97 protein-coding genes, 2 tRNA genes and 2 pseudogenes (1 of these 101 only partly in view) are annotated in these 115,343 nt (G+C 41.5%); 48 read left to right on the top strand and 53 right to left on the bottom strand.

Annotated features, from left to right (window positions below; all coding sequences use genetic code 11):
- The 3 genes in view from V7L01_RS16680 to V7L01_RS16670 are tightly spaced (each overlapping or abutting the next) and all read right to left on the bottom strand, a layout consistent with a single transcriptional unit that may run on beyond the window.
- Nucleotides 1–528, bottom strand: partial view of a glycine betaine ABC transporter substrate-binding protein gene (locus V7L01_RS16680; protein WP_335036552.1) — the 5' portion only. 408 nt of this gene lie to the left of the window's left edge; only the first 528 of its 936 coding nucleotides appear in the window; it begins with the start codon at nucleotides 526–528; its stop codon lies beyond the left edge, outside the window.
- Nucleotides 528–1,160: an ABC transporter permease gene (locus V7L01_RS16675; protein ID WP_335036550.1), complete on the bottom strand. Its 633-nt coding sequence runs from the start codon at nucleotides 1,158–1,160 to the stop codon at nucleotides 528–530. Before V7L01_RS16675 ends, V7L01_RS16680 begins: the two co-directional genes overlap by 1 nt.
- Nucleotides 1,157–1,915, bottom strand: coding sequence for an ATP-binding cassette domain-containing protein (locus V7L01_RS16670; protein WP_335036548.1), 759 nt, complete (start codon nucleotides 1,913–1,915; stop codon nucleotides 1,157–1,159). The genes V7L01_RS16675 and V7L01_RS16670 overlap by 4 nt, the downstream gene beginning before the upstream one ends.
- Nucleotides 1,916–2,003: 88 nt before the next feature.
- On the opposite strand from V7L01_RS16670, the gene V7L01_RS16665 reads away from it, so the two are divergent.
- Nucleotides 2,004–2,684 carry an AbiU2 domain-containing protein gene (locus V7L01_RS16665; RefSeq protein WP_335036546.1) on the top strand — a complete coding sequence of 227 codons (681 nt, stop codon included), beginning with the start codon at nucleotides 2,004–2,006 and terminating at the stop codon, nucleotides 2,682–2,684.
- A 120-nt stretch (nucleotides 2,685–2,804) separates the two neighbouring features.
- On the opposite strand, the gene V7L01_RS16660 is transcribed toward V7L01_RS16665, so the two are convergent.
- The 3 genes from V7L01_RS16660 to V7L01_RS16650 all read right to left on the bottom strand — a co-directional run bounded on the left by V7L01_RS16660 (nucleotide 2,805) and on the right by V7L01_RS16650 (nucleotide 4,237).
- Nucleotides 2,805–3,200 carry a hypothetical protein gene (locus tag V7L01_RS16660; protein ID WP_335036545.1) on the bottom strand — a complete coding sequence of 132 codons (396 nt, stop codon included), beginning with the start codon at nucleotides 3,198–3,200 and terminating at the stop codon, nucleotides 2,805–2,807.
- A 121-nt stretch (nucleotides 3,201–3,321) separates the two neighbouring features.
- Complete coding sequence (locus V7L01_RS16655; protein ID WP_335036543.1) at nucleotides 3,322–3,519, bottom strand: hypothetical protein; 198 nt, start codon at nucleotides 3,517–3,519, stop codon at nucleotides 3,322–3,324.
- A 232-nt stretch (nucleotides 3,520–3,751) separates the two neighbouring features.
- On the bottom strand, nucleotides 3,752–4,237 hold the full coding sequence (locus V7L01_RS16650; RefSeq protein WP_335036541.1) for a molybdenum cofactor biosynthesis protein MoaE: 486 nt from the start codon (nucleotides 4,235–4,237) through the stop codon (nucleotides 3,752–3,754).
- A 495-nt stretch (nucleotides 4,238–4,732) separates the two neighbouring features.
- Here V7L01_RS16650 and V7L01_RS16645 point away from each other — a divergent pair, with 495 nt between their 5' ends.
- On the top strand, nucleotides 4,733–7,177 hold the full coding sequence (locus V7L01_RS16645; protein WP_335036539.1) for a hybrid sensor histidine kinase/response regulator: 2,445 nt from the start codon (nucleotides 4,733–4,735) through the stop codon (nucleotides 7,175–7,177).
- On the opposite strand, the gene V7L01_RS16640 is transcribed toward V7L01_RS16645, so the two are convergent.
- The 3 genes from V7L01_RS16640 to V7L01_RS16630 all read right to left on the bottom strand — a co-directional run bounded on the left by V7L01_RS16640 (nucleotide 7,167) and on the right by V7L01_RS16630 (nucleotide 10,724).
- Nucleotides 7,167–7,595 (bottom strand): KTSC domain-containing protein, encoded by a 429-nt coding sequence (locus V7L01_RS16640; RefSeq protein ID WP_335036537.1) that lies wholly within the window; start codon nucleotides 7,593–7,595, stop codon nucleotides 7,167–7,169. The genes V7L01_RS16645 and V7L01_RS16640 overlap by 11 nt on opposite strands.
- A 288-nt stretch (nucleotides 7,596–7,883) precedes the next feature.
- Nucleotides 7,884–8,729 (bottom strand): class I SAM-dependent methyltransferase, encoded by an 846-nt coding sequence (locus tag V7L01_RS16635; RefSeq protein ID WP_335036535.1) that lies wholly within the window; start codon nucleotides 8,727–8,729, stop codon nucleotides 7,884–7,886.
- A gap of 372 nt (nucleotides 8,730–9,101) precedes the next feature.
- Nucleotides 9,102–10,724 (bottom strand): 2-isopropylmalate synthase, encoded by a 1,623-nt coding sequence (locus V7L01_RS16630; protein ID WP_335036533.1) that lies wholly within the window; start codon nucleotides 10,722–10,724, stop codon nucleotides 9,102–9,104.
- Between the two features lie 89 nt (nucleotides 10,725–10,813).
- Between V7L01_RS16630 and V7L01_RS16625 the strand changes: the two genes are divergently transcribed.
- Together V7L01_RS16625 and V7L01_RS16620 are read left to right on the top strand one after the other, a co-directional pair.
- On the top strand, nucleotides 10,814–11,494 hold the full coding sequence (locus V7L01_RS16625; protein ID WP_335036531.1) for a GntR family transcriptional regulator: 681 nt from the start codon (nucleotides 10,814–10,816) through the stop codon (nucleotides 11,492–11,494).
- 179 nt (nucleotides 11,495–11,673) lie between these two features.
- Nucleotides 11,674–12,114: a (2Fe-2S) ferredoxin domain-containing protein gene (locus V7L01_RS16620; protein WP_335036529.1), complete on the top strand. Its 441-nt coding sequence runs from the start codon at nucleotides 11,674–11,676 to the stop codon at nucleotides 12,112–12,114.
- Between the two features lie 197 nt (nucleotides 12,115–12,311).
- Here V7L01_RS16620 and V7L01_RS16615 read toward each other — a convergent pair whose 3' ends face one another.
- The 3 genes from V7L01_RS16615 to V7L01_RS16605 form a co-directional block, all read right to left on the bottom strand.
- Nucleotides 12,312–12,971 carry a nuclear transport factor 2 family protein gene (locus V7L01_RS16615; protein ID WP_335036526.1) on the bottom strand — a complete coding sequence of 220 codons (660 nt, stop codon included), beginning with the start codon at nucleotides 12,969–12,971 and terminating at the stop codon, nucleotides 12,312–12,314.
- 444 nt (nucleotides 12,972–13,415) lie between these two features.
- Nucleotides 13,416–18,866 (bottom strand): ATP-binding sensor histidine kinase, encoded by a 5,451-nt coding sequence (locus V7L01_RS16610; RefSeq protein ID WP_335036524.1) that lies wholly within the window; start codon nucleotides 18,864–18,866, stop codon nucleotides 13,416–13,418.
- A 183-nt stretch (nucleotides 18,867–19,049) separates the two neighbouring features.
- Nucleotides 19,050–19,586: a nucleotidyltransferase family protein gene (locus V7L01_RS16605; protein ID WP_335036522.1), complete on the bottom strand. Its 537-nt coding sequence runs from the start codon at nucleotides 19,584–19,586 to the stop codon at nucleotides 19,050–19,052.
- Between the two features lie 195 nt (nucleotides 19,587–19,781).
- Between V7L01_RS16605 and V7L01_RS16600 the strand changes: the two genes are divergently transcribed.
- The gene (locus V7L01_RS16600; protein WP_335036519.1) at nucleotides 19,782–21,062 is read left to right on the top strand and encodes a plasmid pRiA4b ORF-3 family protein; all 1,281 of its coding nucleotides are present in this window, start codon (nucleotides 19,782–19,784) and stop codon (nucleotides 21,060–21,062) included.
- A gap of 382 nt (nucleotides 21,063–21,444) precedes the next feature.
- Entirely contained in the window at nucleotides 21,445–22,122 is a 678-nt protein-coding gene (cobO, locus tag V7L01_RS16595; RefSeq protein WP_335036516.1) for a cob(I)yrinic acid a,c-diamide adenosyltransferase, read from the top strand.
- Nucleotides 22,123–22,130: 8 nt separating this feature from the next.
- Here cobO and V7L01_RS16590 read toward each other — a convergent pair whose 3' ends face one another.
- The 4 genes from V7L01_RS16590 to V7L01_RS16575 form a co-directional block, all read right to left on the bottom strand.
- Nucleotides 22,131–22,832 carry a hypothetical protein gene (locus tag V7L01_RS16590; RefSeq protein ID WP_335036514.1) on the bottom strand — a complete coding sequence of 234 codons (702 nt, stop codon included), beginning with the start codon at nucleotides 22,830–22,832 and terminating at the stop codon, nucleotides 22,131–22,133.
- Between the two features lie 623 nt (nucleotides 22,833–23,455).
- Nucleotides 23,456–24,439 carry an RNA polymerase sigma factor, RpoD/SigA family gene (locus V7L01_RS16585; RefSeq protein ID WP_335036512.1) on the bottom strand — a complete coding sequence of 328 codons (984 nt, stop codon included), beginning with the start codon at nucleotides 24,437–24,439 and terminating at the stop codon, nucleotides 23,456–23,458.
- 565 nt (nucleotides 24,440–25,004) lie between these two features.
- Entirely contained in the window at nucleotides 25,005–26,735 is a 1,731-nt protein-coding gene (locus V7L01_RS16580) for an ATP-binding protein (RefSeq protein ID WP_335036606.1), read from the bottom strand.
- A gap of 74 nt (nucleotides 26,736–26,809) precedes the next feature.
- The gene (locus tag V7L01_RS16575) at nucleotides 26,810–27,604 is read right to left on the bottom strand and encodes a glutathione S-transferase family protein (RefSeq protein ID WP_335036510.1); all 795 of its coding nucleotides are present in this window, start codon (nucleotides 27,602–27,604) and stop codon (nucleotides 26,810–26,812) included.
- A gap of 744 nt (nucleotides 27,605–28,348) precedes the next feature.
- On the opposite strand from V7L01_RS16575, the gene V7L01_RS16570 reads away from it, so the two are divergent.
- On the top strand, nucleotides 28,349–29,185 hold the full coding sequence (locus tag V7L01_RS16570; RefSeq protein ID WP_335036508.1) for a fasciclin domain-containing protein: 837 nt from the start codon (nucleotides 28,349–28,351) through the stop codon (nucleotides 29,183–29,185).
- A 370-nt stretch (nucleotides 29,186–29,555) separates the two neighbouring features.
- Here the strand turns inward: V7L01_RS16570 and hemL are convergent, their stop codons facing one another.
- Nucleotides 29,556–30,854, bottom strand: coding sequence for a glutamate-1-semialdehyde 2,1-aminomutase (gene hemL / locus V7L01_RS16565; protein ID WP_335036507.1), 1,299 nt, complete (start codon nucleotides 30,852–30,854; stop codon nucleotides 29,556–29,558).
- 105 nt (nucleotides 30,855–30,959) lie between these two features.
- On the opposite strand from hemL, the gene V7L01_RS16560 reads away from it, so the two are divergent.
- Complete coding sequence (locus V7L01_RS16560; protein ID WP_100899632.1) at nucleotides 30,960–31,148, top strand: ChaB family protein; 189 nt, start codon at nucleotides 30,960–30,962, stop codon at nucleotides 31,146–31,148.
- A 101-nt stretch (nucleotides 31,149–31,249) separates the two neighbouring features.
- Nucleotides 31,250–31,900: a bifunctional phosphoribosyl-AMP cyclohydrolase/phosphoribosyl-ATP diphosphatase HisIE gene (hisIE, locus tag V7L01_RS16555; RefSeq protein ID WP_335036505.1), complete on the top strand. Its 651-nt coding sequence runs from the start codon at nucleotides 31,250–31,252 to the stop codon at nucleotides 31,898–31,900.
- Nucleotides 31,901–31,973: 73 nt separating this feature from the next.
- Here the strand turns inward: hisIE and V7L01_RS16550 are convergent, their stop codons facing one another.
- On the bottom strand, nucleotides 31,974–32,867 hold the full coding sequence (locus V7L01_RS16550; protein ID WP_335036504.1) for a phosphotransferase family protein: 894 nt from the start codon (nucleotides 32,865–32,867) through the stop codon (nucleotides 31,974–31,976).
- A 163-nt stretch (nucleotides 32,868–33,030) separates the two neighbouring features.
- A complete protein-coding gene (locus V7L01_RS16545) occupies nucleotides 33,031–34,302 on the bottom strand; it encodes an MDR family MFS transporter (protein ID WP_335036502.1) in 1,272 nt (423 codons plus the stop codon).
- Nucleotides 34,303–34,775: 473 nt separating this feature from the next.
- Here V7L01_RS16545 and V7L01_RS16540 point away from each other — a divergent pair.
- Nucleotides 34,776–34,967 (top strand): annotated as a pseudogene (locus tag V7L01_RS16540) (DUF2811 domain-containing protein); the annotation flags it as partial.
- Nucleotides 34,968–35,591: 624 nt separating this feature from the next.
- On the opposite strand, the gene V7L01_RS16535 reads toward V7L01_RS16540, so the two are convergent.
- Nucleotides 35,592–36,311, bottom strand: coding sequence for a response regulator transcription factor (locus V7L01_RS16535; protein ID WP_335036500.1), 720 nt, complete (start codon nucleotides 36,309–36,311; stop codon nucleotides 35,592–35,594).
- A 649-nt stretch (nucleotides 36,312–36,960) separates the two neighbouring features.
- Here V7L01_RS16535 and V7L01_RS16530 point away from each other — a divergent pair.
- Nucleotides 36,961–37,587 (top strand): CPP1-like family protein, encoded by a 627-nt coding sequence (locus V7L01_RS16530; RefSeq protein ID WP_335036497.1) that lies wholly within the window; start codon nucleotides 36,961–36,963, stop codon nucleotides 37,585–37,587.
- 372 nt (nucleotides 37,588–37,959) lie between these two features.
- On the opposite strand, the gene V7L01_RS16525 is transcribed toward V7L01_RS16530, so the two are convergent.
- The 7 genes from V7L01_RS16525 to V7L01_RS16495 form a co-directional block, all read right to left on the bottom strand.
- On the bottom strand, nucleotides 37,960–38,652 hold the full coding sequence (locus tag V7L01_RS16525; RefSeq protein ID WP_335036495.1) for an HAD family hydrolase: 693 nt from the start codon (nucleotides 38,650–38,652) through the stop codon (nucleotides 37,960–37,962).
- Between the two features lie 71 nt (nucleotides 38,653–38,723).
- Nucleotides 38,724–39,014, bottom strand: a complete 291-nt coding sequence (locus V7L01_RS16520; RefSeq protein ID WP_335036493.1) for a GNAT family N-acetyltransferase — start codon at nucleotides 39,012–39,014, stop codon at nucleotides 38,724–38,726.
- 125 nt (nucleotides 39,015–39,139) lie between these two features.
- Complete coding sequence (gene hppD / locus V7L01_RS16515) at nucleotides 39,140–40,198, bottom strand: 4-hydroxyphenylpyruvate dioxygenase (protein ID WP_335036491.1); 1,059 nt, start codon at nucleotides 40,196–40,198, stop codon at nucleotides 39,140–39,142.
- Between the two features lie 106 nt (nucleotides 40,199–40,304).
- The gene (locus V7L01_RS16510; protein ID WP_335036489.1) at nucleotides 40,305–41,009 is read right to left on the bottom strand and encodes an SDR family oxidoreductase; all 705 of its coding nucleotides are present in this window, start codon (nucleotides 41,007–41,009) and stop codon (nucleotides 40,305–40,307) included.
- An 81-nt stretch (nucleotides 41,010–41,090) separates the two neighbouring features.
- Nucleotides 41,091–42,380 (bottom strand): IS1/IS1595 family N-terminal zinc-binding domain-containing protein, encoded by a 1,290-nt coding sequence (locus V7L01_RS16505; RefSeq protein ID WP_335036487.1) that lies wholly within the window; start codon nucleotides 42,378–42,380, stop codon nucleotides 41,091–41,093.
- 186 nt (nucleotides 42,381–42,566) lie between these two features.
- Nucleotides 42,567–43,346 (bottom strand): phosphate ABC transporter ATP-binding protein, encoded by a 780-nt coding sequence (locus V7L01_RS16500; RefSeq protein WP_335036485.1) that lies wholly within the window; start codon nucleotides 43,344–43,346, stop codon nucleotides 42,567–42,569.
- Nucleotides 43,347–43,928: 582 nt separating this feature from the next.
- On the bottom strand, nucleotides 43,929–44,753 hold the full coding sequence (locus V7L01_RS16495) for a DUF6745 domain-containing protein (protein WP_335036483.1): 825 nt from the start codon (nucleotides 44,751–44,753) through the stop codon (nucleotides 43,929–43,931).
- Nucleotides 44,754–44,911: 158 nt separating this feature from the next.
- Between V7L01_RS16495 and V7L01_RS16490 the strand changes: the two genes are divergently transcribed.
- A complete protein-coding gene (locus V7L01_RS16490) occupies nucleotides 44,912–45,085 on the top strand; it encodes a hypothetical protein (RefSeq protein ID WP_335036481.1) in 174 nt (57 codons plus the stop codon).
- Between the two features lie 19 nt (nucleotides 45,086–45,104).
- Entirely contained in the window at nucleotides 45,105–45,254 is a 150-nt protein-coding gene (locus V7L01_RS16485) for a hypothetical protein (RefSeq protein ID WP_335036479.1), read from the top strand.
- Nucleotides 45,255–45,264: 10 nt separating this feature from the next.
- Here the strand turns inward: V7L01_RS16485 and V7L01_RS16480 are convergent, their stop codons facing one another.
- Entirely contained in the window at nucleotides 45,265–46,956 is a 1,692-nt protein-coding gene (locus V7L01_RS16480; protein WP_335036477.1) for an S-layer homology domain-containing protein, read from the bottom strand.
- A 239-nt stretch (nucleotides 46,957–47,195) separates the two neighbouring features.
- Between V7L01_RS16480 and V7L01_RS16475 the strand changes: the two genes are divergently transcribed.
- Nucleotides 47,196–48,089 (top strand): alpha/beta fold hydrolase, encoded by an 894-nt coding sequence (locus V7L01_RS16475; RefSeq protein ID WP_335036475.1) that lies wholly within the window; start codon nucleotides 47,196–47,198, stop codon nucleotides 48,087–48,089.
- A 148-nt stretch (nucleotides 48,090–48,237) separates the two neighbouring features.
- A complete protein-coding gene (locus V7L01_RS16470) occupies nucleotides 48,238–49,296 on the top strand; it encodes a serine/threonine protein kinase (protein ID WP_335036604.1) in 1,059 nt (352 codons plus the stop codon).
- 39 nt (nucleotides 49,297–49,335) lie between these two features.
- On the opposite strand, the gene V7L01_RS16465 is transcribed toward V7L01_RS16470, so the two are convergent.
- Nucleotides 49,336–51,723, bottom strand: coding sequence for an amylo-alpha-1,6-glucosidase (locus V7L01_RS16465; protein WP_335036473.1), 2,388 nt, complete (start codon nucleotides 51,721–51,723; stop codon nucleotides 49,336–49,338).
- A 132-nt stretch (nucleotides 51,724–51,855) separates the two neighbouring features.
- On the opposite strand from V7L01_RS16465, the gene V7L01_RS16460 reads away from it, so the two are divergent.
- The 3 genes from V7L01_RS16460 to V7L01_RS16450 all read left to right on the top strand — a co-directional run bounded on the left by V7L01_RS16460 (nucleotide 51,856) and on the right by V7L01_RS16450 (nucleotide 53,998).
- Complete coding sequence (locus V7L01_RS16460; RefSeq protein WP_335036472.1) at nucleotides 51,856–52,467, top strand: peroxiredoxin; 612 nt, start codon at nucleotides 51,856–51,858, stop codon at nucleotides 52,465–52,467.
- A 154-nt stretch (nucleotides 52,468–52,621) separates the two neighbouring features.
- Nucleotides 52,622–53,158: a peroxiredoxin family protein gene (locus V7L01_RS16455; protein ID WP_335036470.1), complete on the top strand. Its 537-nt coding sequence runs from the start codon at nucleotides 52,622–52,624 to the stop codon at nucleotides 53,156–53,158.
- Between the two features lie 186 nt (nucleotides 53,159–53,344).
- Entirely contained in the window at nucleotides 53,345–53,998 is a 654-nt protein-coding gene (locus V7L01_RS16450) for a glutathione S-transferase family protein (protein ID WP_335036468.1), read from the top strand.
- Nucleotides 53,999–54,119: 121 nt separating this feature from the next.
- Here V7L01_RS16450 and V7L01_RS16445 read toward each other — a convergent pair whose 3' ends face one another.
- The 5 genes from V7L01_RS16445 to V7L01_RS16425 all read right to left on the bottom strand — a co-directional run bounded on the left by V7L01_RS16445 (nucleotide 54,120) and on the right by V7L01_RS16425 (nucleotide 59,534).
- Complete coding sequence (locus V7L01_RS16445) at nucleotides 54,120–55,115, bottom strand: DnaJ C-terminal domain-containing protein (RefSeq protein ID WP_335036466.1); 996 nt, start codon at nucleotides 55,113–55,115, stop codon at nucleotides 54,120–54,122.
- Nucleotides 55,116–55,233: 118 nt separating this feature from the next.
- On the bottom strand, nucleotides 55,234–55,743 hold the full coding sequence (locus V7L01_RS16440; RefSeq protein WP_335036465.1) for an AAA family ATPase: 510 nt from the start codon (nucleotides 55,741–55,743) through the stop codon (nucleotides 55,234–55,236).
- A gap of 97 nt (nucleotides 55,744–55,840) precedes the next feature.
- Nucleotides 55,841–57,130 (bottom strand): glucose-1-phosphate adenylyltransferase, encoded by a 1,290-nt coding sequence (locus tag V7L01_RS16435; RefSeq protein WP_335036463.1) that lies wholly within the window; start codon nucleotides 57,128–57,130, stop codon nucleotides 55,841–55,843.
- A gap of 265 nt (nucleotides 57,131–57,395) precedes the next feature.
- Nucleotides 57,396–57,695, bottom strand: a complete 300-nt coding sequence (locus tag V7L01_RS16430; protein WP_335036461.1) for a hypothetical protein — start codon at nucleotides 57,693–57,695, stop codon at nucleotides 57,396–57,398.
- 111 nt (nucleotides 57,696–57,806) lie between these two features.
- Nucleotides 57,807–59,534, bottom strand: coding sequence for a S8 family peptidase (locus V7L01_RS16425; protein WP_335036459.1), 1,728 nt, complete (start codon nucleotides 59,532–59,534; stop codon nucleotides 57,807–57,809).
- A gap of 599 nt (nucleotides 59,535–60,133) precedes the next feature.
- Between V7L01_RS16425 and V7L01_RS16420 the strand changes: the two genes are divergently transcribed.
- Complete coding sequence (locus V7L01_RS16420; RefSeq protein ID WP_335036456.1) at nucleotides 60,134–61,606, top strand: glycoside hydrolase family 13 protein; 1,473 nt, start codon at nucleotides 60,134–60,136, stop codon at nucleotides 61,604–61,606.
- 90 nt (nucleotides 61,607–61,696) lie between these two features.
- Here V7L01_RS16420 and V7L01_RS16415 read toward each other — a convergent pair whose 3' ends face one another.
- Complete coding sequence (locus V7L01_RS16415) at nucleotides 61,697–62,116, bottom strand: fasciclin domain-containing protein (protein ID WP_335036454.1); 420 nt, start codon at nucleotides 62,114–62,116, stop codon at nucleotides 61,697–61,699.
- A gap of 164 nt (nucleotides 62,117–62,280) precedes the next feature.
- Here V7L01_RS16415 and V7L01_RS16410 point away from each other — a divergent pair, with 164 nt between their 5' ends.
- The 6 genes from V7L01_RS16410 (at nucleotide 62,281) to V7L01_RS16385 (ending at nucleotide 68,136) form a co-directional block, all read left to right on the top strand.
- Complete coding sequence (locus V7L01_RS16410) at nucleotides 62,281–62,517, top strand: DNA-directed RNA polymerase subunit omega (protein WP_229550577.1); 237 nt, start codon at nucleotides 62,281–62,283, stop codon at nucleotides 62,515–62,517.
- A gap of 23 nt (nucleotides 62,518–62,540) precedes the next feature.
- Nucleotides 62,541–63,146 (top strand): hypothetical protein, encoded by a 606-nt coding sequence (locus tag V7L01_RS16405; RefSeq protein ID WP_335036452.1) that lies wholly within the window; start codon nucleotides 62,541–62,543, stop codon nucleotides 63,144–63,146.
- A gap of 41 nt (nucleotides 63,147–63,187) precedes the next feature.
- Nucleotides 63,188–63,553: a DUF1818 family protein gene (locus V7L01_RS16400; protein ID WP_335036450.1), complete on the top strand. Its 366-nt coding sequence runs from the start codon at nucleotides 63,188–63,190 to the stop codon at nucleotides 63,551–63,553.
- Between the two features lie 50 nt (nucleotides 63,554–63,603).
- Nucleotides 63,604–63,677: transfer RNA gene (locus V7L01_RS16395), tRNA-Pro, on the top strand.
- A gap of 670 nt (nucleotides 63,678–64,347) precedes the next feature.
- Nucleotides 64,348–65,874 carry a tetratricopeptide repeat protein gene (locus tag V7L01_RS16390; protein WP_335036448.1) on the top strand — a complete coding sequence of 509 codons (1,527 nt, stop codon included), beginning with the start codon at nucleotides 64,348–64,350 and terminating at the stop codon, nucleotides 65,872–65,874.
- A 621-nt stretch (nucleotides 65,875–66,495) separates the two neighbouring features.
- Entirely contained in the window at nucleotides 66,496–68,136 is a 1,641-nt protein-coding gene (locus V7L01_RS16385; protein ID WP_335036602.1) for a metallophosphoesterase family protein, read from the top strand.
- A 386-nt stretch (nucleotides 68,137–68,522) separates the two neighbouring features.
- Here V7L01_RS16385 and V7L01_RS16380 read toward each other — a convergent pair whose 3' ends face one another.
- Entirely contained in the window at nucleotides 68,523–69,458 is a 936-nt protein-coding gene (locus V7L01_RS16380) for a serine hydrolase (RefSeq protein ID WP_335036446.1), read from the bottom strand.
- 9 nt (nucleotides 69,459–69,467) lie between these two features.
- Between V7L01_RS16380 and V7L01_RS16375 the strand changes: the two genes are divergently transcribed.
- From V7L01_RS16375 to V7L01_RS16365, 3 genes are all read left to right on the top strand, one after another.
- Nucleotides 69,468–70,190, top strand: coding sequence for a C40 family peptidase (locus V7L01_RS16375; RefSeq protein WP_335036444.1), 723 nt, complete (start codon nucleotides 69,468–69,470; stop codon nucleotides 70,188–70,190).
- Complete coding sequence (locus V7L01_RS16370) at nucleotides 70,187–71,200, top strand: glycosyltransferase family 2 protein (protein ID WP_335036442.1); 1,014 nt, start codon at nucleotides 70,187–70,189, stop codon at nucleotides 71,198–71,200. Before V7L01_RS16375 ends, V7L01_RS16370 begins: the two co-directional genes overlap by 4 nt.
- 171 nt (nucleotides 71,201–71,371) lie before the next feature.
- A complete protein-coding gene (locus V7L01_RS16365) occupies nucleotides 71,372–72,646 on the top strand; it encodes an MFS transporter (RefSeq protein WP_335036440.1) in 1,275 nt (424 codons plus the stop codon).
- A 37-nt stretch (nucleotides 72,647–72,683) separates the two neighbouring features.
- Here V7L01_RS16365 and V7L01_RS16360 read toward each other — a convergent pair.
- Nucleotides 72,684–72,757, bottom strand: a tRNA-Arg gene (locus V7L01_RS16360).
- A gap of 34 nt (nucleotides 72,758–72,791) precedes the next feature.
- On the opposite strand from V7L01_RS16360, the gene moaC reads away from it, so the two are divergent.
- The 5 genes from moaC to V7L01_RS16335 all read left to right on the top strand — a co-directional run bounded on the left by moaC (nucleotide 72,792) and on the right by V7L01_RS16335 (nucleotide 76,186).
- A complete protein-coding gene (moaC, locus tag V7L01_RS16355; protein ID WP_335036438.1) occupies nucleotides 72,792–73,301 on the top strand; it encodes a cyclic pyranopterin monophosphate synthase MoaC in 510 nt (169 codons plus the stop codon).
- A 539-nt stretch (nucleotides 73,302–73,840) separates the two neighbouring features.
- On the top strand, nucleotides 73,841–74,929 hold the full coding sequence (locus tag V7L01_RS16350) for a HoxN/HupN/NixA family nickel/cobalt transporter (RefSeq protein ID WP_335036437.1): 1,089 nt from the start codon (nucleotides 73,841–73,843) through the stop codon (nucleotides 74,927–74,929).
- Between the two features lie 75 nt (nucleotides 74,930–75,004).
- Entirely contained in the window at nucleotides 75,005–75,262 is a 258-nt protein-coding gene (locus tag V7L01_RS16345) for a hypothetical protein (RefSeq protein ID WP_335036435.1), read from the top strand.
- Nucleotides 75,263–75,381: 119 nt separating this feature from the next.
- Nucleotides 75,382–75,690, top strand: a complete 309-nt coding sequence (locus V7L01_RS16340) for a DUF3181 family protein (protein ID WP_335036433.1) — start codon at nucleotides 75,382–75,384, stop codon at nucleotides 75,688–75,690.
- A gap of 280 nt (nucleotides 75,691–75,970) precedes the next feature.
- Entirely contained in the window at nucleotides 75,971–76,186 is a 216-nt protein-coding gene (locus V7L01_RS16335; protein ID WP_335036431.1) for an acetyltransferase, read from the top strand.
- Nucleotides 76,187–76,288: 102 nt separating this feature from the next.
- Here V7L01_RS16335 and V7L01_RS16330 read toward each other — a convergent pair whose 3' ends face one another.
- Complete coding sequence (locus V7L01_RS16330) at nucleotides 76,289–76,771, bottom strand: ABA4-like family protein (protein WP_335036429.1); 483 nt, start codon at nucleotides 76,769–76,771, stop codon at nucleotides 76,289–76,291.
- Nucleotides 76,772–76,953: 182 nt separating this feature from the next.
- Nucleotides 76,954–77,994 (bottom strand): cobalamin biosynthesis protein CobW, encoded by a 1,041-nt coding sequence (gene cobW, locus V7L01_RS16325; protein ID WP_335036427.1) that lies wholly within the window; start codon nucleotides 77,992–77,994, stop codon nucleotides 76,954–76,956.
- A 480-nt stretch (nucleotides 77,995–78,474) separates the two neighbouring features.
- Here cobW and V7L01_RS16320 point away from each other — a divergent pair, with 480 nt between their 5' ends.
- The gene (locus V7L01_RS16320) at nucleotides 78,475–80,745 is read left to right on the top strand and encodes a phosphatidylinositol-specific phospholipase C domain-containing protein (RefSeq protein ID WP_335036424.1); all 2,271 of its coding nucleotides are present in this window, start codon (nucleotides 78,475–78,477) and stop codon (nucleotides 80,743–80,745) included.
- A gap of 985 nt (nucleotides 80,746–81,730) precedes the next feature.
- Here V7L01_RS16320 and V7L01_RS16315 read toward each other — a convergent pair.
- Nucleotides 81,731–82,447, bottom strand: a complete 717-nt coding sequence (locus tag V7L01_RS16315) for a biliverdin-producing heme oxygenase (RefSeq protein WP_335036422.1) — start codon at nucleotides 82,445–82,447, stop codon at nucleotides 81,731–81,733.
- Nucleotides 82,448–83,017: 570 nt separating this feature from the next.
- Here V7L01_RS16315 and glmM point away from each other — a divergent pair.
- On the top strand, nucleotides 83,018–84,490 hold the full coding sequence (gene glmM, locus V7L01_RS16310; protein WP_335036421.1) for a phosphoglucosamine mutase: 1,473 nt from the start codon (nucleotides 83,018–83,020) through the stop codon (nucleotides 84,488–84,490).
- 486 nt (nucleotides 84,491–84,976) lie between these two features.
- On the opposite strand, the gene V7L01_RS16305 is transcribed toward glmM, so the two are convergent.
- From V7L01_RS16305 to V7L01_RS16295, 3 genes are all read right to left on the bottom strand, one after another.
- A complete protein-coding gene (locus tag V7L01_RS16305; RefSeq protein ID WP_335036419.1) occupies nucleotides 84,977–85,438 on the bottom strand; it encodes a hypothetical protein in 462 nt (153 codons plus the stop codon).
- Between the two features lie 27 nt (nucleotides 85,439–85,465).
- Nucleotides 85,466–87,304: a bifunctional serine/threonine-protein kinase/formylglycine-generating enzyme family protein gene (locus V7L01_RS16300; RefSeq protein WP_335036417.1), complete on the bottom strand. Its 1,839-nt coding sequence runs from the start codon at nucleotides 87,302–87,304 to the stop codon at nucleotides 85,466–85,468.
- A gap of 323 nt (nucleotides 87,305–87,627) precedes the next feature.
- Nucleotides 87,628–88,437, bottom strand: coding sequence for an ABC transporter permease (locus tag V7L01_RS16295; protein WP_335036415.1), 810 nt, complete (start codon nucleotides 88,435–88,437; stop codon nucleotides 87,628–87,630).
- 960 nt (nucleotides 88,438–89,397) lie between these two features.
- Between V7L01_RS16295 and V7L01_RS16290 the strand changes: the two genes are divergently transcribed.
- Entirely contained in the window at nucleotides 89,398–90,483 is a 1,086-nt protein-coding gene (locus V7L01_RS16290) for a glycosyltransferase family 4 protein (protein WP_335036412.1), read from the top strand.
- Nucleotides 90,484–90,577: 94 nt separating this feature from the next.
- Here V7L01_RS16290 and V7L01_RS16285 read toward each other — a convergent pair whose 3' ends face one another.
- Nucleotides 90,578–92,209 carry a DUF655 domain-containing protein gene (locus V7L01_RS16285; protein WP_335036410.1) on the bottom strand — a complete coding sequence of 544 codons (1,632 nt, stop codon included), beginning with the start codon at nucleotides 92,207–92,209 and terminating at the stop codon, nucleotides 90,578–90,580.
- A gap of 217 nt (nucleotides 92,210–92,426) precedes the next feature.
- On the opposite strand from V7L01_RS16285, the gene V7L01_RS16280 reads away from it, so the two are divergent.
- The 4 genes from V7L01_RS16280 to vapC are packed head-to-tail and all read left to right on the top strand — an operon-like array spanning nucleotide 92,427 to nucleotide 94,641.
- Entirely contained in the window at nucleotides 92,427–93,596 is a 1,170-nt protein-coding gene (locus tag V7L01_RS16280; RefSeq protein WP_335036408.1) for a cysteine desulfurase family protein, read from the top strand.
- 42 nt (nucleotides 93,597–93,638) lie between these two features.
- Nucleotides 93,639–93,974 carry a hypothetical protein gene (locus V7L01_RS16275; protein ID WP_335036406.1) on the top strand — a complete coding sequence of 112 codons (336 nt, stop codon included), beginning with the start codon at nucleotides 93,639–93,641 and terminating at the stop codon, nucleotides 93,972–93,974.
- Nucleotides 93,975–94,011: 37 nt separating this feature from the next.
- Nucleotides 94,012–94,239 (top strand): antitoxin, encoded by a 228-nt coding sequence (locus V7L01_RS16270; protein ID WP_335036404.1) that lies wholly within the window; start codon nucleotides 94,012–94,014, stop codon nucleotides 94,237–94,239.
- Nucleotides 94,240–94,641, top strand: coding sequence for a type II toxin-antitoxin system tRNA(fMet)-specific endonuclease VapC (gene vapC, locus V7L01_RS16265; protein WP_335036402.1), 402 nt, complete (start codon nucleotides 94,240–94,242; stop codon nucleotides 94,639–94,641).
- A gap of 657 nt (nucleotides 94,642–95,298) precedes the next feature.
- On the opposite strand, the gene V7L01_RS16260 is transcribed toward vapC, so the two are convergent.
- Nucleotides 95,299–95,973: a cold shock and DUF1294 domain-containing protein gene (locus tag V7L01_RS16260; protein WP_335036400.1), complete on the bottom strand. Its 675-nt coding sequence runs from the start codon at nucleotides 95,971–95,973 to the stop codon at nucleotides 95,299–95,301.
- A 134-nt stretch (nucleotides 95,974–96,107) separates the two neighbouring features.
- On the opposite strand from V7L01_RS16260, the gene V7L01_RS16255 reads away from it, so the two are divergent.
- Both V7L01_RS16255 and V7L01_RS16250 read left to right on the top strand, forming a co-directional pair.
- Nucleotides 96,108–96,845 (top strand): DUF1995 family protein, encoded by a 738-nt coding sequence (locus V7L01_RS16255; RefSeq protein ID WP_335036398.1) that lies wholly within the window; start codon nucleotides 96,108–96,110, stop codon nucleotides 96,843–96,845.
- Between the two features lie 72 nt (nucleotides 96,846–96,917).
- Nucleotides 96,918–97,463 carry a histidine phosphatase family protein gene (locus V7L01_RS16250; protein WP_335036396.1) on the top strand — a complete coding sequence of 182 codons (546 nt, stop codon included), beginning with the start codon at nucleotides 96,918–96,920 and terminating at the stop codon, nucleotides 97,461–97,463.
- A 19-nt stretch (nucleotides 97,464–97,482) separates the two neighbouring features.
- On the opposite strand, the gene V7L01_RS16245 is transcribed toward V7L01_RS16250, so the two are convergent.
- Both V7L01_RS16245 and V7L01_RS16240 read right to left on the bottom strand, forming a co-directional pair.
- Nucleotides 97,483–97,572 carry an element excision factor XisI family protein gene (locus V7L01_RS16245; protein ID WP_335036394.1) on the bottom strand — a complete coding sequence of 30 codons (90 nt, stop codon included), beginning with the start codon at nucleotides 97,570–97,572 and terminating at the stop codon, nucleotides 97,483–97,485.
- Between the two features lie 44 nt (nucleotides 97,573–97,616).
- Nucleotides 97,617–100,631, bottom strand: a complete 3,015-nt coding sequence (locus V7L01_RS16240; protein WP_335036393.1) for a zinc-dependent metalloprotease — start codon at nucleotides 100,629–100,631, stop codon at nucleotides 97,617–97,619.
- Nucleotides 100,632–101,163: 532 nt separating this feature from the next.
- Between V7L01_RS16240 and V7L01_RS16235 the strand changes: the two genes are divergently transcribed.
- The 4 genes from V7L01_RS16235 (at nucleotide 101,164) to V7L01_RS16220 (ending at nucleotide 107,838) form a co-directional block, all read left to right on the top strand.
- Nucleotides 101,164–102,933, top strand: a complete 1,770-nt coding sequence (locus V7L01_RS16235; RefSeq protein ID WP_335036392.1) for a pentapeptide repeat-containing protein — start codon at nucleotides 101,164–101,166, stop codon at nucleotides 102,931–102,933.
- A 234-nt stretch (nucleotides 102,934–103,167) separates the two neighbouring features.
- Nucleotides 103,168–104,238 carry an LOG family protein gene (locus V7L01_RS16230; protein WP_335036390.1) on the top strand — a complete coding sequence of 357 codons (1,071 nt, stop codon included), beginning with the start codon at nucleotides 103,168–103,170 and terminating at the stop codon, nucleotides 104,236–104,238.
- Between the two features lie 702 nt (nucleotides 104,239–104,940).
- On the top strand, nucleotides 104,941–106,263 hold the full coding sequence (locus tag V7L01_RS16225) for a D-alanyl-D-alanine carboxypeptidase (protein ID WP_335036389.1): 1,323 nt from the start codon (nucleotides 104,941–104,943) through the stop codon (nucleotides 106,261–106,263).
- A gap of 357 nt (nucleotides 106,264–106,620) precedes the next feature.
- Nucleotides 106,621–107,838 (top strand): HhoA/HhoB/HtrA family serine endopeptidase, encoded by a 1,218-nt coding sequence (locus tag V7L01_RS16220; protein ID WP_335036388.1) that lies wholly within the window; start codon nucleotides 106,621–106,623, stop codon nucleotides 107,836–107,838.
- Between the two features lie 245 nt (nucleotides 107,839–108,083).
- Here the strand turns inward: V7L01_RS16220 and V7L01_RS16215 are convergent, their stop codons facing one another.
- From V7L01_RS16215 to V7L01_RS16205, 3 genes are all read right to left on the bottom strand, one after another.
- Nucleotides 108,084–108,986, bottom strand: a complete 903-nt coding sequence (locus tag V7L01_RS16215; RefSeq protein ID WP_335036386.1) for an MBL fold metallo-hydrolase — start codon at nucleotides 108,984–108,986, stop codon at nucleotides 108,084–108,086.
- 11 nt (nucleotides 108,987–108,997) lie between these two features.
- Complete coding sequence (gene panD / locus V7L01_RS16210; RefSeq protein ID WP_292767098.1) at nucleotides 108,998–109,381, bottom strand: aspartate 1-decarboxylase; 384 nt, start codon at nucleotides 109,379–109,381, stop codon at nucleotides 108,998–109,000.
- A gap of 142 nt (nucleotides 109,382–109,523) precedes the next feature.
- On the bottom strand, nucleotides 109,524–110,036 hold the full coding sequence (locus V7L01_RS16205) for an inorganic diphosphatase (protein ID WP_335036384.1): 513 nt from the start codon (nucleotides 110,034–110,036) through the stop codon (nucleotides 109,524–109,526).
- 353 nt (nucleotides 110,037–110,389) lie between these two features.
- Here V7L01_RS16205 and V7L01_RS16200 point away from each other — a divergent pair, with 353 nt between their 5' ends.
- Nucleotides 110,390–110,620 carry a hypothetical protein gene (locus V7L01_RS16200; RefSeq protein WP_335036383.1) on the top strand — a complete coding sequence of 77 codons (231 nt, stop codon included), beginning with the start codon at nucleotides 110,390–110,392 and terminating at the stop codon, nucleotides 110,618–110,620.
- Between the two features lie 166 nt (nucleotides 110,621–110,786).
- Here V7L01_RS16200 and V7L01_RS16195 read toward each other — a convergent pair whose 3' ends face one another.
- The 3 genes from V7L01_RS16195 to V7L01_RS16185 all read right to left on the bottom strand — a co-directional run bounded on the left by V7L01_RS16195 (nucleotide 110,787) and on the right by V7L01_RS16185 (nucleotide 114,531).
- Entirely contained in the window at nucleotides 110,787–110,975 is a 189-nt protein-coding gene (locus tag V7L01_RS16195; RefSeq protein WP_335036381.1) for a hypothetical protein, read from the bottom strand.
- Nucleotides 110,976–111,981: 1,006 nt separating this feature from the next.
- Nucleotides 111,982–112,953, bottom strand: a complete 972-nt coding sequence (locus tag V7L01_RS16190; RefSeq protein ID WP_335036379.1) for a DUF362 domain-containing protein — start codon at nucleotides 112,951–112,953, stop codon at nucleotides 111,982–111,984.
- 156 nt (nucleotides 112,954–113,109) lie between these two features.
- Nucleotides 113,110–114,531 (bottom strand): aspartate ammonia-lyase, encoded by a 1,422-nt coding sequence (locus V7L01_RS16185; protein WP_335036377.1) that lies wholly within the window; start codon nucleotides 114,529–114,531, stop codon nucleotides 113,110–113,112.
- 144 nt (nucleotides 114,532–114,675) lie between these two features.
- Here V7L01_RS16185 and pgsA point away from each other — a divergent pair.
- A pseudogene (gene pgsA / locus V7L01_RS16180) lies at nucleotides 114,676–115,182 on the top strand (CDP-diacylglycerol--glycerol-3-phosphate 3-phosphatidyltransferase); the annotation flags it as partial.
- Nucleotides 115,183–115,343 lie beyond the last annotated feature (161 nt).

The raw sequence follows: 115,343 nt of genomic DNA, 5'->3' as shown, positions 1-115,343 counted from the left end.
ATCTTCCCTTTCTAAAAATTCATAGCCGAAACCGCCACGCCACTTCGGTGTATATTGAGAAGCTTGGGAGAGAGTTTGAATATTGTTGCGCTTGGCATCTTCACCCCGGATAATCATCGCAAAAGTGTTTTCAAAACCCAAGCTTGGCATTACTTCCAAATTGAATTGCTGGGCATAAATTTGTTTTATTCTCTGATAAACTTCTTTGGGATCGTTAACTGCTTTCTGCTTCAAAATCCCAGTAAAAGCTGTGCCTGTATACTCAATATATGCATCAATTTTTCCAGAAGTAATAGCACTATGACAGATGAAAGAACCACCCAAACGGAAACGGCGATCTACTTTTAAATTAGTCGTCGCCTCAATTTGCTGTGCTAAAAGTTCACCTAAAATATCTTGTTCAGTAAAATCTTTGGAAGCAACAATTATATTACCACCGCTACTACTACTATTTAAATTCGGCGTGCAGCCAGCGATTACCAATAATAAGGCAAAACTTAAAAAGCAAAGTGTGAAAAATCTTTTCATTAACTTTTAATTTTTAATTTATTCTCCAACCAGCCAATTGCAAAGTCAGCCAGTAATGCAATTACTGCCGCTGGAACTGCACCAGCTAAAATTAACTGATCGTTCACAACTGATATCCCGCGAAAAATAAACACTCCCAAACCACCAGCACCAATTGCGGCTGCAATGGTTGCAATACCTATGGCAATTACCGTTGCTACTCGCACTCCTGCTAAAATTACTCCCATTGCCAAGGGAATCTCAACTTGTAATAACAATTGTTTATCTGTCATCCCCATTCCTCTCCCAGCTTCTCGAATAGCTGGATCGACGCTAGTAATACCTATGTAGGTGTTACGAATTATCGGCAGCAGAGAATATACAATCAGGGCAACAATTGCTGGTACTGCACCAATTCCGCCAATTATGGGAACCGGAATAAGTAAGCCAAACAGTGCCAAACTAGGAATAGTTTGCAGAATATTTGCTATGCCGAGAATTGGTTGGCGGAGATAGGTTTTACGTGTAATCAAAATACCTAATGGAATGCCGATAAGTATGGCAATTACGATAGCAATACCTACCAAAAATAGGTGTTCTAGAGTATGCTGGAGAATTTCTGGGGCATACTTCACGAGGAAGAAATTTTTCATAAAGTGTCTTGGAGAGAACGCAGACATTCAAGAAAGGCTAGGCTTTCTGGGTGTTGCGATCGCATAAATTCATCTGTCGTCCCCAATACTACCAATTCTCCGCCAGACATTAAACCAATTCTCGATGCCAAAATAAACGCTTCTTGAATATCGTGGGTGACAAAAACAACTGTTTTGCCTAATTCTTGTTGCAAATGCCGAAACTCTTGTTGAAGTTCTAGGCGCGTAATTGGATCGAGTGCGCCAAAGGGTTCATCCATCAATAACACTGGCGGATCTGCTGCTAAAGCCCTGGCTACACCGACTCTTTGCCTTTGCCCTCCCGAAAGTTCGTGCGGGTAACGCCCAGCGAATTGTGCCGGTTCTAAGCCCACCAATTGCAACAATTCATAAACCCGCGTTTTTATTTGTTTTGGTTGCCAACCTTCCAAAGCAGGGACTAAACCCACATTGCGTTCCACAGTGAAGTGGGGAAATAAACCAATTTCTTGAATTACGTAACCAATTTTTCGCCGCAGTTTAATTTCATCCCATTGAGTTGTGGGAATACCATCAAATAAAACTTCGCCTTGTGTAGGTGTAAATAGGCGATTAATTAACTTCATTGTTGTAGTTTTGCCGCTACCACTGCGCCCAAGTAATACTAGTGCTTCTCCTTGGCGGATGGTGAAATTGAGATTTGACACTAATGGGCGATGATTGCGGCTAAAGGTGACATCACGGAATTCGACGGCGGTTTGGTTGTTTTGCGGCATGAATGGCTGGCAGTAAAAGCTAGTTATATGTATTATGTGCTAATTTTATGAGTATGCTTTATTTAAATAAATTATTTTTTAAAAAATTATGCTTCATGCACCAAAAGATCAGCTTAAAGATATAGTTAAGCAAGGTGTAACAATAGACATTTTGGATGCAGAAGAAGCAATTAAATTATACCAAGTTATTGGTAATCATAAAGACGCATTAATTAAGGATAATTTTGACAGTTTATTTGGAGTGCTTCAAATTGTCTTAGTAAAGAATACTATTCTTGCTATAAATAAAGTTTATGAAATACCTAAGAATAAATATCCATTGAGAAGCCTTCCTGCTGCTATAAAAATACTAAAAAGTAACCGTAATGAATTTAAAATAGAATATAGAGAGCAGTTAGAATATCAACTAAATAATTGGGGGTTTGATAGAAAATGTTTGATATCTCTATCTGACTCAGAACTTACAAATATTGTTGCTGAAGCACTTAGCACAAAACTACCGTCAGAAGATGAAATAAAAGATATCAGAGATGTAAGAGATAAACGAGTTGCTCATCATGAGTTGATCGATGAAACAAAAATATCATCAATAATGTGGCCACACCTAGACGACTTATTGGCACGTGCGAAGAAGATAGTTGGAGTTATCAGTAATCATTACCTCGGTGAGCTTTATGAAAACAATGGGGAGTATGTTTTATCTTACAATGCATCAGAAACAAGTCGTTCGCTAGTGAGGCTTTTAAAGAAGGCTGGTATTATCAATTAGTAGTGTTTTATAAAATTAGGATATATGCCAGCCTATATATAGGGCGCGTTCGGCTCATGCCATAACACACCGCAATAGATCATAAAAACGGTGCGTTAACCTTTGGCATAACACACCCTACTATGCAGTTTTAGCATTTTCATCTGGTGCTTGCTCTGCAACATTTTTTAAGCGGCTCGACCTGATCTTGCGGGCGCGATCGCTAGTACGAACACCACCTGCCATCTCATATTCACGACTGTCTTTGCCGTACTTGATAGCAACTACCATCAGCATCTTCTCAGAAAGCTGACTCAAGTTTTTTTCCATCTCTTCTATTTCAGTTTTAGAAGAGTCAACCACAGACAGAGCGGTATTATAAACATCAAGTTTATTACGTAACTGCTCAATTGACTCAATCAGTTTTTCCAGACTATAATTCTCATCATATTTGATGTTTGGAACGATCGATTTCAGTCCAGCGGATCTTAACTGAGCTTTTTCTAAAACGCGGGATGTACGTTTTTGACGAGACATAAATTTATTTGTTTAAAATGCTTGTATAACTAGCTTGCCTTAATAAAACCGCATTCCGGTTCAGCATAACTCGCATTTTTTCTAATAAAATTTTCAGGTGATACTAGTAATTTTTCGGTATTTAATCACTAATGTAAAAAGGCAGGAGGCAGAAGGCAGGCGTTAGATCGCTCCCGTCACGAGGGAGACTGCTCCCATCACGAGGGAGACTGCTCCTATCACGAGGAAGATTGCTCCCGTCACGAGAAAGATTGCTCCCGTCACGAGGAAGATTGCTCCCATCACGACGAAGACCGCTCCCGTTTGTAGCGGAGTGCATAGACGCAAAACGATTTGTTGCTAGATCGCTGCGTTCGTAATGACAAGTATTTAGCCGGAGATGATATTACTGGGGAATTGTGCGATCGCTCAAATTACTTCAGATGCTACTCTACCCATAAACGTAGATCGAAGAAGTGTCATCCAGCAACTAACGTCACACACTTCATAGTTCGCTAATTGCTGGATGTTCAAGAAATTGCACTTGTTTGAAGACAATAGCTTCGGGAATTTTAACAATTTTCTCCAGATGTTTCACAAGCAGCAATACTTACCCAGCGGCTAGAACCATCTTCCCAATGTTCTTTTTTCCAAATGGGTGCTTGGTGTTTGAGGGTATCAATAGCATACTGACAAGCTTCAAACGCCTCACTACGATGAGGACAACCCACTGCTACTAAAACGCTAATTTCTCCAACTTGTAAACGTCCGGTGCGATGATGAATCACTACCCGATTCACATCAGACATAGATAAGCGAATATCAGCAGCAATTTGATAAAATATCCGCAATGCCATAGGTTCGTAAGCTTGATACTCTAGAGCAATTACAGGTTTACCATCAGTTTGATTGCGAACCACGCCACTCATCACAACCACAGCCCCGTTGGCTGGATCGTCAGACTTGGCATAGATTTCTTCAAGAGACAATGGTGCAAAGCTAATGGCAAAACTATCTTCGGCTCTTGGTTTAACAGCAGAGGCAAGTGTAGTCGTCATAACTGCGTTGATATTATATAAGCTTTTTCTATTGTCTCTGAACAAAACGCTGCTGGTATATATCTGGTATATATTTAGTTGCTCTTCCTAATCTTTAGGGTATAAATATTCTAAAATTTACTTAAAACTACCAAAATTCTAGATTATTTTTGTTAAGGCATATTAGTATAATTAAGATCGTCAAGCTATATGCTTGCTCGGTTATTCAAATAATCTGAATTGTGACTTCATTGAGCTATCAAGTACAGTGACGCTTAAATTGACCACTTACTCATGGGGTTTCCCCAAACGCTTATGGACTGGTTGGCGCAGCCTTTCGTAGAGAAAGGCTGCGTTATGCGCTAAAGCGTCTCGCTGCGGCGTGAGACACTTTAGCACATGAGAAAACACCGCACAGCCTCACTGCACTGGCTCCCCTAGAGAAAGCGCTATAAATCCACGTTTTTTAGTAACACGAGGGCAAGTTGTCATTCAGCAATAGTTAGGAACAATTTAATGAAATCTTTAGTGTGTAACAATGAAGCCGCGAGGCTTGAGGCTCTGCATCAGTACCAGATTCTCGACACTCCACCAGAAGAAGCATTCGACGATCTAGCGTTCTTAGCCGCACAGATTTGTGACACACCGATCGCCTTGATTAATTTAATTGACGCTAACCGTCAGTGGTTCAAAGCCAAAGTGGGGTTAGATGTACAGGAAATGCCACGAGATACTGGGTTCGGATTGATTTGTATAAAAAGTGGCGAAGCTTTAATTATTCCCGACACCTTAACTGATAAACAATTTGCTACAAACCCCATAGTCACTTCTGCGGGACTTGGCGTGAGATTTTATGCAGGCGTACCTTTGTTAGCACCAGGAGGAGAAGCGATCGGGACTCTGTGTATAGGCGATCGCGTACCACGCCAAATCAGTCCCAAACATGTAGAAGCACTGCAAGCTCTTAGCCGCTTGATAGTTGGACAACTAGAAATCCGGCGGAACTTAGCTGAACTGGCAAGTATTAAACAAGAGTATAAAGAGGCACAAGAAGCATTGCACCAAAGTGAATCCACTTTAGGCACCTTCTTTAACACTTCACCGATGATGATGGGAATTACCGAGTTGGTAGATAATGACATCTTGCATATTTCGGATAACCCTGCCACAGCGAAATTCTTTGGACTCACGCCAGAAGCAATGCAAAATCGCCTAGCGCGAGAAATTGGTGCAACAGACAAGTATGTGTCGCAGTGGATTCATCACTACCGTCAAGCGGAACGCACTCAATCACCCGTCAAGTTTGAATATTCCGAGGATACTCCCCAAGGTAAAATATGGGTATCAGCGACAGTCTCAGCAATTGCGGTAAATTCTGGTAGCCGTCCCCAATTTGCCTATGTGGCTGACGACATTACCGAACGCAAGCAAGTAGAACAAAAAAACCGCGAACAAGCAGCATTGCTGGATATTGTCACTGATTCAATTGTCGTGCAAGATTTGTCCAACAAAATTTTATTATGGAACAAAAATGCTGAGAAACTTTACGGCTGGAAGTCAGAAGAAGTTATAGGCAAGCAGTTAGATGAACTTTTGTCCACTGGATCTTTGTCACAAAACCTAGAAATTTATCAGACTGTCTTAAAGGATGGATCTTGGCAAGGTGAGTTACATAAAACCAGCAAATCTGGCAAAAAACTCATCGTTGAAAGTCGCTGGACGCTGATAAATGATGAACATTCTCAAGCCAAATCAATCCTGGTCGTTGATACTGATATTACCCAGAAAAAACAACTAGAAAAACAATTTTTACGCGCTCAACGCATGGAAAGTATAGGCACTCTGGCTAGTGGTATTGCTCACGATTTAAATAATGTGTTGTCACCAATTTTGATGTCAGTGCATCTGCTCAAAGCAAAAAGCTGGGATCAACAGATTAACCAGATATTGTCAATAATAGAAAGCAATGCTAAACGTGGTGCTGATTTGGTAAAGCAAGTGCTATCCTTTGCAAGGGGAATTGAAGGTAATGTCGAAGGACAAGGCACTACGCGTCAATACACGGTGCTTCAATTTAAAGACTTGATTTTAGAAATGCAGCAAATTATCTCACAAACATTTCCCAAATCAATCGCACTAGACACAGAAATTCAGGAGAAATTGTTACCTATTTGTGCTGATAGTACCCAACTGCATCAGGTACTGATTAATTTATGTCTCAATGCGCGGGATGCTATGCCTACAGGCGGAACTTTAACAATATCTGCCGAGAATATTTGGATTGATGAAACTTTTGCCAGTATGCATATAGAAGCTGAAGTTGGGGCTTATATTGTCCTAACCGTTGTTGATACGGGGCTTGGAATCAACAGTGAAATATTAGATAAAATATTTGAACCATTTTTTACAACAAAAGAGTTGGGTAAAGGTACAGGACTTGGGCTATCAACAGTAATGGGAATTATTAAAGAACACGGTGGTTTTATCACCGTGTCAAGTCGTATAGGCAAGGGGACAAAATTTAAGGTGTACTTACCAGCAGTTAATCAAGTTCCAATCCAGTTGTTAGAAGATATAGAAATACCGACTGGATCGGGAGAATGTATTTTGGTTGTAGATGATGAAGCTGCCATTCAGGAAATTACTAAAACATCCCTAGAAAACTATAATTACACAGCAATTACTGCTAGTGATGGCATGGAAGCATTAGCAATTTATGCCCAGCATAAAGAGAAAATTAGTGCCGCAATTATCGATATGATCATGTCCAATATGGATGGAGCAACTACCATTCGCACATTGCAAAATATTAATCCGTTATTGCCGATTATTGTTGTCAGTGGACTTGTGACAAGCGAACAAGTACCAATTGACAAAATAGATGAACATACAGCTTTTTTACCCAAACCCTACACAACGCAAGAATTATTGAAAACTCTACATACAGTTATTAGTCAATAATATAATCTGCATTATCTAGACGATCGCAGTCATATCTACCTTTAATCTCTTGATTGAAAAAGCTGCCAACTGAGTCAGAGGCATGTAAATCTTCCCAAGTATCCTCGTCTACGCCTAAGTACTGATAAACGGCTCCACTTTGAAACTCAACTTGCAAAATGTGTTCGTTGCGATCGTAGCCTACAGCCATAGCCATTGATGAGACAACTGGTAGCATGACAATTGGTTCTTCTTCAAAAGGTAGTGCAGTCGTTTCGGCAATCGCCTCGTTTAGTTCTTGCAATCCTTCATAAGCTTGTATCGGCGCGGGAATTTCCAAAAACTCTAGTTCGTCGCCTCGATCGAGTAACAACTGCAAATATCCATCAGAGTGAGCGATCGCTACTAAACTGCTCAAGTCTACCTTAGATAGCTTCATTTATTTTGTACTCTCTTGTTGGTGTAGTCGCAATACGGTTCAGTTAAGATACATAGGTCTTAAAGATCCCCCTTAGTCCCCCTTAAAAAGGAGGAAATAGAGCCATTTTGAGCAAGCCTTTTTAAGGCGGGTTGGGGGGATCGAGTCTTATCCGAACCGTATTGGGCGTAGTCGGGTGTTTAAAGTTTTATGCAACACGCAAGTATTTTTATAGTACAAATATACTGCCAAAGGTATTTTGCTGTCAAGTTTTTTCTACCAAAAGAGAATTTACCGATCTCAACTGTATTAGGCTATTGGCTTGCGACCAAAGGTATAAAAAATTGTGACATCGTTCCAAATGCCTTGTTCCGTAACTAATGTTGCCAATTCTGCTTCAAATTCCGCCTTAACTTCTTCCAGTTGCCCAGATGAGAGTTGCTTCATGGGATTTGGAAATTGCCCAGGTACTGGATGAGAACCTCCAAACCACATCCCCTTTGCCTGTTCTAGGCTATCTAGCCTAATATAGCTACCATCTTGCTCAGACTTAATTTCAATCGGCTCAAAGCCTGCTGTTTTTAGTAGGTCATAGCACTTTTCAATAGTACCTGTTGGTTTACTTAATGCAAGTGAAACACCATATTTTTGGGCGACTTTTTGCACAGTTACCCCACCCACAAAAGCGGTGTCTGCGAATGCATGAAAGCCGATTAGCCCACCAGGTTTAAGCAATTGATGCCAAAGGCGTAATGTCTTGGGAATGTCAGCCATCCAAATCAGGGCTGAGGAACATAAGACAACATCGAAACTGTTGTCTGGAAAGTTCAGTTTCTCGGCATCCGCGAGTACAAACTCAATATTATTCAGCCCTAACGCCTCAATCTTGCGTTTTGCCTGCTCAAGCATCCCAGTTGAAATATCCACTCCAACAACTCGACCTGCAAAACCTACAAGCTGTGCTGCTTCAATCGCTACCATACCTGTCCCAGTTGCAATGTCTAAAACATGCTGTCCTTGGCTAATGTGTGCATGTTCAACCAGACGATGAGCAATTCGAGGATGCCAATCGCCCTCATCATAAGTTTCGCCTCTGCGACTGTATAAATCGGCAATCTGTTGCTTGTATTCATTCAACTCTAATTGTTCATTCATAATTCTTTTGGAAAGAGTGTTTTTTGTCTTACATTTACATAATGCTAAAACACTGATCAGTATTCCAAGAGGTAAAGAACATATCAATGCATCCCTTTGCAATGTTAATGCATCCCTTTGCAATGCCAATGCATCCCTTTGCAATGTTAATGCGTCGCTCTGCAATGCCAATGCATCCCAGGGCAAAGCTAATGCATCGCTCTGCAATGTTAATGTATTCCTCTGCAATGCCAATGCATTCCTCTACAATGCCAATGCGCTAAGATTTTATGTAAAACTGTACTTACTTGTGCAACCAAAACCCTTGTAGAGACGTAAAATTTTACGTCTCTACATCAATGATTCATGTTTGTATTTAGCAACGCATCCGATCTACCCAGACACAACAGTAGAGTTTATCTCATCAAACTCGGATTTCTCAGTTTGCAAATAACGATAAAGACGATTCAGGGCGTTGATATGAGCGTAAGCTGCGGCTACCACGATATCAGTATCAGATGCTTGTCCAGAAAATATCCGCTCTTGATGCTTCAAGCGAACTGTCACGGTTCCCAGTGCATCAATTCCTCCAGTTACAGATTGGACGGAAAATTCAATTAGTTGATTGGGTATTTCCACTAATTGATTGATTGCTTGATATACCGCATCCACTGGCCCAGTGCCTACACTCGCATCCGTGAGGATTTTGCCTTCAGGGGTAACAATTGTAATGGTTGCAGTTGGGCAAGTGCAGTCACCACAGATTACCTGGACGTGTTCGATTTGGAAGCCACTTTCTACTTGAATCTGCGTTTCATCTCGAACGATCGCTTCTAAATCCCAATCTGAGATTTCTTTTTTCTTATCGGCAACATCTTTGAATCGATTGAAGGCTTTGTTCAAGTCCGCCTCGTTCAATTCAAACCCCAATTCCTTGAGCCTGGTACGGAAAGCATTTCGTCCAGAGTGCTTGCCCAAAACAATGCGATTTTCTGGCAAACCGATCGCAGCAGCTTCCATAATTTCATAAGTTTCGCGGTGCTTGATGATTCCATCTTGATGAATACCAGACTCATGGGCGAAAGCGTTTGCTCCCACGATCGCTTTATTGGGCTGAATCAGCATTCCGGTTAATTGGGAAACCAAGGATGAGGTTTTATAAATTTCCTGAGTCTTAATATTAGTCAAGGGTGTATCGGCATCAACCGGACGACCAAAGTAAGGGTTGAAAAATGGTTTGCGAACCTGCAAAGCCATGACAATTTCTTCTAAAGCTGCATTACCCGCTCGTTCGCCAATGCCATTAATGGTACACTCCACCTGACGCACACCATATTCAATTGCTGCCAAAGCGTTAGCTGTCGCCAAACCCAAATCATTTTGGGTGTGAATAGAAAGAATCACCCCATCAATATTGGAAACATGTTCTCGAATTCCCTGAATCAGAGTTCCGATTTCTTTGGGTGTGCAGTAACCAACGGTATCGGGAATGTTGATTGTAGTTGCACCTGCTGCGATCGCTCTTTCTAAAACTTGATAAAGAAACTCTGGCTCAGTGCGGCTAGCATCCATTGGTGAAAATTCTACATCGTCTACAAACGACTTGGCATAAGCAACCATTTCTGCTGCGATCGCTAATACTTCGCTGCGAGACTTTTTCAACTGATATTTCAGGTGAATATCAGAAGTAGAAATCATCGTGTGGATTCTCGGACGAGCCGCGCTCTTCAAAGCTTCGGCGGCGGCGTGAATATCTTGGCGAATGGCTCTAGCTAAACTGCAAATGATTGGCCCGCCAGCTATTCCGACTTGTTCAGCAATGGTTTTAACAGCTTGAAAATCTCCCGGACTCGCAACAGCAAAACCTGCTTCAATCACATCGACACCAAGGAGAGCTAGTTGATGAGCGATCGCCAGTTTTTCTTCTACATTGAGGGTTGCGCCCGGTGACTGTTCGCCATCCCGTAGCGTGGTGTCGAAGATGATAACTCGGTCTGGTTGAGATGCGATGCTCATAATTGTCTCCCGTGGTATTGAAGGGATGTTTCAAAATCTTACTTTGGATATTGTATACAATCTTTTATATTTTGTATACAATATCCAATATGAACTTAAATGACCTAGCAGCAAATGTGCTGCAACAACAACGCAGTACCCCAGATTTAATTGCCGATGCTTTGCGGGAAGCGATTCTGGGCGGCATTTTTCAGGAAGGACAATCCCTGAGACAGGATGAAATCGCCACTCAGTTTGGAGTTAGTCGTATTCCCGTGCGGGAAGCGCTCAAGCAGCTAGAAGCAGAAGGATTGGTGACACTACATTTAAATCGTGGTGCGATCGTATCGGTGTTAACAGCACAAGAGGCGCAAGAAATTTGTGAAATTCGCAGCGCCTTGGAAGTGAAAGCGATACAGTTGGCAATACCCAAGTTCAGGGAAACAGATATAGAAAAAGCTGCTGTGATTTTGGAAGCGACAGATAGTGCAACTGATGCAGGTGTGTTGGCAAAACTCAACTGGGAATTTCATGCGACACTGTACGCCACTGCTGAACGTCCTCGGTTGCTGACAATGATTAAAACTTTACACGTTAATTGCGATCGCTATGTTCGCGTACAATTAGCGCAGATGGATTACCAGGAGCGATCGCAAAAAGAACACTATCAACTCTTAGATGCTTGTCAAAAGCAGGATGCAAAAGCTGCTGTCAGGTTGCTGAAACGACACATTGACACCGCAGGAGAACAGCTAATTGCATACTTGCAGCAAATTGCTCAAAAACGCTGATTCTTGCTAGAACTAAACGATCTAGCAGAACAGACTAAACGGAAAATTTCCACTATCCTGTTCAACAAACCTCTCTAAATTCAACTCTATCCCTCTCCGCCTCGGAGAGGGACGGTTTTACGTAGTAAAACCAGGGAGAGGTCTTTTTAAGTTGTTCAGAGAAATAAATAGGATCGTCCATGAAAAAACTGATCCGGCGTATTAAGAGATTGTTGCAACGTATCTTTAAGAGGTTTGCATCCACTTCTGAGCAACCATCGCCCTTAATAAATTCTCGTCCTTTAGAAACTTCTATTCCTAGTGTTCCTCCCCGATGGGAGTCTGGTTTGGTGCTTGTGTGTTCGCAATGTACAAACGAGCAATCAGGCCCAACAGCTTCCGAAGACTTAGAGAGTTGGTTAAAATCTCGTTTAAAATTTGAGGGATTATGGGGAGAATTTCGGGTTGTTAGCACCAGTTGTTTAGGAGTTTGTCCAAAATCCGGCATTACTGTTGTTATTGTAAGTAATGGAAGTGGCGGTAATAGTCCATGCTTAATTGTAAATCCTCGGAGCGATGTCTACGACGGGCTACGCCTACGCGAACTTCTCTACTCACGCATCAAACAGAATAAAGGCTGATTTTGTAGCTTGCACCAAAGCTTAGACTATGATTTTCCTCACTAAATTATTGAATACCCAACTGCATTTTGTATTGCATTATAGTTCGGTTAAGCTGCAAAGGAAAAAGGAGTGAATATTTTCATTCACCCCTTACTTTTTCCCAAACTATAAGGTAAAAGAAGAATACTTATCCAGACCTCATCTCTGAACTATTACTACTTTAACCGAGGTATCTTTGGTATTACCAAGGTACTTGAAGAATTAGCGCTTCGGGCATTAGTGCTTGAAGAAGCAGTAGTCGGGGAACTGAGGTTCAAGAAATCGATAAGTTTAAGGGTACGAGTACGAATTTTCCAGCGCCCATTTTTGTTGACAACTTGATCTTCATAAGTGCCATTAGCGACATCAATGCTAGTTTCCGAACGCTTGTGAGTCGCATGGAGATAAGAGGTCATCGTTGCTTTATTATTCTCAATTGAAATGTTGATCGTTCCCATCAAGTGTTGGGTAGCTGTATAACCATTTCCTTGGAATACTGAATAGACAAAATCCGCCCAAGAATCTGTCCCATAATTTGTTTGAGTTGCGCCATCAGGAAAAATGGCAGTGAGGACTGCATCTTGAGTAAAACAATCGCGATAAATATTCTTACCCTCTAGGAGATTTCCTCTCCCAATAGCGTCAGTTCCGAGCGAGTAACAGGATGTTAATTTTTGAATTTCTAATTCTGCGTTAGGTTGAGTTGCACTTGCTAGTTCAAACTTACCTCCAATAAACAGCACAAGAGTGACTGCAAGCGCAACCAAAGCTATACGATTTACCAAAAATGAGATAGCTTTTGAAACTATTCGCCCATTATCTTTTCTTTTTTCCACAAGATAACCACCTTAATTTTGACGTTTTTAGTATCTTGTTACTTGCTGCAAACTCAAGTTTTTACTGAAAGTTTTAGCTCATAAAAATTTAGCTAAAATCCTTGCAGATTTAGCTAGAGCTTATTTTTATATCAGCTAGTAAATTAATTTACTAGTAAAGGATACAGATAGTACAAGATTTGATGTATATAATCAGTTATAGCAGGTACATTATAAACTTTTGAGTATTAATTTTAACCAAGTTTGTATTGATTTGATTAAGTAATAAAATTATCACTTACATAGCTTTTTCCACAGCAAAAAACCTTTATTTTGCCAGGATAAAAAACAAATATAACTACTATAGCAATCCTCAATCATTCGCGAACAATAAGCTCCCCAACTTCTCAAATAAGTCAGGGAGCTGCGGCCATAGTTTTGCTAATGCGTCTTTAATATGATAAATTATTCTCCAGATATGGGAATAGAAATTATAAATTCTGTTCCTTGTCCCAACACTGATTCACAAATCAAACTTCCACCGTGATTTTCTACTATAATTTGCCGACTAATAGATAATCCTAATCCCGTTCCTTTCCCTACGCATTTAGTAGTAAATAGATTTTCAAAAATGCAATTTTTAACTTCTTCTGGCATTCCTTTAGCATTATCTTGAATCTTAATTATCAGACTATTCTCTTCCTTTGTCTTAGTTAAGATAGTAATAATATTAGGGTAATTTTCTTGAACTTCCATGAAACTACGACCAATATTTGCTTCTTCTAAAGCATCAATTGCATTTGCAATAATATTCATAAACACCTGATTCAATTGTCCTAAGTAGCATTTCGCTAATGGAATATTTCCATACTGCTTAACGATTTGAATGGCTGGACGATTATGATCGGCTTTCAGACGATGCTGTAAAATTAACAAAGTACTATCAATACCTTCATGGATATTAGCTAATACTTTAGAGGTAGTATCAGCGCGTGAAAAAGTACGGAGTGAAGTACTAATGTTACGAATACGCTGTGTCCCTACTGTCATACCATCAATCATTTTGGGTAAATCCTCTACCAGGAAATCTATATCTATTTCTTCGGCTTTTTCTTCAATTTCAGCGCCAGGATTAGGGAATTTTTCTCGGTACAGTTGCAGATAGCTTATTAGCTCAGTTACGCTATCTTTGGCTTGGACTATACTACCTGTAATAAAACCTACTGGATTGTTTATTTCGTGTGCTACGCCTGCAACTAAATTTCCCAGAGAAGACATTTTTTCGCTTTGAATAAGTTGTAGTTGTGCCTCTTGTAAATCTTTGATTGATTGTTCTAATTCTCTAGACTTGTCTTGCTCTCTTGTGTACAAGCGGGCATTTTCTATAGCAATAGCCATTTGAGAAACTAACACTTTTAATACCTCTACTCTTTCTGGTACAAAAGCTCCTGAAGATAACTTATTTTCTAAATAAATAATGCCCGTAAGCTGTGATTGGTAAATAATGGGCAAGCAAAAAATTGATTTTGTTTGAGATTCTTGAATATAAATATCAAAGTTAAAAGGTTCTGTAATTATCGCATCATTTAATACAAGATATTGCTGAGTGCGAAAAACGTAATTAATCACAGAGAGCGGTAAATCCTGATAGGTTTCAACAGGGATAGAGCGTAAAACTGTCACTACATCGTCAGCAACATTTCCAGAAGCTTCGATATATAGCTGATTATCTTTAAGTAGGAGTAGTATTGCTTTTTGTGCAGCAGCATTTTCTAGTAAAATTTTGATTAACTTGCTCAACAAACTTTCTAAAACAATTTCATTGGTAATCGCTTGGGAAAACTTGATGAATGCATTAAAGTCTAAAAAATCGCTCAAACTGCTATTAGTAGTCGTGGTAGTGGTAAAGTGAATTGTATCTATTTTTGAAGTAGTAGTTTCTATAGTAGTAGTTTGTCCTATTAAAAAAACATACTGTGATTCTAAATGTTTAACTTTAGCGATCGCACCCCAACGAATATAGGCATAATAGGCTTTAGTTATATAAGTTTGATGAATTAACTCTTTACCTAGAGATTGATAAAATTTTCCAGCTAACTCATAGGCTAAAGCTTCTTCTTGGAGAAAACCGTTTTCTTGAGATTTTGCTATAGAATTCTCATAGTAATCCATTGCCTCAAGCTTTTGACCCAAAACCTGATACCGTTCTGCCTCCACTAGATAAAATTTATGTAAGTGATTAGTTGGAGCATGAGTAGCCCAGAGTTCCATTTTTTCCTGATTAGCTTGGACTTTTTCCAAAATAGCTTGCTTATCAGACTCTTTAGCAGTATTATAGATTGCCAAGTGGGCTAAAGAATCATAAAAATAGAACATTGGAACCACAAACAACCCTGTAACACCACCTAAAGATTTTTCTGCGATCGCAGCATTTTCTAGAGCTTTAAAATACTCCCCAAATAAGTAAGAGAGCATTAGCTTATTAACAAATAGATGGTTAATTGTGTAAAGATCGTTTACTTCCTGATGAATTGGCAGCATACTTTCCTCGTCGTAGGCTTCTCCAATTAAACAGTCTACCTTTTCAAAACTACCTTTCAAGTTCAAAACTGTTTGTAAATAAACTGAGTTCCAAGTTAAAGCTACTTGTTGCTTGATTTTTTTCAGGGATTCACAGTAAGCTACCAGTTCTTTTTCTAGAACCCAAAGTTCCTTACCCAGCCAAAATGAATGATAGGGATAAATGTAACCGCAATAGCCAGCATATTCTAAATCTCCAGTTTCCAAACCACTAGAATACCCTGCCATTGCTGATGTTAATGTCTCTCTAACATGCTCTTTCCAATGCATAACATGAGCGCTAACAACTGTCAGAATCTTAGCTTTAAGTTCTTGAGAATCAAATTGTGACACCAGACTTAAAGCCAATTTACCAAATTCATAGCCAGAATCAATTTCTCCTTGGCCCGCGCAAAGAAGTAATCCATAAAGACTATAACCATAAGCAGATGTAGCTGTATTCCCATACATTAAGGACAAATTGACCATTTTACAGACAATGATTGGCATCATTGCAGGAGCAGTTTGAAAAGCCGCAGGAAGAACTCCCATTAAGATTCTCATGGCTGCAATCTTGTTAGGATCGGTCATTAATGGTAAGTTAATTAAATCTGCGTAGATCCGCAGGGGCTTGTCGTTAGACATCGCTTTCCCTTTCAAATAAACAGCGATTTCATCCATCCCCTGCTGAATATCAGTTGATGTCGGTTCGTCTGGAAAACTTATTCCTAACAATTGCAGAGTTGATACTGCTATTTTGATAGCTTGTAGTTGCTTGCTTTGAATTATAGAAGCGATAATCTGTACTTCATAGACTTTCACTTTATCTAGAAGGACTTTGGCTTCTTGCTGCACCACCTCAGCCCATTGTTGCATCTGCTCAAAATTACCGCCCAAATAGGCTACCTCTGCGGCTCCTTCATATAAACCTATCGTTAAACTATATTCAGTTTGCCAAGCATCTATATTTAAAAGTTCTATCCCATTTGTGAAGTACTTAAGAGCAGCTTCATAAGCTGTAGAAGCTTTAGCTTTTCGTCCTGCAATTAAATTTAATCGTGCCAATTCAGTTTTTTCAGATTGCTCTATGAGGTTAACAATACCTACATTCAACTGATTGACAACATCAAAAATATTGGCTTCTATTTCCTCCTTGGGTATATTTTGCAGAAGCAATTGCCCAATCTTCAAATGAGTAGATTTCTTTAGTTCTTCAGGAATCAACGAATATGCAGCTTGCTGTACTCTGTCATGCAAGAACTTGTAACCCACTCGTGAAGTGTCGAAGTTTAAATTAACCGCTTCTTCTTGATTAAAAACTAAAGGAATCCGATAAGCTTCACTTAAAGGTAGAATTAATCCCGCTTGCAAAGCCGAGTGTAAATCATTTGCTGTCAAAGAAGGTGATTTTTCATTAACTATTGATAAAACATCCAGGCTAAATCTGTCACCTACACAAGCTGCTAATTTTAAAACATCTTGGGTAAACTTTGGTAGTTTTTCAACTCGGCTGGCAACTAACTCAACTACATTCTTCTCTGTAATTCCAATTGCTTGAATTTCTTCAATGCTCCATTGCCATTTACCGTTAATAAAATCAAATTTTAATAATTTTTCTTGGTGAAGTGCCTGAATTAGTTGTGTTATAAAAAATGGATTTCCACCTGTTTTGTTACAAACTAGTTCAGCTAATTGAATAATTTTTTTATTAAATAATCTGGCTTCTTCATCTTGCTTAAACTCTGTTTGTTGTAGAGTCTCTGCAACTAGTTTCGTCACATTCTCTAAATTTAAAGGTTGCAAGATAAGATTATTCACAACCGTGCCATTCTTCTTAATTTCTTCTATTTTTTGGATTAAAGGATGTGCCGGGCTGACTTCATTATCTCTATATGCCCCAATAAATAACAAATATTTGCTGTCAGTGTCACTAATGAGCAGTTGGATTAAATTTAATGTGGCTGAATCGGCCCATTGCAAATCATCTAAAAAGATGACTAAAGGGTGTTCTTTTTTAGTAAAAACTTGGATAAATTCTTTAAAAACATGATTGAAGCGGTTTTGTGATTCTGTTGGCCCAATTTGGGCAACTTCTGGCTGTGTACCAATGATTAATTCTACTTCTGGAATTACATCAGTAATAACTTTTCCATTTGTTCCTAAAGCTGATAAAATTTTATTGCGCCACAGGTGTATTTTTTCATTATTCTCTGTTAGCAAATACTGCATTAAATAAGCAAAAGCTTGAATTAAGGAAGCATAAGGTATGTTTCGCTTTAACTGGTCAAATTTACCAGAAATAAAGTAACCTTGTCTGCGAGTAATGGGTTTATTAACTTCGTTGACTAGAACTGATTTGCCAATCCCAGAATAACCAGAAACTAGCATCATTTCACTAGTTCCAGATGTAACACGCTCAAATGCAGCTAATAGTTCATTAACTTGTTCTTCACGACCATATAATGTTTGGGGGATTAATAACTGGCTTAAAACATCTAAACGACCTGGAACAAAATTAATAATTGTACCTTTAGTTTCTAATTGGTTGAGACACAATTCTAAATCAGCTAATAATCCTGTAGCACTTTGATATCTATCTTCCGCATTTTTTGCCATCAGCTTCATGACAATTTCAGAGACTGCGGTAGGAATTTGTGAATTTAATAACTGCGGGTTTATCGGTTGAACGGCAATGTGCCTATAAACTATTTCTAGGGGATCTTGGCTAAAAAATGGTGTTTGCTCGGTGAGCATTTCATATAAAGTCACACCAAGAGAATAAAAGTCAGTGCGATAATCGAGAATGCGATTCATTCTCCCAGTTTGTTCGGGAGACATATAAGCAAGTGTGCCTTCAACGCAATTAGGATTATTAAATTGGGGATTTTCCTTATTTAGGCGGGAGGCTATACCAAAGTCAGTGAGTTTAACAATACCTACCTGGGAGTTAATGATGATGTTACTGGGTTTGATATCTTTATGAATAATGTGGTTTTTATGCAAATAATCTAAAGCTTTAGTCAGTTGAATCGCAATTTTTAAATGATTAATTAAGTCAAGTTTTTCTATTTGTAGCAGTTGAGCTAAAGATTGACCGCCAAAGTCTTCTAAGAACAGTCCCATCCGATTGTCAAAGGTTTCTAGACTGATGGCTTTAACTATATTGGGATGGTCTAAATCTTGCTGAATTTGATACTCATTTTTAAGACGAGTAAAGGCTTCAAGAGTCGGATATTCATTTTTAAGTATCTTGAGGATAACTCGCTGTTGCGTCTTTGGCGTTTGTGTTTGATAAATAATTGTTTGGATTCCTTCGTAGAGAGTCGAGTTGATTTGGTATCCAGTAAGATTTGGCATTGATTTTGACTATAAAGTTACAAAATTAGTATCACCCCTTGTCTTGTCGTGAAAGGGGTTCTAGTTTAATTATTCCCAGTGGTAGAAAATTATTAACATTGGGTTCCGTACCCAAGGGTTGTAAAATAAAAAGCGATTATTTCCTTGTAACGGAAACCAGTGGCTAAAATCCGACTGTAGCTTTTACGCTAACCGCAGATAAGGACACTTTGACAAAAAATCAGATGCTTTATTATGGGCATCTAGGTTATGAATATGTGCTGGCGTAGGTCGAATAATGCCAGCAAACAGGTCATCCAAGCCATAGGGAGTAAAAAATTGCCATTGGCCTTGTGCATCTAGTCGAACTCCAACAGCAGTAGCGGTGTGCAACCAATGTGTGATGCCATCCTCTGTACTAGTGTAGAGTCTGCTACCAAGACGCCAACGAGCAAAACTAGCTTGATTTTTGACATCAAACTGCTCATGAGGAAATTGTTCTGTGAGAGTCGCTTTGGCTGCGAGTTCCTGGGAACGGTTCCCCTCTATATCAAAGAATGCAATATCAAAATCTTTAATACCTAACCCACAATTATCGCCAAAAATCGAATGCCAAACGGTGTTTCGGACTGCACCACCGGCTAACCACCAGTTAGGTAGATTTAGTTGAGCGATCGCTCTTAATACTGTATCAATAGGTGTATCAGCTAAAATCATCTGTAGACGAGTGTTACTATTCATATCAAATTCCTGGGATTATCAAGTAGAAGGTGAAAATATTATCATTCACATTTCATTAAGCTTACGGTGTTGATAGCCCTGCGGTGACACTTGGCGGGTCGATGTTTTTTAGGGTAATTGCTGAAGTCATAGTATAAAGAGAACGGGGTTTTACAGAAGGTTAAATTGTGAATTTAGAATTTAGAATTTTTATTTATGGAAGATTTATTTGCGCGGCTAGAACGCACACTCAATCCTGAACTGCCAACCCTTGCAGAGTCACAACAACAACTTCTACAAGAACTCAGCATTAATCAAAATCAACCCGGTACGATTTTGCATGACTTTCAAACCCTAATAGATTTCTTGCAACCAAATGGAGTAGAAGTTAGTAGTGTTAATAACCTTTTACCACTGAAAGTACTATCAGAAGTTAATTCTCGATTAAGTCACCCAATTGAAACTAAACTCAAACGCCCCGTACAGAAATCATACCCATACATTAATGGGCTATATCTGTTATTACGCAGTTCTGGGATAGCCCAAATTAGATCCCAAGGTAAGAAGCAAATTTTAGTGTTAGACGCAGCCACCTTAGAATCATGGTCAAATCTCAACCCAACAGAACGCTATTTCAACTTATTAGAAGCTTGGTTGATTTGGGGAAATAATGAAATTTTGGGCGAACACCAAGATTCATTCGGGAATTTATTTAGATGCATTCAACTTTGGCCCCGCGTCCCAGATCAAGGTTTAAATTTTCCTAAATATGAAGACCAACACAATATCAGTTATTACCCTGGTCTGCATAACGTTGCCCTGTTAGAGTTATTTGGATTGTTATCTATCAAGCAAGGTAAACCACAAGAAGGGAAGGGATGGCGCATTACCAGTTTACAACGCTTGCCCTTTGGTGATGCTTTGTTGCAATTAGTATTCCCGCTAGGGATACGAGGAGAATTACAAGATGATGTCAATGTAAATTTTGGAAAATTGCAGTCGCATTTACAACCATTATTTCCCGAATGGAAACATAATTTATTTGTCCCAAAGCAAGGCTTCACTGATGGTATTTATATTTTTAAAGTATCTATTTCTCAGGCTTGGAGACGCATTGCCATACCGGCAGAAAAACCATTAGGCTGGCTAGCAGAGACAATTCTTGATGCTTTTGATTTTGACTATGACCACTTATATGAGTTTAGTTATAAAGACCGTTTTGGTCGCATAATTAAGATCGGTCATCCCTACATGGAAACACCCCCATTTGCCGACCAAGTGCAGATTGGCGATTTGTCTCTAGAACCGGGTGCTAAAATGACTTATCTTTATGATTTTGGTGACAACTGGAAATTTGATGTGCAGTTAGAAGCAATTAATCCGCCTGATAATAAAATCAAAAAAGCAAAAATTCTAGAAGTTCAGGGAAATGCACCTCAACAGTATTGGAGTGAAGATGATGAATTGGATGAAGATCAGGAGGACGAGGGAGAGTAATTGTACTATTTTAGTAACTCGATTTCTAAAAAAGTACCCCAGATAAAACTAATGTCACTTTCTAAATAAGTGCTGAAATGATAATCTTTATCCTACCCAACTGACCTGTCGAAGGAAAAGAAAAAATTTTATCAGTAAAGCGATCTAAATAAACCTATTAAATTATTTAAAATTGCAATATCGAACTCAAATTATAACCTGAGTTTGGATATCATAGAGTTTTACTTAGTTGTCTGCCAATGATGTTAAAACAGCTAACACGGTATCAATATTTTTCTGTAAAATCTTACTGGACACATCCAATTATGTAATTTAAGTAAAATCGGATAATAAACTTAACTTCAGTCTCGAAAGTTTTAACAGTTATTTGCACAGAAGGTTGATGAAAAACGATACACCACAAGAATTGAACTCAGACCAAGAGATTGGGCGCTTGATTGACGAAGTTATGTCTTCATCTTTGACTGATGAACAGTATCGCAAAAAGATGCAGCGGCGTAAGGAAGTACAGGATAAACGCATAGCACAAGCTGTACCAGAAAAAGGATTAATTATTGTAAATACTGGTAACGGTAAGGGTAAAACTACTGCGGCTTTGGGGATGGTGTTACGATCGCTCGGTCACGGGTATAAAGTTGCGATCGTCCAATTTATCAAAGGTAGCTGGGAACCTTCCGAAAAAAGGGTTTTTAGTTATTGGGAAGACCAGTTAGAATTTCACGCAATGGGCGAAGGCTTTACTTGGGAAACTCAAGACCGCGATCGCGATCTTGATAAAGCTAGCGCCGCCTGGGAGAAATCATTAGAATACATCCGCAACCCAGACTTTCATCTGGTGTTGTTAGATGAAATTAATATTGCTCTGAAAATGTCTTACTTAGAAGTAGAGGATGTTTTAGCAGGTTTGGCGCAAAAACCAGCTAACAAGCACGTTATTCTCACAGGTAGAGGCGCACCAGCTGCTTTAATTGAGCGTGCTGACCTTGTAACCGAAATGACCCTAGTTAAGCACCCTTTCCGCGATCAAGGTGTTAAAGCACAACCAGGAATTGAGTATTAAATTGAAGATTACTTGCACATTTGCAATGTGCGGCGATCGCTAGCTGTGATGGAATTTAACCGATGAAAGTCTTGCAGAGCCACCGAGTAAGCATAACTGCTTGGCTCATCTTCACCAACCTTAGGCAGTCTACTGCTTGTAGCTACCTGATTCGACTGATTAGAGCTGGCTTCATTTGACGAACCATTAACCGTCATCGCCAACTCTCCCGATGGGTTGAGCGTACCCTGAAAACAATTAAACTCTGAGTGGGGCATATACAATGCACCCGTTATCTTGTCCTGCTGCTTTTGAAATATGATGTAACCTTGACCAAGCTCGTTTGGTTTTGGGGATTGACCATAGAGATAAACCCCATCTTTTTCAGGAAAATTCGCTTTTGGTAAAACTTCTGCGCCTTTTGTAATTCCCTGAGAACCTGGAACCAGCGCGGTTATTATCGGTACTGTTTTTCCGCTCTTATGGGCAAAAAGCTCTCTATCTCCAGAAGCTGCATTAAGTTGACTTCTCTGCTCTCGAACTCTTCTTAGCTGCGACAAAAGAGAGTTGTCGGGGGTTTTTTGGATCTGAGCAGATGATAGGGGAGAATTTGTAACTGATACTATTTGAGTCTGCCTGCCTATAAAGCCCAAACCGAGAAGTAAGCCTAAGCCTGCGAGGGAAACTCCCCACTGTCGGGGAGATAAGAACTGATGAAGGTTGTTAAGCACCCTACTTCTCCTGTTAAAAAACTAACTAAGTTCTTTATAACTTACTTGAATCATAACCAAGTCTTAATTGTCAAAGACTTTGTTAACGACTTATATTACTATTGTCCAAAAAAGAAAACTGTCAAAAACTAAAGTTTATATTTAATGTAGTTCAACAATCTTAGATTACCATCAGTTAGAGTATTTATTCTTCATCCAATAGATTCATCCCATTGGGTGATGTTAATCACAAATTAAATGTTCTCAATTAACATTCAGTTTTTTGACATCTTGCCTTTAAGATTTTTCAGGTAATATAAAATACCGTGATTTCTTTCTCAGTAGGGGCGCACATCTGTCATTGGTGCCAACTTAAGCAAAAAGCAACCATAGGATGTAATTCTTACTAGGCTTGGATTTTGCAGTGCGTCGTTACTTCTCATCAAAAAGTACATCTAAATTGCGATAACCGCTAACTATCCGTAAAATTTCAATCCCGCCTGCGATCGCATCCGACCTACAACCATTAAATCAGTAGGGGTAACCCAAGCGTATTAGGTTATCGGCATAAAAAAATCGCCCCCTGAATTCAGGAGGCGCATCACCAAAGTAGTGTAGAGACGCGAAATCCCGCGTCTCTAGTTTTAGCTAGCAACGTATTCTTTAACATTGGCACGACGGCGACGCAGATGAGCCAAAGCTTGATGCTCTAACTGGCGGACGCGTTCTCGGCTGAGATTCAATCTCTCACCCACTTTCGCCAATGACATCTCATTACCGTCTTCCAAACCAAAGCGTAGGGCTACAACTTCTCGCTGTTGCGGGGTTAGTTCTGCTAGCAGGTTGTTCAAGTCTTGGCGTAAGAATTCCTGGTTGGTGTAATACTCTGGTGATGGGCCATCATCTTCGAGCATTTCTTGTAACTCAGTATCCTGGTTATCGCCAACTTTAACATCCAAAGATACTGGTTGACGCGCCATGTTCAGGTACTCGCGGATCTGAGCAGGTTCTAGTTCCAATTCTTTGGCAATTTCGGCTGGAGTTGGCGATCGCCCCAAGGTTTGCGCCAACTCGCGCTGCACTTTTTTGATTTTATTCAGTTTTTCGGTAATGTGGATTGGTAACCGGATGGTGCGGCCTTGTTGAGCGATCGCACGGGTAATCGCTTGGCGAATCCACCAGTAAGCATAAGTTGAGAACTTATAACCCCTCATTGGGTCAAATTTCTCCACACCCCGCTCTAATCCTAGTGTTCCTTCCTGGATTAAATCCAGAAATTCCATATTCCGCTTTTGGTATTTTTTAGCAATAGCAACGACCAAGCGCAAATTCGCTTCGATCATTTTTTGCTTTGCCCGCTTACCTTGCGCTACCGTTTGTTGGATCTCGGTTTCCGATTGTTGAACGTGGTCAGCCCACTCTGACATATTCGGTTCGCGGTGCAGTTTCTTCGCCAAAGCTTCCTTGGCGTCGATGAACTTCATCATTTGTTGCACCTGCTTTCCATAGACAATCTCTTGTTCGCGGGTTAGCAGTGGTACACGACCAATTTCTCGCAGATAGGTTCGCACCATATCAGCCGTGAATCTGGTGTTGAGGTTTTCCGTTTGGGTGTTGACAGTAGGCATTGATGTGTTATCCTCTACTCCGTAAACACAATGTATGTTTTCTTACTAAAATTCATGGCATAAAGGTAGTACATCTATCACGAAATATCGGGAGTTATCAAAAGTAATTATCAATTGCTCTAGCCGTTGTTCAGACGGTAAACTCCCAATGATACGTTCCCCTACCTTCCTTAAATTTTCAATCTCTATATAAGCACGCTGGTTGTTTTTGAGAATTCTTCTTTTAGGCAGTAAGTGATAGCAGATGGAAATCCGAAGTCGGTATGAGTTCCATTTACTTTATAGTACGATAAATCAGGCAAATAGTAAAGTATTTTAAGACAAAATCTTTAATTATAATTCAAAATTGCCGATTTGCAAAAAAAAATTAAACTTCCTTGAAATTACTGACTATATCTATAGTGACGCCAAAAACCCCTCATCTGTTGCCCAAAACTAGCCGGATAACCGAACTTAATTTCCTGTCAGAATGGAGGGATGTTACGAATCGGGGATTAGTCATTAGTCATTAGTCATTAGTCATTGGTCATTTGCAAAGGACAAAGGACAACTGACTAATGACTACTTAGAATCCCAAATCAGCTTTGGCTAGTTCAGCAGCAGCGAATACTTCTGCGTCAGGTTTTTCTTCCCAGGCTGGCTCACCAATTTCTTCGTAAAAAGTTGCGTCGTAAGGACGGGTACGTACTACTACTGGCATAGGAACAGCGTGACCCAAAATTAAAGCTTGTTGCTTAGAGTCTAACTTTGCCAATACCGATCGCAATCCACCCCCACCAGATACACCCGTAAAAATCGCGTCAATGTCTTTTTCATCATTAAGCAAAGCGGTAATCCGAGTCCCAATCTGAGACATGACTTCATTATCAATACCCGATGGACGTTGATCGACTACCAAAAGTGTGACAAAATACTTTCGCAGTTCCCTGGCGATAGTCCCAAAGATAGTACTTTGTACGATAGCCGGGTCAAGGAAACGGTGCGCCTCTTCAATGGTAATCATCAATGGCGTGGGGCGATCGTTCGGATTTTTGCTTTGCAGAAATTTATCTGCTTTCTTGACGTAATGCTCGTGAATACGTCGGGTGATCATATTCGTCACCAACATATAAGAGAGCATATTAGACTGGGAACCAAATTCTATCACAACATTCTTCCCAGATTCCAGGCACTGGACAATTTTACTAATATAATTCTGGGGGCAAACCGCTCGCATATACTTCAAGCTATCCATCCGCAAGAGTTTGCGCTGCAATGCCATTATCGAGCCTTTGTGTCCGCGCTTCTCGTCGCAGAACATCTCGATTTCTTCGTTAGTCATGTTCAGCAACTGGACTATCCAAGACTTGCCAAACTCGCTATATAGAATATTGGCGTTATCTAAGGCTGCATCAGAGAGTCCTAAATCTCGGCTACATAACTTAATATCTTCAACTTCAATTTGCTCGTAGCTTAAATAAAGTTCTTGAGCATCACGCACACCCCGGCGCTTTGTCGATTCCGGGTCGAGGGTGTAAACTTCGACTTTACTAGGAAAAAGTTGCTTTAAACCCTTAACAGTATTTACGTTCTTCCCTTCTGCAACAGCTTCCCAGCCATACTCAGAGTGCATATCAAAAATCAAGGTTACCGCCGCATTTTTACGGATAACGCCAGCTAAAAGTAACCGTGTTAGAAAAGATTTACCAGTACCAGATTTCCCAAAAACCCCATTACTCCGTTCCACGAAGCGGTTTAAATCGATACAAACGGGCACATCCATATCCAAAGGTTTGCCGATGGAAAAGTTGCGCCTTTGGGGGTCATCTTCCCAACCAAATACCCGACGGAAATCGTCAACACTTGCTTCGTAAACTTGACTAAAGTGGCTAGGAATAGTTTTAACAGGCAACAATTCCATTGTAGTACTGGTTTGTGGCACAAATGAAGCCAAACCCGTCATCGATGGGAGGAAGGGATTTGCCGATTTGCCATTTGTGGGAGAGAAAGATTCTTCAGATTCGGGAGTGAACATCAACATCGGCGCGAGGTTGATAGTACCGTATGTACCACTTCCGGCTAAAACATCTCGTAAAAAAGTGTCCTCCCAACTGGGAGGATTAGCAATAATTCGCGCATTAGCAGCTCCGAGTGCCACATCTGTCAGCATACAAAAAAAACGCGATCGCATCCCTTGCACAACAAGAAATTTACCCACCCGCATATCTTCTACAGAAATGTCAGGATGCAATCGTACTTCTAAACCTTCAGTTAGAGAACCTTGAATTACCGAACCTAATGGCTGTCCTGAATTCATTTTGTTAGTCATTAGTCATTAGTCATTAGTTATTTTCCCCCATACCCAATGCCCAATGCCCAATGCCCGATTACCTAGTCAATCTGAATCGAAGTTGGCGCACTTCCCGTTGGTGGAGTGGTACTGATTAATGGTTTGCGGAATTGGGCGTAAAGGCGATCGCGCCAGGTAAAGAATGGTTCATAATCTATATTCTCTGAAAAGATTGGTAATCCTTTACCTCTAATTGAAGCTGGTAAATCCAGATAGGGGCCAGAGGGGAACTTGAGCAATATCGATAAGCCAGCTACTGCTAAGTCAGCTAAAGTCGGCTCGTCTCCTGTTAAATAAGGACTATCTGCCAATAATAACGTTACCGCTTCTAAGTCTTGTTTTAAGGATGCGATCGCTGACTTTATCATATCTGGGTTATAACCTACCCCAAAACCCAACAGTGTCAGGAAGTCAGTTGGTACTCCTTCAACCAGACTTTTAAATATATCTGGTGTTGAGGTGGGTAATAAAGACTTGCGGAAATTTTGATCTTGACTTATTGCTGCAAATAGTGCTTTGCGACTTTTGATGCCTATAGACTCATCAGCCCATTCTTCTATTAATAAAGTTAAACCCCGTTTTTTAGGATCTTGCGGTATTATTGGGCGATCGGGATACTCTAAGTCTAAATACTTAGCTATTTCCGTAGAATCCGCAATATATCTATTCCGATCCTTTAATACTGGGACTTGTTTCTGACCAGTCAGCCGGAACAGTTCTACTTGTCCAATCCCAGGTGTAACCTCTATTTTGCGGTAATCTAATCCTTTAAAATCGAGAATTAGGCGCACTTTCTCTGAGTATTGAGATAGTTCCCATTGGTATAATTCCAACATCTTGTATACCTTGTAACTGGTCAACTTCTTAACTTTACAATTGTATCTTTAGTTCAAGTAAATTTTCTTGCCATTAGTTGCTTAGTTGCCTATTTATTTCCATTAGGGTTTAGCTTATGCCTAATTTTTGGCAAAATTATCGATTTAAAAAAATATTATTTTCTGATAGATTAAAGGTTTGAATAACTAAATAATTTAATTCGGCAGATATAAATAAATCTAACCGCTTAGTCGTGAGTCTTATGTCGTTACTTTAATTTCTGTCACCATTAGCCTAAGTTAAATTATTTAGGTAATTAACTTCTGTGCTTTTGCTGAATAATCAATAGTTAATTCAGAAATATAGCCTTCTTCCATATAGGATTCAGGATTTTTGAATCTAACTATTAATTTAGGTACAAGTCTATATATAAATTGGCTTTTAATTAGAATATTTATCACAATTTATTGTAACTCATAACTTGTAAATATGAGATTTTCGCACTTTCTTAGAGTTGACGCTACACCAAGTGAGGTTTTTTAACTCTTTTTGGTTGGTGCGATCCAGAAAATTTACTCAATTTACATACAATATATGCTAAATATATTTCATACTTGTCAGCATCAGCCGAGGTTAGATATTTTACCTCGCCAGCATAAACTCTTCTGGGAAAAAACTTACTTCCCCCTTTAGTTAGATTTTGTGCATAGCAAAATGTTATAAATCTTTATGTAATGTGTGGACAAAAAAGACAAACAAAATTTATGAAGACAAATTACAGCAAATTGCTGACCACGTTGGCAGGCATAGCAGGATTTACTAGTTTCAGCCTTCTCATTACTTTACCATCTGATGCAAAATCCGCACTAAATCCTAGCCCCAGTATTTTCAACGAGGCTCCATATAACCGGGGTCAAGACCTTCAATCAAACGCTCAATACACATCTGCTGAGGCAGGCGCAATAGAAAAGAGCAATACCAAGGGCCAAAAAGTATCACAGAACAGTGGTAGAACAAATCCCAGACCAAGTATTTTCAACGAGCCTCCTTATAATCGTGGTGGTGGCGCTACACCTAGTGAACCTGCACCTGTCACCCTACCTACTTCACCTACTACCCCAGGAACTCAACCCAGTCAGCCACCTACTACAACTCCACCAGCTCCAGGGGCAAGTAGCAATCAAGGCAAAAACTTGTTAGCGTTGGCAGAGTCAAACGCTTCCTTTACAACCCTAACCAAGGCTTTGAAAGCAGCAGGATTGACCGGAGCTTTGCAAGGCAAAGATAACTTAACTATTTTTGCACCTACTGATGCAGCTTTTGCGAAGTTGCCACAAGATGCTTTGCAAGAATTGTTAAAACCAGACAACAAAGAAGTATTGATAAAAATCTTAACTTATCATGTAGTACCTGGTAAGGTATTGTCTGCTGATTTGAAGTCTGGTGAAGTTAAAAGCCTTGAAGGCGGCACAATCAACGTTAAAGTCGATCCTGCTACTGGTGTAACTGTCAATGATGCTAAAGTGACGCAGGCAGATATCACAGGCACTAACGGTGTAATCCACGCAATCGATCAGGTGATTTTGCCTCCTGACTTGTAGTTTTAAGATAGGAGTACAACCTGTAGCAAACTAGGTTGACTTAATATTAATAGGAAAAAATCCTGTTCCGTTCAGATGTTAATTTTGGACGGTTTTTTGTAATAAGCATTATTTGAAATTGGCAAGTAAGTTAAGTCGGCGTAAATATTTCAACCTATGTTTATAAATTTAAATGTAGGGTGCGTTAGCTGAAAGCGTAACGCACCATCAACAATCCAAGGTACCGTTCTTTGAGCTAACACAACCCCCTTTTCCCAAAGCTAAAGGCTAGCGCCTGCCGTAGGATGCCCGAATGCGAACAGCGTCTTCTTTAGGAAAAGGGCTGTAGGGAAAAGACCGCGCTGGCTCCCCTACTTTAACTAAGTTCGCATTACAGACTAGATATTACATCCCGTGCAACTGCTAAAGTCTGCTCAATATCCTCTTCAGTGTGAGCAAAAGACGTAAACCCAGCTTCAAATTGAGAGGGTGCTAAGTAAACACCACGCTCTAACATCCCCCGATGGAAGCGTCCGAATTTTGCTGTATCAGACTTTTTCGCATCTTCGTAGTTATGAACTGGGACAGAGGTAAAGAATAAGCCAAACATCGCGCTGATTTGACCACCACAAGCCGCATGACCAGCTTCTTTGGCAATTTGCAGCAAACCATCTCCTAGCTTTTTAGTAATTCGGTCAAGATACTCGTAAGTACCTGGCTTTTGCAGCAATTCTAAAGTCTTAATACCAGCAGTCATCGCCAAAGGATTACCAGAAAGAGTCCCAGCTTGATATACCGGACCGGCGGGGGCAACCATTGACATAATATCTCGACGACCGCCATAAGCTCCTACTGGCAAACCACCACCAATTACCTTGCCCAAGGTTGTTAAGTCGGGAGTCACGCCAAATTTTTCCTGAGCGCCCCCGTAAGCAATGCGGAAGCCTGTCATCACTTCGTCAAATACCAATAATGCACCATACTCGTGAGTCAGTTCCCGTAATCCTTCTAAGAAGCCAGCGTCAGGTGCAATAAATCCAGCATTGCCGACAACTGGCTCAAGAATCACACCAGCAATCTCGTCGCGGTTTTCTTCAAATAAAGCTTTGACTGCTTCTAAGTCATTGAAAGGTGCAGTTAGAGTGGTGCTAGTTGCTAATTTAGGTACTCCCGGTGAGTCTGGCAAACCAAGTGTAGCAACACCTGAACCCGCCTTTACTAGAAACGCATCGGCGTGTCCGTGGTAGCAACCTTCAAACTTGATGATTTTCTCCCGGTTGGTGAAAGCCCGCATCAGCCGCAAAACTCCCATACAGGCTTCAGTTCCAGAGTTGACAAATCTGACCATTTCGATGCTAGGAACGGCATCGATTACCATTTCTGCCAAAACATTTTCTAGGACTGAGGGAGCACCGAAACTAGTACCTTTTTCTAAAGCTTCATGCAAGGCTGCAATTACTTCTGGATGAGCATGACCGCAAATAGCCGGGCCCCAAGTGCCTACATAGTCTATGTATTGATTGCCATCTACATCCCAAATATATGCGCCTTTAACACGGTCAAAAACGATGGGTTGTCCGCCCACAGATTTAAAGGCACGAACCGGAGAACTGACTCCTCCAGGCATGAGGTTTTGAGCAGCAGCGAAGATTTCTTGTGATTTTGTCGTTTTAATTGTGGTATTTACCAAGGTTCTCTCCTAAATAGTGGGTAATAAAAGCTCTATCTTAGGATAGTGTCAAAAACTACTTAGAATTTCTATCCTATATAAATAGCTGAACCAAAAAATAATAATATGTTATACAACTCGAATAAAGACTTACCTCTAGATATTCAAACTCGATTATCTGAAGCATACCAGGATCTTTACCGAGCAGCTTTTAATTCGGCAATTCATTGGTATGGTGAAGCCTCAAAAGCTCACAAAGTCGCTTTGAGTGCTGTAAAGATGCAGTCTGCTATGGAACGGAATGTTCTTGTTTAGAGCTAGATAAAATAGTTCAATTCAAAAAAACATGCCAGTTACCCTATTGAGAATGGTATCGTGAATCCATGAATTATTCTCATTAGAGCAAACTAGCTGGTATGTCTTCTAACGATTCGCACTCACTGCATTACGCTATCCCTGTTGAGGAAATTCGCTACGATGAACGGGGTTTAGTGCCTGCAATCGTCCAAGATTATTTGGATGGTACTGTCCTGATGATGGCGTGGATGAATCAGGAGTCGTTACAAAAAACTTTAGAAACTGAAGAAACTTGGTTTTGGAGCCGTTCCCGGCAAGAATTGTGGCATAAGGGGGCGACTTCTGGACATATCCAAAAAGTGCAAAGTATCCGTTATGACTGCGATAGTGATGCGCTGCTCATCGGGGTAGAGCAATTAGGAGATATTGCCTGTCACACTGGAGAACGTAGTTGTTTTCACCAAATAGAAGGGAAAATTGCTGCACCACCAGGGGATACTTTGTCGCAATTGTTTGAAATAATATGCGATCGCCGCGATAATCCGACAGAAAGTTCTTATACCTGTAAACTATTTGCAGGTGGCGATAACAAGATTTTGAAAAAGATTGGTGAAGAAACCGCCGAGGTGGTAATGGCTTTTAAGGATGATGAAGCAGATGCGATCGCAGGTGAAGTGGCTGATTTGCTATATCATACTTTGGTTGCCTTAGCTCACCATCAAGTTGATTTAAAATCTGTATATCGTAAGTTGCAAGAACGTCGGCAATAAAAAAGTTGATTCACTAGCTTTGCCAGTTGCCAGACTTAAAACAAGCGTCCCCTTTGTTATTGGCTATGACAGGTTAACTTAACCGTGTACCTAAAGGTTGAACCTCTCTGGCTAAACCAATATGTGCCAACGACAATGAGATATTGTTAAACTTTACTCCAGCTAAAGCCCACTGAAGTTCAAGTGTCCCCACCCAGAAACGTGCCCGGTCTATGACCTGGGGTAACATGGGATAGCCGCTTTCCATACGCTGCACAATACTTTCTCCGTAATTACCAAGTTGCACGGCAATATCACAAGCTGCATCCCCCAAACCAGCCGTGCCAAAATCAATCAGACCACTGATGCTCTTTGAAATCGGGTCAAACAGAATGTGATACACTGGCTTATCCCCATCTATCAGTACGGGTGTGTAGTTGAGATCAAGTTCACCTGTAATTACGGGTGCAAAAAGTTCGTGTATCCAAGTTTGCTGATGACGCCACAGGTGAGGAAAGAGAGTTTCCTGAACTTGATCGTACAACTGCAACCAATCTTCACGAGAACGCTTTGCACCAGAACAAGACACCCCAGCATTAACTAAAATTTCATTTGGGATGCCGTGCAATTGTTGATGAAATCTGGCTAGTTGGGAGATTATACGCGCTTGTGATGCTTCACTCAGCTTCAGCAAGGTGTTACGAGATAGCGGTTCACCTTTAATAAATCTGTAGCTTGCAAAGCCTTCTTCCAAGTGTTCAAAGTGCGGAACTCGCAATTCAACATACTTTTGCACCACTTCCAACACCTTAGCTTCATGGGAAAGTACCTGTTTTCCCCAGTCATCTTTGGCAAAGCGACATACAAGCTCATGATTAACAATTACCACATCGTTAACCATTCCATCTTGATTAAAGTCAAGATGATCAACAGAGATATTGGGATAGACAGCACAAATTTTTTCGAGATACAAAGAAGGAATATTCATAGTAGATTATGACGCCATCACAACAAACAAAAAATCAAAATTTATCGGACTTTTAGACCGATCGCAGCAATTTAAATGATTTGTCCGTTTGTTGTATCAACGTACCACTATGATTTAACTCCCTATAAAATCGCTAAACATGAGCATGATACCATTTTGGTGATTAATCAGCCAAAATTCGATTCAGGTATTGTAAAATTGCCACTGCGATCGCTACACTCAAGATGAAGCCTAGCCATAAACTATTAGTAATAATTTGCGGACGATCTAATGCCCATCCACCCAAGGGATGACCAATAAAAGAGCCAACAGCCCAGCACAAAGCGTTGATGGAAAAATAAACGCCGCGTTGGTTTTCCGGGGCTAACTCCGTCACTAAAGAGGCAGCAGATGGGGTATAGGAGACAATCGCCACAGCAAATACTCCCAATGCCAATATTACCCAAACCAGATTATGAGATGGGGCAATACCACTTACCCAAATAAAGCCAAAACCAATTGCCCAGAGAATAGCAGAAACAGTGAGCGCGAGTGTGTGTGAGCAGCGTTTTAAAATGCTAGTTACAGGCAACTGACAGATGATGGCAAACACCAGATGCCAAGCAAATAGAACGCTAATTGTAGTTTGAGCAAATCCTTCGCTAGTACTTTTTATAACAAAGTTTTTGAAGTAAAGCGGCAGGGTGCTGTGGATTTGAGAAATATAGATTGTAAAGAATATATTAACTGCTATGTAGACCAGGAAACGGCGATCGCTTAATACTGCCATCCAAGAAGCAAAAAGTTCTATCTTTTCAGATTCCCCTGTCTGCTGTTGTTCAGTTTCACTAATTCCTACATAGACAACCCCAAAAAATAGCATAAAAGAGATGGCATCAATCACAAATAGCCATCGATAACTCCCAACGAGCGCAATAAAAAACCCAGCAAGCACAATTCCGATCGCTAACCCAAGATTATCAGCTAGGCGGGCGATCGCAAAAGTTTCGCGGCGATTGTCAATTTGGCTAGCGTCAGCAACAACAGATTCAGCCGCCGGCCAATAGAAACCTATCCCTAAACCGCTAATCAAACTACCGATTACCAAAATCGTAAAATTATTGGTTGTAGCTAAAACTAGAGAAGCAATTGCTGAAATCGCCGTCGCTAGCAACAAAGTGCGGCGGCGTCCCCAGTGTTCAGAATCAGCCAAAGAACCACCTACAATCCGCCCTACAATGCCGGAAATCGAGGCGCTACCTAAGGCTACCCCAACACTTGTTGCAGATAAACCAACTTGATTGACAAAAAAGATGGGGGCGTAAAACAGGGTACAGCCGGTGCCAACTTCCGAGAGGAATCTACCAATTGCGAAAATCCATATCTGGGGATGTATCGAGGGCAGCCACGATGATAACTGGGATTGAGAAGCTAATTTCATGAGCTTAAATGTCATGGTTTAATGACATTTTTGTAATTCTTATCATTGCCTGCTATTTTCCTCACTCCTTCCACAGGGTTTCCACAGGGATTTTAGCAGTTTTCCACAGGTACTCTACGAGTCAATAGGCTGTTGCCGTCTTACTGGGGATTGTTAATTAATAGTGGCAAAGAACTTGAAGGACTGAGTTTATGTAAAGTTACGTAACAAAAAATAGACTCTAATGCTGATTATTTCGTTCGCATTTATTTTTTATACAATCGTTTTTAACATTTCGCAGCATTGACAAACCCACCCCCTCTTGGCGCACAATGATTCGGCTTGCTTTTGTAATCCCTTCAACCGTTGGCATCAAATGTGTAAAATATATTACCACCAGATGTAGGCGTAGATTGGCGGGCTAGCGAAAGAGCGTGTGAGGTAGCCTGATTGCCGTTTCACCGCAAGCAACTTGTCCCTCTTGATTATCCTCATAGGAGGAAAATCTCATGAAAGCAACGGTTAGCATCTTTACAGAAATTCCCGAAACACTCCACGAATCCTTAAAAAACTACTTAGAAAAGCATCCCGATTGGGATGAAAACAGAGTGTTGACGGCGGCGTTATCATTATTTTTACTCCAAAATGGAGATAGCGATCGCCGTGCTGCCCGAGTCTATCTGGAAACTTTGTTCCACCACTCCTCAGTAGAAATGCCCAGTATCGATTCACCCGCAACAGCTAATCTACTAGACACCCCATAGGTACTGGTATGAAGGGCGTTATTCTGGCTCATGCCCCTAATATGGGTACGGGAAACCGTGCCCCATCACTGGGATTTTGACCCAATAGCGGTCTGGTATGTGAGCGCAATATTACAACAAAAAAGATCGGTAGATTCCGATGTTAAAAAGGTTCCAATAGTTCTTCTTGTCGCCAAAACTATTTAGTAATAGCGCAATATTTAGGATTGAGGCAAGACTTGAGCATATTATGACCGTTAGTACTTGTTATATAGCGGTTTTTCTTTGGATACAAACACGTTTGTAGGGGCGCATAGCTATGCGCCCCTACGAACTCCAAACTCAGCACCGTTATATCTACCAAAACGGTCAGATGCAAAGAAATATTTTCCAGTGGACTCTTTCCCCTTCCCACTGTCTCAAACCGATAAGTCAATATATCAAATATTTGCCTGGTATGTATTTGAGCAATATCGACCTATTTTAATTTTATAAATTTGTCTTTTAATAAAGCCAAAGAAATTCACCAATTACTTTCCCAAGAGTTAACAGTCAAGAGTTAAAAAACTCTAGACTATTAACTCAGGACTTGGCTTCCAAATGCTGGGGATGAGCAGGAGATTCAAACTTATACCCAACGCCACGTACAGTTTGAATTAATGCTGGCTGACTAGCATCAATTTCAATCTTCTTGCGTATTTGACCAATATGTACATCTACAACCCGCTGGTCGCCGACATATTCATAGTCCCACACCTCTTGGATTAGTTCTGCACGCCGCCAAACTCGACCTGGATGACTGGCTAAAAAATGCAACAAGTCAAATTCCAGAGCAGTTAAGAGTACTGGTTGGTTATTAAGTGCCACCTCCCGCCGCACTGGGTCAATCATAAGTTTTTCAAATACCAAGCGTTTCTGCTCGGCCGTAGTTATCACTCGCTGACGCCTCAAAATCGCTCCGACTCTGACTTCTAGCTCTCCTAGCCCAAACGGCTTGGTGAGATAGTCGTCAGCACCTTTAGAAAAGCCGCGAATTTTGTCAGCTTCGTCAGCACGGCTAGTTAACATCAGAACAAAAACACCATTACGACTTTGCATCTCTTGGCAGAGGTTAAACCCTGTTACATCTGGTAGATTCACATCTAGAATCACCAAATCAGGGTTAAATTGCTCAAATAGAGTTAAGGCTGTCTTTCCATCTTCGGCAGCCTCCACCTGATAGTTCTGCTTAATCAAAAAGCGTTGGATTAAATTCCGAACCGCAGGGTCGTCGTCAACTACAAGAATCTTGGCAGGAGCCATGACCATTACTTTGCACAAAAATTCGTAAGATTAACAAGAGGGTTGCGTAAAAACGCAGTTGCCACTTTGGGACTAACTAAGAATCTACATGGCTAAGGTATAAGATTCCTGAATTATTCAAAAATAAATACTCTAATCAGGATTGTGGGCAATGAGAACGCTAAACTTATGTTAGCCACAGTACATAGACGCTCTTACTTTAGCCGCAACAGTTCTTGACACCAAGACACCTTCTCGATCCCAGTTAGGTGGTAACTTAAAACGTTTCAATTTTAAATCGATATGCGGATATATACCACAAGCGATTATTCAGTATAATTAAAAAAAATCTGTTAAGGCACAGTAAATTGCCAAATCTGAAACAGTAAAGTTGATATTTTCATAAAAACTATGTGTTTTAGGTACTCTTGGTTCAAATTCTAGATTAGAGCCAGAAGTGGGCAACGACATGAGGGTATACACGGAGTTATGGCGATATGTTAAAGTGGCTATAGTTAAAATTACAAAGTTGATTAAACTAACCCGTGCTACTATCCTGGTAGGGCATAAAAATAGTTCGAGACTTTAGTTTCGATCTAAAAAAAAACCTAAAGCTGTTTTTTATTCGACAAAAGACTGCCGCTGACTGAGGCTGAAGTAACAAACTCCCATGAGCGATCAAAATCCCTACGAAAAACTTGGGGTATCAGAAGAGGCTAGCTTCGATGAAATTCAGGATGCTCGTAATCGCCTATTCGAGCAACATAGTGGCGATGCCAAGCATTTAGAAGTAATTGAAGCGGCTTACGATGCGATTTTAATGGATCGCTTACGGATGCGCCAGGAAGGTAAAATTAAAGTCCCTGAGCGTATTCGTTTTCCAGAGTTGCGAGTGCAATCACCTCCTAAAGAAAGTCCAACTCCTCGTGAGCAGTCACCTGCATGGCTGCAACGGATGCTGGATCAGCCAACACCTGCGGATATACTCTTGCCAGGAGCTTGGTTTCTTGGTTTGAGTTCTATTAGCGTGTTTTACCCAGAAGGAGGCGATCAGGTTTTGCAGCTAGCATTGGTGGTTGGGGTAGGTGCCAGTATTTACTTTCTCAATCGCAAAGAAGGCAAATTTGGCCGAGCAGTTTTATTCACCCTGATCGGTTTAATAATTGGCTTAATCGCTGGGGGACTAGTTGCTAGCTGGCTCTTACCATACATATCATTTACCAATCTGGGAACCAATCAGTTCTCTACTGTAGTGACGTTTATATTGCTGTGGTTGGTTAGTAGCTTTCTACGCTAAATAGCTACCCGTAAGCAAGTTTCTATAAAGAAGACGTGGTTTATATATCTTCTTCTTAAAATTTGAGAGTCAGGAGTCAGAATACATATTCTGGCTCCTATTTTAATTCCTGGAGGGCAGGGTAGTTTTATACGAAAAAAGAAAAATACATATGTGTTGATTTCTTGTTTTGTGGCATAGCTTTTTACCCCTTTCCAAACCTCTGCCCAAAGCGGAAAGAGGTTTTGAAACTCAGTTTTATTTTTTCTCTGCTTGTATGAAATCACCCTGCTATTTTAATTCGTGGGGGATGATTGACATAATTGAGATTGATGTAAAAGCTCAGTTACTTATACTAAATTAATTCAATTTGTTGTATCTTACAGAACCTTTTTAGACAAGGTATTCAGATTTTAGGACTAAATCTACAGCAGCGCTAAAATCCTTAACGATTAAGTCGGGCTGGTAAAGTTCCAATTGGGTGCGATCGCGAATCCCAGATTCCACCGCCATCACCTTAACCCCATAATTTTTAGCTGCGGTGATGTCAGCTTCTGTATCTCCCACCATCCAGGTATCAGTAGCCGGGGGCAGTTCTTTTAATGCCCTAGCCATCAACAAGGGCTTATCTTCAATATCACGAGTTTTAACGTAGTCGTTACTCAAGCAATAACAACGATTTTCTGGGAAAAATCTTCCTAAATCGTGCTTTTTGAAGGCATAATCTAGTTCCCGAACTCGGCGCATAGTCATAACTGCTAAATCAATTCCAGCTTGTTGAATTTTTAACAGTGCATCCACAGCACCAGGCGCGAGGGCGTCATAGTCAAAGTAGGGTTCTGTATGCACCGTTTGCCGCCGTAATTGGGCGAATTCTTGGGCTTGGGCTTCGTCTAACCCTGAATTTAAGGCGATTTGTTTTTCGGGAACGCGCGATCGCTTGAACTGCCAAAATTCCGCTTTCGGAAGTTCTTGCACTACTTGATCTGGGCGACGGGTTTTCTCTAAGCAAAATTGATAAACACGGTAGTACCGTTCGGAAACATCAATAATTGGGCCGTCGAAGTCAGTAATAAGTCTTAGCATCGGCGGTAAAAGTTAATTTTTATTAAGTTTATCTCAGATGTATGGCTATTTTTTGAGGGTATCAAGTCTAGCTAAAGGTTTTTTTGTAAACTCTTTTTAAGAAAGTATCGACAATGACCTGGAGGAAAATCCTCTAACTCTCCAAAAACTTCATACCCCAAGTGCTGATAAAATTTGGGAGCCTGGAAACTGTAAGTAAAAAGATATGCGTTTAAGCAATCACGATTAATCGCTTCTTGCTCTGCTGCCAAAACAAGTGCTTTTCCATATCCATAACCTCTTAACTCCTCTGCAATCCAGAGAGAACCGATATGGAACCATCCCAAGCCGCCAACTACATTTTCTTCTGAATCACGAAGCAATAGAAACAATGGCGAATATTGGTAATTTCCAATCTTGCCTACATTGAAATCTTGAAGTTATTTGCCTACAAAATCAACTTGTTTAGAGTCTGGCTGAATTTCAATTGATATTTTGTAATTAGGCATCATTGCAGCGTACCGCGTTTGATTTGTTCGCTTTCAATGGCTTCAAATAAGGCGCGAAAGTTACCTTCGCCAAAACCTTGAGCTTGGTAACGACGTTCAATAAATTCAAAGAAAAATGTCGGCTGTTCAAATATTGGCTGGGTAAAAATCTGTAGTAATAAGGGCGCGGTATTTCCTCCCTCTAAAGGAGTATATTCTTGCCAATCCACCAGAATTTCCTGTTGAGCGATCGCTTCCAGTTCTTGGGGTGATAGAGGCAATCCTGGACGTTGTTTTAACTGCGAATAGTAACTTTCAGGAACTGAGAGTAAAGATAGACCACTGGCACGAAATTTAGCGATCGCACTCACAAGATTAGTCGTCCGCAAGGCAATATGTTGAATTCCTGGCCCCCGGTTGACATCAAGAAACTCCTGAATTTGAGAATTGCTGGAAGCTGGTTCATTAATTGGCAATTGGACGCTTGCATTACGTGAAATCATCACTTGGCTGTGTAAAGCAGAACGATTAGTTTTAATTTTAAAAGCTTGCTGGGGTTGAAAATCTAAAATATTTTCGTACCAAGCGACAGCACGATTCAATTCACCAACTTCCACGTTTAACACTATGTGATCTATGGCAGTAATTGAAGAGGAGGAGAAGTTAAGGCTTTCCTTCATTTCTCCATAGCGCCTTTCTATCAACGTATGAGTCAGTCCACCCCAGGCGGCAATTTTGCCACACTTGAGGAATGCCGTACCCACCTGGCGTTCCTGGATGGGTTGTAGGATTGTAGCACCGTGTTTTTGAGCGAGTGCGATCGCGCTTTCTACATCTTCGACAGCAAAAGCGACATCTGCCACACCAGGTGGATATTGACGTAGAAACTCAGCTACTGGACTTGTGGGTAACAGTGGTGAAGATAGAAAAAAGCAGACATCACCACTTTTTACTACTTCTGTACAAGTATGAAATGAAGTGATGCGATCGGCTACTGTTTGAAAACCAAGATGGTGTACAAACCAATCCCGCCATACTTTGGCGTCTTCTACATAGAAATGAACGCGATCAATTTTCATAGATATTGAAAATCCAGCATAACAGTTTATATATCTGTAAATTTTGCCTTTTTTGCTAGATTTTCACTTCTTTCCTAAGCAATAATTATATAAGCTTACTCCCACTCTAAAAGAACAAATGACTATCAGGTTGAATGTTAATTTCCATTGGCACAGCTTGCGGTTCGGCAGAAAGGGCAAAGAAAATCGCATTGGCAGCAGTTTCACGACTAAGCATTTTTTTCCGGTCTACTTTTAGATTGACGTTATCCCAAAAAGGAGAATCTACCCCACCAAAGTAGAATAGCGTGAACTTGATACCAAAACGCTTGAGTTCTTCTGCCATGCACTTGCTGAAACCGACAACACCAAATTTAGAAGCCGAATAAGCTGCCGCCATCCCCATCGAATGCTTGCCCAGAATTCCAACCACATTACAGATATGACCAGATTTGCGCTTTTGCATCTCTTCAGCCGCCGCCTGAGTGGTGTAAAAGCTGCCTTTTAAGTTTACATCTAGCATCTTGTCTAAATCAGCAGGTTCTAGGTTGTTGTAGGGCTTGAGTATACCAGCACCGGCTGCATTCACTAAAATATCGATTTGACCAAACTCAGCGATCGTCTTTTCTATCAAGGTATCTACCTGTTGCGGGTCAGTAATATCCGTGGGAAGGGTCAAAACTTGCCCTGGTAAATCAGCTGCCAGTGTTGTTAAACGAACCGCATCTCTGGCAGCCAGTACCAACCGGACTCCGGTAGGCGCAAGTTTTTGTGTTAAAGCTGAACCAATACCACCAGTAGCACCGACAATAACGACAACTTTATCCTGCATTGCAATATTTATATTTCTTTACATCTGTTTACATAATACTGAATTACAGGCTCAGGTTGTACGTAAACATCCAGAAAGTATTTACTCAGAGAGTAGCGGTATTACCTCATATTCCTTGCCATTCGCCTTTAATGTAAATGTGGGAGATGATTCTAAATATTTAGTAAAATTGGAACCTAATTTTAATTTTTTAATAATTGAATTAGAAGATTCTCCGGTTATTTTCTGTAACTCTGAACCTAGCTTAGATACAGATAATTTAGTTTGGGGAGAATTTATTTGTATATCTTGAATAATTTTTAATAGTAATTCATCTAGTGTTTTCCCATTAGCAAGTTCCGGATAACCTTCTTTTTGTTCTTGAATAGATTGTGCAGATGAGTTATTTGTAATAGGGATTATTTCCTCAATTTCTGGCTGCTTAGGATTTTGTTTTATATTGATATTGCATCTTTCTTTAAATAAACTTGCAATAACCGCTAAACTCTGTAATCGAGCATTGATTGATTCTTGTTCATTTTTAATTAAATCTTGAATTGTATCAACCACTTTTTCAAAGGATGGAACTTCTGTTGCCATTGCTAAAGAATAATGAGTTAGTTTGCCAGTATTTCGGTTTTCTATATGCAAAGTTTGCCCTTGTCTACGTACCCAATAGACAATCAATCCCTGGTTTTGGAGTTCATTACAGAGGTGAATTAAAATTCCATCACTAGAACAGACCAAGATTTCTTTAACTGTTAGATAAGAGCGTAAAATACAAGCACCAAATGCGATCATCTTTGCATCAGCACTATTTTTACCTTCAGGCACATGGACAAGTTGATAGCCACGGTTATATAATTCAATATCTTGCCTCCCAATACTTGGATTTCTCCAGTTAGCAAATGCAATTTTAACTTGGAGAGGATACTTACAGACACTGGCTAAAAATAATTCTGCATTAACATCTAATTTTAAGTTTTCTGCATCCAAAAGCAGAAGTGAAATTCCTGTTTCTACTTGATGTTTAATTTCAATTTCAGCTTTTTGTTGAAATTTTTGGATAAATTGACTGAACGCAGCAGATTCTAGCCAATCAGACGATAATATTGTTTGCAGCAGTTCTTCAGCTAATGTAAAACTAAAAGGGTCAAGACTTTTCTCTGTAATTTTTTCTTGTTGCAGATTTTTTCCTAAAGAAACTTCCGTAGCTTCATCTGTAAATACTTGAGTATGTCCGTTGCTGTTAGCAAGCAAGTCAGTTTCTAGGAAACGAGGGAATGCAGGTTCAAGAAATTGTTTACCACAATTTTTGCAGAGGTAATTCTGTTTGTCATTCCGACGACCATTTTTCCGATATAAAGTAGATTCGCACCGAGGACATTTCATTTTGTGATTCAGGTAGTCTAGAGTAGATGCTTGCCTCTAAATATACAGTATAAAAAATTACTGTCAACATCATTTTGCATTGCTCAACACAACAAAAAATCAAAACAAGCGGAAATTAAATTTAACTCTTAATTTCCGCTTGTACTATGTGGTAGTTCTCTGAATAGCTAGAATTTTAAAATAACTTCAACTAACGCGGGCAAAAACATAGTCACGTGTGCGAGAATCCACTGGGTTAGTAAAGATTTTATTTGTAGTACCAAATTCAACCATTTGAGTAATGCGATTTTCATTACTATAAAAGAAAGCCGTAAAATCAGATAGGCGAGTAACTTGCTGCATATTGTGAGTAACCATCACAATTGTCACCTCAGAGCGCAAGTTATGGATGAGATGCTCAATTTTCATACTACCCACAGGATCGAGACCTGAACAAGGTTCATCCATCAAAAGAACGTTCGGTTTGACTGCTAAAGCACGGGCAATACATAGTCTTTGTTGTTGACCACCAGAGAGTTCTAAAGCAGATTTGTGCAGCTTATTTTTCACTTCATCCCAAAGTTCGGCAGTTTTGATGGCAGATTCAACAATTCCATCTAATTCTACTTTCGGATGCCATCCAATTAATTTCACCCCATATGCAACATTATCATAAACACTCATGGGAAAAAGATTTGGCTTGGGAAAAACCATACTAACTTGGCGACGTAAGCGATTGATGTTAACACGACGTTCGTAAATACTCTGTCCAAAAAATTCTACTTTTCCTTCAACCCTCACATCTCCTTCTAATTCACTCATGCGATTTAACGATTTCAGAAAAGTAGACTTGCCACAACCACTAGAACCAATAATTGCCGTGACTTGGTTTTGGTAAATATCCATTGACACGCCTTCAACTATCTTTTGAGTGTCGTAAGAGAAGCTGAAGTTTTTGACTCTGATAGCTGGAATTAGTTTACTCATATTCCTAAAACGTGTGAAAAAAACTTGACTAAGTAAAATAGTACAAATCAGCAACGCTGTTTGACTATGTTACTCCCAAAGGAGATATACATAGAAATTACATAGCTATAATGTAGCCATACAGCAGATAAATGGTTAATAGGTATTTGTTGTATAATGCTGTACTCCAAAATTTATCTTTTACAGACTTCTTATACCCACTCACAACTTGACTTATAGACCATCCTTTGCTAGAAAAAAGCATTTGGGCTGGTTGACTTAAAATAGCTATGTAGAAATAAAAATATTAATATCATATACCACTGATGGGTAGTAAGGAGCTAGTTTATCAGGACTTACGCAAAATAATGGAAAAACGAACCGCTAAGGCGCAAAGGACACGTTCGCCCTTGGCGTTCCCGAAGGGTAGGAATGAGAGTTTCAGAGAGTTATTGCGTAAGTCCTATTTATCTATAAAGATGAATTAGTAATTTTTTAACCGGCACTTTATCAGTATCTTCTGGCAGATAAAAAATCTTTATTTATCGGTGAGTCTCTGGAATTGAGTAGCAATCCTAAATCATTCGTTGTTAGGCTGTGTATCTACAGAGAATCAGGCTCTTGCTCTTCATAATATCGCTCTCGCTCTTCTTGAGAAGGATGTCTTCCGTGGCAAGCATAAACACTATAGCCATCAGCAAATTGAAGAGCAGGTTCTCCTTCAGCATGAAGTATATTTTCTTCGTCAAAAGATAACTTACAGGGGCGATCGCAGACTATACAAACCTTTTCAAATTGGAATATAAAACCACAATGTTGCATCAACTCTTGAACTACATTCCATTTTTTCTTGTCGTGTTGAAGGTTAAGAACTAAGATACAAAAATCTAACATACAACCCCAAATTGCCCATTCTGCTGGTCTAGTCAGGTTATTTGTAAAGTATGAAATATCAGTAAATTCAAGTTCAAGCTTGTCGAGGTCGGTAATTAATTGATCTTTAAGACATCTTCCTGTGTACGGGAAGTATGAAACTAGTGGATGACTCTCAGTTGAGTAGTACGGAAATTCAGGGTGTTGAACTTGGTTCCGCAACCTGATAAAGAGATGCTCGTCAAGTTGTTGCTTTATTCCATGTAGAAGGTGATGTACTACTCTTTTAAGGAATTTGATGTGGATATCGCGCCCTAGATATGCCTTAAAGTTCTCAATAGTAAGAATCTTCTCAATTGCCGCCATCGGACTGCTATAGAATAATATCTCAGGTTCAGGATAATCACTCACCGCATAAGCAGCTTTGATTATTGCTGCGACTTTTTCTTGCTCAATTGATTCAGTTGATATTTGTATCGATCGCCATTTGTCTCTATAAATAGGAAGCATTGCCTGTTGTTCATCAGATAGTTCGGTGATGATGCGTTTTGGCATATATGTTTTCAGTATAAAAATAGTAAGTTGGCTTGAACAAAATATTTGTTATAGGAAATCAAGGTGCGGTCTTCACTAAGGGTAAAAATATTCATCTTTATAAAGACGAAACTCACGGTTATCGTTCACAGATTTAGGGAAATACCAAGTCAGATATTGTGGATATTATACAGAGATGTCTAGAGATTCAAAACGTAACTTATGACGAAAATAAATTAACAATTAGCATTCCTGAAAAAAATAGCGACACAACCACTGCTTTACAACTTTCATACGGTAAAGAACGGGGTAGCTTATCAGAATCGCGGGGAAATCGATCGCCTGTGCAATGAGGCACGCACTGAGGGAATATTGCTGGCTGGGCCAAATGACTGGGGCCATCCGGTCGGTTACTGGGTTTTTATTCGAGACCCAGATGGTCATACACTCGAAATTTCTTATGGTCAGCAAATTAGTTTTACAGTCGAGCAAGCTAGAGACGCAATTAATCGCGCCTATTAAAAAAATGGTATTACTTTTTACCAGGAGTGCGTCCACCTTCATCGTTACTACCGCCGTGAGGATGGGAATTGCCTGGGTCGCATCCCTCAGCACCATTACCAATTCCTTGGTTGCAATGGCGACGCGGTTTGACGCTCTGCCTTGAAGTTTCAGTTTGCTCCTCCACTGCAACTTGTTGTTGTCCAACGACATACTGCGAGGAAATGTTTGCTACTTGTCCAGTACTAGACAGGGCTTGGTATAGCAAAGCAGACACTTCAGACCTGGTTGCTACCCGTTCAACATCTAGCATTTTCACATTGGGATAGTTGACGACAATACCGCGTTGTGTAAGGGCAGCAATTAGACTGCGATATTCACTACGAATAGTAGTTGCATCGCTGTAAACAGATAAGATTGTCTCCGTGGAACCACTGGTTTGATAATTTAATCCCCGCGCTAATGCTACCAAAATGTCAAGGCGAGAAAGGCTTTGGTTGGGGTTGAAATCCTTGCCAATAACAGCGTTTAAAAAACCCATTTGATAAACTTCGCTGATGGCATCGTAAGCCCAATATCGAGTTGAGACATCCTTAAAAGCGGCTGCTTGGCGAATTTTTCCTTTGGCAAAAGCTTTCCGCAGCATTGCCGCAAATTGGGCACGAGTTACTGATGCATCAGGGCGGAAAGTCCCATCAGGAAAACCTTCAAGAATTTCCATTGAGGCCAATTTGGCAATAAAATCTTTAGCCCAGTAGTTTGGGGAAATATCAGAAAACCCAACCTGGAGAGAGCGAGATATGCCGACTTGGCGATAATTCATCAGCATTTGGCTGATGTCGTAGCTAGAGTTATCGCTGACTTCAATTACCTGTACTAACCTGCCGGGAGTAGCTTGCAAAACTTCTGCCAAGTCGGGACTAAAGGCGCTAACGAACGACTGGCGTACTAAAGCAGACTCACCCTGAGTGAAAGAGAGAGGATAAACACTAGTTGCTGCAATTGTTGACAAACCTTCTACTTGGAACTGACTACCTTGGAAGGTTTGGGAACTACTCAGGAAAATCACACCTTGCTTCCTGATTTGGGTGAAGTAGTCGTAGGTGGTGGTACCTCTGTCAATAGTCCCATTTTGGTCAGCATCAACACCATAAACAGTACGAACAACTTGGTATTCTGTAGGTTTGGCTGACAAAATCAGGTTAACTGTAGTGTTTGCCGACAAACATTCAAATTCGCTGTAGCCAATAAAGCGGTTTTGAATATCATACAATCGCACGACAATGCGATCGCCAGCTTTTAACCCCTTAGCAAATTTTGCTTTTTGCTTAATCTTGTACTTGTAATCACCCAAAAATCGCTCTTTTAAATAGCCATTGTCACCTTTACTCTTGACAGAAATGCGAGCAATCACCTCTGAAAAGTTACCAGATGGTTGCCAAATGGCAAGGCTAAAACCTGTTTTTTTCCCTTTTGCAGAAACACTACTATTGCGGCTTTGTGTGGTGCTAGTTTGCCGCTCAATAGTAGTACGACTCCTTGTTTCTACTTTCTTATCGGCTAAAAGTTGTTGACCTGTGGAATTATCAGATATTTGGGCGACGGTGGTAGGGAACCCTAAAGCTGCATAAACAGAAGCTATTGGCGAAAATATTGCCACAGAGGTTGCAGCCAGAACAAACTTGCTCAATTGAGCAAAGTTACTTTGATTGATGTATTTCATCTCACACTACCATTCGTCTAAAAAGTCACAGAGGTATTTGGTATCCCTTGACTTATTAATCCCTTGGTGCAGATGGAACTAACATTTAATCTGTACTGAGTGAAAAGTTAGAAGTATAGTATTTTATCGTTACCCCAAAGAATTGGAAGCAACTGGCGCAGCAATTCTATTCGACAAGTTCGGGATATGAGGTCAGAGAACATTAGTATATTTGAAGAAACACTTTATGAATCTTATTAATGACTGTAACTACACAACAGCTTGCAACTCAAGACGCCTTTGAAAAATTCTTTTGGAATTGGCAGGGCTACAAAATTCAGTACACCGTGATGGGTACAGGACGCCCTTTGGTACTGGTTCACGGTTTTGGTGCTTCCATTGGACACTGGCGCAAAAATATCCCAGTTTTAGCTAATGCTGGCTACCAGGTGTTTGCCATAGACCTTTTAGGTTTTGGCGGTTCCGATAAAGCGCCGATTGATTACACTGTAGAAGTTTGGGTGGAATTACTCAAAGATTTCTGCACAGCACACATACACGAACCTGCTGTATTTATTGGCAACTCCATTGGCGCACTTTTGAGCTTAATAGTACTGGTAGAACATCCAGAAATTGCTGCTGGCGGTATTTTAATTAACTCTGCGGGTGGGTTGAGTCATCGTCCCCACGAATTGAACCCGCCGCTACGGATGGTGATGGCAACTTTTAATCGGTTTGTGCGATCGCCAATTACAGGTAAATTTGTCTATAATCGCATCCGTCAAAAAGCTCAAATTCGCCGTACCCTCTACCAAGTTTACCGAAACCGGGAAGCGGTCACCGATGAATTAGTAGACTTACTTTATACTCCCTCTTGCGATCCCGGAGCGCAACAAGTTTTCGCCTCCATTCTCACAGCGCCTCCTGGCCCAAGCCCAGAGGAACTTTTGCCCAAAGTAGAACGTCCTTTATTAGTAATTTGGGGTGCTGACGATCCCTGGACACCAATTACCGGGGCCAAGATTTACGAAGAGGCGCGTGAGAATGGCAAAGAAATCAAAATTGTTCCCATTCCCAATGCTGGTCATTGTCCCCATGATGAGGTTCCAGATGTTGTCAATGCCCAGATTGTCGATTGGCTAGCGCAAAGGTAATAAGCTGTCGCGCCAAGATGCAAACCAAAGATACTTTTTGCCGATGTGCCTTGTCCCAGGCAAGGTAGAAATGGGGCTAACAATCTGGGTGAGTGGATCTCAATTTTTATAATTGCACCTTGATAGAATCAAACTCATGTGGTGTGTAATGGAGCTTGATGTGCGTAATGGACATGAAGGGCTAATTCCCTTAAATCACCATCCAGATTTTTCCAAACAAGGCTATCAAGTTATCAGCGAACTAGGACGCAACCGAGAAGGGGGACGCATTACTTACTTAGCTAATGTCCTCAACTCTAAGCAACAGGTGGTGATTAAGGAGTTTTGTTTTGCTCGTGCGGATGCTGATTTATCAGGTGTAAAAGCATATCAACGCGAAATCGAAATTTTGCAGCAACTAAATCATTCTCGCATCCCTCGCTATGTAGATTCTTTTGAAATACCAGGGGCTTTTTATCTGGTGCAGGAATATAAAAATGCCCCATCTTTAGGCTTAAACAGCAGCTTTCATCCAGAAGAAATAAAGCAAATTGCTTTGTCAATTTTAGAGATTTTGGTTTATCTACAAAAGCAAATTCCGCCAATTATTCATCGGGATATTAAACCAGAGAATATTTTGGTTGATGAGCAACTAAATGCTTATCTGGTTGATTTTGGTTTGGCTAGGATACAAGGTGCGAAAATAGCTCTTAGCAGCTTTGTAGCAGGAACTCCAGGTTTTATGCCACCAGAGGAACAGTTTGGTCATTCCCTAACTGAGGCATCAGATTTATATAGTTTAGGAGCAACACTGATTTGCTTACTTACTAATACCCGTTCTGTTGAAATTGGGAAATTAATTGATGATAACTATCGCTTTAATTTCCAGAAATTAGTTCCTCACATCAGTCCGCGTTTTCGGTCGTGGTTGATGAAAATGGTGGAACGCAACCGGAAACGTCGCTATGCCAATGCATCTATTGCTTTAAAAGCACTTCGGTCAATTGAAGTTGTTGGTAGCGCCACTGGGATAGATAATTTAATCAAGATAATCAAACCTAGAAAACGAGCTATTGTGTTAGGACTAGCTACTGTTATTACACTGGCTGCGATGGGGGCAACTTCGATCAGTTGTCAGCCTGGCGGTGCAGTCAAGCAATTTCTGGAAGCTACAGAATGCCAAAGCTTTGATTTAAATGCAAGTTGCCAAGAAAAAACCGGACATTAAGTGGAGGTTTTGTGCGATCGCAAGTTCGGTGACTCAGCACTATTTAATCTGGCGGATTACTTCGGCAACTGAGCAAGCTTGAGCGATCGCTCCTCTGGGCTTGTGAGGTGCATCGCCATCAAAAATCTCAGAAATAGAACCAAGACAAGCGTCAAAGAGGAAGTGATCTAGCAGAGATTGCCAATCAAAAGGCAGCGATTGTTGTGGATAAAAACGTTGCCAAGCCCGAATATATGGCCCAATTAGCCAAGCCCAAACAGTGCCTTGGTGATAAGCGCGATCGCGTTGCTCTTGGTTGCCCTCATATTTCCCTTTGTATTCGGGATCTCCTGGATCGAGACTGCGAAGACCATAAGGGGTAAGCAAGCTGGCTGTTGCCAAATCTAATATCTGACACCCTTGCTGTTCAGAAAATCCACAATGGTGCAGCGACAGCGCCAAAACGGCATTGGGACGAATTTGAAAATTCCGGCGATCGTCCGGCTCAATAGTATCGTACAGATAACCCAGCTGAGGATTCCAGAACTTTTGCAGGGAACTTTTCACATGTTCTGCTTGTTTAGCATAACGTTGTGCTTGCTTAGTGAGACGGACTGGCTCACCAAACTCAAGCTGGCTCAATCGTTGTGCCCACTGACTCAGCCAACATAAAGCAGAATACCACAGTGCATTGATTTCCACTGGCTTACCATAACGAGGAGTGACGGGATGTGCCCCAATTACCACATCCATCCAAGTGAGGGCTAAACCACGAGCATCCCAACTAACTAGCCCATCAATAGCATCGACTTGGATATTGTAATGTGTACCCCCGACAAATGCTTTGTAGATTTGCTGGACTACGGGGAATTGCTCTGCCAAAAATTCCCAGTCTTGGGTAGCTTCTAAATAAAGTCCTAAAGTTTCAATCCACCACAACGCCGCATCAATATTGTTATAAATTGGTTCTCTATTGACATCAGGAAATGCATTAGGAATCAAACCGTGGCGACAATAATGCCCAAAAGTCCGCAATACTTCTTTTGCCAAGTCAAAGCGCTGTGGAATTAGTGCCAACCCCGGTAAAGCTATTAATGTGTTGCGTCCCCAGTCATTAAACCAATGATAACCAGCCATAATTGTGGGGCCTGGAATTGAGGCTCGATAGACGATAAAGCGATCGCTTGCTTTGAGTAGTTTTTGCCAGATTGGGGAATGGGGAGGCACTGCATTACCGGGGTTCCCTTCGTTGTTCGCCTTTGGTGTTCCCGCAGGGTAGAAACTGGCGTCGTTGGAGAGCCAGGGCGGTGAGGCAGCCTCCGTATTGGCGGTTTCCGTTAGCGGTAGCGGTAGCGAGGAACGAGCGTCTGGGGGACTGCCGAAGCCGAAGGGTCTTGGAAGTTTCTCCCATGAGCGATTGGTGTCGGCTCTTGCCGACTTGTTCGCTCTTAGCGTTCCCGCAGGGTAGCAACTGGCGTCATCAGGCATTGGGCATTCGCGATCGTTCTCTTGCCCCTCTGCTCCTGTGTCTTTCTCTCTCCATCCAAAAATCTGTGAGAGCCTTTCTTCCTCTGCCTCCACTGCTTCTGCAAAGGATTTGGGGCTGAGAACAGCTAGCAGCGGGTCAGGAAAGCCTACTTGTGCTTCTAAAGTTACTTCATCTCCTGGTTGGAGTGTGACTATCAAGTAACCAGGACTGTGGAGGTCTTCCTTGTCGCCTAATCCCCGTTTCGTCTCCTCAGGTAATCCATAATACCAGTACCAAACTGCATCTGGCTGATAATTTCCTTGTGTCCAGCGCAAGTGCCAAGGTATGCCGAAACGGCCAGAATTGATAGCTTGCAGACAGACTTGCTGGTGTCCTAACAATTGTGAGAACTGTAATCCTGGGCTAGCAGTCTGCTGATGGTGAAAGTCACGTTCTGCTATCAACAGTCGCAGCCGTAAAATGGCTGTATCAGTTCCCTGATAACGATACTGGATTAAAATTCGATGACAAAATGGGGCAGTGGCATTGGGTATTGGAGATGGGGAATGCAGAAAAGAAGAATTTTCCCCCTGCTCCCCGCTCCCTGCTCCCCTGCTTCTCCCGCAATTCCCAGTCTCTCCCCAACCATAGGGCATCATTAATTGTCTGGTTAACTGCCAGTTATCTTGACCCCAAATCCATTTTGGAACTGGGTTAATATCAAAAGAGCGTAGCAGTTCATAGCCTGTTGGTTCAATCTGACCGTTACCCCAAAAATTTGTCCCCAGTGCCACAACGTTCCCTAATACTTCCAGGCTAGCTTCTAGGTGGGAAAACAGCAGAGTCCGCTCAGAAGGCGGATTTGTCGCGGCAAACAGCCAACCATGATAAGTGCGCGTGCGGACATCAGAAACTGTACCACTGGCAAAACTTCCCAAGCCATTAGTAAGCAACCATTCTCTTGTATCTAAATCAAGCATTTGCTACTCAAAATCGTTATGAGTATGATATAGTCGTAACAGATCGTAATTAAACTGTCAGAGCGTGGATGGGTGAGTTTTACTTAGCCCGAATTCCAACGCTACTAAACGAATAAAGGAGAATTAGGTTTAATGTCCCTCACTTACGGAACCGAAGGAACTCTCCGCGTTGGTCAACAAGCTCCCGATTTCACAGCAACGGCTGTGGTAGATCAGGAATTTAAGACAATCAAACTTTCCGATTATCGCGGTAAGTATGTTGTTCTGTTTTTCTACCCACTAGACTTTACCTTTGTTTGTCCCACTGAAATCACAGCATTTAGCGATCGCCACGAAGAATTCAGTAAAATTAATACGGAAATCCTTGGGGCTTCCGTTGACAGTGAATTCTCCCACCTGGCTTGGATTCAAACAGATCGTAAGTCTGGTGGCGTCGGCGACCTAAATTATCCTCTAGTCTCCGACATCAAGAAAGAGATTAGCGCCGCTTACAACGTGCTTGACCCAGCAGCAGGCATTGCCTTGCGCGGTCTGTTCATCATCGATAAAGATGGTATCATACAGCACGCCACCATCAACAACCTAGCTTTTGGTCGCAGCGTTGATGAAACCCTGCGGACATTACAAGCAATTCAGTATGTTCAGTCTCACCCCGATGAAGTTTGCCCAGCTGGTTGGCAACCTGGTGACAAGACAATGAATCCCGATCCAGTGAAGTCTAAAGTCTACTTCTCTGCTGTCTAAATTTCGCTAGCTGGCGAACTCTAATCTATTCTGTTGGAGTTGATAGCAAACTCAATGAAAACCACAGATAAACAGAGATACACATTAAACAGTGTCAACCTCGATATCTGTGGTTTTTTCATAAAATTGTATTTAAATAATCAGGGTTGATAATATGCTTACTTCAACTGATTTTCGTGGGTTATTAAATGAGCGATTCTTCCGCAATTTTTTACCAGTTCCAGCTACACATCAACTGAGATTGGGAGTAGGAACGCCAGATTTTCAACTGCCAGATATTACCAACGGAACTTTAGTAAAATTGTCTGATTATAAAGGCAAGCAACCAGTGTTACTCGCCTTGACTCGCATCTTTACCGAAAAGCAATATTGCCCTTTTTGTTTTCCTCACATCAAAGCTTTAAATGAAAACTACGAGCAATTCAAAAATCGCGGTATAGAAGTTTTAATGGTTACTAGTACCGACGAACGGCAGAGCCAAATAGTTGTGAGGGATTTAGGCTTAAAAATGCCCTTGTTGAGCGATCCCAGTTGTCGAGTCTTTCGTACCTATCAAGTAGGGCAAGCACTGGGAGCGCCTTTGCCAGGGCAGTTTGTATTAGATAAAGAAGGGAAACTCCGCTACTGGCATTTATTTTCTTTTTTGGATAGCAATGCTAGCGTTGAGACATTATTAGAACAATTCAATTGAGTGTAAGCGAATTCCAAAAAATAAATTATCTATCCCAATTTCTGGACTCAACACGACTGTTTGTCCCTCAGCTAAGTGCTTCCTGCCCCTTGCCCTAAATGCTATGGAATATTTTTATTAGTTGGAAGTCCCTAAGGTGTAATATTGGCAATGTCCGCCCTACTTATAAACCTGTGAGGTTTTCTCGTGCTGACACTTTACCACGCACCTTTTTCTCCCAACTCGCACCGGGTCTGGATTACTCTACTAGAAAAAGGACTTGAGTTTGAATTAGTAGAGGTAAAACTGGATGGAGAGCAGTTTAAACCAGAATTTTTGACAATTAACCCCTTCCATCACATTCCAGTGTTAGTAGATGATGGCTTTAATGTAGTGGAATCCTTAGCAATTCTGGACTATTTAGAGGCAAAGTATCCTACACCTGCGATGTTGCCTAAAGATGCCAAGGATTTAGCGATCGCACGCATGGTACAACTGGTAACTGTAAATGAGCTTTTACCAGCAGCCACCACATTTTTACCTCAGATATTAGGCTTACCTGAGGAAGATCCAAAAAAAATCGAGCAGGCGAAGCAGAAAATTTCAACAGTGCTGAAGCTTTTTGAAAATTTACTTGACGATCGCCCTTACTTTGGTAGTCAAAACCTAACTCTAGCTGAGGTTGTAGCTGGAACTGTAGTTATATGGTTGCCGGAAATAGGCATTTCCTTTAGTGATTATCCGAAACTGAGCGCTTGGCACGATCGCTTAGTAGCACGTCCAACGTGGCAAGCTACCGAGACTACTCCAGAGGCAATAGAAGCGTTGAAATCCGTTGTGCTGGCGAGAATGGCACAGTAAATTCATGCCTAATCAATTTAGAGACGCGAAGCTGCACTTTAGCGTAGCGGGGCGTTCGCGATAGCGTCTCGTAGAGAAGCCCAGTGCGGCTCAGTTAACGCGTCTCTACAATCCAAAATATTTACAGCTTGACTTGCTGCAAATGACTGCGGGGATTATAAGTACGTATAGCCCGGATTTTTTCATAGTATTCCCGCTCTTGTTGGCTGAGGTCTTTTGGTGGTGCGATCGCCACCTTCACCAACTGATCGCCACGTCCACCTTTGGCGAGAGGCCAACCTTTGCCACGCAAACGCAGCGATTGACCAGAACGCACTCCTGCTGGTAGCTTGACATTAACTGAACCATCGGGAGTGGGTACATCAATAGACGCTCCTAAAGTAGCTTCATCTGGTGTGATTGCGACTTCGCACACCAAGTTATCGCCTTCCATTTGGAAGAACGAGTGGGGCTGAAGTTCGACTTTTAAGTATAAATCCCCTCGTTGTTGAGTCATCGGGTTGATTTGACCTTTACCTCGCACGCGCAGGCGAGTACCAGGTTTAGCTCCAGATGGGATACGAACATCAATTGTTTCGTTACCTAAACTGAAGCGCTTTTGCACGCCGTTAAATGCTTCAGCAAAAGTTAGGGTAATTGCAGCTTCACTATCCTGGGAAGTACCAGCACCTGCATCTTGAAACCCAAAATCGTTAAAGCCACCAAAACCACTTGGCGCACCTGTAGAAGTGCGGTAAGAGTAATTTTGTCGCCCACCACGAGGGGGAGCACCACCAAAGCGTCCTAGCAACTCATTAATGAACTCATCGAAATTGCCGTATTGACTGAAGTCAAAGCCACCCATATCAGCACCAACGCCGCCAGATGGGAAACCTTCACCAGCTTGTTTCCAATATTGACCGAATTGGTCGTATTTTTTGCGTTTATCTGGGTCTGACACAACTTCGTAGGCTTCGCTAACTTCTTTGAAGCGTGCTTCTGCCTGTTTATTATTTGGGTTGACATCAGGGTGATATTTCCGGGCTAGTTTGCGAAAAGCTTGTTTAATCTCCTCCGGAGTGGCAGTCTTACTAACTCCCAAAATTGCGTAATAGTCTTTGAAGTCGGTTGCAGCCATCTACCAGCCTCCTATAGAAATTCCTGTTATGTTTTTTTTTAAGATAAAAGATGTTAGTTTGCCGGGTATAGTGCCAAGCAAAGATATCTGACTTTAAATTAACAAAGAATATAGAAAATCAAGTGTGGTTCTTGCTCACCGAGCGATCGCAATTTCCGTACTCCGATTTTTCTGATAAGCGGATCAGGCTGTCTAGTCCCTCTTCCAGGCTTGGAGGAGCATCTCGGAGTTGCCGATGCATCCGCAAAATAATTTCTTCTGGAACCTGACGCGATCGCCTTTTATTGCGTGCTAAACACAGCCAAACTGGTGTATCCACCCAAATTCCCGTAATGTGGGTAAAGCCCAAGTCACGGGCTAAAGCAATAACTTCACGACGATGGTGGCGCTGGGCATTGGTGGCGTCAAAAATAGCTGTATTATTTGTAGAAATAGCTTGCTGAAATTGCCGCCTTACTTCCTGCCAAATCACCAGCCACGGCCCCTGAATGGCTTGAGAACCGAACAGTTGTCCCCGGATGCCATCCGTAGAAATCAGCGACATCTGGGGGCATTCTGTCAGTAATTGTTTTGCCAAAGTTGACTTCCCGCTACCTGGAAGACCAATTAGTAAAATTAGTTTAGTCATTAGTTCTTTGTCCTTTGTCCTTTGTCCTTTGTTGCTTATAACTAATGACTAATGACCAATGACCAATGACTAATGACCAATGACCAATGACTAATGACTAAATAATTGTTCCATCAGGAATTACAGCATTTTTCAGCACAACGACGATGCCACTACGGATGTAGAAACCTTGACTTTCGCGGTCGGCTTCTTGCACGTTATCTTTATTGATAATTTTGACATCGTGACCGATACTAGCGTTTTTATCAATGATGGCACGGCGAATAATTGAGTCAGTACCAATACCTACAGGAATATTGCCTTTTTCTACGTTGCATTGGCGTTCCACAGAAGGTTGGTAAAAATCTGCACCCATGAGCAAAGATTCTTCGATCAGGCAGCCAGATTCAATGCGCGATCGCACTCCCAAAACTGAATGCTGAATGCGGCAATTTTTCAAAATGCAACCTTCGCCGATAATTGATTCTGTGACGTGGCAATCTAAAAGTTTACTTGGAGGTAAGTAGCGAGCGCGGGTATAAATTGGTGCTTCTTCATCGTAGAAACTAAAAGGCGGCTGGGGTTGCTGAGTTAGCGCTAGATTTGCATGATAAAATGCTTCGATTGTTCCAATATCTTCCCAGTAGTCATCAAATAGATAAGCTTGAACGTTGTAATCTTTAGAGGCATCAGGAATAATTTCTTTGCCGAAATCCGTCCGTTCTAAAGATTCTCTCAACAACTTGAACAAAACCTCTTTTTTAAAGACATAAATCCCCATTGAGGCAATGTAAGGCTGTTGCAGGGCTTGTTCTTTTGATAATCCTAGTACGCTTGTATCAACACGCATTTGGATTAACGCTTCACCTTTGGGTTTTTCGCTAAAATCAATGACTCTACCAGAATCGTCAATTTTCATCAAGCCAAAATCTGAAGCACGGCGCTCATCGATGGGGATGACTGACAGAGTAATATCAGCCCCCGTGTCTCTATGGCGCTGGATAAACTGGCGATAATCCATGCGGTAGAGGTGATCTCCTGAGAGGATGAGATATTCCTCTGCATTCCATTCTTCCAACAGCCAGAGATACTGACGCACAGCATCGGCTGTACCTTGGAACCAGTTAGGGTTTTCTGGTGTTTGTTGTGCAGCTAACACTTCCACAAACCCTTCGTTGAAGCCAGTAAAGTTGTAGGTACGGGCGATGTGACGATTCAAGGAAGCTGAGTTGAATTGTGTCAGGACGTAGATTTTGAATATTTCGGAATTTATGCAGTTACTAACAGGGATATCGATTAGGCGATACTTACCCGCTACTGGTACTGCTGGTTTAGCGCGGAGTTTGGTTAGTGGGTAAAGTCGAGTACCCGCGCCACCACCAAGAATGATTGATAATACTTTCTTCACAAAATTTCTCCTGACTGCCTTTCAACTCTCACTCTCAGTTTAGGACTGTCTGCCACCACAGGTAAGGGGGGATCAAATATTCTCAGGGATGAATTTTAAAAAATACTGCTGGTGATAGATAATGCTGCTTGGAAGTAGACAACTAGAACATTTGTATTAATTTGGATGATAATGCGGTGCGATCGCTAGACTATATTCATGCTGAGGGACATAACTAAGGGTCTGCTGAAAGTAATCTGCAAATTGAGGTGAAGTGCAATGCCCATTAAACACCCAACTTCGGTGTATTTATTCTCTTATTAACTAAACGTAATTGCTGCGATCGCTTCAGACTCATCACCCAAGGTTGCTCTGACAACTGAGAAATGGCATTTGCTGACAGTGTTGCCGTAAAAATATCTTTCCCACTGGTAACACCACTAACGCCTAAACTTTCTAAAACAGCAGTTGCAGCCGAGTTTAAAATTGGTTCAGTATGGATGAAAACCCCCAAATTAATTTCTTCTGAATTTTGAGCATCATTCAGCGCTGTTGCAAGAGCGGCATCTAGTTTCTGATAATTCATCAGCAACTCCTTGGTGAGGGTAGACAATTTTTGCCTACCCTAACTTATCAAATTTATAAGTTATTATTGCCTACCCTTGTATAGAAATAATATCCGCCTTTCTCAATCTAATTACAGATTTAAGGCATTAATCACTCCATAACCCCATTTGTCATCAAATGTGCCTGCGGGTTTTCCGGGAATAGCGCTATTTTTACGTAGCAAGTCTTTCACAGCAGCCGGATCGAGTTTGGGATCTCGCTGCAAGAGTAGCGCTACTAATCCACTAACAAACGGTGTTGCCATACTGGTACCAGCCTGTACCACAAACTTGGAAGTAATCATCGACGAACGGTCAAAACTGGCATCGGCGGAAAGCGTGGAAATAATCATTGCTCCTGGTGCTGCTACATCCGGCTTGTGTCCATTATTTCGTAGTGGCCCTTCACTACTGAATTCCGAAATAGTATGCAATTCTAAGCCCATTTCTCGCACTTGATTATCAATATCTGTGTATTTGGTTTTAGTCGTATAGGCAGCAACTGTAATTGCACTGCTGGCGGTTCCTGGCGAACCAATTTTTAACGCATCCTTGACACTTTTACCTGTGAAAAATACTGATGAAGTGTCATCTAATGTCCACACATCTAAACGGGTGTCAGTTGAAGAAGCATTGCGGATTCGCAGTTGCCAAACTCCTCCCATTACTGGGGAGGGGCCTATACCACGTATTTGCAGAAAGAAATTATGGTCGCTGTTGGCTTGGTCTGGCCCTGGTGTCGCTAATTGCACCCGTGCATCTGGTAACTGATAATCTTGTGCGGCATTACCCTCAGTAATAATTTTTTGGAAGGGGGTGACAAAACCGTTAGGACTCCGCACAGACACTTCTAATTCGCTGTCTTTGGAATACCAACCGTTTAACCAAACTATGCCTATTTGATTCAAAGGAACATTGAAGCGCATACCGCGAGTGCGTCCACTGGGTATTGTCGCTTGACCATGAATATTGGCGTTCCCTTCGTTACCCGCAGCACAGCAAACTATTCTTCCAGGGCCAGTTTCGGCGTCAATAACTTTTGATAAGGAATCACTACCATCATGGGCATCAGCGTGTCCACCCAAGCTGAGATTTACCACTGCTGGGCGTCCCAACTCTCTAGCAACTCGGAAAATGTAACGAACGCCATCAGCAATGTGGGCATCCTGTAAATCTGACCTGACGACAACTAATTCTGCTTCTGGTGCGACACCGCCATAGCTAGCATCGGCACCGGCAGCAATTCCAGCAACGTGAGTACCATGACCGCCAGTATCCTGAGAAATTGTCAGTTGCGCCCCCGTAAATTCACCCCCATAGCCGCCCTCTTTCACTCCTGGCCCTGGCAGTGTTTGATCCCAAATGTGTAAAATTCGTCCCGCAAAGGCAGGGTGTTTCGGATCGATGCCACTGTCTATAATGCCGATGATTACTCCTTTACCAGTCAGTCCGGTTTGGTTTTTAAACTCCGGCAGTTTGACTTTTCCTAGTGCAGTGTCCATCCTCAAATGAAGTTTGCGTGATGGCTTGATGCGTTGGATAACATCTTCTTCAGATAAGACATCTAAACTATCTAACGGCAAGAAAGCCGTCCGCACACTCCCAGAGTTTTGATTGACTTCAATATTATATTGTGATAAATAACTCAAGTCTGCATCAGGGTCGCAGTAGATAAAAACGACGCTCTTAGTGGGCTTGACTGGGCTTTTGTGGGCAATGATGCCAAGCGATCGCTTGTGTGTGACTAAAGCTTGCTCTCCTTCATTTTGATAGTCTTGAAATGCCAAAAGTAGTCCGGGAGAAAGTTTTTCGTGCCTCATTTTTACCTCTAATTAAATTTATTGACACTCAGCACATTAGTGATTTTGGTCGGATAACTCGCTTTAGATTCATGCAGCTAATGTAGTTTTTTAGCCTTGATTATTTGATGCAATTATAGATATCTACTTTTTTTATAGATAACATCAAATAAGCTTAGGAGGCGGGAAGTTCTTCCTAAGACAATTGCTAATTTATAACTCATATTCTTTAATTTTGTCTCCCTCATAGTTATTTTCTGTGCTTGTGAGGCATGTTTGAGCAGCCGCATCTCTGAATTACCCAAGACTAGGGTCACTGGAAATTTTTATGAAGCTATTAAACTAATTCAGTGTCTGCTTCAATGATTACGGACAAAGTGAATAAAATAAAATTAAGAATAATTAAGTAATGCATAAAAAATATAATTTTAATCAATATGAAATACCCAAATAAACTGTAATCTAAATAGTTAAGACTGATAACATTTGCGTATAAAGTCGGAGAAGACAAACTAAATCGCTAATGACTACTGGCAAATGACAGATTCTCTATCATAAGTAAGAGCCATAAAGAAGCGAATATTTGCAACGATCGCTTCTAAAGGTACAAAAAGTTATTCATGCAAATTCAAACACCAGACTGGGTGAAACACGCGGTTTTCTACCAAATCTTTCCAGACCGCTTTGCCAGAAGCAAACAGCCGCGCAAACGGCTGTTGCGTGAGGCCCGTTGGGAAGATTGGGACGCTATGCCAACACTCCAGGGTTATAAAGGCGGCGATTTATGGGGCATTATCGAGGGTTTAGACTACATAGAAAGTTTGGGGATTAACGCGATTTACTTTACACCCATTTTTCAATCCGCCAGCAATCATCGCTATCATACCCACGATTATTATCAAGTTGACCCGATGCTGGGGGGCAACGAAGCTTTTAAAGAATTGCTAGATGCAGCCCATCAACGGAATATCAAAGTTGTTCTGGATGGCGTGTTTAACCATTCCAGCCGGGGCTTTTTCTTCTTCCATGACGTTTTAGAGAATGGCCCCCATTCGCCTTGGGTAAATTGGTTCAAAATTGAAGGCTGGCCTCTGGCACCATACAATGGGGAATTCCCTTCAAACTACGTGGGTTGGGCAGGAAATCGTGCCTTGCCAGAATTTAACCACGACAATCCAGAAGTACGCGAATATATTATGGAAATTGCCGAATATTGGATTAAATTCGGCATCGACGGTTGGCGATTAGATGTACCATTTGAAATAAAAACTCCTGGTTTTTGGCAGGAATTCCGCGATCGCGTCAAGGCAGTCAATCCCGAAGCCTATATTGTGGGCGAAGTGTGGGGAGATTCCCGCGAGTGGTTGGATGGAACGCAATTTGACGGCGTGATGAATTATCTATTTACCGGGCCAACAATTGCCTTTACAGCAGGCGATCGCGTAGTCTTAGAACAAGTCCAAAGCCGCGACTATCAACCCTATCCACCCTTATTTGCCGCCGAGTACGCCACCAAAATCCAAGAAGTACTGCAACTTTACCCTTGGGAAATTCAGCTAACTCAACTCAATTTGCTCGCAAGTCACGATACAGCCCGATTGATGACCATTGCAGGCGGTGATATAGGTAGTATAGAATTGTCAACCTTACTGCTACTCACCTTTCCCGGTGCGCCCAGCATTTACTATGGTGATGAAGTTGGTTTACCTGGTGCTATAGATCCAGACTCACGTCGTAGTTTTCCTTTAGAGGCTAACTGGAATCAAGAAATTTACAATACTCACCGTCAATTAATTGCCCTGCGCCACACTTACCCAGCATTGCGTACAGGTGATTACCAAGTCCTCCATGCTCAAGGACAAATTTATATCTTTGCGCGAACTTTAGGGACAGAGGAATTGATAATTGCCGTCAACGCTGGCACAAGTTCGGCAACAGCGAATACAGATATCGCCAGTTTGCGTACTCAACCCAACAAGTTGTTATATGGTACTGCTGAAGTTGAGTGGAATGGTGAAGGAGAGACTCAGCAATTGACCTTGACTGTTCCCGCACGCAGTGGTTGCATTCTGGGAGTGGGGAGTAGGGAGTAGGGATGAAGCAGGGGGCAAGGGGGAGAATAATAAAATTACCTTTTTCTTTTTCCCCTCTGCCCCCTGCCCCTCTGCCTCTTCTCAATGCCCTTAACTTCCCGCCACTACCCCAGGCATCAACACCGCATCAATAATATGGATTACGCCATTGTCTGCCAGAATATCTGTTTTGACGACATTGGCGTTATTCACCTTAAATTTCCCGTCAGCAGATTCAATCGCTACAATTGATCCCTCAAGCGTCTCTGCCTCATTAATCTGTACCAAATCATCAGAGCGAACATCCCCACTAGCGACATGATACGCCACAATTTTCTTGAGCTTGGGGATATCTTGTAGTAGCGAATCTAAAGTTCCCTCTGGCAGATTGGCAAAGGCTTCGTCAGTTGGTGCAAATAGTGTGAAAGAACCAGGACTCTTTAAAATTTCTATGAGATTTGCAGCTTCAGCAGCTTTCACCAGGGTATTGAAATTTCCCGCGTTGATAGCAGTTTCTACAAGGTCAGCCATAAGGGTGTGTGACTTTAGTCAGGTAATATTATAAGTAACTTAACTTATAAAGTGATTAAAACACTCTCAACCTCTATCAACAGAGAGGTTGCTAGCGATTAAATGCACAGCAGCCGATTTATCAGTACTGCTACACTGGGGAATGACCCCAAGAACCCCTGATTATGCTAAAGCGTTCTAAGTTCGAGACAACTCAGTCTCAGATTATGCACCGTGCTGAGGATCTGATTAGTGCAGCCTCAAATCGTTACCGCATTACGGTTCAGGTGGCAAATCGTGCTAAACGTCGGCGTTATGAAGACTTTGAAAGTAACGAAGATGTGATGATGAAGCCAGTGCTAAGGGCAATTATCGAAATGTCCGATGAATTGACTCAGCCAGAAATTATTGGCGAACTATAAAAAAAGGCTTTAGAGAAGGTAGGATGAGCAAAAATTTCTCGTTCATTCAACCCCTACTCAAACCCTGGCAGACACTCACTGCTTTCATGGTGGTGGGTGTAATTGTTTTGGGTTTAGGGGCGGGCAAATCAATACATACAAGTTTATTTAGTATCCAACCCGCATACGCTCAGAGAATCACTCCTGGCGATGTTTGGCAAGAAGTTTATCAGCAATTGCCAGATTTACCACGAGAAAATAAATATATCAGCAAAGAAAATGGGAAAGTTGCCGAAAGCAACACCTTAGTAAATCGCCTGATTCGATATCACATTTATACCAAAGGGCGGGCCCCCATTTATCGCTTGGATTGGAAGCTGACTTTAGCTGATTACCTGGGTGCAAATGAAATTATGTATGATGCTAGCTATCCGGGAAATGATTCATTACGGGAAAATCCGATAGAAGGCGATCGCAAAGCCATTACCCGTCTCACCCGCAGCCAGCGAAATGCCCTAGTGCAAGTCTTAGTCAATATATTTAACCCTACCCAAGATACCCAATCTCCCAGCCCTAACACCGCACCCAGTCCCAATACATCAACTACCCCACAGCCACCCCAACGAGGAGGTGCCGAACTACTGAAATGACAAACTTCCTTTGGGTTCCTCTGCGTTTAAAAAACTAAGCTATGGAACGCGTTGTCAAAAGCGGATTGGGTTGGCGTATTGGCTGGAACCCCGATGCACCTGAGTTTAAAGGTTTAGTTGGTACAGATGATTGGGCAATTGAGTTAACTGAAACTGAGTTGAATGATTTTTGCCGTTTACTAGCACAGCTAGCAGACACCATGAAGCAACTTGCAACTGAATTAATGGAAGAGGAAAAAATTGCTTGTGAAGCCGAAAGCAATCTATTATGGATGGAGGTAGAAGGTTACCCTCACGATTACAGTCTGCGCTTCATCTTGAATACAGGCCGATGTGTAGAGGGTAAATGGGATGCTTCTGCTGTTCCAGATTTGCTGCAAGCGACTGGGATGCTTAAGGTTTTTTAAATTTGCCTCTTGCTTATCCTAAAATTTTGCTGTATGATAGTAATTCTGACCGGGGCGTAGCGCAGCTTGGTAGCGCGCCACTTTGGGGTAGTGGAGGTCGTGGGTTCGAATCCCGCCGCTCCGATTGATGATAAGCCATGCCTGCTAGTCTTTTTAAAAGATTGGCAGGTTTTTCAGTAAGCACTGACTATTAGAGTGCTTATATATCAACAGTCTTTTGCTATTTGCATAACTGAGGTGTACTCTACCAGTATCGTGTCAAAGCAGCATAGTTGCATAGAAGTTGCATATTAAATTTATTTATCCAATTCCAGTAAAAGTAAACAAAATCTTATCTAAAAACCACTATAAGCATTTAAAACTTAAAAAATTACTATTTTAATTAATTATCAAAATTCAATTTTGCATACATTTACTTTATGTACAAATAAATAGCAAGCGTATACGGAAAATTACATAGATAGTTTGACGTTAGAAAACTAACATCACCTAGATAAGGATAATGCACACTTAGTATGCGAAAAGCTACATACTTTGCATACTTCAGTATATTTTCATGCAACTTTACTTTTTATGCTTGCTAGGGAATCCAAAAGGAAACGGGACTCTTAACTGTGTTACTACCTAAATAATCTAAAAAACGAATTTATGATTATTTCTGAGGAATAACGCAAAAGTACTTAAACAATTATTAATATTTAAAATTGAAGTAAATTTTTAATGAAATACGTTATTCTATAACTTTTTTTGGGAAATATATAACTACACTGGTTTTATATTTTGTATTTATTCATATGTCAAACATTAATATAGAACAACTTCAAGAAAAACTCAACAATAGTCGAGCTAAATATGAGTCTCGAAAGGCACAACTTAAGCAGCAAGGAATAAACATAACTTTTGCAGAGTTAGATGCACATAGAGAATTAGCACAATTAAGAAATGAATATATCACTTTAGAAAATGACTTATGTAAATACAAGCTAGAAAATCAGAATGAAGCAAATAATAAAGCCAAAAAAGTTGTTGAGAAAATAGTAAAAGAAGTGGAGAAGCTACATCATACTGAAGCAGAATATTCAGAGTTCAACGAATCTGAACAAATATATGTAGTAGAGCAACAAATTATTAACGAAGATGTTAAAATTGAGTCTGAACAAATATATATAGTAGAGCAACAAAATATTAATGAAGACTTCAAAATTGAATTTGAAAACATAAGTAATAAATTATGGGAGTCTTTGTTAAGAAAGTTTCTCATCAATATTGGTATTCCGGTTATTAATGGAGTTATTAATTCCTCAAAAGAAGGAAAAATAGGAGCAGTCGCTCTTGGAAGTGCTGCAACTGTAGCTAGTTTAGCGAATGATGGGAATATTGATAGCTTAGAAGCTGTTGGAATTGTGGGGGCAATATGGGTAGGTCAACAAATTGGAGAATTATTCACATCAGCCGAAAGCTTTTACAAGCAAGGAATAGACTTTGCTGAAAAAAAACAATATCCTGAAGCAATTATTAATTTTAATAAAGCTATTAAAAAGAATAAGCAGTATACTGAAGCTTACTTCCAAAGGGGTAAGACGTACTTAAATATAGGAAATTATACAAAAGCGGATGATGATTTTGGACAGACAATTTTGCTATCTCCATCATATATTGAAGCTTATAAAGAAAGAGCAGTAGTTCGTTATACTTTAAAAAATTATGAAGGAGCAATATCAGATAATACGTTTGTCTTAAAACGCAATCCAAAGGATTCAGAAACCTACTTTAGAAGAGGAATGGCTTATCTTGGTACAAATTTTTCTACCAAAGCAATTGATGACTTTAGTGTAGCAGTTCACTTAAATCCTAGACATTCATTAAGTTATCTCTATCGTGGTAATGTATATCTCTCAATAATGAAAAAGCCAGGTGAAGCAATTCGTGATTTTAATCATGCTATTCATATAGACTCTTCTCTTGATGAGGCTTATTTAGGTCTTGCAACAGCTTATTGTCAATTAAAGCACTACAATGCTGCTATCAAAGAGTATTCTAAAGCTATTTTGAGCAGTATTCAAGATATTAGGATAAGTGCTTATGCAGGACGTTGCTTATCACATATAGCATTGAATAATAGGTGGAAAGCTAGACATGATGCTTTTATGGCAGGTTTGAAATTAAAACAACTTGCTTTTAATAGAACAGAAACCCTTGCCTTAACAGCTATTCCAGTAACGTTGTTAGCAATAACAATGCTTTTTAGAACCATTTATCAAAATTCCTACAAAACATCTGTATTAATACAACCTGTTTCCGTAAGAGTTGTTGCTAACTGATAATTATTTTTTATTACTCCTCATTGTAAACACTAGCATTCAGATGCAATTTATCATGTGTTTTCAATTTCTGCATCATCCAACAAATTACTCATATGACCTCACATCAAAATAAGAATGCGTATATTTGACAAAGAATGTAGTATTTTGCACGTAAATATAAATTTATTTACTTTATCCAAAACTACAAGTTGGTCAATCTTAACATTCTTTATTGAGAAGAGTGTATTCTAGAGAACTTATCAGTTACTGAAAGCCAAGTAAAAGGAGGGACGATACTTGTTGTAAAACTCTCTAGGTGATGTGATTCAAGCTAACGATTTTACACTAAGGGACTTCCAAATAAAAAAATATCCCATCGCTTTTAAGCTAGGGGGCAGAGGGAGGAAAAGTCATTTTGATTCCAAAAATTGGATAATTTATTTTTTGGAGTTCCTAAGCAGTCATGTCATAAAATTGTACGCTTAGTAGTCTAATTCATCCTGCAACTATGCAACGCCAAAATTTGGTATGTTACTCATGCTCAGACGCTTACGCAACCGTCAAATTTTCTCGGTGGCTATGCTTGTGCTTGTTATATGCTTTACTGTGTTAAGTGTGCGTTCCTTTGGGCAAACAATTATGACATCAGCACCCCAATTGCTCACCGACCCATTTTTACAACTGCCAACTGAAACCTCAGTGCAAGTAGTTTGGTTTACTGAGTTCGCTGGTGTTAATCACACAGTAACCTACGGTGAAAATCTTAAACAAACTGCTAAGGCAAATACTACCAAACTCACTCGCACTCGTGAAGACCAGGAGTCAAGAGTTGCAAACCAAATCAAAGACGGACAAGTTTATCAAAAACCCGTCCAACGCGACATTTGGCGGCATGAGGCTGAGGTGATTGGGTTAACTCCTGATTTGCGGGTAAATTATCGCATTACGAGTGTGCGAGAAGACGGTGAGAGGGTTAGCAGTGATGTTTTTAGCCTCGCAGCTACTCCAAAACCGGATATACCACTAAAAATTCTACTCACCTCTGACCATCAGTTAAAGCCGATGACATCTGCAAATCTGCAAAAGGTGGTAGAAACAGTTGGACGGGTTGATGGAGTGTGGTTTGCTGGTGATTTGGTCAATGTTAGCGATCGCGCCTCAGAATGGTTTGATGATAATAGTGGTGGTGCGTTGTTTCCCGGTTTACAAGGTCGTGCTAAATATGACATGACACACGACGGTGTTAAGACAACTTACACTGGTGGACAAATAATTCAACATGCACCCATGTTTACTTGCATTGGCAATCATGAGGTGATGGGGCGATTTGCCAGGATGGGAAGTTTAAATGATGAATTTGATGATACAATTCCCCGCGTAGTTGCTCAAAAAATCTATCGGGACAAATCTTTAATAGATAATTCTTTTAATACTAATACTTACGAAGAAATTTTCTCTTTACCAAAAAGTAAAGAGGGTGGAAAAAGGTATTATGCAGTCAGTTTTGGTGATGTGCGTTTGGTGGTACTCTACACTACGAATATGTGGCGCACTCCTAACTTAAATGGAAAGCGTAAGGGTAGATATCAGGAAGCCGAAAAGGATTTAAATAATCCGGAAAATTGGGGTTATGGACAGGTGATTTATGAGCCAATTGCTAAAGGCAGCAAGCAGTACAATTGGCTAGAGGCAGAACTAAACAGCCCTGAGTTTAAACAAGCAAAATACAAAGTTGTAATGTTCCATCATCCACCCCACACTCTGGGTGATAATATAGTTCCTGCTTATACAGAACCGGTTCAAATAATTGAAGGGGATAGCGATAATATTAAAGCAGTGCGTTATGAATATCCCAAAGACGCAGATTATATTATCCGCGATGTTGTGCCTTTATTAGAAGTAGCTAATGTGCAATTGGTATTCTATGGGCATTCTCATTTGTGGAACCGTTTTGTTAGTCCCAGTGGAATGCACTTTTTGGAAACATCTAATGTGGGCAATACTTACGGTGCTGCTTGGGGTGATAGAAAGCGAGAAGTGCCTATTGGATATCAAGAGGATTATGTTAAGCTTGGCGATCCCAATGGTTTAGAACCGATAGTGCCAACAATTTCCCCTTTGCTGGGCGAAGATGGGAAGCCGATGCCTTATATTGCGAGTAATGATATTACGGTTTTCAGTATCTTTGATACGGGAACAGGTACGATAAGTAGTTATCGTTTTGATACTCGCAAGCCTGATTCGGAAGTATTGAAGTTTGACGAATTTAAATTGAAATAGTCATCCTTACCATTACCGCCTGGGAATAAATTCCCAGGCTAATAGCTAAAGTCCTCTCAAGAGGACTAAATACAAAATTTTTGGCGTTGCTGATTTCATGTATGAAAACGATTCTGCATGATATCAAAATCCTTGTAAAGACGTTGCAATGCAACGTCTCTACATCTTGATTCATACCGCAATTCAGCAACGCCAAATTTTCAGCCATTGTAGATGGCTATCATATCTAAAATGGAGAATTTCAGTCCACTTGAGTGGACTTTAGCTATCAGCCCAGAACTTCAGTTCAGGGCGGGATATCGGGTGAGCGCGATACTTTGACTGTTACAAAAATATGGATAACGACAAGTAAAAAAGGGGGGATCTCTTCTGCGTAAGTCCTAAAATTATAGACTAGCGATCGCTTCGACAACTAAATTAGAAACAAAGGGCAAAATCTCCCGACTCTTAGCTTGCGCTTTCCCTTCAGTAAATACCACTAAGAGGTAAGGACGCCGATCTGGTAACTCAATATACGCGGCATCATGGCGAACTTGACTTGTCCAACCTGCCTTTGACCAAATTTGAGCATTTTCAGTCAGTCCACCGCCTAAAAAACCTGTTACCTGATTTTCCTCGGCGTCAGGGGGCAAATCGTTGAGAGTCCGTTTGAGCAAAGCCATCATTGTTTGCGATCGCCCACTTGAAACCGCCACCCCACCTACAATACTATGCAGTAACCTGGCGATCGCATTTGTTGTCAACATATTACGATTTTCCAGCAACTCTCCCACAAACGCCCGTTCCCGTCCATAAGGGCCATCACCCCAAGTTTTTTGACAGACGTTTATCGTCTCCATTTCTTCCCAACCCAAAGATTGGTAATAACGATTAACAATATTACGCTGATATTTCCAAGTTTCAAAGGGCCCTGTTGGTAATTCTGGCCCTGATGTGGTACCACTCAGAATATCCACAATCAAGCTGGTAGCATCATTGCTAGAATCTACAATCATATCCCGCAAGGCTCGCTCCAACTCTTTGGAAGTCTGCTGGATCATGCCTTTTTCTAACCATTCGTTTACCGCCACCAGATAAAATAGCTTGACTACACTCGCAGGATAAATCCGCTCAACACCACGATAAGTAAAACCACGAACTGGATGATCCCAAAAAGCATTGGGAGTCAGCGCACCTCCAGTATTTACCAGCACTGGTGGATCGTAAACAACCCAAGTTAGGGCAATTTGGTTACGGGCTAAAGTCCCAAATGCTGCCCAAGTTGCATCTAAAATGCCTAACCCAAGATTTTCGAGTTGTTCGTCTTTATTAAAAAAAATCATTCTCGAATAATGTCCCTTAATCTACAATCCAAAATCCAAAATCCAAAATCAGGGGAGTATCAGTGTTTAGCTGACCTAAATTTATATGATTCTCCTGAATGTACACGCTTGGCAACTCAAGCCGCATCTGGGCGACATTTATGGGTAACATCAAATCATCAAAATTCAGCGGTTGAGGTGTATTTGTGTGAAGATGACTATCTGGGATGGGTATCCCTTTTAGATTTTGATTCATTACAACCTGCTACTGTACATTATCAGGCTGCAACATTTTCTGAATCTGAGATTAAAAAACTCATAGCAGAGGTCATCGCCTTTACCCAAAAAGCGATGCAACAATCCAATTATTACCTTTGGGGTGGTACGCTTGGGCCAAATTATGACTGTTCTGGGTTGATGCAGGCGGCGTTTGCTTCGGTGGGTATTTGGTTACCTAGAGATGCTTATCAACAGGAAGGATTCACTCAGCCAATTACTATTGCAGAATTAGCAGCCGGGGATCTGGTATTTTTTGGAACTAGCCAAAAAGCAACCCATGTCGGACTTTATTTGGCGGATGGTTATTACATTCATAGTTCTGGCAAAGATCGGGGACGGGATGGGATTGGGATTGATATTCTCTCGGAACAGGGAGACGCGGTTAGTCAGTCGTACTATCAGCAGCTGCGAGGTGCTGGTAGAGTTATCAAGAGTTACGAACCACAGAGACGCACAGGACGCACAGGTATATGAGGAGTGGGTTAGTTTCCGAAAGGACTAGTGAGGAAAATGGGGCGATTTCAGCAATTGTCCCAGATGTTTCGGTGGTGCTGCCGATACATGACGAGGTGGAAAGTTTGCCGCTTTTACTAGAAGCGATCGCATCTACTTTATCTTCTAGTCAGATAAATTATGAAATTATTTGTGTAGATGATGGTTCTACAGATGGTTCTGGGGATTTTCTCAAGAAAGAAGCGCAAACTCGCACTGATTTAAAGGCGGTAATTTTACGTCGCAACTACGGACAAACTGCGGCAATGGCTGCTGGATTTTATTATGCAGTCGGTAAAGCGATCGTCACTTTAGATGCCGATCTCCAAAATGATCCAGCTGATATCCCCATGTTATTAGCAAAGCTGGATGAAGGTTACGATTTGGTGAGCGGTTGGCGGCAAAAACGCCAAGATGGTGCTGTCAATCGGTTACTCCCTTCCAAAATTGCCAATTGGCTAATTCGCCGCACCACTAGCGTGAATATTCATGACTATGGCTGTTCGCTGAAAGCATATCGGGCAGAACTGGTGGCAGATATGAACCTCTACGGGGAATTACACCGATTTTTACCCGCTTTGGCGTACATCGAAGGAGCTAGAATTACTGAAGTGCCAGTGCGTCATCACGCCCGTCGCTTTGGTCGTAGTAAATATGGGATTTGGCGGACATTCCGCGTGTTGATGGATTTGTTAACCATCCTGTTTATGAAAAAATTCCTCACCCGCCCAATGCATGTTTTTGGGCTGTTGGGTTTAACTTCAATGGTTTCGGGGACGCTAATCGGAATTTACTTGACTTTCGTTAAATTCGCTTTAGGTGAGATGATTGGCAATCGCCCTTTGCTGATTTTGGCAGTTCTGCTGCTAGTAACTGGAGTACAGTTGTTTTGCTTCGGCCTTTTGGCAGAATTGCTCATGCGTACATATCATGAATCCCAAGGACGGCCTATCTATCGCGTGCGAGAGGTGGTAGCAAAAAAGGTTAAGTAAGGTAACAATAGTCATTAGTCATTAGTCATTGGTCATTGGTCATTGGTCATTGGTCATTGGTCATTAGTCATTGGTCATTGGTCATTAGTAAATAGTTAAGAGTAAATATTGGTTGACTCAAGACAAAGGACAAATGACAAATGACAAAAAAACCATTAAGTTGCATCTACCTTGAAAGCATTTAATACCTTTGATGCCGAACTGCGGCGCAACCTGCTAATTTTATTTACGGCAGGTTTATTATTCTGGTCGAGCATGTCTTCGCTCTTACCAACCCTACCGCTTTACATCGATGATGCGGGCGCTAACAAGCAAGAAATTGGGATTGTGATGGGCAGTTTCGCTATTGGTTTATTGCTATCTCGCCCGACGCTGGGACGGTTAGCCGATGAACGCGATCGCAAAATTGTCTTGTTGATTGGGACGATAGTAGCTGCGATCGCACCTTTTGGTTACTTGGCAACCCAATCAATTGGGCTATTAATTCTAGTGCGGATTTTTCACGGCATTAGTGTTGCTGCTTTTACCACTGGCTACAGTGCCTTAATCGCAGATTTAGCTCCCACGGAAACTCGTGGCGAAATCATTGGTTACATGACCCTAGCAACTCCCCTTGGTTTAGCAATTGGCCCTGCCTTGGGAGCATATTTAGAAGCTACAAGTGGTTACGGGATCTTATTTCTGTTATCCGCCGAATTGGGTTTTGTCGCTTTCTTGGGGATTGTACAAGTGGTGAATCCGCCAGTGCAGACACAGGAGCAAACTCAGGGAAACGATGTCTACGACGGGCTACGCCTACGCAACTTCTGGCAAATTTTAAATAGTCCACGGGTGAGAGTTCCAACAATAGTTATGTTGCTGGTTGGTTTGTCTGTGGGTGCTGTACATACCTTTGTGTCGTTGTTCCTCGAATCCACTGCCGTAGACTTCAATGGCGGACTGTTTTTTACAGCTGCGGCAATTTCTAGTTTTAGTATCAGGGTGTTTGCTGGTAAGGCAAGCGATCGCTTTGGTCGCGGTTTGTTTATCACCTTTGGGATTTTTTGCTACGTTTTAGCGTTAATACTGCTGTGGCAGGCTTACAGCCCGCTCGTTTTCTTACTGGCTGCGATCGCTGAAGGTGCTGGTGGTGGTACACTAATCTCGATGACGATCGTGATGATGGCAGACCGCTCGCTGCCGCAAGAACGGGGGCAAATTTTTGGTATATGCATAGCTGGACTTGACATGGGAATTGCGATCGCTGCTCCTATTCTGGGTATCATCGCCGAACTTGTAGGCTACCGCAATATGTTTGGCTACGGGGCTGCGATCGCTTCTGTTGCACTTGTCATCTTCCTCACGCAGTCGAGCAAAGACCTACCCAACTCCCTACGCTTTGCACTAGGTCTCGCTCCAGATGCCTATGCCTTGAACAACTTAAAAGTTAGGAGTGAGGAACTTTAATTCCTCACTCCTAATTTTCAACTTTAACCTTTAAAAACGGGCGAGGAGGGATTCGAACCCCCGACACCGTGGTCCGTAGCCACGTGCTCTAGTCCACTGAGCTACACGCCCTCACCGACAATCTATATTAACACGTTCTAACTAAATGACGCAAGATAATTTTCCATCTAATTTTGCCAACTTAACCCATCTAGATCGCCAAGGACAGGCGCAGATGGTGGATGTGTCTGAAAAAGCACCCACCATCCGCCAAGCAGTAGCCGCGGCCAATGTGCGGATGTTGCCAGCCACCTTCGCTGCGATTCAAGCTGGAAATGTGCCAAAAGGAGATGTGTTGGCAACTGCAAGATTGGCTGGGATTATGGCAGCCAAGCAAACAGCCACTTTAATTCCTCTGTGTCATCCCTTGCCTTTGCAAAAAATTGCAGTCGAGATTGTACCCGATCCGCAACTACCTGGTTATCAAATTCAAGCCACAGTCAAAACCAAAGCTGAAACTGGTGTAGAGATGGAAGCTTTAACTGCCGTTTCTGTGGCTGCCCTGACTTTATACGATATGGCAAAAGCTTTAGAAAAGTCGATTCAAATTGAATCAATTCGTTTAATAAGTAAGAGTGGCGGTAAATCAGGAGATTATTCAGAGCCAGAGCAATAAGCTACTGGATGTCACCTGTATTGACCTATAGCTTTGTTGAGATCGGTTGGGCTTTTAAACTCTCTCTCAACGGAAATCGGCGACAATCTCATCCCAAAAAGAGGGGTGAGAGGAATAGCTGCCCGCCGATTTAGTCATTTGTTCTTGGTTATTGGTACTAACAAAGGACTTCGATTTTCCCACGGCTTTTTATAAAAACGATAGCGGAGCGTTAAAGAGTCTACGAGTATCGCGATCGCGGGAGCGTGTCGGAAAGACTCGCGATGTTTTCTACTGGGCTGACAAAAGTCTATTTATAAAGATTTTAGCCTGCCAATGCTGCTCCCCGTTATGAGGTATGACCGACTAGTCACCCTTTTGACATAACCTCGCAATACCTCTGTCATTTAGATAGGTTTTACTAAACCTTACGTGGATGTCAATATAAGTAATTTTCATGAATGAAAACTCCATAGGCTGGCTCAGTATGCTGGTACGGCTCATACAGAGCCTCATCCATTTTTCACCTTGCCAAAATATGCCTTTGTAAGGAGTGATAAATGCTATCCAGGTTTTCGCGTGTTTTCAACGATAGTTCCAGAAACGTTAGACGTAAAGTTATCAACATTTATGCATTCCTGATTAGCGCGAATATTCTGGTCTGGGTAGTTGCCCTGATTGCATTCCATCGCTACCCCCTTCTGCTTGGCACTGCCGTCTTAGCTTATAGCTTTGGTCTACGCCATGCTGTAGATGCCGATCACATCGCCGCGATTGACAATGTTACCCGTAAATTGATGCAGGAGAACAAACGACCTGTTGCTGTTGGGTTCTTTTTCTCTCTAGGTCATTCCACCGTTGTAATTGTAGCCTCAGTTGCGATCGCCTTAACCACTACAACCATCCATAACGACTTTCCCAGTTTTGAAAAGGTTGGGGGACTAATTAGCAGTACCGTTTCTGCACTTTTCCTACTAGCAATTGCAGCGATCAATATGGTGGTGTTGTGGGATGTTTATAAAACCTTCCAAAGCGTTAAACGAGGAGGAATCTATGACGAGCAATCCTTAGATGAATTTTTGAACCAACGCGGGCTACTCGGCCGCATCTTCCGTCCTTTGTTTCGGTTGATAGATAGTAGCTGGAAAATGTTTCCTTTAGGTTTCCTTTTCGGTTTAGGCTTCGACACGGCAACAGAGGTAGCACTGCTGGGGATTTCTGCAAATCAAGCAGCTAAAGGTCTGCCTATCTGGTCGATCCTATTATTTCCCGCTTTATTCACCGCAGGTATGTCCTTGATTGACACCACTGACGGCATTTTAATGCTTGGTGCTTATGGCTGGGCTTACGTCAAACCAATCCGCAAGCTCTACTACAACATGACCATCACCCTTGTTTCTGTACTAGTTGCTGTGGTTATTGGTGGAATTGAGGCTCTGAACATTATTAACGATCGCTTACAACTGAAAAGTCCGTTTTGGGATTTCATTAGTCAACTAGGTAATAACTTTGGCACAATTGGTTATTTAATCATTGCTATCTTTGTATTCAGTTGGTTGCTTTCGACCATCATCTACAAAGTCAATAAGTATGATGAGTTAAAAGTCACTAGTGCTACAACCGTTAAACACAGAAAGAATAGGCATTAAGCCTATATGCGCGACATGTAATGCCCGAAAAACCTTAGAATGAGTAGGGTGTATTTAAATCTGTAACAAATATTTATGCCTCCTCGTTGGCCTCGCGAACCCGATCGCAAAGACCCAGATTACCGCAAGATAGATGACCGGATGAATTTTGCCATCCATGTGGCGATCGCTGCTTGTATTAATTCCGGGTTGTGGTTTTTCCACAACTTGAAAGGCACTACCTGGGAGTGGCTGCCGTGGTTAACTGTAAGTTGGATAGTATTAGTCTTGGCACATCTAATTTATATTGCTGCGATCGCTAACTATAGCGAAACTCCGACAAAATCCACCTGAAGATGGATTACTCATGCTGGGGCGATTGTAACCTGTGGTAGTAGGATTAGCCTGTTAATTGAGCGATAATGTAAAAAAGCCTGAGATTTCGCACTTTTTCTTAATGTAGGGTTATTTTTATGGCTAAGACTAACACCACAGAATTACTGGAAGCCCTAGCAGCTGAAATTGGCGAAAATGTTTATATAGACATTGCCAAATGGCATCTTTATTTATCTAATGCCAAACTGCATACCCTTGTTGCCGAACAGTTGTATCCCTTAATTACTTCCAAGGCTGTAAATGAAGATCAAGTTATAAAAGTCTTGGAATCAATTCCAGTAAAAATTGGCGGCGGCAAACGTGAACTTCCTTTAATCGATTTATTACCGTTGCAATGCCAGGTCACGTTAGTAGATATTTTGGAGAAATACCAACGCGAAATCTAATCGCCAAAACTAAGATTACTTGAATTAAACAATTATCTCGGTCAGCATTCATTAATTGTATTTGAGATGCTGAATTGGGTATTTGTTTGCTATGACAATTTTATATAAATAAAAACCACAGATACACACAGAGGAATTCCGTGCAACTTATGTGTCCATCAGTGGTAAAAAATTCCTTTAACAATTAAGGAATCTCAGCCTTATAAATCGGTTGAGATATGAGTGAGTTTATCTTGAGACTTACTTTCAACTTTCATGCAAACTTATTGAGGCAATTTTCATGCTTTTACAAGTCAAAGATAGCGGCGAATTGGTAAAAATTGTTGAAATTCAGGAATTAATTGACCCTAGTACTGATGTTGTTCAGGCAAAAGACCAAGAAGGTCAAGAAGAACAACAACCTGAAACTTTTAAAAAAGAAAATCTCGTTTTTCCTTCAGGTGAAGTTCTACCACGCTGTTGGTTAGATGCTGATTATAGACACGACAATGCTTAATTGATTTTAAAATCAGGTAATTGGTAATGGGAGTAAAGTATAATCTATTATCAATTTACCTAATAAAAGTAGGGGTGCACAGATAGATGTGCGCCCTTACTACTATGTACCAGTTGATGATACTTTTTGTTCTGCTACCGTCGCCGTTTCATTCTGCTGGAACTTCGGGAAAAATGCCTTAGCAATCCAGTCAGTCAAGATGTGAGACAGTAATCCTAAAGGCCCAGCAAACAAAGATAAAGCCAAAGAGTGGAATGTCCAAATACCTGTTTTCTGTCCTTCCCAATAAATCCACCGACCGACAAATAAATCCATTACTAGAAAATGAATCCAACCTGTTGCAGCAGCTGTTTCATCTGCAAAAAACCGCGCAATATCAGCTAATTGGGGATTCGATAAAGCTTGGGCATTTTCTGGCGTAATGCTGTTGATAAACAAATATAAATACGCTCCTGCTAACAGCACAAAGGGTAGATATGATGACATTATCTGCCGTGTGACTTTCCAGTTTGGCAATAAAATCATTAACGCCCAAAATGGTAAGACGAAAAGATTAGCAACGTTAAATAATTGAGAGATCGTCATGTTTTTGTAAAATGAATGAACTAGTTATTCATAAGTCGTAATTTTCAGATATACATCCCCGACTTATTTGAGAATTCGGGGATATAGGGATAAGCTAATCGTCATTCATTTTTCCAGAATGATTCGCTTGTAGTAAGGGCTTCAGCCCTACCTTCATGCAACTTAAATGCCGATTAGCTTATTTATAAAGCTACAAGTTGTGATTCAATTTCTGAGGACTTTAAATCACGACCGATGAAAACTAAGCGCGTTTGCCTGGCTTCTTCTGGTTTCCAGGGGCGATCGTAAAATTTATCAAATCGGGTTCCCACGCCCTGCATCACTAGGCGCATGGATTTATTTGGTACTGCTACAAAGCCTTTAATCCGGTAAATTTCTTGTTGTTGTGCTAATTTCTCTAACTGCTGTTGCAACTTTTCAGGGTCAAAGGTACGATCCAAAATTAAATTAGTTGAGGTAATTTCTTCGTCGTGATTGTGGTCTTCTTCGGTATCGTGATGACTAGGACGAGAATCTAAGTTGTCTTCGACTGCGGCTTGAAATCCTAATAATATAGATGCGTCTAGTTGAGAGCGATCGCTCTCGACAATCTTCACCACTCTGGGCAACTCTTGCTTAATTAATTCCTCAACTCTGGCTTTTGTCTCGGCATCTACCAAGTCGATTTTATTCAACACCACCAAGTCTGCACAAGCAAGTTGGTCTTCAAATAGTTCTTGCAATGGTGTTTCATGTTCTAGACTATCATCTGCTTGCCGCTGGGCTGCGATCGCCTCTGGATCGCTAGCAAATGTCCCCGCTGCTACCGCCGCACAATCTACCACGGTAATCACCGCATCCACAGTGGCGGCGTTGCGAATTTCTTGCCAGCGAAAAGCTTTCACCAGCGGTTTTGGTAAGGCTAAACCAGAGGTTTCAATTAAAATGCAGTCGATGCTATCCCGCCGCTTGATTAACTCTTGCATCATCGGGTAAAACTCTTCTTGCACGGTGCAGCATAAGCAGCCGTTAGTTAATTCAAAGATATTAGTGTCGCCCTCACCATCTTCCGGGCAAATTTGACAGGATTTTAACAATTCGCCATCAATACCGAGTTCGCCAAATTCATTGACTACAACGGCAATGCGGCGTCCTTGGTTGTTTTGTAGCAGGTGCCGAATTAGGCTGGTTTTTCCACTACCTAAGAAGCCTGTAATCACTGTGACAGGAATTTTTGTAGCCATATTTTTGCCTGATTTACTCAGTATGGTAAGTTTTACAGGTTACAAACTTAAATACTGAGATTAAGCTTGGTTTGAAGATTGACTTAGTTATTTTAAGCTAAAAGCCCAATATATTTATATTTATAAAAAATATAAATATAGGTTCTAAAGATTGGCATCAAGCCTGAATAAAGAAAGACATAACAAATATTTAGTTGAAGGCTTTATATTTTCTTAACTTTTCAATTTATTAATACTGCTAATATCCATTGAGACGCTCTTTTGTAGCTTTGTATGAACATTACCTGAACTAGCCGCTATGGACATTAGTATTACAGACGTTATTAAGAAACAGTTTTGTGCGGCTTAACTTTTGCGTGGGTTGGGATCTTAGTAGAAAACATGACTGAATAAATATATTTATTTTTCTGGCAGGTTTAAATTTTTTCTTAAATTCATAATTTCAAAATATAAATTTTCTAATTTTACAGGAAGCTTAGTATGTTTGATAGACTTTCTCGACGCCAATTTGTGAAAATCACAGGCGGTTTTGTAACTGGAGTAACAGCAGCAGGAAGCGCACCTTTAATTGAGATTCTTCGCGCAAATGCCGCGAATCAAGCAGGATATAAAGTAGTTGGTTATTTTGAAAACTGGTCTCAATATCGCTCAGGAGGCGGGAAGTTTTTGCCAGAACAGATTGATGCTTCCTTGTTCACACATATTAACTTTGCCTTTGGGATCTTTGGTTTTATCACAAAGAGCGTCAATCCCAGTAATCCCAGCCTGACTGGTAACTATACAATTGAACCGGTAGAGTGGAACGATCAAACAGTATTATATCCAGCCATCCAGAAATTAAAGCAAAAGAACCCTAATCTCAAAACCTTACTATCGATTGGTGGATGGAGCTTTAATGACCCTCAAGACCCAAATCAAATAGGCACTTATACTTCTAATCTTTTTAGCCAAATGGCAGCCACTTCAGCAGGGAGACAACAGTTTATCTCTTCTGCCATTCAGTATGCCAAAAAATATGGTTTTGATGGTATTGACCTTGACTGGGAATATCCTGGTTACAGTGGTAGAGGCGGGAAACCAGAAGATATACCAAACTTCCTTAAGCTAGTAGAGGAGTTTCGTAGCGCTATCTCAGGGAATAACTTACTTTTAACTATGGCTTCTCCTGCGATCGTTCCTTCAGGAGTACCAGCGCAATACCATTCCAACCCTCAGAGTTACTTTAAATGGCTTGCTGAGTGCGCCCAATACTTTGATTGGTTAAACGTCATGTCCTACGACTATCACGGTGCTTTTCCTAATGAGAAAGTCACAGGGATGAACGCACCGTTGCCAGAGGATTCCACTCTTGGCGGAAAATTCAGCGTTAAAAATACTGTTGAAGCTTACTTAAACGCTGAAATTCCTACTAGCAAAATTGTTCTAGGCTTGCCAAGTTACGGTCGGAGTTTCAATGTCTCTAGCCCTCTAAGCCTAGCTAGTAATGGCCCTGGAAAGTCTTATAGTAGCGCTGGCCCAGCCGGAGTAGCAACCGGGATTCCAGGAATCCTTGCTTATTACGAAATTGCTGACAGGATAGCAACTGGTGACTTAAAACGACAATGGGATCAATCAACTATGACTCCCTACGCTTACAAAAGTCAAAATGGCGAGTGGATTAGCTACGACGATGCCGAATCAATCGGTTATAAAACGAGTTATTTGATTGAGCAAGGATTAGCTGGTGCAATGTATTGGGCGATTGGGCTAGATAAATTTCAAGCTGGTTTCCCTTTAATAAAAACAACCAAATCTATTCTGGCTAACCCTTCATCAAGACCGAAGTTACCAGCAGCTTTAGTAAAAATTCCTAAAGGGCCTCACAGTTGGATGGATAAGCTATCAGATAGTAAGAAGATATCTAAAATTAATATTCCTGGCACACACGAAACCTGTGCCCTTTATGGAATTGGCGCTATCTGCCAAGATAGAACTCTGATAGAGCAATTAGAAGCTGGAATTCGGTTTATTGATATACGGTGTCGGCACTTTGACAATAATTTTGCAATACATCATGACAAGGTTTATCAAAATCTAAATTTTCATGAAGGTGTACGTGATGTATGCATAGAATTTTTAAAAGCTAATCCCAGTGAATTTATTGTTATGTTAATAAAACCTGAATATGAGGAGACAAATAATACACGCACATTTCAGGAAACTTTTGATTCGTATATAGAAGGTAATGAAGAGTTTTGGTATTTTGATGACAGGATTCCTACGGTTAAAGAGGTTCGGGGAAAAATAGTTTTGTTAAGCCGATTTGGAGGCAATAAAGGTATAGATGCCTTACCTTGGGCAGACAATGCAACTTTCGATATCGTCAAAAATGGAGGTACTTTGAAGATACAAGATGAATATAAATTTAATTTTTTTATTGATGATACCATTGGTGATAGTGTGCTTACTGGTATTGGTGATATACTTTCACCACAAAATATTGCTGTTGGAATTGGTTTAATGATTAGTAGTAAATGGGAAAAAATTACGAATTTACTTGATAGGTCAAAATCTGATGCCAGCGATAATTGGTATATTAATTATACGAGTGCATGGTCTATTAATGGTTTTTCTGGTGTTTTTGCAAACTCTATAAATCCTCAAGTATACGATTATTTAGGTGCTGAAAATTTCTCGAATAGGCTAGGCACATTTGCAATGGATTTTCCTGATAATAATATGATTAACAGGATTATCAGTCTTAATAAGTGATTGGTATTTAGAAGATGTTTTAAAAGTCCCCTTGTCGGTATAAATTCTAAATACCTCTAAATCACCCTTAAAAAGGGAGACTTTGATTCCAGTTCCCCCCTTTTTAAGGGGGGTTAGGGGGGATCAATAAGTGCCTAATAATTACAGCCAAACACTTTTAAAACAACTTCTTAGGAAAAGACTAACAAAGTAAAAAGGTTTTACTGCTGTCATAGCTTTTTACCAGCCATTGGCGAATTTAATAAGCTAATCGGCATTTAAGTTGCATAATCAGGGCGGGCTTTTCGGCCCACCCCACAAGATACAGCACTTTGCAAGTAAATGAAGTACACCCCTCCCTAACCCTCACCAATACATACGGGGAGGGTGCGCGAGTGCGCGGGTGGGGTATTTTTGTACCTCATAAACTTGAAATCTGCTGTATTGATAAAATTTTGATATGCAAATTAGATGTGTTTTAGCTTACCACACTACCAAATGGCAAAACTTTACATGATGCCTTAGCAGAGAGATTTCAATACGGTTCGGTTAAGAATATTTGTAGGTTGGGTTGAACGAACGCGAACAGCGTCTCGTAGGGAAGTGAAACCCAACAAACCCCACAAAATGTTGGGTTTCGTTCCTAAACCCAACCTACACATTTTTCTTTTTTGGGCTTAACCGAACCATATTAAGAGAGATTTTCTATGGTGAATCTGGTGATGGCTCAAAACAAGAGGCCGCAGCAGGTTTTCGGCAAGCGCTGCTAATAGATCCAGAAAACACTGATGCTCAAGACGCTCTCAATAATTTAATCGCTAACTAAACATAATTGAGGGGCAATCTCCCCATGCTTGCTTTCACGAATTAAAAGCAGTCACAGGGCTATTGCCCCTAAATATTTTGAGCGTTGTTCGCTCTTTCCCCAGAAACACCTATGAATTATCTTTCATCAGGCTATCTGGAATTATGACTCCACACACCATACTCCGCAATCTCAACAGAGTTACTCAGCAGGAACGAGTTCAGTACTGCCGCGTGTACGACGCCGTGTGAGGCTGTTGTACAGCATTACACCAATCGCCTTGATCAAATTGCCTTCCAATTCCTGGAACATCTTCATGTTCGTGCCAAAGGCGGCGTTAGCTTCATCAACGATGCGATCGGTTGTAGCATCGTCAAGCGGTAATTCATCCAAATTTTGCCGATATTGGGCTTTGAATGCCTTTTCATCAGGAATCTCTGGAAACTCATAAAAGGCTGTTCCTTGCCCATCAGACAAATTCATCGCTGTTACAGCAATGTTTTTGAGAATTTGTCCCCCGGATAAGTCACCCAAGTAACGAGTATATGAATGAGCGATTAACAGTTCCGGTTCTGTGGCAGATATTTCTCGGATGCGCTTTACATAAGCTTCACCTGCGGGAGATAGTTTGATTTGCTCTCTCCAGTTAGCACCAAAGTAATAACTTAGGTCTTGCTCTAAGGTATACTTGCGATTTAGCTGGGGAAAGTTAATTTTAGAAAGAATTGGGTGCTGGCTATGCTTTTCCATCTCCTCTTCCATCGCTGAGTAGACGAAGTAGAAGTTAGCAACTAGTTTCCGGTAAGAGTTTTTCTCGACTACTCCTCTTAAAAAGCACTTGACAAAACCTACATTTTCTGCCATTGTGTGGGCTTTCTTAGTGCCTACACGTAATTTGGTTGCTAAATTGCTGCTCATACTAAATTTCTCAACTTTAAAAAGTTAACTGCCGGAGTTTTGATTCACTAACGGCTAAAAAAGCCATTAAAAGGTTACCTTAAAACTATTTGATGAGAATTTATATTAAAATTTTTTAAGCTGCAAATATTTTGTAGTTTTTTACACATCAACAAGGCTAAGGCGATAGAACTTTACATTGCAGTGTGTTGATTTTTTGTTGTTATTAGCTGAATTTTGCTTTTATTCTCAGATTTTCTGAAAAACACTTGTGATGAAACGAGGGTAATATTTATTACAATCATCTCTTGGTTAATAGCATTGCAAAGTGTGAACTAAGACAGAAAAAATCAAGGCTAAAGTTAAGGGCATAAAAGGAATAATTAGCTAAGATGTGGAGACTTTACTGATAATGTAAAAACAAATGCTGACTTGATGAAAGATTTACAATTCAAGAGGCACAACTTAAGTAGTATTACCTAATGTAAGCCCGATCTAGAATGAATTTCTAAAGATAAAAAGCATGTCAAAATTGCTGAATAAAGTCTTAAATGTTATTTTTCAGTGTGATTGTGTGGAGTGTTTAAACATATGGTTTCATCTATAACTCGGACACCAGGCATTCCTGGCGGTTCTGCTTCTGAAGCTGATGGATTGGGTAAAGGGATTGAGAGCAGTTTTGCACTGAATTTAATCCCACTACCAGCAAATGCCTTATTTGGTACAGATGGGATTCGCGGACGAGTCGGAGAATTGTTGAGTGCGCCCCTAGCATTACAAGTTGGTTTTTGGACGGGGATTGTTTTACGTAATCATGCTACTCAAGTAGGGCCAGTCATTCTCGGACAGGACTCTAGAAACTCCAGCGATATGCTGGCAATGGCTTTGAGTGCAGGGTTAACAGCAGCAGGGTTAGAGGTTTGGTATTTGGGATTATGTCCCACTCCTTGCGTTGCCTATCTCACCAGCATCACTGATGCCATCGGCGGAGTGATGATTTCTGCTAGCCACAATCCCCCTGAGGACAACGGAATTAAGGTTTTTGGCGCGGATGGTGGGAAGTTACCGCAAATATTGCAAGCAGAAATAGAAGCCGGACTGCGTGGCAAAATATCACCGATCGCTAGAGTCAGTAATTGCGGACGGCATTACTCACGTTTCGAGTTAGTGGGGCATTATAGCGAGGCGTTGAAAAAACCCTTGAATGGTGCCCTAAATCTTCAGGGAATGAAGATTGTTTTAGACTTGGCGTGGGGAGCAGCAGTCGGGTTAGCACCATCAGTATTTACAGAAATGGGGGCAGAGGTAATTTGCTTGCATAACGAAGCAGATGGCGATCGCATTAATGTTAACTGCGGTTCCACCCACCTCGATATTCTTGCAGCCACTGTACAAGAACACAACGCCGACATTGGCTTTGCCTTCGATGGCGATGCCGATCGCGTCTTAGCAGTAGACAATACAGGAAGGCAAGTTAACGGCGATTACATTCTCTATCTGTGGGGACGGCACTTACAACAAAACCAACAATTGCCAGACAACCTGATTGTATCTACCGTCATGGCGAACTTAGGCTTTGAGAAAGCTTGGCAGCAAATTGGTGGTAACTTAATTCGCACCGCAGTCGGCGATCAATACGTGCAAGCCGAAATGTTGCGAACCGGGGGAATGCTGGGCGGCGAACAATCAGGACATATTCTTTGCCGTCATTATGCTGTTACAGGAGATGGCTTGTTAACAGCATTACATATAGCAGCTTTGGTGAGAGAGGCGGGTGTTCCCTTGAGTGAATTAGTAGATCGAAGCTTCCAAACCTATCCGCAACTGTTGCGGAACGTGCGAGTTGTCGATCGCGATCGCCGTTTGGGATGGCAAGATTGCCAACCTGTACAACAAGCGATCGCTCTTGCTGAAGCAGCAATGGGTGATTCCGGCAGAATATTGGTTCGCGCCTCTGGTACAGAACCAGTAATCAGAGTAATGGTAGAAGCAGCCAATGCCGAACTTACCAACTACTGGACAAATGAATTAGTTTCACAAGTCCAGCAACATTTGATGGACTAAGTTCGCTAATATCTTAACTTTAAAAAAACGCCAAGTTTTGTCACAGCTTCTGCAAATTAACCAGCCTTGGTTATCTGTAGAAGCCTGACTTTTCACGTCATGTGGAAAAGCCTACTAAAAACCTAACCCCCTTCCCGACGCGGGAAGGGGGAAAATTCAAAGTCTCTCTCCTTTTAGGAGAGAGATTTAGAGAGAGGTTTTCCAGATTTCGTCAAAAGTCAGGTAGAAGCTGTGACATTTGTATTTGTATCGATCGACGAAGAGGTAGGGGGAAATGACCCCATCAACAACTCCTGTCTTGTTAATTCATAGACCAATACAGTTCAGTTAAGCATTTCTCCTTTCTCTTTTTTCTCTCTTTTCTCTTCCTTCTCTGCGAGACGCTTCGCGAACGCGTCCTTCGCGGTAGCCTGCGGCAAGCCGCTCCGCGTCTACGTTAAAAATAACTTTGACAAAAAGTTTTAGCATTAACTGAACCGTATTGATTCATAGACTTGTTCTAATCCACCAGCCTATTTTCTCCAAATTAGGATCTATTTCCTGCCAAAAGCTTGCTGAAGAATCTACTTCTCTGGTTGCTGCAAATATTTGATATATACTGTCAAAGTTTTTTTGAATCAACTGCTTATCTAGTTTAGGAATATCTAATTTCAGATATTTCAGACGGTTGGGTAATTCTACTTTCTCTTTTGTCGGCAAGTGGGGAATCAGCTCGACTTGTTCTAGAATTTTGTCTATTGATATAATGACTTCTTTCAGATTTGGCTTTTTAGTTTGTAATTGTAAATCTTTTTCTTCAAAGGCTTCTTCTAGATCGCCTAACTTTACTATCACTATTTTGACAAAGAAAATATTGTAATCAATCTCGCTTACTTCACCCACTTGCTTGTGGTATTTTCCACTTTTATTTATAAATACTATGTCACCTTTCTCAATTTTTTCGTTCATAATTTTTACAGCCTTTGAATTAAATTACTAAATAATCTCCTCTACGGAAAATACTACTCTAAAGCCACAAACCCTCAGTCCACCGTCTGACTCATTCCAGCTACGACTGGCACTGCGACAAAGTTCTGCACTGAAACTCCAAGAACCACCGCGTAGCACCCGGCGATGAATATCACCGCCAACTTCCCAAGGTGTCCCATTTGAGGGTGCGCCGTTGTAATTGTTGTGCCACGTATCAGCACACCATTCCCAAACTAGCCCGTGCATATCGTACAATCCAAAAGCGTTGGCGACTTCAAAACTACCGACATTTGTTGTTTCTTTACGGAATTTGCTTTTCGGTTCGATAGTGCAGCTGACTAACTCAGAAGTAATTGTTTCGCCAAAGTGGAAGGACGTTGTAGTTCCAGCCCGACAAGCATATTCCCATTCAGCTTCACTTGGTAAACGATAGTCGCGTCCAGTTTTTTCTGATAGCCTGAGACAGAATTCTACAGCCTCATACCAAGATACATTTTCCACTGGTCTATCTAAACCTTTGAATTTCGATGGATGAGGATTTAAAGCTTGTTTGACTTTGGGTAAAGCTGCTACTACTCTCCACTGTGCTTGAGTTACCGGAAATTTCCCCATAAAAAATGGTTCAACGGTAACTTGATGTCGAGGACGTTCGTCAGCATCCCCTTCAAACTCTGGTGAACCCATCATGTAAGTACCACCAGGAATCGATACCATTTCTAATTTGACAGACTTACCCAATTCTTCGGCAAAGAAGTTTGCATTGCAACTCATGCGGTTTACTTCTCTACCACCTGTGTCTACTGTCACTACGTCAAATTCAAAGGTATCTAAAGAGTTTAATGGTACTATTACCTTTTGTGGTAGCGGCGGTAATATGGGTTGAGACATCGAAACAATTTTTAGAGCAACAGGTTCAATATTCAATGTTGCAAACTTTAAATCGTTGATAACTTCTACTGCTGTTTGATATCTTTCACTCGCTAGATGTTTTAGTAATTTATCTAGAATTTTCCCTAAGTCATCGCTGATAGTAATACCTCTTTGTTGTAACCGTTCGCGCCACAACCACTTAGCATTCATGGCATCATAAATAGGGTCATTAATCTGTCCAGAAGCATCCTGTGAAGGCAAACATTGAGTTAAAAGACGCACGCAAGTTACACCCAAAGCATACAAATCACTTCCGTGACAAGCAAATCCAGCCATTTGTTCTGTTGGGGCATAACCAAGGGTATAAATTACTGTAGCTTGTCTTCCTATACTGGTTTGTGTTACTTGTTTAGCACCGCCAAAATCAATTAAGACAGGTTTCTCATCACTTGCACGGCGAATAATATTTTCTGGTTTGATATCCCGATGAATAACATTATGGGTATGAATAAATTGCAGAACTGGCAATAAATCAGCTAAAAGTTCCCAAATTTGTTCTTCGCCATAGATTTGTTGCTGAACTTCTTGTAAGAGAGTTTTTCCTTGAATAAATTCTTGTACGAGATACAAGCTAGTACCTTGTTCAAAATAAGCGAGTAATCTGGGAATTTGGGTATGATTTTCTCCCAGTTCATACAATCGGAAAGCCTCTTCTTTGAAAAATTCTGCTGCTTTAGTGCGTTGTCCTGTTCCTTGAAATTGCGGGAAAAATTGCTTGATGACGCAAGGCGCATTTAGTCTGTCTACATCTTCTGTAGCATAGGTTCTGCTAAACCCGCCTTCGCCTAAGAGTCTCAATACGCGGTAACGGTTTCTTAGAAGTTTACCAAAGTTGCTTTGTCCGCAACTCACGCAAAATCTATTGCTATCAGAGTTGAATGGATTTGAGCAATTGGGATTTTGGCAGATTTGCATAATGAGGGGGAAATAGCATCTTCTCCAAAGTTAGCCCCAATATTATCTAATTGAAAACAGTTATGTAGAGAAGCGAACACGGAAATTTATTCATGTGTTTAAAACTATCTTTCACACGAGGGCAGAAGGATGAATAAATTATATTTATTTACTAATTTATACTAGGTCGTTATGCGAGCAGAAAGTATTGTAACGTTACCATGATATTTGGTACGTTACGGCAACCCTAATGCACTTTACATTTTAATATAGCTGTTCTTCAACATCCAAAAAAGTTCGCAAAGAACCAAACCAACCCTCATTTTGGTTTTCTATTGCGACTCTTATTTGAAAATTTTATTATCTCCAGAAGCGCGAATTAATTCAGCTACAAGAGCAACGATCGCAGATACTGAAATCAACATCACACTGAGAGCATTAATATCAGGCTTAACTCCTGTTCTAATCCGGCTAAAAATTTCCATTGGCAGAGTGTTAGAACCGCTACCAGCAGTAAAACTGGAAATAAGAAAATCATCTAAGCTGAGAACAAAAGCTAAAAGACAACCAGCTATAATCCCAGGCATTAATTGAGGTAGCAATACTTTGATAAAAGCTTGCATTGGTGTAGCACCTAAATCTAGTGCTGCTTCTTCTAAGTGAGGATCTAAATTAGTCAGTCGGGAAGCAACCACAAGTCCGACATAGGCCAGACAAAACACCACATGGGCTGCAACTATCGTCCACAAACTTAAAGGTATTGCAAACGCTGCTAGACATACTAGGGTAGCCACTGCGATCGCAATATCGGGAATAATCAATGGTAGATAAGCAACACCCCGATACAATTTCTTCCCAGGAAATTGGAAACGCGCCAACCCAACCGCCATCAAGGTTCCCAGCACTGCTGAGATTGCCACTGCACAACCAGCAACTATCATACTGTTTTGCAAAGCTGATAAGATGCGATCGTCACTGAACAACTTGCGATACCAATCAAGAGTGAATCCTTGCCAAGTTGCACTGTAGGGCGACTGATTGAAGCTATAAAAGCCAAGTACCAGTATGGGCAGGTACATGAATACAAATATCAGCAGTGAGAAAACCGCTTGCCATGAGACATGCGGTTTTTTGAGAGACGAAGAGGTATTCACGTTTATATGTGATTTTTCTTGATAGCAACACAAAATATCATATTTATTGTAATAAGTCAATGATTTAACTCTCTTCATCTCCCTTTTGCCTGCTAGTGCATTTAACTAGTGGAAGGGGCAAGACTTGCTAATCTAATTCGTAACTAAGTTTTCTAACTGGGATTGAAACTCCGCCACAAAACTAGCAGAAGACGTTAGCTCTCTTGACTGAAAGCATCAGAACTAGTGGTCTGTCTCATTAAATTTGAAGGGTTATAAAAGTTCGTAGTAAGGACTTTAGTCCTTGATTTGAGCGATAAATCGCTCACTACAAACCATTCATAACTAATGTGACAGACCACTAATGCAGCACGGTGTAAATCCAGCTAATATCTCAATTAACCAGCCAAGTTGCTCTGAGCAACTGGTTAAAGCTAGGCAAACTTCCGCCACTGTCTACTAGTTAATTGTTACCTTTAAGAACTTGGATAGAATTTTTGAGAAAAATTGCTACTTTTGATTTCAAACTACCTACATTACCAAAATCTATCCTTTGGGCAGCTACGGGTTATCCTTTAGATACGGAAAGCCCCCCAAAGAGTGACTACACGCTTTATTCTTTAACTAACATTTGAAAATAAGATAATTGATTGACAATATTAGAGCTTTTTCGCCCATTTTCATCATTTAACTCAGATTTTGACGATTCTATCAATTTATATTTATCAAAAAATCTGTAATTTAAATTGCACCAACTCACCAAAAGTTAATAAATAAGAATGGATTTACCTCTTTAGGAGTGGGTAATTTCCGTACTAGGATAGAAGAAAAATATAGGAATAAGAGCATAAGATTTAAAGGAAATAGTTAACAACTTTAATATCTGAAGTTACTTTCTGATGCAAAGTGAATCAATTACAAGCACTAAACAACAGAAAGAAAAAACTTCTAATTCAAATTTTATTTGTCAGGAGGTTTGTGATGCGAATTGCTCAAGTAGCTCCACTGTGGGAAAGAGTTCCACCTCCAGGTTATGGTGGTATAGAGTTAGTAGTGGGGTTACTAACTGATGAATTAGTCCGGCGCGGACACGAAGTAACTTTATTTGCATCGGGAGATTCTATTAGTCTGGCAAAACTAGTCTCAGTTCATCCCCGTGCCCTCAGACTCGATCCAACTATCAAAGATTACAGCGTTTACGAAATGCTAAATCTAGCTTCGGTGTATGAACGCGCAGAAGAGTTTGATATTATTCACTCTCATGTGGGGTGTGCGGCGCTGGCTTACGCGAATCTTGTCACAACCCCTACGGTTCACACGTTGCACGGTATTTTTACCCCTGATAACGAAAAATTGTTCAGTTTTGCTAAAAAACAACCTTATGTCAGTATTTCCGATTCACAACGAGAAGCAAGATTAGGGTTGAACTGTATAGCAACGGTTTACAACGGAATTGATGTTAGCAGTTATAAGTTTCACGCCCAACCAGAAGATCCACCCTACCTGGCGTTTTTGGGTCGAATATCTCCAGAGAAGGGAACGCACCTAGCAATAGAAATTGCTAAAAAAGCTGGTTGGCATTTGAAAATGGCAGGTAAGGTGGATGTCGTTGATGTGGAATACTTTGAGAAGGAAATCAAACCGCATATTGACGGCGAGCAAATTGAGTATTTGGGTGAAGCAAACCACGATCAAAAAAATGCTCTGATGGGAGGTGCGGTAGCAACTCTGTTCCCGATCACTTGGCGGGAACCCTTTGGATTGGTAATGGTTGAGTCAATGGCTTCCGGTACGCCAGTGATTGCGATGAAATTGGGTTCTACTGAAGAGATTGTTTCCCAGGGCAAGACGGGTTTCCTCTGCAATAATACTCAAGAGTGCATCACTGCTATCGATCGGGTAACAGAGTTAGACCGCTATGCCTGTCGCCAGCATGTCGAAAATCTTTTTAGCATTGAGCACATGACTGATGGCTATGAGGCAGTTTATCAACAAATTCTAGCAGAACGATTTTCTCGGAATGGGCATTTCCGCAGTTTGACTAGTTTAGGTAGCAGCCAAATTTAAGCCAATTTTAAATATGGCATTTGCGCGATTTTAGATTGTTTTTAACTAGGTAGAATACAGATTCTTGTAGGGGCGTACAGCTAACTGTGCGCCCTTACCAAGTTACGCGATCGCTCCATTTTTCCACAGTTCTAGCACTCACTCCTGGAACTCGTTCTAAATCTTGTAAAGATGTAAACTTTTGCTGTTGACGGCTAATAATTATCCGCTGTGCTAACTTCTTACCCACACCAGGGAGAGTTGCTAATTCTTCCACACCAGCAGTGTTGATATTTACTTTTTGAATTGTTTGTACCTCGGTTGATGAAGAAGTTTTTATCTGAGGACACCGTGTTTTTTCTAATTTAATTTTTTCTTGAATTGCTGGTGGTAAACCGGGTTTAACTTTGCTATAAAGACGAGCAAATTCTCGCACATAATGGGCAGCAACGATGGGGCTTTCAACCACTACAAGCGTCTCATCATTACCATTATTGGCAGCATCAGACCAATTATGAGAACCTGTAATTACTGTTTGACTATCAATAACACCAAATTTGTGATGCAATAAATCGCCTTTGGGTAAAACAGGTACACCTACAGTAGTAATTGGATCTGACCAAGGATGGTTATCAACTTCATATTTACATTTGTTACTGAGAGCAACCCCCATCATATCTAATGCTTCGCTATAAGGACGATAGGCAAATTGTGGTTCAATTAAAGCGCGAATTTGCACAGTTTGTTGATGGCGTTTTTCTAAAATATTGGCAATCCGCTGTTCGGAAAGGACAAATAACGCCATATCAATAGATTTGGTTGCTGAATCTAAATTTTTACCAATTAAACCATTACTACTGTTACTCCAAGGTTGAGTTGGAGAAGTAGGTGAAAATTGCACAGTAATTTGGCTTGTTCCTAAAGTTATTTGTTTAGGTAAACGCATCGGCTTTTGCAACCCAAATTTACTATCTGGCTGACCTCCCGGCCCATCTCCCCACATGATATTAAACTCTTCTGTAAATGAAGATGCTAATTCTGGGCTATCAATCTGCAATAAATTATTTGCATTGCCTAAACTGCTAGAATTTGTAAAATCACCAGAAGTATCACTTAATGTAAAATTTGCCGAAGTGATAATTACAAAGCGATTGTCCACAATCACAAATTTATGGTGCATCAAACTGCTACCCGCCGAACCATCTGCTCGATCGTCTATCCAGGGGATTTTGGCATTTTGTAAAATTATCAAAGCATCTCTTTGATTAATTTCTGCTGGACTGAGTTGATTATCTTGGTTAATATCGATAAATTTGCGAAATTCGTGATAGCGTTCCTGTTCTCTTTTATCTAATTTATTTACTTCGGTAGATGTTAAGCTACTCCAAGGTCGGCTATAGGTATTTTCTAAAATTATCCTGACTTTTACCCCAGCTTTCTGTTTATCAACCAATGCTTGGGCAACTCTGGGTAAACGTAATTCTTGCACCCCCACATCTACTGTAGATTTAGCCTGCGTAATCGCATTGACAATTTGTTTTTCTAAATCATCCCCAAGGCGAGTTTGCTGACGATAAGCTTCTTTGTATTCTGAAGACTCAGAATGGTTAAAGTAAACTTGAACTAACGGGTCTTGTGGTAAGGGGGCTGGCCGCTGATTGTAGGATTGGACTCGTTGACAACCAGCGAGGGAAAATGTCAGTAAAAAGATATATAAAAAATATCTTTGTCTAGAGATAAGTTGCACTGTAATCTGTTAAAAGGGGATTGGGAGTGGACATATTTATCATTCCCAAAATTTTGTGTACTGAGTTAACTAGAGAAGTAGCTTTCCAAATAAAGGGAAAAATCCACTGCTACAGGCAGAATTACAAATATTTTTTCAGATTTGTCCACTCAAACTGTATATGCTGACAAGATCGGCAGCTTATTACTAGCGTGTGTTCTCACCATTATTCAGTTATATGCAAATTTATCTAGATTACAGTGCCACTACTCCCACTCGAAAAGAAGCGATCGCAGTTATGCAAACAGTCCTCACGCAACAGTGGGGCAATCCTTCCAGCCTACATGAGTGGGGACAACGCGCTGCAACCGTTGTAGAACAAGCCAGAGTCCAAGTTGCTGGACTGATTAACGCCGCCACTCCTGAATCGATCGTTTTTACCTCTGGCGGCACTGAGGCAAATAATCTTGCAATTATGGGTGTGGCTCGGTTGTATGCTGTACCTCAACATATAATTATCTCCAGTGTCGAGCATTCCGCAATTTCTGAGACAGTACGGTTGCTAGAAATGTGGGGTTGGGAAATTACGCGCCTATGTGTAGATGTTAAAGGCAGAGTCAATCCCCTAGATTTAAAAGCCGCATTGCGACATAACACAGTTTTAGTTTCTATAATTTATGGGCAAAGTGAAGTTGGAACTGTGCAACCGATCGCAGAACTGGGTAAGATTGTGCGATCGCATGGTGCTTTGTTCCACACAGATGCGGTGCAAGCTGCGGGACGCTTACCTATAGATGTGCAACAATTGCCTGTAGACTTACTTAGCCTTTCCAGCCATAAAATATATGGGCCGCAAGGCGTAGGGGCGCTATACCTGCGTCCTGGTGTGGAATTGATGCCCTTACTGGGTGGTGGTGGGCAAGAAATGGGGCTGCGTTCTGGTACGCAAGCAGTACCGATAATTGCCGGTTTTGGCGTAGCAGCAGAATTAGCAGTCGAAGAATTAGCTACAGAAACACCACGGTTAATTGAGTTACGCGATCGCGCTTTTGCCCAATTAGTTGAAATTCCTGGTTTAATTCCTACGGGGGATGGCTGCGATCGTTTACCTCACCATATCAGTATGTGCCTAGAATACGCCGATGGGGAAAAATTGAGCGGTAAAACCTTAGTACGACAGCTAAACCTTGCTGGCATCGGCATCAGTGCTGGTGCTGCTTGTCACAGTGGTAAACTTAGCCCAAGCCCGATATTGTTAGCGATGGGTTATTCCGAAAAAGCTGCTTTGGGTGGAATTCGCATCACATTGGGGCGTGATACTACCGAAGCTGATATAGATTGGACGGTAATGGTATTGAAGCAAGTTTTGCAAAGGCTAACACCGGATTTATCTTTAGTTAAGCGTTAAATTATTGGCAACGCTACTAAGATTTCAACCGTGTAAAATTATATGTCAAAAATTAACCAGATCCAAAATGAACTACGGGAACAAAGCGGTGAAAAGTTCCAAAAGATTGCCGATGCTTACCTTCACAAAAAAGGATATGAGCAGATTAATCCCCTTGGATCTGTAATTGGCGCTGACAAAGTGAGGACAGGAACTCCTGATACATTAGTAGTGCTACCTAATGGAAAGTATGTCTTTGCAGAATACACAACAGAGAAGAAAGGAGTTGCTCAGAAATTTAAGAAAGACCTCGACAAGTGCTTTTACGTAGAGCAACTTATTCAGGGATTACGGGAAGAAATTGAAAGAGAAAAGAAGCGGGACTTCATGCACGAATAGGTTATGAAATACTAGCTAATTTAAGGACAAAAATACCATGAACACTGCAAAAATTATTACTGATGGCACTCACCAAATCGTCATTTTGCCCGAAGACTTTCAACTTGCTGGGACTGAAGTTTATATCAAAAAAATTGGTAACGCCATTGTCCTGATTGCCAAAGACAACCCTTGGGAATCCCTCATTGATAGTCTAGATAATTTTTCTGATGACTTCATGAGTACCAGAGATCAGCCACTCCTCGACACCAGAGAGAGCTTCTAAATGCGATACCTGCTTGATACAAACATTTGCATTTACCTGATAAAGCAAAAACCCCAAAAAGTACTGGATAAATTTCAAACCCTTAGCATTTCTGATGTTGGTATCTCCTCTATCACCATTGCCGAACTAGAATATGGAGTTGCCAAAAGTCAACAGCAAGAAAAAAACCGCATCGCCCTGATACAATTTCTGCTACCTCTAGAAATTGTCGAATTCAATCAAGCATCTGCAACGATTTACGGCAGCATCAGAAGCGATCTCGAAAGTAGAGGACTTATTATTGGTGCAATGGATATGCTCATTGCTTCTCATGCGCTAAGTTTAGGAGTTACCCTCGTTACCAATAATGTGCGAGAGTTTTCTCGTATTCCTACGCTTCTACTAGAAAACTGGGTTGAGTAATTGTGAGTAGTCTACGTGTGACGACATTTCCTTGCTCCCCTATGGGAAAGCAAGCTACGTGCAGCATCTCTGAACAGGGGAAACAAGTGTACGCTTTTACCACAATCATTTTGCATCTCTACAACAAAATTCATACATCTAATCAGCAACGCCGCCGAAAGGGTTAAACAAGTCTTTTCCCAAAAGGTAATATTTTGAGTCATAAAGGAGTTCAAGCATGACTTATTTTCATTACTTTTGATTAAGGCTTTTCTTGAATGAGTAAAACCATCATTGGAATTGGGATGTTTCTTGGCTCTACGATTGGTAGCTACATCCCTGCATTGTGGGGTGGAAGTTTGCTATCGTTCACCTCGATATTCTTGGGCGTCATTGGTGGCCTTGTGGGGATTTGGCTTGGGTATCGCGTATCAAAATATCTAGGTTTTATCTGATCGGTACTCTATGTTACTGTCGCTGAAAGCCTTAAAAGAGTCTTTTACCAACAGGTAAAATTTTGAGTGTATGTTCTATGCGATCGCACTTCTTCAATTAGGAGGTGAAGCACCTTTGTGTTTACTCCTATGAACTTTTATCCTCAACTTCAACAGCAGATCGAAAAATCGGCAAGTAGTCAGCGAATCTCGACTGAGCAGTTTGTTTTGCTTATTTTCTCTGCTACCCTCTAGAAACACTGCTGAAAAATAAACCCACCAGTCTTTTCCCAAAGAAAAGCCAATCCAACCAAAATATAAGATGAATAGCTACTATTACCCAAAATACAACTTGGTATGAAACCTTGCTACTTTTGTGGCGTAATCTTCGTTGGGCGATAAATGCCCCTAACCATCCACCCATGAATTCACATAAATGTAATGTCTTTTCTGGTACTCTCCAACGCCCCTGCTTTGCACGAGATTTATCATCCGCATACAGTATAAAGGTAAGAAAACTCATTACAGGATAGAGAATCAGAGGAATTGGGTTGAAAGTCGTCAATGTAAAATGCATTGCTCCTAAACCTGGTAAGAAAGATAAGAGTAATACTTCAAATATTAAAGAAGATTTAGCTTTAGGCTTGAATGTTTCTTTCTCTATTGCAGAAGATGAGGCTATCGGCATAGGTTTGGATACAACTCCCTCAATAAAGGCGTTGCAAGCATGAATTTTTCCGTCTTTATCAACCGTTAGCTGATAGCAAATCACATCACCAACTTGTGGACGATGATTTATTTCTTTGAGTGCAGTGATATGAAGAAAAACGTCTTGACTGCCATCACTGGAGCGGATGAAGCCGAAACCCTTGTCATCCTTCCATGTTGTTAATTTACCTTTACGCAAAACAGGTTTCATGAAAGACCTTGCTATCAATACTTCATTTTAAGGTTCCCATATCAAGATCGAGTAATTCATATTCAAATTTAGCAACGCCCAAATCAGAGCTAATACTGAAACAATGGAAGAAATACTAGAGTGACATATAAACTATGAGCGAACTACCCAACAGTCTTGAAGATGCGATCGCCCAATCTCGTGTAGCCGTCCAAGCTGCCCTTGCAGATGGCTGTAATCGCATACAAGTTGAGTTCCTGTTCCCAGAACTCAAGTTTATGCCGGTGGCGGAACAATTTCTGCCGCTGTTTACAGAATATGATTCCCGTTTGAAGATTTTCTTCGCTGACGCGGGTGCTGCGGCCCTAGCCCGCCGCGATTGGGCTGATGCACCATTTCAAATTTTGGATATTGGTACGGGAAGGGCTGCTTCTTTGCAGACAAAAATTCAGCCAGAGGATGAAATTTTCTTGTTCATCGCCCCTACTTCCGTAGAAGTACCGCAGCTCGAAAAGTTATGTCAAGAAATAGGCGATCGCCCTTTAGTCTTGTTAAACCCCCGCTTAGAAGATGCTGGAACTGTGGGCATTGGTTATACAGCCAGAAAAATCCGCGATCGCTTTCTCAGTACCATTGAATCTGCCTATTACCTGCGCCCTGTAGACGATGAAAGCGCCCTATATCGCTGCTACCCAGGACAGTGGGAAGTTTGGCTGGAAATCGGCGGCGAATATCAAAGAATTGCCGAATTACCCACAAAACCATCGGGTGATGAGTTGGATCTCATCTTCATGAAGGGACAACCGCAAACGACAACAGATGCAACGCCTGCTGCGAAAAAGCCTAATGTGTTTAAGAGTTTGCAACGGTTCTTAAAGGCTTTGAGTAGTTAGGAAAAAACAGAGGTAGCAGGAGGAAACTTTCTCATCTGCTGCCTCATTTTGAGTTTTTTATCCATAAACTTGATGCAGAAAAGACTGTACATGGTGCGACATTGCCAAGCAGTTGCACAAGAAGCTAATGCGCCTCTTACATCACAAGGCAATCTCCAAGCGATCGCTCTTGCTGATTTGTTATTCGATTTTGGGATCGAGCGGGTTATCTCCAGTCCATTCATTAGAGCATATCAGTCAATTACTCCCCTCGCCGAACGTCTGAGTCTCTCAATCGAAATTGACAATCGACTTACCGAGCGCGTGCTGTGTGCAACACCGCTTGCTGACTGGCGCGAACGATTGGCTGAGTCTTTTACCAACCTTGATTTATATCTAGATGGTGGTGAGTCAAGTCGTGGTGCTATGGCGCGTGGGATAGCCGTAATTGATGAAGTATTGCAACAAGAAGCAAACACAATTGCGATCGTCACGCACGGCAATTTAATGGCGCTGATTCTGAAGTATTTTAACGATCGCATTGGTTATGCTGAATGGGAAAAATTAAGGAATCCAGATGTGTTTCGCGTCCAGTTTTTCAACGGTGCGACACACGTAGAGCGAATGATATTTTTATAAGTAATTTAGCAACAAGCCTTTATCCCACAGCATAATCTGTATACTGCCGGATGTAAGGCGGGTGAAATCCAACTAAAATATCTTGTTTTGTTACTCCCATCGCTACCAATTGCTTGCCAAAGAGACGCGATTAATCGCGTCTCTACAACTTTTTTAATTCGCTTGCAATGGCGCATTTAACACTTTTTCAATGCGATCGCGCGTTTCTAATAAGTGCGCTTTGGTGTATTCATCATCTGAATTAACCTCCTTGAGTTTCTCATCCAGTTGTTTGAGTTTATACCAAGCCAAAGTGCGAGCATCTTCTGGAACAGATTCTTTTCGCAACACCATACCACTCAAGATATCCAGGTATTGCCGTTGCAAGCCTCGCCGCAAACTAGAAATCTTCATTGGTTTACCTTTTGGTTTGATTACTTCTGTCCAGATACCTGACTGCAAAGTGTCAAATAGTTCCGGCAGAGTCAGTGCATTTTCTGCCTTCGTTTTGAGTTCAAGATCCTTGAGGCGAGAGAGGCGATCGCCTGAGAGTAAATCCCGCAACACAGAACCCTGCATCAACAGCACCAAGTCATGAATTGGAAAATCCAAACGACCAACTCGTGGAGAACTACCCCAATGTCGCCAACGGGAAGGTGCTAATTTATTCAGTAGTTCTGGTGAAAAACTCAGGGCATCTTCTGCAAAGACATACTTTTGCAGCGTCTCTAAAGCTTGGCGTTGTTGTTCAACTGGTACTGGTTCAAATGGTAATCGGTGTTGGCGGACTTCAGAGGGTATTTCGCTGGGATGGATACGATAGAAAGACTGTCCCCCGATATATTTTGTGGTGTAATATATTTGCTGGAAATAGTTACCCAATACTGTGCTAAAACGTTCGCTCACATCGCTGAAACTATCACCATCCATTGGGTAACGCTTATCGAGACGTTCCCACATCACCCGCGAATTATTCAATTGCCACTGAGAATAAAGCAGGACATTGCCGCTGTTATCCCAAGCATCAGCAGTTGGGTCAAGGTCATACACATCTTCATCTGTAGAATAACTCAATTCTGGCTTGTAGGATTGTGCAGCAATTTCCTCCAAAATTGGCTTTTCTGCTATGGGACTTGATGTCTGAATTGGTACGTAACCGTACTTAATTGCCCATTCATCATAAGGCCCCACCATACTGGGAAAATAATCTCCCTGTTTTGTCCCTTGAGGGGCAATATTTGGAGGAATATAATCCATTACCGAAGTTGTCAAACCTTTAGTTTTAGTAATTTCCGTATTATTCATCTCATCTGGCGGTAGCAGGGTACTACCGCGGAAATTATGGCGTAAACCAAGAGTATGTCCAACTTCGTGAGCGATGATTAAACGTAAATATTGATTGATATATTCTTTCACCTGGTCTGGAGTGGCCATAGTATCTGGCAGCAGTGACATTGCTAGCGAACCAAAGGCAAACTGGTTAGCAGCTTCCATCCCGTAGCATAAATCGTACTCGCCTGCCATTTTCGATAAACTATTCAATAACCCCTGTTGCCCTTGCACCTGCTGGGGTACACCATTATTTTTTGCATCTAAACCATTGGCGCAAAGTAGACGATTTTGCATCAAAGCTGATAAAGTGGTGCGATTTTCTGTTTGGCTGGGTTGGATGATTTTGCGATACTCATTCTTGAGTACCCGGACAAAGCTGGCATCTACGAGAATGTCTGCATCCAAAATTTCCCCAGTTAAAGGGTTAACACGGGATGGCCCCATTGCAAAATAACCATCAACTGTGTTAATCCAGCGAATCGTGTTGTAACGAATATCTGCTGGGTCCCATGTGGCGTCATCGGGCATTTGGCGGACTTCAATTGCATCTTTAAATCCAGCTTGCAGAAAGGCTTTGTTCCACATTAGGACGCCTTCTTTCATGGCATCGCGATACTCTAAAGGCACAGCGTTATCAATCCAGAAGACAATCGGTTTTTTGGGACGAGAAATGAGTGCTTTTGGGTCTTCTTTTTCCAAATTCCAGCGATTGATGTAGCGGACAAAAGAATCGCCGCGATCGTCTTTGGATACATCTTGGTAGGCGGTGATGAAATAGCCGATGCGATCGTCAGCAAGGCGCGGTCGATAATCTTTATCGGGTAGTTGGGAGAGACTATAGTGGACGCGCAAGGTATAACCACGGTTGTCAGCTAACGACGCAAAGTTTGCCACTTCACTGTCACGACCAGTGCCCCCAGTGAAATTTAAAACTGACTCAATTTCTAAGTTTTGGGGAAAAGCTTTAGCAGTACCAAAATAAGATTGGTCAGTGGTTTTTGGGACTCCTAAGCTTATAGATAATCCACCTAAATCTGTTAGTAACAAATCGCCTAAGTCGATGAGAAGAGTTTTGCGTTGTGGATGAATGCTTTTAATGGAAATGGTGTAGAGAACAGAGTCACTAAAGGATCGCGCCAGCGATCGCGCTTGAGGATCTCCATCGCGAGTGCGAAAATTGACATTGCGAATGACAAAGTTTAATTTATCATCCACCCGCTGGAAATAAAACAAAAAATCTTGTAAAGGCATACCACTGTAAATACCCCGTTCGCCAATGCCTGATTCCAGGGTTGCCGTAGCTAAATAATTTTTATTGAGTTGCTCTGGCTTAATTTCTAAATAAATTTTATTCTTTTCTTTATTGCGATAAAGGGTAAACAATCCCCCAGATTTTTGGGTGTCTTTGATGACTTCATCAAATGCCTCTAAATCATCCTTTTCTGTTGGTTTTTTGCTAGGCTTCGGCTTTTCTGCGGCTTTTGCCAGTTGCCAAAATGGTTGCTCCCCAGCTTTTTTAAGGTCTTTTACTGCCCAAACAAACGGTTGAGGTTGTGCGTCTTTATTTTGATTAACTACCCAAACTTGCCCTGATGGTAGCCTCTGTTTCTGGGGAATATTAATATTCTTTAGCGATAACGCTGAGATTTCAGTTGAAGAAGTTTCTCTCGTTAACTGACTATTAGATTTCTCCCCACTTCTTGCTGTCACTAAGGCTTCTCTAACCTGCACAGCCTTATGGTTGGCTGAAAATTCTGCATCAATTCTGTTAACAGGCGGTGACTTGGCGCTAGCCGTTGCTATTCCTAAAAACAAACTATGTAACAAAAACATATAAAAAGTTAATCTGTTCTTCATCCCATGTATCCCCGATAATTATCTCGCAGTTAATTTTTAACTTTTGCAAAGCTAGGTAGCCTGATTTATGCCGATTCTCTCAGATGCTTGAAATAAAGCAGCAAAGTTTGGACTTCAATTGTAGTTGCAATTTTTCAGCTTTGTTACGCTGTTGTACTGAAGGATTTTTTCTAACAATTGCGTCTCTGATAAATAGTAAATATTATTTTTCCATCAGACTAGTAAATAACTGGGTAAAAAAGTAGAAAAAATTAGCCAAAAGCGGAAAATTACTTGATTTTTGAAATAAATTTTCCGATGAAACTTGATTTGCATCAAGAGAAGAAGCTTGAGGTTACTACGGGTTAGCGAGAAGCCGCCCTCCAGGAACGTCCTCGGTATAGCCCATCGTAGACATCGCCAACCCATGAGATTTTTCGTGTAGTATTTATTGATACTATTAATTTTTGACAATGATAAGCAAACTAGCACAAAAAAAATTTTAGTTCAGGATTATCAAAACAGTTATTTAAATGTAACAACGGACACAGAAATGTCAACATATTTATCTCAAGTCTGGCAACTGCTGAGAAATTATGTGAGAGGTACAACTTTAGAAGAGATGCCAAAGACCACATCAGTGGAAACCGAAGCAGTTTTACCTCTAGGAAAAAGTATTAAAGAAGCAGACAAAAGTGTTAAATTTGCTCCAGATAATTTGCAGGATGATTTATGGTCGCAAAGACTGCAAGATAGCTTAGAAAAATGGACAACATCAAGGAGTAGTTTGACTTCTAAGATAGGCGATCGCATATCGGGCACGCTACTATCAGAATTCTCCTTTAGAGTGTGCGATCGCCAGATGCACGAAGAGATTTATGATTTACTGGGCAATGGGGCGCTGAAACCAGAAATAGTCAACCAAGTAATGGAATTGGTTGTGACTGGTAAGAAAATTCGCCCAGAACTGCTTTTCTGGCGTCTAGAAGATTTTTATCGTCGCTGGTGTCAAGGAGAATTTATCGATGGGACACCAGATGATAACCTACCTCAGAAAACAAAGTTAAAGCTAGCGGCCCAAAATATTGCGATCGGGCTAAGACAGGTAGACATATATACAGGGCTGAACGTCCTGATTTTACTGTTAGAGTTACACCGCTACGCCCAAGAGCGAGATGAACTCAAACAAAAAATCATCTTCTATCCATCTGCTCAACCAGACACAGACAATTTTTTCACATCCCAACTGCTGCGGATCGTTAACTATAGCGATGCCCTGGAAATTGGCAATTTTAGCAGTATAGTCGGGCAATTCCTCAAAGGCGGCAACTTTAAGAGTGCTTACCTGGGCGATGCCAACCTTACTGGCGCAGATTTTCGGGGTGCTGACCTCAGCCTTGCTTATCTCGGCGATGCCAACTTAACTGGCGTAAACTTCAGCGGTGCAAACCTTAGCGGTGCCAACCTCGGCGATGCCAACCTCAGCGGTGCTAACCTCAGCGGTGCCAACCTTAGTGGTGCCGACCTTAGCAGCACCAACCTCAGCGGTGCTAACCTTAGCTGTGCCAACCTTAGCCGCGCCGACCTCAACCGCGCCGACCTTAGCAGCGCCGATCTCAACCGCGCCGATCTCAACCGCGCCGACCTCAACCACGCCGACCTCAGCAGCAGCAACTTTAGCCATGCCGACCTCAGTAACGCCATCCTTTTCGGTGCGAATCTGAGTGAAACCAACCTCCGCAGCACCAACCTTAACCATGCCGACCTCTGTCGCGCCGACCTCAGTGGTGCTGATTTGAGTCACGCCATCCTCAACGGTACTAACCTTAGCGACACAATTCTTTTCAGTACCAACCTTAGTGATGCCATCCTCATCGCCGCTGACCTCAGCTATGCCAAACTCAACGGTGCCAAGCTTAACAATGCCAGACTCAACGGTGCAATGTTCTTAGGCGCAGACCTCAGCGGTGTAGACCTGAGTCGGGTAATCCTCAACGAAGCTGACCTGAGTGGGGTGATTCTCAGCGAAGCCAACCTAAGCGGTGCTGACCTCACCGACGCTATTCTTTTCGGTACAGACTTCAGCTATGCCAACCTTAATAGTGCTAACCTCAGTGGCAGTAACCTCAGTGGTGCTATCCTCAATGGTGCGGATCTCAGCCACAGCAACTTGAGTTACGCCATTTTGGGTGGTGCTGACCTCAGCGACGCCAACATGGCAAAAATGACCTGGGGTAAAAAGCAGCAGTGGGAAGATGTGCGGGGATTAGAGACAGCAGTGAATGTGCCGGAGGCGTTGAAAGAAGAACTGGGATTGAATTGAGATGAGGGGAAGAGGAAAAGCCAAGCTTTGAACACTACCTTTCGAGTTTCAATCTCAAAAGATGAGTATATGAGCTTGAATAATGAACTCAGAAATAGCTAATGTCTAAATTATTAGCACGATGCGATCGCTTTTTCTTTCCCTCCCTGTCCTCTGTTCGTTAGAGGGCTATTCCCGCTTGCTAGAGTGTGAGTAGTTCACGTAAAATATAGTGCCATTGTTGCGGCAGTTCTCATGACCTCATCTGCGTCGTTTGACACATTAGAGTCTTTATCGGCGGATATCGCTGAATTGATGGCTCGTTTACCGACATTAAAAAATCGGCAATTTATTCAGCAAGCACTTGCTACTATTGTTCGTCTAGCTGATACCGAAATTGAGCGTCTCGATTGGAAAATATTGTCGGCCGCGTTAGCAGATATGGAGCGCGGTTTCCAGCTTTTTTATGATTACCGACACGTTCGCAAAATCACCATCTTCGGTTCTGCTCGTCTAGCGCCAGATACACCAGAGTACCAAATGGCCCTTGAGTTTGCTCGCACTGTTTCTCAATTAGGATTCATGGTGATGACCGGCGGTGGCGGTGGGATCATGCAGGCGGGTCATGAAGGTGCTGGGCGGGAAAATTCTTTTGGATTAAACATTCAGTTACCCTTTGAACAGGAAGCAAACCCGTTTATAGAAGGCGATCCCAAGCTAATTCACTTCAAGTATTTCTTTACCCGCAAGCTGTTTCTCCTCAAAGAAAGTGATGCTGTAGCCTTGTTTCCGGGAGGTTTTGGCACTCAAGATGAAGCTTTTGAATGCATGACATTAAGCCAAACTGGTAAATTTGGCCCAGTACCTCTAGTTTTAATCGATCGCCCTGGTGGTGATTACTGGCGGTCTTGGAGCGAATACATTGATAAGCAACTAGTGCAAAATGGTCTTGTCAGTCCTGAAGATCCCAGCCTTTACACGGTGACAGACAACTTGGATGTGGCTTGTGATGCCATTACTCGTTTTTACCAGGTTTATCACTCCTGTAGATATGTAAGTGATAAGTTAGTCATCCGCCTGAAGACAGATATATCAGACGCTCAGGTCGAGCAACTCAATGCTAATTTTAGTCAAATTATTATTCAAGGACGGATTGAAAAAAGTCAGGCATTACCTCAAGAAGCACAAGATGAAACTGTTGGACTACCCCGCCTCGTTTTGTACTTCAATCAACGCGACTTGGGGCGCTTATATCAGATGATAGCCACAATTAACCGGATGGGTACTCCTTCACCAGAGGATGCAGCGCATCCAGAAAGAAAGTAGGTGTAAAACGAGGCAAGGGAGGAGGGGGCGGGGAGCAGGGGGAAAGACTGAGACGGAGCTTGTACTGTGCCCCAGTTCAAGCGGACAAAGAAGGACGGGGCAACTCTAGGAGACGCTTCGCAAACGTACCCGTGTTTCGCTTTGCTCCACGCTCATGGGAAGGGCTTGCTCCCCCAGCTAAGAGCTTCCTTCCCCCCTGCCTCTTCGGTGAAGAAAGGAAAGGGGGAGAATGTTGAATCACTTTCCCTTTCCTTGCTTCAAGGTTATAGAATAATACGCTTGGTGTTAGCGATATTTTTGCCCCGGAAGATGCCCCAACCCTCCTTTTGAAGGCTACGGTGGTATACCACAAGTCTTCTAACATTGCTCCATAAGCTTTTGCTCCCCTTGGGTTATAGAATTGTGTCACCGATAGCGTCACAGCCCGTCGTAGACATCGCCAGTTCCGGAATCAGGCTAACGGCGTAATATCTCCATATATAAAAAAGTCTGTTATAAGTATTTTTATCAAAAATCTCATCCGGCTATCTTCATGAGCAATGGGCATTTTGGCATTATCAAAAAAGCCGCGAAAACAATATGATTCACCCTACTTACAGATGGGAAAAACAGCAGTTATTATGGCTCAATACTGATTGCCGTAAAAAAACTTGTATATTAGCACAGTAAACAAATTATCAAATCCTAACAGAGGAATAAAAAATGCTGGAATTATTGGGTTCAGGTTTGGTGTCGCTTTGGCTGGAAATGGCTGGGGTACAAATCAAGCCTCTAGATGCCTTAGATGCACTAACTTGGCAAAGTAGCCCTGGCTTGGTTATTGCCCCCGATCCAAATCCAGCGGGGGCGACTACGGTGCAGGAATATCTGAAAAAGCTCATAACATCAAAAGTAGTGGCGCAAAACCTGGCTGAGAGTCAGGGAATTTGGATGCAGTCGGGGCCGATGCTGATGGCAAATCACCAAGGTACAACACCTCTGCCGGCTGCTTCTTTAACCAAAATTGCCACTTCACTAGTTGCTTTGAAAACTTGGGGGCCAGATTACCAATTTGATACTTTGGTAAGTGTGACTGGGCCAGTGGTAAATGGAGTTGTACAGGGCGATTTGGTCATTACAGGCCGTGGCGATCCTTTGTTTGTTTGGGAAGAAGCGATCGCTCTTGGTAATAGTCTCAATCAAATGGGCATCAAGCAGGTAAAGGGAAATTTGATCGTTACTGGCAGTTTTGCCATGAATTTCCAACGTCAACCGATGCTGGCCGGTCTGATGCTCAAGCAAACACTAAATCGTGCCACTTGGGGCCGCCCCGCTCTTTACACGTACTCAATTATGCCCAAGGGAACGCCCAAGCCTCAAGTTGTCATTACAGGTGGGGTGAAAGTTGAGGCGCAACCAAACTCTCAACAAACTTTGTTACTGCGTCATCGCTCATTGCCCTTGAAGCAACTGCTCAAGGAGATGAACGTTTACAGTAACAACGATATGGCAGAGATGCTGGCAGACTCAGTAGGGGGAGCAACTGTGGTGCAATCAACCGCTGCCAACCTTGCGAGGGTGCCACAAGTAGAAATTCAGTTAATTAATGGTTCTGGACTGGGGCCAGAAAATCGCATTTCTCCCAGGGCTGTGTGTGCCATGCTGATGGCTATTCAAGTTGAGGCATCTGCCCATCAACTGAATTTAGCTGACTTGTTCCCGATGTCTGGATTCGATCATCGGGGGACACTACACACCAGACACATTCCCCTGGCAACTGTGATCAAAACTGGCACTCTCCGGGATGTGAGCGCCTTAGCGGGAGTGATGCCCACACGCGATCGCGGTTTGGTTTGGTTTGCCATTATCAACCGAGGGACAAATGTCTGGGGTTTGCGGACTGGACAAGACCAACTATTGCAAAGTGTTGTAAAACAATTACAACTACCTTTGACTGTTCCTACTGCCCTCACTCCCCACTCAGTTATCAATTCTTTACCCCTGCTAGGTGCAACCAGTCGGAATGAAATTTTCTTCAAAAGTTAGTTCATCGCCTAGAGCCTTCATCTGACAAGGTTTTGAACCAAAACTGAGCATGGATATCCACTACCCCTTATCTCCTTTTATCGGTGTCACTACCTTGAAAGGTCTAGTCTTATTAGCAATCCAAAAGTTTTATTGATGGGTAAAAACCGAACTTCTCAAGGGTAAATGTCCATAATAGCTTTTGGGTTAAATTTTCTATTAAGTTGATTACAGGTAGTTCGCAAAATGCCCTAACTCCACTATTGGGGAGAGCAAGCGGAGCCTGAAGTAAAAAGCCAACGTCAATTTTGTAAAAATAACTGTAAATAGATTTGTCACGACTAAGCAACAATTAGGCTTATAAATTAGGTTGTGATTATGCGATTTCTCAAATTACCTCGGTCTCTACGTCAACTCGGTTCTCATGTTTTAGCGATCGCGCTAGGAGTTTTGCTAACCGTTAGCACATTGCAGGTGTTGCCCTCCCAAGCCGAACCAGCACCCACAAGAACTACTGGAGATACTTCACAACTAATTGCTCAACGGCAATCACCAGCCACTGGTGCTATAGGTAGCAGTAGCTTTGTCACAGCAGCAGTGAATCGTGTTGGTTCAGCAGTTGTCCGCATTGATACTGAGCGGACAATTACTCGCCGCGTCGATCCATTTATGGAAGATCCTTTTTTCCGGCGGTTTTTCGGTGACGGTTTCTCCCAACAGATGCCGCCTTCTGAGCAGTTACGCGGTTTAGGCTCAGGTTTCATTATTGACAAGAGCGGCTTAGTTATGACTAATGCTCATGTGGTCGATAAGGCTGATAAGGTAACAGTCCGACTCAAAGATGGTCGCACCTTTGAAGGGAAAGTTCAAGGTATTGATGAAGTCACAGATTTGGCAGTAGTCAAGATTAATGCTGGTAACGATTTACCAGTAGCGCCCTTGGGTTCTTCCAGTAATGTACAAGTAGGAGACTGGGCGATCGCAGTTGGTAATCCTTTAGGATTTGATAATACCGTTACCTTGGGAATTGTCAGTACCCTCAAACGTTCCAGCGCCCAAGTCGGCATTAGCGACAAACGCTTGGATTTCATTCAGACAGACGCTGCTATTAACCCAGGTAACTCTGGGGGGCCACTATTAAATGGCCAAGGTGAAGTGATTGGGATTAACACAGCCATTCGTCCTGACGCGATGGGTATTGGGTTTGCCATTCCCATCGATAAAGCTAAAGCGATCGCCGCCCAACTGCAACGTGATGGCAAAGTTGCTCACCCGTATCTAGGTGTGCAAATGCTAACTTTGACACCCGATCTCGCCAAGCAAAATAACACCGATCCCAACTCTCCTATCCAGATACCAGAAATCAATGGTGTTTTTGTCATGCGAGTTGTTCCCAATTCTCCAGCGGCATCTGCGGGTATCCGGCGCGGGGATGTAATTCTTCAAGTTGATGGTAAAGCTATTACCAGTGCTGAACAATTGCAAAACGTTGTGGAAGACAGTCGTCTTGGTCAAGTATTACAGTTAAAAGTGCAACGAGGTAATAAGACAGAACAGCTTTCAATACGCACAGCTGAGTTGCAAAATGCTTCATAGAGGTGGACATCTTTTATTGGTGCCAAAGTGAAGAAGCCACCCACAAGGGATGGGGCTTGAACCTTCTCTGAAAAATGTCAACTTAAGCGTGGAAGAAAGATAGTAGGGGCGCACAGCTAGCTGTGCGCCCTTGCTGCGCTTTATCTGCAAAGGAGATCCGCTACCATACCTGAATAAATATAAAAACTGGATAACTTTTGTGGCATCCTACTCCCCTTTAGCAATGCTCTGCCAAGGAGTCTAAATCACCTACCAACAGCTAATATTAGACCTTCATGGGCTAATATTGCTTCAGGAAAGGCAGATTTAATATCGGCTTGAACCTGGTCAAGAAAATCATCATGGTCATCTGGGTGATGATGAGAAATAGCTAGCCGTTTGACGCCAGCATTCAGAGCCGCATTCACCGCAGCTTGCCAAAGTAAATCAGCAGAGTCATGGTTGTGAGATGTCGGGGGAGTGTAAGTGGCATTGGCAATCAGCAAGTCAACGCCTTTAATGAACTGTAAAATCCGCTCTCGCTCCACTAGATCGGCATTCTCGTGCAAATCCGTGACGTAGGCAACACTATACTCTTGCCAAGTCACTCGGTAGCCAACTGAGCGCTGAGTTTGATTGATTAATGCAGTTGTAATGGTGACATCATCGAGCTTCACGTCACTGTCTGGAGTCAGATTGTAAAACTGTAATTCCGACTGCATTACCTGTAAAGGGTAAGGAAAGTGTGGCTGGAGCATCTGATCGTACAGACATTGTTTGATTGAGGCTCCATTTGAGGCAGCTGTGCCGTAAATGTGGAAACAATTTTCCCCAATAAATGCGGGAGCAAAAAAGGGAAAGCCTTGAATTCGGTTTGATTGGCAGTTGGTAAAAAATAAATGGGCTTCTAGTGGCTGTTGTAGTTCTTGCCAAGTTTTACCCAATATGCGTAAGCCAGTACCGCCATCAAAAATCAAACGTTTCCCAGCTACATGCATTTCTACACAAGCGGTATTACCCCCATAAAGACTAGTGTTGCTACTTGGTGTGGGAATCAAACCTCTTACACCCCAGAATTGCACGAGAAATTCACCTGCTGGGCTACTTGGCAGGGTAGATGACTTTTCAGGTATGTAGCTCTGGGAACCCGACGACTCAAAATTTGACATTTTCCTTGAAATTAAACCTTACTAAGCAAGTCATCGTAGCGCCGTACTTCTAATAGTCGGTTTTTTTCGTCCACAATGACTACTGTAGGAGAGTAACTTTTTAACTCTTCTGGAGTGAACTGCCCGTAAGTCATTATAATCAAGCGATCGCCAATAATGCCTAGACGTGCCGCACCCCCATTTAGCTCAATTACTCCTGAATGGGCTGGAGCCGGGATCGCATAGGTAATAAAGCGCTGACCGTTGGCACTATTAACCACTTGCACCTGCTCATAAGGTAAGATACCAGCTTTTTCTAAAAGGATTTCATCGATGCTGATACTACCCACGTAGTTGATATTCGCCCCTGTGAGGGTGCAGTTATGAATTTTTGCCAAAAGGAGAGTCCGCTGCATTTTGGTTTGAGGTTGGTAGCAGTTTTTGCGATCCGTAACAAGTGAAAGTTATAAGTAGAGACGCGATTAATTGCGTCTGTGAGGAGTTAGGAATAAAAATTCATAACTCTTAACTCCTAGCTCCTAACTCCTAACTGCTCTATTATCCTCTATAAGCTTTGACGGATTTCTCTACTAAAGCTGCAACCTTATCCACATCTTGCCAACCAAGAATTTCTGTCACCTTTTTTTCCAAATTCTTATAACTACGGAAAAATTCAGCAATTTCATCTAAGCGGTGTGGTGCTACGTCGTTCAGGGATTTGACCTGAGTGTAGCGCGGATCTTTGTCAGGAACACAAAGGATTTTCTCATCGCGATCGCCACCGTCAATCATCTCCAAAAAGCCAATCGGTCGTGCTGCAATAACACAGCCAGGAAAAGTCGGCTCGTCAATTATGACCATACCATCTAGGGGATCGCCATCATCAGCCAAAGTATTGGGTACAAACCCGTAGTCATATGGATATTGTACTGAGGAATAAAGTACTCGGTCTAGAGCAAAAGCTTCTAGTTCCTTGTCGTATTCGTATTTATTTTTACTTCCGCCAGCAATTTCAATCAGAACGTTGATTAGACCCGGTTTCGGTTGGGCAGGAATACGAGATAAGTCCACAAAAAACTCCTCTGATAACAGTGAATCATGGGGGCACTCAGTCAGCTTCGCTCCCCGTGTAGAATTTTAGAGCAATATGGATCTCTTCCCAAGGTATTCATTCCACGACATGGGGGATTGAGCAGAAGAGGAAAGGGAGCAGGGGGCAGGGGGCAGGGGAGAAAGATACTGGAATTCTCCAGCAACTTTTGGGTTTTATACCAATTTAATGTGAAGTTGCACATATCTTGATCCCCCTAAATCCCCCGATAAATTGGGGGACTTTGAATTCCCCCCTTTTTAAGGGGAGCCAGCGCGGTCTTGGGGTCTCCCCAAGTGGAGCGACTGGCGTGGGCTAGGGGGGATCGAATTCTATGCAGCTTCAGAAAGAATTGGTTTTAGAGCAAATAAATTTATTTATGCTCAATGTTTTATATTTATTTCAAGCGTCAAGTGCCATAAGAAATAATGAGTCCAAGGTTTCTGCCGCGCTAAATTTATTTATGGGGTTCTCCGCTCTTGCTCCCTGCTCCCTACTTAGCCAAAAAATGGAAAAAGCGTTGCGAGGAAACTTCGCAACGCTTTTTCCAAGAGGCTATTATTGATCTCTCCCGCCCTTGATTGCTGCTGGAGGGATTTGGATTTCTGCCCCTATTGTGTCAATACAACTGAAATCTGGAGTCACACAATACAGATTCAGCTTATTCCTGATGAACTACATTTTCCTTTTTTGTAGCTCTCTTGGTGGTAAAATGCTATTGGAAAGCTTTATCAATCTTTACTTACTTGTAGGTTTTGGATCGGGAGTTGCTGGTTATCTTGAACATTAGTTGAAGAATAGTGGGCGATGACAAATACGGGTAAGATGAGAGTTAACAGAGCGATCGCAGTTCCCACAATGTCTGCCAAACGTTGGGAATATGTGTCGGTAGAATTGGCAGACTGGCTATTTGAATTCATACAAAATTGAAGTTTTTCGTAACACTGTGTAGGTCTACTCTTTCAGCAAGAGTCTTGATGCTATTTTAGCTATTTTTTAAATGTAAAATGTGTAGCATTCTACAAGCTAAACCAGTTTTAAAACTGTCATAACAGCATTTTTATACATGGAACTATTAATACAAAGTACCAAGTTAACAAACCATGTTTTATTTTGTAATTAATATTTTCAGATGTTTCCCTGTATGGTGTAACGGTTTGCATACGCAAAGCCAACTTTTACAGCATCATAAATTACTTTTTTTCGCTGATTAAAGATTAATTAGCAAAATGTATTTGTTCGATACTTCATGATTATAACATCCTACAACGCCTTTGATAAGGTCATTTTACTGAAATTCGTAATTTGTGATACAGGACACAAAACTGCAATTGCACTGATAGATATTCAGTAGTTTTGATTGTTATACAGTAGTTATACCCAAAAATATTTGATAGTAGAGAAGAAATGGGTAGGAATGATTTTTGTAACCAATCATAACTACCGAATAAATACAGATACATTAACTGTATTGTGCAGCGTGGATTCAGTAATCCCACTAAATAAATATTTAAGAATTGAAATTTTGAAACCTATGTAATATCACAGCAATTTTGTCAATCTACATATAGGTAGAGTAAAAATGCTTTGAAAGGTGGCATAGACGAGTCGCGGGTTATTGTCAGACTTTGCTCATATCCGAACAAAATACCCAATCTCAATCTCCAAATCCTAAATCCGGATTAGATTTTAATTAATCAAAATCTAATACGAAAAATTGTATAACAAATTAATCAGCGAAAAAAACCGCCACTAACTATCATAGGGCGGTCTGGTTAAGCAATCGGAGGGTAATTGCAGATTACTCTGTTAATGAATGAAATTGCTGTAACGAAGTTTGCACTTGTAAATTCGGGATTGGGCATTGGTCAAACAGGGCATTGATCGCAATAAGCAATAGTTTTCTTTCCCTGCCTCCCCTACTCCCTAGTTCCTTCCGTAAACACTAATTGGTTCCTTAATAAATCGGGTGTAAAGATGCTTAAACGTAGACTTAATTACGCGGGGCATACCAAAATCGATGGGCATTAATTTGTCTGGTAGTCGCCAATCTTCTATTTTTAATAAGTCAGGATTTAAATGCGGAAACTCTATGGCAGCTAGTTCTGGACAAACTCCTAGCCTTTGGGAAGCTGCAACTGTGGGCACTTGTTCAGGAGGGACATTGAGGATTTCTACCATTGCCCGATCTAAGGCAAATATATCTGATGCGGCTGCTAAAATGCCCAATTGGCGAGGTTCACCATTACTAGGGCCATTTCCTTCGTGACCGATGATGCCATCTAATATGGTTAAGTTAGGGTTAATTGCTCTGGCAGTTTCTACTAACATTTCACTAAATCTATTCGCATCTTTTCCAGCTTCCATGTGCCACCAAGCTTTCATTTTACCGGGGACGCAGCCAAATAAGTTTTTTACGCCGAGTGTTAATGTCAACTGGGCATGAGATTTAACTTTAGGTAGGTTAATCACTACGTCTGCTTCCATTGCTTCTTTAGACAGCCGCAGATGGTTAAAATTGTCACTAATGGTTTGGTAACGCTGACCATGAAAATCGATGATGGGAAGATTGAGTTCTTCTAAAATAGGCAGATAGCCATTTGCTACTGCTACGCCTCTGGCACTACCAAAAGCAGGACTATCGCCCAAAAATGGCTTACCGCCAACTTCAATTACCATCTGGGCAACTTCGTAAACGAGTTCGGCACGGGTGATACACTCTTTACCAGGACGCGAGCCTGTAAGTAGATTCGGTTTGAGTAAAACGCGATCGCCTTTTTTCACAAACGCTGCCATTCCTCCAAAAGGTTCCAGGAGAATCACTAAAGATTCCCGTAAAGCCTCTCGTTCGTAGGATGTAGCCCGAATGAGACTAACAGATGGTTTTTGAGTCTGCATAGATAAATGGGGATAGAGGGAGTGGGGAGTGGGGGAGATGAGGGAGCAGGGGGAGCAGGGGGAGCAGGGGAAGCAGGGGAAGCAGGGGGAGAAGAACTATTAATTATTGTCTAATGCCCAATGCCCAATGCCCAATGCCCCATACCCCATAACCTATTATTCTGTTTTGAGCGGTAAGATACCACTCATTTGTTCTAGATTTAAGACTGTAGCTAAGTCTGTTTCACTCATCAATCCTCGTTCTAAAACAATCTGCCGTAAAGATTTACCAGTTTCTAAAGATTCTCTAGCGACAGCAGCAGCGTTTAAATAACCAATGTGGGTATTTAGTGCGGTTACTAAAGCTAAACTACCTTCGGCGTATGCTAAACAACGTTCTTGATTCGCAGTAATTCCTTGGATGCAGCGTTCGGTGAGTGCGGCGATGGTATTACCCAGAATTTCGATACTGTGAATCAAGTTATAGGCAATCAGCGGCATCATCACATTTAATTCTAATTGCCCTGCTTGTGCGGCTAAAGCGATCGCACTATCGTAACCCATCACCTGAAAACATACCATTGATGTCATCTCTGCCATAACTGGGTTATATTTCCCTGGCATAATCGAAGAACCGGGTTGCACTGGCGGGAGTTGAATTTCTTTCAAGCCTGTTTTTGGCCCCGAATCCATCAGCCGCAAATCATGAGAGATTTTGGCTAAATCCTGCGCTAAGTTGCGTAAAGCACCGGAAACATTTACAAATGGGGCCATACTTTGCATGGCTGCCATGAGATGGGGTGCAGGTTCTAAAGGAGTATCAATCAATTCTGAGAGAACTTCTACCACACGGGCGCGATACAAAGGATGAGTATTTAATCCCGTTCCGGCTGCACTACCTCCCAAACCCAGCACCATCAAATCTCCAGAGGCGGTGTAAATCCGGTTTTGATGTTCTGTAAGGATTTGTGCCCAAGCCTGAAAATTCTCACCCAAACGCACGGGTACAGCGTCTTGTAAGTGGGTTCTACCAGATTTGACGATATCTTGAAATTCTACAGCTTTGTTTTCTAAGGCTGCGATCGCACCATCTATTGCTGGGTGTAATGTCTTGGATAATGCCAATAATCCACCAATGCGAATTGCGGTAGGAATCACATCATTGGTAGACTGTCCATAATTAACGTGGTCATTGGGACTAACACGTTTGTAATTGCCCTTTTCTTCACCAAGAATTTCTAAGGCGCGATTTGCCAAAACTTCGTTGATATTCATGTGGTGGGATGTTCCCGCACCCGCCTGATAAACATCCACGACAAATTGATCCCGGAACTTCCCAGCCAGGATTTCATCACTTGCTTGGACAATCGCCTGACTAATATCTTGGGGAATGCAATTCAGTTCCCCATTTACAATTGCTGTAGCTTTTTTAATGATTAGTCCAGCATCTACGTAAGTAGCTAAAGGCTTGATGCCGCTAATGGGGAAGTTTTCGATTGCTCGCAGCGTTTGAATGCCGTAATAAACACTACTAGCAATTTGGCGATCGCCCATCGAATCGCGTTCTATGCGGAATTGGGAGTCTGTGTGTTCAGTCATAGTATTGTTTTAGGAGAGCTACAGAAAACAGATTTTCCCACGCAGCCACACTCAGATACACTAATCTGCATAGATTTTGCATATTTGCTTGGCTGTTTGTTGCTTTACAGTTGTTAATTTTGAAGTTTGATTTTTGAATTCCCTATGACCATACCCAACTGGATTACCTTCTCTCGCCTATTGGGGATACCATTTTTGCTTTACGGTTTATATAATCCCACACCTCAAGCTCAGTGGATATGTTTGGCGATTTTTCTCATTGCTGCCTTAACTGATTGGTTAGACGGCTATTTGGCGCGGAAACTCAACCAAATTAGTGAATTGGGTAAGTTTCTCGATCCCTTAGTCGATAAACTTCTGGTACTTGCGCCGTTGCTGGTTTTTATTGAACTAGGAAAAGTGCCGGCTTGGGGAGTGTTTTTGATTTTAGCGCGAGAATTAGCGATCGCTGGTTGGCGGGTGAATCAAACGACGATTACCGGGGCGAATATTTGGGGTAAACTCAAAACTGTTAGTCAAATAGTTGCGATCGCACTTTTGATTGCGCCTCTAGGTGAAGTGTGGCAAACTCCCTCTTTGCTTGCCTTTTGGATTTCTGTCGCCCTGACTTTAATCTCTGGGGGTATTTATCTTTTGCCGCAAAAAGCTAGCACTAATGAAACGACAATACAATATAGTATTGTAATTCAGTGGTCTAATCAAGATAAAAAGTACATTGTCAGCCTACCTGAGTTTGGCCCCTATGCACACACTCATGGAAATACCTACACGGATGCTCTCAATAATGCTGAGGAAGTGCTGGAACTTTTGAT

Source organism: Nostoc sp., assembly GCF_036917095.1.
GTDB lineage: Bacteria > Cyanobacteriota > Cyanobacteriia > Cyanobacteriales > Nostocaceae > Nostoc.
This window is presented reverse-complemented; position numbering and strand designations above follow the sequence as displayed.

Excerpts from the sequence above, each read along its gene's own strand:
- V7L01_RS16675 (WP_335036550.1), bottom strand. The coding sequence starts at position 1,160 with ATGAAAAATTTCTTCCTCGTGAAGTATGCCCCAGAAATTCTCCAGCAT.
- V7L01_RS16670 (WP_335036548.1), bottom strand. The coding sequence starts at position 1,915 with ATGCCGCAAAACAACCAAACCGCCGTCGAATTCCGTGATGTCACCTTT.
- V7L01_RS16665 (WP_335036546.1), top strand. The coding sequence starts at position 2,004 with ATGCTTCATGCACCAAAAGATCAGCTTAAAGATATAGTTAAGCAAGGT.
- V7L01_RS16660 (WP_335036545.1), bottom strand. The coding sequence starts at position 3,200 with ATGTCTCGTCAAAAACGTACATCCCGCGTTTTAGAAAAAGCTCAGTTA.
- V7L01_RS16655 (WP_335036543.1), bottom strand. The coding sequence starts at position 3,519 with ATGCACTCCGCTACAAACGGGAGCGGTCTTCGTCGTGATGGGAGCAAT.
- V7L01_RS16650 (WP_335036541.1), bottom strand. The coding sequence starts at position 4,237 with ATGACGACTACACTTGCCTCTGCTGTTAAACCAAGAGCCGAAGATAGT.
- V7L01_RS16645 (WP_335036539.1), top strand. The coding sequence starts at position 4,733 with ATGAAATCTTTAGTGTGTAACAATGAAGCCGCGAGGCTTGAGGCTCTG.
- V7L01_RS16640 (WP_335036537.1), bottom strand. The coding sequence starts at position 7,595 with ATGAAGCTATCTAAGGTAGACTTGAGCAGTTTAGTAGCGATCGCTCAC.
- V7L01_RS16635 (WP_335036535.1), bottom strand. The coding sequence starts at position 8,729 with ATGAATGAACAATTAGAGTTGAATGAATACAAGCAACAGATTGCCGAT.
- V7L01_RS16630 (WP_335036533.1), bottom strand. The coding sequence starts at position 10,724 with ATGAGCATCGCATCTCAACCAGACCGAGTTATCATCTTCGACACCACG.
- V7L01_RS16625 (WP_335036531.1), top strand. The coding sequence starts at position 10,814 with ATGAACTTAAATGACCTAGCAGCAAATGTGCTGCAACAACAACGCAGT.
- V7L01_RS16620 (WP_335036529.1), top strand. The coding sequence starts at position 11,674 with ATGAAAAAACTGATCCGGCGTATTAAGAGATTGTTGCAACGTATCTTT.
- V7L01_RS16610 (WP_335036524.1), bottom strand. The coding sequence starts at position 18,866 with ATGCCAAATCTTACTGGATACCAAATCAACTCGACTCTCTACGAAGGA.
- V7L01_RS16605 (WP_335036522.1), bottom strand. The coding sequence starts at position 19,586 with ATGAATAGTAACACTCGTCTACAGATGATTTTAGCTGATACACCTATT.
- V7L01_RS16600 (WP_335036519.1), top strand. The coding sequence starts at position 19,782 with ATGGAAGATTTATTTGCGCGGCTAGAACGCACACTCAATCCTGAACTG.
- cobO (WP_335036516.1), top strand. The coding sequence starts at position 21,445 with ATGAAAAACGATACACCACAAGAATTGAACTCAGACCAAGAGATTGGG.
- V7L01_RS16585 (WP_335036512.1), bottom strand. The coding sequence starts at position 24,439 with ATGCCTACTGTCAACACCCAAACGGAAAACCTCAACACCAGATTCACG.
- V7L01_RS16580 (WP_335036606.1), bottom strand. The coding sequence starts at position 26,735 with ATGAATTCAGGACAGCCATTAGGTTCGGTAATTCAAGGTTCTCTAACT.
- V7L01_RS16575 (WP_335036510.1), bottom strand. The coding sequence starts at position 27,604 with ATGTTGGAATTATACCAATGGGAACTATCTCAATACTCAGAGAAAGTG.
- V7L01_RS16570 (WP_335036508.1), top strand. The coding sequence starts at position 28,349 with ATGAAGACAAATTACAGCAAATTGCTGACCACGTTGGCAGGCATAGCA.
- V7L01_RS16560 (WP_100899632.1), top strand. The coding sequence starts at position 30,960 with ATGTTATACAACTCGAATAAAGACTTACCTCTAGATATTCAAACTCGA.
- hisIE (WP_335036505.1), top strand. The coding sequence starts at position 31,250 with ATGTCTTCTAACGATTCGCACTCACTGCATTACGCTATCCCTGTTGAG.
- V7L01_RS16550 (WP_335036504.1), bottom strand. The coding sequence starts at position 32,867 with ATGAATATTCCTTCTTTGTATCTCGAAAAAATTTGTGCTGTCTATCCC.
- V7L01_RS16545 (WP_335036502.1), bottom strand. The coding sequence starts at position 34,302 with ATGACATTTAAGCTCATGAAATTAGCTTCTCAATCCCAGTTATCATCG.
- V7L01_RS16535 (WP_335036500.1), bottom strand. The coding sequence starts at position 36,311 with ATGGCTCCTGCCAAGATTCTTGTAGTTGACGACGACCCTGCGGTTCGG.
- V7L01_RS16530 (WP_335036497.1), top strand. The coding sequence starts at position 36,961 with ATGAGCGATCAAAATCCCTACGAAAAACTTGGGGTATCAGAAGAGGCT.
- V7L01_RS16525 (WP_335036495.1), bottom strand. The coding sequence starts at position 38,652 with ATGCTAAGACTTATTACTGACTTCGACGGCCCAATTATTGATGTTTCC.
- hppD (WP_335036491.1), bottom strand. The coding sequence starts at position 40,198 with ATGAAAATTGATCGCGTTCATTTCTATGTAGAAGACGCCAAAGTATGG.
- V7L01_RS16510 (WP_335036489.1), bottom strand. The coding sequence starts at position 41,009 with ATGCAGGATAAAGTTGTCGTTATTGTCGGTGCTACTGGTGGTATTGGT.
- V7L01_RS16505 (WP_335036487.1), bottom strand. The coding sequence starts at position 42,380 with ATGAAATGTCCTCGGTGCGAATCTACTTTATATCGGAAAAATGGTCGT.
- V7L01_RS16500 (WP_335036485.1), bottom strand. The coding sequence starts at position 43,346 with ATGAGTAAACTAATTCCAGCTATCAGAGTCAAAAACTTCAGCTTCTCT.
- V7L01_RS16495 (WP_335036483.1), bottom strand. The coding sequence starts at position 44,753 with ATGCCAAAACGCATCATCACCGAACTATCTGATGAACAACAGGCAATG.
- V7L01_RS16480 (WP_335036477.1), bottom strand. The coding sequence starts at position 46,956 with ATGAAATACATCAATCAAAGTAACTTTGCTCAATTGAGCAAGTTTGTT.
- V7L01_RS16475 (WP_335036475.1), top strand. The coding sequence starts at position 47,196 with ATGACTGTAACTACACAACAGCTTGCAACTCAAGACGCCTTTGAAAAA.
- V7L01_RS16470 (WP_335036604.1), top strand. The coding sequence starts at position 48,238 with ATGGAGCTTGATGTGCGTAATGGACATGAAGGGCTAATTCCCTTAAAT.
- V7L01_RS16465 (WP_335036473.1), bottom strand. The coding sequence starts at position 51,723 with ATGCTTGATTTAGATACAAGAGAATGGTTGCTTACTAATGGCTTGGGA.
- V7L01_RS16460 (WP_335036472.1), top strand. The coding sequence starts at position 51,856 with ATGTCCCTCACTTACGGAACCGAAGGAACTCTCCGCGTTGGTCAACAA.
- V7L01_RS16455 (WP_335036470.1), top strand. The coding sequence starts at position 52,622 with ATGCTTACTTCAACTGATTTTCGTGGGTTATTAAATGAGCGATTCTTC.
- V7L01_RS16445 (WP_335036466.1), bottom strand. The coding sequence starts at position 55,115 with ATGGCTGCAACCGACTTCAAAGACTATTACGCAATTTTGGGAGTTAGT.
- V7L01_RS16440 (WP_335036465.1), bottom strand. The coding sequence starts at position 55,743 with ATGACTAAACTAATTTTACTAATTGGTCTTCCAGGTAGCGGGAAGTCA.
- V7L01_RS16430 (WP_335036461.1), bottom strand. The coding sequence starts at position 57,695 with ATGAATTATCAGAAACTAGATGCCGCTCTTGCAACAGCGCTGAATGAT.
- V7L01_RS16425 (WP_335036459.1), bottom strand. The coding sequence starts at position 59,534 with ATGAGGCACGAAAAACTTTCTCCCGGACTACTTTTGGCATTTCAAGAC.
- V7L01_RS16420 (WP_335036456.1), top strand. The coding sequence starts at position 60,134 with ATGCAAATTCAAACACCAGACTGGGTGAAACACGCGGTTTTCTACCAA.
- V7L01_RS16415 (WP_335036454.1), bottom strand. The coding sequence starts at position 62,116 with ATGGCTGACCTTGTAGAAACTGCTATCAACGCGGGAAATTTCAATACC.
- V7L01_RS16410 (WP_229550577.1), top strand. The coding sequence starts at position 62,281 with ATGCTAAAGCGTTCTAAGTTCGAGACAACTCAGTCTCAGATTATGCAC.
- V7L01_RS16405 (WP_335036452.1), top strand. The coding sequence starts at position 62,541 with ATGAGCAAAAATTTCTCGTTCATTCAACCCCTACTCAAACCCTGGCAG.
- V7L01_RS16400 (WP_335036450.1), top strand. The coding sequence starts at position 63,188 with ATGGAACGCGTTGTCAAAAGCGGATTGGGTTGGCGTATTGGCTGGAAC.
- V7L01_RS16390 (WP_335036448.1), top strand. The coding sequence starts at position 64,348 with ATGTCAAACATTAATATAGAACAACTTCAAGAAAAACTCAACAATAGT.
- V7L01_RS16385 (WP_335036602.1), top strand. The coding sequence starts at position 66,496 with ATGACATCAGCACCCCAATTGCTCACCGACCCATTTTTACAACTGCCA.
- V7L01_RS16380 (WP_335036446.1), bottom strand. The coding sequence starts at position 69,458 with ATGATTTTTTTTAATAAAGACGAACAACTCGAAAATCTTGGGTTAGGC.
- V7L01_RS16375 (WP_335036444.1), top strand. The coding sequence starts at position 69,468 with ATGTCCCTTAATCTACAATCCAAAATCCAAAATCCAAAATCAGGGGAG.
- V7L01_RS16370 (WP_335036442.1), top strand. The coding sequence starts at position 70,187 with ATGAGGAGTGGGTTAGTTTCCGAAAGGACTAGTGAGGAAAATGGGGCG.
- moaC (WP_335036438.1), top strand. The coding sequence starts at position 72,792 with ATGACGCAAGATAATTTTCCATCTAATTTTGCCAACTTAACCCATCTA.
- V7L01_RS16350 (WP_335036437.1), top strand. The coding sequence starts at position 73,841 with ATGCTATCCAGGTTTTCGCGTGTTTTCAACGATAGTTCCAGAAACGTT.
- V7L01_RS16345 (WP_335036435.1), top strand. The coding sequence starts at position 75,005 with ATGCCTCCTCGTTGGCCTCGCGAACCCGATCGCAAAGACCCAGATTAC.
- V7L01_RS16340 (WP_335036433.1), top strand. The coding sequence starts at position 75,382 with ATGGCTAAGACTAACACCACAGAATTACTGGAAGCCCTAGCAGCTGAA.
- V7L01_RS16335 (WP_335036431.1), top strand. The coding sequence starts at position 75,971 with ATGCTTTTACAAGTCAAAGATAGCGGCGAATTGGTAAAAATTGTTGAA.
- V7L01_RS16330 (WP_335036429.1), bottom strand. The coding sequence starts at position 76,771 with ATGACGATCTCTCAATTATTTAACGTTGCTAATCTTTTCGTCTTACCA.
- cobW (WP_335036427.1), bottom strand. The coding sequence starts at position 77,994 with ATGGCTACAAAAATTCCTGTCACAGTGATTACAGGCTTCTTAGGTAGT.
- V7L01_RS16320 (WP_335036424.1), top strand. The coding sequence starts at position 78,475 with ATGTTTGATAGACTTTCTCGACGCCAATTTGTGAAAATCACAGGCGGT.
- V7L01_RS16315 (WP_335036422.1), bottom strand. The coding sequence starts at position 82,447 with ATGAGCAGCAATTTAGCAACCAAATTACGTGTAGGCACTAAGAAAGCC.
- glmM (WP_335036421.1), top strand. The coding sequence starts at position 83,018 with ATGGTTTCATCTATAACTCGGACACCAGGCATTCCTGGCGGTTCTGCT.
- V7L01_RS16305 (WP_335036419.1), bottom strand. The coding sequence starts at position 85,438 with ATGAACGAAAAAATTGAGAAAGGTGACATAGTATTTATAAATAAAAGT.
- V7L01_RS16300 (WP_335036417.1), bottom strand. The coding sequence starts at position 87,304 with ATGCAAATCTGCCAAAATCCCAATTGCTCAAATCCATTCAACTCTGAT.
- V7L01_RS16290 (WP_335036412.1), top strand. The coding sequence starts at position 89,398 with ATGCGAATTGCTCAAGTAGCTCCACTGTGGGAAAGAGTTCCACCTCCA.
- V7L01_RS16280 (WP_335036408.1), top strand. The coding sequence starts at position 92,427 with ATGCAAATTTATCTAGATTACAGTGCCACTACTCCCACTCGAAAAGAA.
- V7L01_RS16275 (WP_335036406.1), top strand. The coding sequence starts at position 93,639 with ATGTCAAAAATTAACCAGATCCAAAATGAACTACGGGAACAAAGCGGT.
- V7L01_RS16270 (WP_335036404.1), top strand. The coding sequence starts at position 94,012 with ATGAACACTGCAAAAATTATTACTGATGGCACTCACCAAATCGTCATT.
- vapC (WP_335036402.1), top strand. The coding sequence starts at position 94,240 with ATGCGATACCTGCTTGATACAAACATTTGCATTTACCTGATAAAGCAA.
- V7L01_RS16260 (WP_335036400.1), bottom strand. The coding sequence starts at position 95,973 with ATGAAACCTGTTTTGCGTAAAGGTAAATTAACAACATGGAAGGATGAC.
- V7L01_RS16255 (WP_335036398.1), top strand. The coding sequence starts at position 96,108 with ATGAGCGAACTACCCAACAGTCTTGAAGATGCGATCGCCCAATCTCGT.
- V7L01_RS16250 (WP_335036396.1), top strand. The coding sequence starts at position 96,918 with ATGCAGAAAAGACTGTACATGGTGCGACATTGCCAAGCAGTTGCACAA.
- V7L01_RS16240 (WP_335036393.1), bottom strand. The coding sequence starts at position 100,631 with ATGAAGAACAGATTAACTTTTTATATGTTTTTGTTACATAGTTTGTTT.
- V7L01_RS16235 (WP_335036392.1), top strand. The coding sequence starts at position 101,164 with ATGTCAACATATTTATCTCAAGTCTGGCAACTGCTGAGAAATTATGTG.
- V7L01_RS16230 (WP_335036390.1), top strand. The coding sequence starts at position 103,168 with ATGACCTCATCTGCGTCGTTTGACACATTAGAGTCTTTATCGGCGGAT.
- V7L01_RS16225 (WP_335036389.1), top strand. The coding sequence starts at position 104,941 with ATGCTGGAATTATTGGGTTCAGGTTTGGTGTCGCTTTGGCTGGAAATG.
- V7L01_RS16220 (WP_335036388.1), top strand. The coding sequence starts at position 106,621 with ATGCGATTTCTCAAATTACCTCGGTCTCTACGTCAACTCGGTTCTCAT.
- V7L01_RS16215 (WP_335036386.1), bottom strand. The coding sequence starts at position 108,986 with ATGTCAAATTTTGAGTCGTCGGGTTCCCAGAGCTACATACCTGAAAAG.
- panD (WP_292767098.1), bottom strand. The coding sequence starts at position 109,381 with ATGCAGCGGACTCTCCTTTTGGCAAAAATTCATAACTGCACCCTCACA.
- V7L01_RS16200 (WP_335036383.1), top strand. The coding sequence starts at position 110,390 with ATGCAGCTTCAGAAAGAATTGGTTTTAGAGCAAATAAATTTATTTATG.
- V7L01_RS16195 (WP_335036381.1), bottom strand. The coding sequence starts at position 110,975 with ATGAATTCAAATAGCCAGTCTGCCAATTCTACCGACACATATTCCCAA.
- V7L01_RS16190 (WP_335036379.1), bottom strand. The coding sequence starts at position 112,953 with ATGCAGACTCAAAAACCATCTGTTAGTCTCATTCGGGCTACATCCTAC.
- V7L01_RS16185 (WP_335036377.1), bottom strand. The coding sequence starts at position 114,531 with ATGACTGAACACACAGACTCCCAATTCCGCATAGAACGCGATTCGATG.